Here is a 113231-nt window from a genome sequence, read left to right as displayed (position 1 = left end):
TACGGGTGGTGGGCCCGAAGGGGGAGCCCCTCGCGCCGGGCACCCCCGGCGAGGTCCTCGTCCGCGGCTTCAACGTCATGCAGGGCTACTTCGAGGATCCGACGGCCACGGCCGCCGTACTGGACGCGGACGGCTGGCTGCGCACGGGCGACGTCGGGGTCATCGACGCCGAGGGCAACCTCCGCATCACCGACCGGCTCAAGGACATGTTCATAGTGGGCGGCTTCAACGCCTACCCCGCCGAGATCGAACAGCTCCTCGGCCTCCACCCGGATGTCGCCGACGTGGCGGTGATCGGCGTCCCGGACGGCCGGCTGGGCGAGGTCGGCAAGGCGTATGTCGTGCGGCGTCCCGGGGCCGTGGTGACGGGGGACGACCTGATCGCCTGGTCTCGCCGCGAGATGGCGAACTACAAGGTGCCGCGGGGGGTGGAGTTCGTGGGGGAGCTGCCTCGGAACGCGAGTGGGAAGGTGGTGAAGGGGGAGTTGCGGGGGCGGTGACCTGGGGGTGGGAGTGGTGGGGAAGGGGCGGCTACGCTTCCGCGCTTCCTGGGCCGGGGGTCGAGGGGATCTTCGGGTGTGGGCCGAGCTTGGTGAGGGCGGTCTGGATCTCCTGGACGATCTGGGCGGGGCGTCCGAAGACGTCCGCCGCGGTGTACCGGAGGAGGAGGCGGACCTCCGGGCACTGGAGGACCTGGTTGTAGCGGGCGATGTCCCGGTGGTGGGACGCGCGGCTGCCGTGGTAGGCGTACCCCTCGATCTCGACGGCCAGCCCTTCGGCCCGGAAGAGGAAGTCCAGGAGGCAACGGCGGCCGCCGAGGGTGAGGAGTTCGGCCTGGGGCTCTGGACGGAGGCCGGCGTCGTGCATGCGCAGACGTGCGATTGTCTCTGCGGGTGAGCCGGCGTACGGGTCGGCGAGCTTCAGCCGGCGGCGGGCCCTGGCCGCCCCGAGCAGAGGAGCTTCCAGCGCGGCTGCGATCGCGTCGCGAGTCGTGAGCGGTGCGCGGCGGATTCCGTCGACCCTGCGCCAGGTCAGGGCCGACTCCACGGCGACGAGCGCGTCGTCCCTAGGCCCGGCTCGCAGCAGATCCGCGAGCGTGCGGCCGATACCCGTGATCCGCAGGCCCCCTCGCTCCACGACATCGCCCTGCGTGAGGGGCAGCCGGTACACGCGCACCCCCTTGCCCGCCCGTCGGATGGACAGACTCGGGTCGCAGAACTCCAGGGCCGCTTCTTGTGCCGCCCCCTGTGCCTTCGCTCCCTGTGCCGTCGCTCCCTGTGTCGTCGTCCTCTGCGCCGCTCCTCGCGCCGTTCCTTGGGGCAGGTTCAGCACCTCGATCCGCCACAGTGCGGCTGCCGAGCGATGACTGATCACGAGCTGCGGTTTGAGCAGCTGCACGGCGCGGAGGCGAGTGGCAAGATCCACGCCTCGCCCCGGCTCGGCCCAGACCCCGGCCCGAACCCGGGTCCATCCCTCCGCCCCAAGCTTCCGGAAGAGACTCTGCCTAGGCCACCCCCCCCAAGGGCACGCGAAACAAGCAACACGCCCCCTCAACCATCCCGCCCAACCCCACTCGCTCCACACCCCCACTTTCCCGCACATCCCCCACCCGCACTCGCCCCTGTGGATAACCAAGGCCGGCCGGGGTGTTGAGGGGGAATGGCAGATGTGTACCAGGGACAGGGGACGCCACCAGGCGTTTTCGTGGCGGTGGGTGGGACGTATCTGCCAATCGCCCCCGCGTGGCTGGTGGGTTAGTGCTTCAGGGGTGAGAGGAAGGAGGTCCAGGCTTTGGGGTGGAAGAGGAGGACGGGGCCTGTCGGGGACTTGGAGTCGCGGACGGGGATTACTCCGGGGAGGCCGGGGGCTACCTCGACGCACTCGCCGCCGGTGCCGTTGCTGTAGCTGCTCTTGCGCCACTTCGCGGCGCTCAAGTCAATCTCGTGGCTTGCCATTTCGATAGTCCTCTGCCGCTGCCTCGATCATGGTGAGGGACGCCTCAGGCGACAGTGCGACGGCCCTGAGCAGATCGTACGACTCCCGGTACTGCTTCACGAGCGCCGGATAGTCGATGAGTTGGCCGCTGTGCAGACTCTCGGCGTACACCACCGGAGGAGCGTCCGCGAAGGTCATGATCCGGGTCATGCCCATCATGAATGGATGGGCGGCGGCGGTTTCTGGAACGATCTGCAAAATGGAGCGCGTGGTCCTGGCCAGCTCTGCGATGTGCACCAGCAGCCCCGCCATCTGCTCGTCCGGGAGAGCCGGGCGACGGATCAGTGATGCGTCGAGGATCGCCCAGAACTTCGGCGGGTTCTCCGAGTCGAAGAGTTCTGCCCGCGCCATCCGGGCGTTCACCTTCTCCTCGACCTCGTCGTCCGAGGCTCGGGGCATGGCCGCCCGTACGATCGCGCGCGCATACGCCCCTGTTTGCAGCAGCCCAGGCACGATCATCGGAGCCCAGTCCTCGATCGTCTCCGCATGCCGCTCCATCTCGGCCACGTCCGCGAAGTACTCCGCGTGCCCCGACTGCCGCGCCCTGCGCGCATCTTCACAACGGCGCTCGAAAAAGCCGTCTGTGTCGAGCTTCTGGTCGACGTGCTTGGCCAGATCCAATGTCATGCGCCGCTCGCCGCGCTCGATCTGGCTCAGGAAGGGCACGCCGCGGAAGCTCCCTTCCGCCAGCTGCTCCAGCGTCAGGCCCGCCAGCTCCCGCTGATAGCGCAACTCGGCGCCGTAGAACGAGGGAACGTTCGCCGACGCGTCGGGATCCTTACGGGAGGGCACAACTCACCACCGCCATTTGCTAATTGCCCTGCGCAACCCAAACCCCTTTTACGGTACGCAACTTCGCGTCACTGTGTGACTGGTTCATTACGGAACGTACGGACACGCGCACCGGAGGCGTACCCCATGCAAGACCCCCAACCCGCCCATCCCCCAACCGCCGACGACGTCGATCGCCGCGTGGACGAACTCCGCGCAGCCCTCGCCGCCCACGGCATCACGCTTCCCTCCTTGCGCGTGGATCTGCCGACCTTCGCGGGTACGTATCCACCCCCGGCAGGGTTGGTCGCGCTCGGCAACTGCAACACCGCCACCGCGCGCAAGCTCACCGCCGTGCTCCAGAAGGCGGCCGAACAGTGAACGCGCCGCAGCACCTTGAGCTCGATCTGCTCGCCTTGCCGAAGGTGGTGCCGGACCTGCGCCGCGCCGTGCGTCAGCACCTGGGCGCACCCTGCTCGGACGTTCAGCTCTGCGCCACGGAGCTCGTTGCCAACGTGATCCGACACGTGGGCGAGGGCACTCCCGTACGCCTACGGGTGACCCGCGCGGACGGGGACCGGATCCGGGTCGAGGTGACCGACCCCGATCCGCGCGCCCTGCCCGTCCTTCTGTGCGCCACGGGGGATGACGAGTCGGGGCGGGGGCTGGCTCTGCTCGATGCGGTGGCGCTTCGGTGGGGCGTGGAGCAGGGAGCGGTGGGCAAGACGGTGTGGTGCGAGCTGAGGGAGGCAGGCTATGCTTAGTCCAGTACTTAGTCCACCCGTTGGATCCGCTGATCGTGAGGCCGTCGTGGAAGCAGCCCGGCAATACAACGTGCACGAGGCCAAGACGCACTTCTCGCGCATCCTGGAGCAGGTCGCGACGGGAGAAGAGGTCGTGATCAGCAAGGCGGGGGAGCCGGTGGCCAAGGTGGTTCCGCTGCGGCCCAAGGTGCGGCGGTCGGGGCGAGGGTCGCTCCGAGGGCAGATCCACATCCCGGACGACTTCGATGACCTCCCGGATGACATCGCCGACGCCTTCGGGATGCACTGATGCGGCTCTTGCTCGACACACACGTGATCCTGTGGTGGCTGGACGACTCCCCCGAGCTGTCGGGGGAGATCAAGGATTTCCTTGACACCGAGCCCGGGGTGTATGTGAGCGCGGTGACGCCATGGGAGATCGCCATCAAGCAGTCGCTGGGGAAGCTCGCCGGCCCGGAGGACCTGGCCGAACGGGTTCGCGACAGTCAGTTCACCGGCCTGCCCATCACGGCGGGGCACGGGGTGCGGGCCGGTCGCCTTCCGGCGCATCACCGCGATCCCTTCGACCGCATACTGATCGCTCAGGCGCAGACCGAGGGCATGACGCTGGTGACGCGAGACAAGCGGATTCCGCAGTACGACGTGCAGGTCATGGCTGCCTGAGCGGCGGTGCGCCTGCAGTTGTGCGGGGCGCGGGTGGCGGCGGGTGGGACATATCTGCCAATCCCCTGCGCGTGGCTTGCGCTGCTCGACGCGGGATGCGCGGGACGTGGCGCGGGCGCCGGCCGAGCATGCCGATGGGGGCCGAGCCGGGTGGGCTCGGCCCCCATCGGGGAGTGGCTGAGTTACGGGGCGGGCGAGTCCAACGGGGCCAGGGACTCGGACGGCTCCCTCCAAGGATTGGCCCGAACCTCCCCCGGTACGCGCCCCGGACATGCATCGGCCGCGGTGGCTCCCCCTCCGCGCCACCGCGGCCGATCCCCGTCGGGATGGAGGTCTACTTGTTGTCGAGGCCGAGCGCCGGCGGGGCAGGCTGGTGGCTGTCCAAGGTGGTTATCACGCTGTCGATGGGCGGCGCGGGCTGGTGGCTGTCCAACGTCGTGATCTCGTCGCCGCTGGGCGGCGCGGGCTGGTGGCTGTCCAAGGTGGTGATTTCGCTGTCGCTGGGCGGGGCAGGCTGGTGGCTGTCCTGCGTGGTGAGGTCCTGGTCCTTCTCGGCGTCGCTCATAGCTAAGAACTCCTGTGGGATTGACGGTGTGTGGGCTGAGAACGCCCACTCGGCAACTCCCCCGAGGGTTGCCGAGCGGGCGTTCTGGGGCCGACCACCTTATCCGTGGGGCCCATGCGATCCGTCTGCCCCCCGACGCGACGGGTCGATGTCCCAGAGAGTGGCAGCGACCCATAAACGTTCGATGAACGCCGAGTCAGCCGGTACGTCAGGCCGCCGCGACCGGGTTGAGGAGGCCGCGTACTTCATCGGCCTCCCGTGCCCCTGAGTCGTCGTGGATAGCTAGGGCGTCGTGCCAACAGGCCCGTGCGCGGTCGAGCTGCCCGAGGCGGTCGAGGGACTTCCCCAGGAGAGTCAGAACGTTGGCGCGCATCCATTCGCCACCAATACAGCCGGTGGCGAGTGCTTGCTCAGCGTGCTGAGCTGCTTGGCCTGGACGGTGGGCCAAGAGGTGAACCTGCGCTATGCGGAAGTGAGTGGTTCCCTCCCACAAACGCTGGCGGTTCTCCACGAAAACCTGAAGGGCCTGGGTGAGTTGATCCAGCGCCTCGGTGTGGCGGCCCGCGTGGCCGAGGACAATCCCAAGCGCATACCTTGCGTTGGCGAGGCGGAAGGTGAGGCCGAGTTCGTCGTAGATGGCCATCCCTTGACGAGCAAGGTCAATTGCCGCGCTCGTGCGGTTCATTGAGTCCAGCCCCCGAGACAGATTGCATAGGGCACTCGCCTCGCCGGGCCGGTTGCCGTCGTTACGGAAGGCTTCGATGGCGGTGAGTAGATAGGCCTCGCCGACTGCATGCTGATTCATGCAGTTTGCGATGATGCCTTGCTCGTTGGGGGCGTTGCCGCTGGTCCAGGGATCCCCGGACTCGCGGCTGAGTTCCGCGGCTCGGTCTGCCTCAGCTGCGGCCTTCTCGAAGTGCCCCGAATTGTTGAGTACTTGAGCGAGGGTGACACACGCGCGTCCCTCGGCATGCCTATCACCGAGTGCTGCCGCAGCGTCACGTGCCGCGCATGTAGCCGACTCGTAGCGTAGGGAGCTTGCCCCGGACTCCGACAGATCCTTGGAGGCAAGGAGGAGATCAACTGCGCGCCGCAGCGTCCCTGGCCCCAACGACTGCTGCACACAGGCCAGAATGCAAGCCGCCTCGGAGTGCAGCCAATCCAGCGCCTTCCCATCGTCGATGAACTCCTGGCCCGCTTGCTCGGTCACCTCAAGGTGGTCCACAGTCCGGTCGCCCGGGCGCTCTATGGCGTACACCCGTGCTGCGGTGGCCAAGTAAAAGTCCAACAACCGCGACAACGCCGCATCCCGCTCACTGGGCGGTTGCTCATCCCGCTCCGCGCAAGAACGCGCGTAAAGCCGTACGAGATCGTGATACCGGTACCGACCAGGCGCCGCTGACTCCAACAACGACGTGTCGACGAGGGACTCCAGCAAGTCCTCCGTCTCTTCCACCGGAAGATCCAGTACCGCGGCTGCCGCCGCCAGCGACATGTCCGGCCCGTCCGCCAGCCCCAGTAGCCGGAAGGCACGGGCCTGGCCCGGCTCCAACTGCCCATAGCCCAGCTCGAAGGTCGCCTTTACGGCAAGATCCCCGGCCTGCAACTCGTCCAGCCGTCGCCGCTCGTCCCCGAGCTTCGCCGCCAGTACGGACACCGTCCACGTCCGTCGTGCGGCCAGCCGCGACGCCGCGATGCGGATCGCGAGTGGCAGGAAGCCGCACGCCGCCACCACGTCGAGCGCGGCCTTGCGCTCCGACTCGACGCGCTCGCGGCCCACGATCTTGGTGAAGAGCTGGAGGGCCTCCTCGGGGGACATCACGTCCAGGTCCACCAGATGCGCCCCGGCCAGGTCCACCATCCGTACGCGCGAGGTGACCAGGGCCGCGCACCCCTCCGTCCCCGGGAGCAGCGGACGTACCTGTGCGGCGTCCCGCGCGTTGTCCAGCAGGACCAGTACCCGGCGGCCGTCCAGCACCGACCGGTAGAGCGCCGAGCGCTCCTCCAACGAGTCCGGGATGGACGAGTCGGCGGTGCCCAGGGCCCGCAGGAACGCCCCCAGCACAGTCTCAGGCTCAGCGGACCGCGCCCCGGCCCCCTGCAAGTCGACGTACAACTGCCCGTCCGGGAAAGCGCTCCGCGACTGGTGGGCCACGTGCACGGCCAGCGTCGTCTTCCCTACGCCTCCGATGCCCGCCAGCGCGGAGACGGCCATGACGCGGTCCTCGTCGGAGGAGGCGGCGGCAAGGACGTCGCTCAGTTCCTGGACGAAGGCGGCGCGGCCGGTGAAGTCCGTGACGGTGGCCGGGAGTTGGGCCGGGCGCACCGGTGCTGTCGCGGGCTCCGCGGCCGGGGCGGACGGTTCGGCCAGGGCCGGGTCCGCCTGGAGGATGCGCTGCTGGAGTTCCCTCAGGCCCGCTCGTGGGTCCACGCCCAGTTCGTCGGCCAGCAGGCGCCGGGTGTCCGCGTACACGGCGAGGGCCTCGGCTTGGCGGCCGGAGCGGTACAGCGCGAGCATCAGTAGTTCGCGCAGCCGCTCCCGGAGCGGATGCGCCGCCGTGAGTGCGGTCAGTTCCGACACGGCCTCCGCGTGGCAGCCCTGCTCCAGGTCCATGTCGAGGCAGGATTCGAGGAGTTGAAGCTGGAACTCCTCTAGGCGTGCGCGCTGCGTATCCGCGGAGGGGCCCGGCATGTTCGCCAGCGGTTCCCCTTCCCACAGGCTCAGCGCCCGCCTCAGTACGTCGCGGGCGTGGCAGAGATCGCCGGCGTTGCGGGCCTTCTCGGCGTCGGCCGCGAGTTCCTGGGCGAGGGCGAGGTCCAGCGTTCCGCCGCCGCCGAGCAGCCGGATCGCGTAACCGCCGGACTCGCTGACCAGGATCTCGGGGCCCAGCGTCTTCCTGAGCCGTGATGCGTACGTACGGACGGTGGCCAGTGCCTGGGCCGGGGGATCGTCACCCCACAGGGCGTCGATCAGCTCCGCGGCCGTGGCCGTACGTCCTTCGCGGAGCAGCAGGACCGCCAGCAGGGCGCGTTGCTGCGGAGATCCCGCGGGCAGGAGCTCCTCCCCGCGCCAGGCGCGCACCGGGCCGAGCACACAGAAGCGCAATGCCGCCGATTCCTCGCGACCCCGCTGCTTCGGTACTCGCGGCACACCGTCCATCGCTGTCCCCCTGCCGAACCGTTGGTACTAGGACGCCAGTTTGCCTTGTTCATGGCGGATGCGTCAGCTGTGGGAGACAGCGATCACAGGCCGCCGTGCCAAGCCCCACGGACTCTCACAGAGTCCACACGCGGTCCGCGCAATCCAGCGGGCACCCACAAGGGAGCTGACGGACCGTCAGATCAGCGCTACCGTACAGAGTATGGAGACCTTCCCGAAGATCATCTCGGTGGACGACCACACGGTGGAGCCCCCCAACGTCTGGCGGGACCGGCTCCCGTCGAAGTACCAGGACCGAGGCCCGCGCATCCTCCGCGCGCCGCTGAAGGAAATGAGCTTCCTCGGCGGCAAGTTCGCGCCGGTCATGGGCAACCCGGGCGACGACGGACCGATAGGGGACTGGTGGGTGTACGAGGACCTCCACCGGCCCCTCACCCGCCTCGACACCGCCGTCGGCTACGACAGGGACGACATCAAGCTCGAAGTCATCACGTACGAGCAGATGCGTCCCGGTTCGTACGACGTGCCGCAGCGCCTGGCCGACATGGACGTCAACCATGTCCAGTCCGCCCTCTGTTTCCCGACCTTCCCCCGTTTCTGCGGACAGACCTTCACCGAGGCCAAGGACCGTGAGCTGGGTCTGCTGTGCGTGCGGGCCTACAACGACTGGATGGTGGAGGAGTGGTGCGGGCCGGAGGCCCAGGGCCGGCTGATACCGCTCCCCCTCATTCCCCTCTGGGATCCCCAGCTCGCGGCGGAGGAGGTACGCCGCAACGCCGCCCGTGGCGTACGCGCCGTGGCCTTCTCCGAGATACCGCCCCACCTCGGACTGCCGTCGATCCACACCGACGACTGGGACCCCTTCCTCGCCGCCTGCGACGAGACCGGCACGGTCATCGCCATGCACATCGGGTCCAGCAGCAAGATGCCGTCCACCTCCGCCGACGCCCCGCCCGCCGTCGGTTCCACCATCACCTTCGCCAACTGCTGTTTCTCGATGGTGGACTGGCTGATGAGCGGAAAGTTCGAGCGCTTCCCGAATCTCAAAGTCATGTACGCCGAAGGGCAGATCGGGTGGATTCCCTACATCCTTGAGCGGGCGGACGTGGTCTGGGAGGAGAACCGCGGGTGGGGCGGCGTCGCCGACAAGGTCCACCGGCCGCCGTCCGAACTCTTCACCGAGCACGTCTACGGCTGCTTCTTCGACGACGCCTTCGGCCTCAAGAACCTCGACGCCATCGGGGTCGGGAACGTCCTGTACGAGACCGACTATCCGCACTCCGACTCCACCTGGCCGAAGTCCAGGGAAGTCGGCGAGGCGCAGATGGGGCACCTCGACGCGGACGTCGTCGACCGGATCGTACGGCGGAACGCGATCGGGCTGCTGGGGCTGGCGGAGAACGGCCTCTGGGTGCCGTAGAGGATGCACACCCCTTGTCTGACGGTCCGTCAGCTACGACTATGGGCCCTGATATGACGGCCTGTCAGTCAAGGGGTGCCGATGCACGTACTGCCACAAGGGCGGCTCGCCTACGGGATGCAACTCCCGATCCAGTCGCAGAGCACCATCTACGCCGAGCCGTGGGAGGCGGGGGCGGGCCCCGCCGACCTCGTCGAGATCGCCCGCGCCGCCGACCGCTCCGGCTTCGCGTATCTCGCGAGCTGCGACCACGTCGCCATCCCGCGCCGCCTCGCGAGCGCCATGAGCACCATCTGGTACGACCCCGTCGCCACCCTCGCCCTCCTCGCGGGCGTGACCGAACGCGTACGGCTGCTCAGTCATGTCGCGATCGTCGGGCTGCGGCATCCGCTGGTCACCGCCAAGCAGTACGCGACCCTCGACCACCTGAGCGGGGGGCGGCTGATTCTCGGCGTCGGGGCCGGGCACGTACAGGAGGAGTTCGAGGTGCTCGGGGTGGACTTCGGGCGGCGGGGGGCGGTCCTCGACGAGTCCATCGACGCACTGCGGGCCGCGCTCGGGCCGGATGAATTCCCCGTCCACCACGGCAAGTTGTACGACTTCGAGGGGCTCGGGCAGCTGCCGAGGCCCGCGCAGGAGCGCGTACCCGTCTGGGTCGGCGGGTCCTCGCCCGCCGCCGTACGCCGGGCCGCGTTGCGCGGTGACGGGTGGCTGCCGCAGGGGGATCCGCGTGACCGGCTGCCGGAGCAGATCGCCAAGCTCCGAAGGCTCAGGCAGGACGCGGGCATCGAGGACCCCGTCACCATCGGGGCCATCACCGAGCCGCTGTACGTCGGTGAGCCCGGCTGGGATGTCGGGCGGCGCACCCTGCACGGGGCGCCGGAAGCGCTCGCCGAGTCGCTGGGGGCGTACCGCGCGATGGGCGTGCACCAGATACAGGTGCGGTTCCGCAGCAGGAGCCGCAGTGAACTCACCGATCAGATGGCGGCGTTCGGCGCCGAGGTCGCTCCGCACCTCGGCTGAGGGGGTCATGAGCCGTATCTCGGCTGAAGGAGCCGCAAGCCGCATCTCGGCTCACGAAGCCATAGGCCGCACCCGGCCCTTCCGGGCCGCCCGACAACTTACGGAGAGCCATGGGCAAGCTGGACGGACGCGTCGTCCTCATCACGGGTGCGGCGCGCGGGCAGGGTGAGCAGGAGGCGCGGCTCTTTGTCGCGGAGGGTGCGCGGGTCCTTCTCGCGGATGTGCTCGACGACCAGGGGGAGACCCTGGCCAAGGAGATCGGCGCGCGTTACGTGCACCTCGACGTGAGTCAGGAGGACGAGTGGCGTGAAGCCGTCGTCGTGGCCAAGAGTGCGTACGGGCGGATCGACGGGCTCGTCAACAACGCCGGCATCCTGCGCTTCAACGAGCTGGTCAACACCCCGCTCGAGGAGTTCCAGCAGATCGTCCAGGTCAACCAGGTCGGCGTCTTCCTCGGGATCAAGACCGTGGCGCCAGAGATCGCGGCGGCGGGCGGCGGCACCATCGTCAACACCGCCTCGTACGCCGGGCTCACGGGGATGGCCTGGGTCGGCGCCTACTCCGCGACCAAGCACGCCATCGTGGGGCTGACCCGGGTGGCCGCCCTGGAGCTCGCCGCCAAGGGGATCCGGGTCAACGCCGTCTGTCCGGGGGCCATCGACACCGCCATGAGCAACCCGGCGCAGCTCGACCCGGACGCCGCCCCCGCCGACAGCGCGGCGGCCTCGGAGGCGATCGACCGGATGTACCGCAAGCTCGTGCCGCTCGGCCGGATCGGGCGGGCGGAGGAGGTGGCCCGGCTCGTCCTCTTCCTCACCGGTGAGGACTCCTCGTACATCACCGGGCAGCCGTTCGTGATCGACGGGGGGTGGCTGGCGGGGGTGAGTGTCATCTGACCTCCCGTCGTGTCGCCTGACCTCCCGCCCCTCAGCTGACGCGACGTCAGCTATTGACGCCTCACGGGCGCGGTGGAACAGTCGGCGGCAGATGAATCTGACGGTTCGTCAGATAGATGGACAGTGACATAGCTGGACAGAGACGTGGGGACGGTGAACCTCCTTGGAATTCGGGCTCTTTGTACAGGGATACGTGGGCAAGCGGGCCGAGACCGATCCGCTCGCGGAACACAAGGCGCTGATGGAGGAGACCGAGTACGTCATCCAGGCGGACAAGTCCGGCTTCAAGTACGCCTGGGCGTCCGAGCACCACTTCCTGGAGGAGTACTCGCACCTCTCGGCCAACGACGTCTTCCTCGGCTACCTCGCGCACGCCACCGAGCGCATCCACCTCGGGTCCGGGATCTTCAACCCGCTCGCCCAGGTCAACCACCCGGTGAAGGTCGCCGAGAAGGTCGCCATGCTCGACCATCTCAGCGAAGGGCGCTTCGAGTTCGGCAGCGGCCGGGGCGCAGGCTCGCACGAGATCCTCGGCTTCATACCCGGCGTCACCGACATGAACTACACCAAGGAGATCTGGGAAGAGACCATCGCCGAGTTCCCGAAGATGTGGCTCCAGGACGAGTACGTCGGGTTCCAGGGCAAGCACTGGCAGCTCCCGCCGCGCAAGATCTTCCCCAAGCCGTACGGGAAGTCGCACCCCGCCATGTGGTACGCCGCCGGGTCACCACCCTCGTACGCCATGGCCGCCCGCAAAGGGCTCGGGGTCCTCGGCTTCAGCGTGCAGAAGGTCTCCGACATGGAGTGGGTCCTTGAGCAGTACAAGACGGCGATCGTCGAGGCGCAGCCGGTCGGGGACTTCGTCAACGACAACGTGATGGTGACCTCGACGGCGATCTGCGCGCCGACGCACGCGGAGGCCGTACGGATCGCGGCCGGTGGCGGGCTGCACTACCTCCAGTCGCTCGTCTTCCGCTACCACGACACCTTCCCGCGGCCCGAGGGCTTCCCCGTCTGGCCGGAGACGCTCCCCGAGTTCAACGAGGAGATCATCGAACTCCTCATCTCCGAGGAGCTGTTGATCTGCGGCGACCCGGCCGAGGTGCTCACCCAGTGCAAGCGGTGGGAGCAGGCGGGCGCGGACCAGCTCAGCTTCGGGATGCCGATCGGGATCTCCTCGGAAGACACCCTCCAGTCGATCAGGCTGATCGGCGAGCACGTGATTCCGAAGATCGACACGGATCCGGTGCACCGGACGACCCGGTTCCGCAACGCCGTCTAGGGGGTTCTCGCGCGATGCTCGACCATCTGATCAAGGGCGCGACCGTCGTGGACGGGACGGGTGCCCCCGCGTACACCGCCGATGTGGGGATACGGAACGGCCGTATCGCCGTCATCGGGGCGGTGACGGAGGACGCGAGGACGAGCGAGGACGCTCACGGGCTCGTCCTCGCCCCGGGTTTCGTCGACCCGCACACGCACTACGACGCCCAGCTCTTCTGGGACCCGTACGCCACCCCGTCCCTGAACCACGGGGTGACGACCGTCGCGGGCGGCAACTGCGGCTTCACCCTTGCCCCGTTGAACCCCGACCGGCCCGAGGACGCCGACTACACGCGCCGCATGCTGTCCAGGGTCGAGGGCATGTCCCTGATCGCCCTGGAGGAGGGCGCGCCCTGGAGCTGGCACGGCTTCGGGGAGTACCTGGACGCCCTGGAGGGGCGGATCGCCGTCAACGCGGGCTTCATGGTGGGGCATTGCGCGCTGCGGCGGTATGTGATGGGTGCGGATGCGGTGGGCGGGCAGCCGACCGAGGAGCAACTCCAGGAGATGCTGCGGCTCTTCCACCAGGCGATGTCCGCCGGAGCCTGGGGGCTGTCCACCACCCAGTCCTCCACGCACTCGGACGGCGACGGGAAGCCGGTCGCCTCACGGCACGCGAAACCCGCCGAACTGCTGGCTCTCTCAAGGGCGGTGGGCGAGCACGAGGGCACGCAGATCGAGGCGATCGTCGCGGGCTGCCTGGACCAGTTCAGCGACGACGAGATAGATCTGTTCGTGGAGATGAGCGCGGCGGCGGGCCGCCCCCTGAACTGGAACGTGCTGACGATCGACTCCGCCGTCCCCGAGCGCGTCCCCCGGCAGCTGGAGGCGAGCGAACGCGCCCGCAAGTCCGGTGGCCGCATCATCGCGCTCACCATGCCGATCCTCACCCCCATGAACATGTCGCTCGGCACCTTCTGCGCCCTGAACCTCATCCCCGGCTGGGGCGAGGTGTTGGCACTCCCCGTACCCGAGCGGATCGCCCGCCTGCGCGACCCGGACGCACGCGCCGAGATGCTGCGCAGGGCCGCCAGCAAGGAAGCGGGCGTCTTCCGGCGGCTCGCCAACTTCGGGCGGTATGTCATCGGGGACACCTACAGCGCGGCGAACGAGGGCCTGACGGGGCGGGTCGTCAACGACATCGCGGCCGAGCGCGGCCAGGAGCCCTTCGAGTGCCTCGTGGAGATCTGCGCGGCCGACGACATGCGTACGGTGCTGTGGCCGATGCCCACCGACAACGACCCCGACTCGTGGGCGCTGCGCCAGGAGACCTGGCGGCACGAGGACGTCATGCTCGGCGGCTCCGACGCGGGCGCCCATCTGGACCGCATGTGCGGGGCCCCGTACACCACTCGTTTCATCGGTGACTGTCTGCGCGGGCGGAAGCTCGTCACGCTGGAGCAGGCAGTGAAGATGCTGACGGACGACCCGGCGCGGCTCTTCGGGCTGCGGCAGCGGGGGCGCCTGGAGGTGGGCTGGCATGCGGACCTGGTCCTCTTCGACCCGGAACGGATCGACGCCGGCAAGGCCACCCTGGTGCACGACCTGCCGGGTGACAGTCCGCGCCTCGACTCGAAGGCGATCGGTATAACGGCCGTGTGGGTCAACGGTGTTGAGGCGATCCGGGGTGACGCGGTGACAGGTGCGGTGCCGGGGAAGGTGCTCAGGTCCGGGCGGGACACGCAGACGGTGAGCACCAAGTGACCCACGAAGAGCAGCGGTTGTTCATCGGCGGCTCGTGGGTGGAGCCCGACAACGGGTTCTACGAGGTGACCGACCCGGCGACCGAAGGTGTCGTCGGGCGGGCGCCGGAGGCCTCGCGGGAGCAGGTGTACGCGGCCGCCGCCGCGGCCCGCGAGGCCTTCGGGATGTGGTCGCGCACGCCCGCCGAGGAGCGCGCCGCCGTACTCGACAGGGCCGCCGGGATCATCCGCCGCAACCTCCTCCCGTACGCCGAACTCGCCCAGGCCGAGAGCGGCGCCACCACCGGGACCGCCCGCGCGATGCAGGTGGGCGTGGGCATGGCCCGTTTCCGCCGGTACGCGAAGGCCGAACCCGTCGAGCAGCCGCTGCCGCCGCAGATCAACGAGGCGGGGCCGTTCGGCGGGGCCGCCGTCATGGGCGCCTTGGCCCTGCGCCAGCCCGTCGGTGTCGTCACCTGCGTCACCTCGTACAACAACCCCTGGGCCAACCCGGCCGGCAAGATCGCCCCCGCCCTCGCCATGGGCAACACGGTGGTCGTGAAGCCCGCCCCGCAGGACCCCCTCTCCGTGTACCGGATGGCGGAGGCCCTGGAGGCGGCGGGCGTCCCGCCGGGGGTCGTGAACGTTGTCGGCGGAAGGGAGTTGGAGGTCGGCGAGGCGGCGGTCGACTCCCCGGACGTCGACATGGTCAGCTTCACCGGCTCGACCGCCGTCGGGCAGCGCATCGCCGAGGTGTGCGGGCGCGGCATGAAGCGGCAGTTGATGGAGCTGGGCGGCAAGGGCGCGGCGGTCGTCTTCGACGACGCGGATCTGAAGTCGGCGGCGCTGGGGATCGGGACGACGTTCTCCTTCTACAGCGGGCAGATCTGTACGGCGCCGACCCGGGTACTGGTGCAGCGGGCCGTGCACGACCGGCTCGTAGAGCAACTAGCCGCGTACGCGGGTCACTTGAAGGTCGGCGATCCGCGGGACCCTGCCACGGTGGTCGGCCCGGTCATCTCCGCGGCCCATCGCGACCGGGTCGAGTCGTACGTCGAACTCGGGCGGAAGGAAGGTGCGCGGGTGGTCGCGGGCGGCGTGCGGCCCCCTCTCGACCGCGGCTTCTACGTGGCCCCCACTCTCCTCGCCGACTGCACCCCGGACATGCGGGTGGTCCGTGAGGAGATCTTCGGTCCCGTCGTCGTGGTCGTCCCCTTCGACGACGAGGAGGAGGCCATCACCCTCGCCAACGACAGCGACTACGGCCTCATCGACTACGTCTGGTCCGGCGACGTAGCCCGCGCCTTCCGCGTGGCCCGCCGGCTCCGCGCGGGCGGCGTCGGCGTCAACACCGTCGGCCGGAACATGGAGGCCCCGTTCGGCGGGTTCAAGAAGAGCGGGGTGGGCCGGGACGTGGGGTCGTACGCGCTGCACGCGTACAGCGAGGTGCAGGCGATCGTCTGGCAGGGGTGACCTGCCCGTAGCGATGTTACGGGCGCCATGAGTAGCGTTGCTACCTCTTTGATGTTAGCGTTGTTCCTGTCGGGAAGCGAAGACCGCTACCCCAGTCGCGACAGGGAGCAACGCCATGAGTGAGCAGTCCAGCACGGGTACGGACCCCCGCGTCGCCGTCGTCACCGGCGGTTCGCGTGGGATCGGGCGGGAGACCGCCGAGCGCCTCGCCGCCGACGGATTCGCCGTCGTCGTCAACTACGCGGGCAATGAGGCCGAGGCCGACAAGGCCGTCGCCGCGATCACCGGGGCCGGCGGGCTGGCGATCGCCGTACGGGCCGACGTGGCCGACGAGACCGAGGTCGCCGCTCTCTTCGACGCGGCGGAGAGCACGTACGGCGGGGTGGACGTCGTAGTCCACGCGGCCGGTGTCATGGCGCTGGCCCCGCTCGTGGACCTCGACCTCGACGCCCTCGACCGGATGCACCGCACCAACATCCGCGGCACGTTCGTCGTCGACCAGCAGGCCGCGCGCCGGCTGCGCGCGGGCGGCGCGATCATCAACTTCTCCAGCTCCGTACTGGCGCTGGCGATCCCCGGCTACAGCGCGTACGCCGCCACCAAGGGCGCCGTCGAGGCGGTCACCCTGATCCTCGCCCGCGAGATGCGCGGCCGGGACATCACCGTGAACGCGGTGGCCCCCGGCCCGACGGCCACCGCCCTGTTCCTGGACGGCAAGGACGAGGAGACCATCGCGCGGATGGCGGCCCAGCCGCCGCTTGAGCGTCTCGGCACCCCCGAGGACATCGCCGGGGTCGTCTCCTTCCTCGCCGGTCCCGCGGGCCGCTGGATCAACGGCCAGGTGATCCGCGCCAACGGTGGCATCGCGTAGTCATCCGAGTGGTCCCAACCCCCCCTGACCTTCAGGAGTTCAGCCATGAGCAAGGTGATCGTGATCACCGGCGCCGGTTCCGGCTTCGGCGCCCTCTCCGCCCGCGCACTCGCCCGCGCCGGGCACACCGTCTACGCCGCGATGCGCGACATAACCGGCCGCAACGCGGACCGGGTCACGGAGGCCGCGGCATACGCCGCCGAGCACCAGGTGGACCTGCGTACGGTCGAACTGGACGTCCTCTCCCAGGAGTCGGCGGACGCCGCCGTCGCCACGATCCTGGCGGAGGCCGGCGCGCTGGACGTGGTCGTGCACAACGCGGGCCACATGGTGACCGGCCCGACGGAGGCCTTCACCCCCGAGGAACTGGCAGCGGTGTACGACACGAACGTGCTGGGCACTCAGCGCGTCAACCGGGCCGCACTGCCGCACCTGCGAGCACAGGGTCACGGCCTGGTGCTGTGGGTCGGCTCCACCTCGACAAGGGGCGGCACCCCGCCGTACCTGGCGCCGTACTTCGCCGCGAAGTCCGCGATGGACGCGCTCGCCGTGTCGTACGCCGCCGAGCTCGCCCGCTTCGACATCGAGACGACCATCGTCGTACCGGGCTCCTTCACCTCAGGAACCAACCACTTCGCCACCGGCGGACACCCTGCCGAACAGACCGTGATCCCCGCGTACGAGGAGCGCTACGCGGGCCTGATGGACCAGGTCTCCCAACGCCTGGCCGCCCTCGCGCCCGCCGACGCGGACGTGTCCCAGGTGGCCGACGCGATCGTCGAGGTCGTCGACACCCCGCATGGCGAGCGCCCGTTCCGGGTCCACATCGACCCGGCGAACGACGGCTCCGAGGAGGTCAGCGAGGTCGCGGACCGGATACGCGCCGAGTTCCTGAAGCGGATCGGCCTGGACGACCTCCTCGCCCCCCACCAGGTGATCTGAGTGGCATCCGTTAGCGTCGCTACCGTGAGTACGAAGGCGCGCATTCTCGAAGTGGCGGCAGCGTTGGTCGCCGAGTCCCCGGACGGGGATGTCTCGACCCGGGCGGTCTGCGAGGCCGCCGGGGTCGGTGCCCCGGCCCTCTACCGTCACTTCGGGGACAAGGAGGGCCTGCTGTCGGCGGTCGTCGACCACGGCTGGGACAGGTACCTGGCGACCAAACGCCACCGCACCCCCGGCACGGACCCCGTCCAGGACCTGCGCGACGGCTGGGACACCCACACCGAGTTCGCCCTCCAGAACCCGAACCTCTACCGACTGATGAACTCCCCGGCGATGCGCACACCCCCGGCCGCGGCCCTGGAGTCCCACCAGATCCTTACCTCCGACCTCCAACGAGCCGCCGAACAGGGCAAGTTGCGCCTGGCCCCGGAGCTCGCCGCCCAGATGATCATGTCCGCGAACGTCGGCGTCGCCCTGATGCTGGTCTCGCGCCCGGCGACCTTCACCGACAGGACGGTGGCGCGGCGGGTACGGGACGCGGTGCACGCGGCGGTCTTCACGCCGGACGTGATGGACTCCCGTACGGCATCGGGGTCCCCTACGGCATCGCGTCCCGACGCGGAGGAGGCCCGGGTCCCCGCCACGGCCGCCCGCCTCAATGCCCTCCTGCGCCGGCCCGCACCCTCGAGCCTCACCCCGGCCGAGACGACTCTCCTGACAGAGTGGTTGAACCGCCTCTCGAACGAGTGACGGTGAGCGTGAAGGGGAGCCGATGACACAGGCAACGTTCCTTGTCGGTGGGGATCTGGCCGTGGGGCGACTCGGCTTCGGAGCCATGCGCCTGCCGACCGATCCGGGCCCCGCCCGCGAGGACGCCGTGGAGGTCGCCCGCCGGGCCGTCGAGCTGGGCGTGACACTGATCGACACCGCCCACATGTACGGCTGGGGAGCCAACGAGGAGCTCCTCGCAGAGGCCCTGCACCCCTACCCGGACGGGCTGCTCATCACCACCAAGGTCGGTGTCGTCCGATCGGCGGAGACGGGGGAGTGGGGGCTGGACGGCCGCCCGGACGTCCTGCGTGCTCAGGTCGACGAGGCCCTCCGCCGGCTCCGCGTCGACCGGATCGAGCTGCTCCAGCTCCACCGCATCGACCCGGAGACCCCCCTCGCCGACCAGCTCGGCACGCTGCGGGAACTCCGGGACGAGGGCAAGGTGGGCCGGATCGGTCTGTCCGAGGTCACCGTCACCGAACTCGACCGGTCGCGGGAGATCGTCGACATCGCCAGCGTGCAGAACCGCTACAACGTTCTCGACCGCGAGTACGAGCCCGTGCTCGCGGCCTGTGAGGAGGCGGGGATCGCGTTCCTGCCGTGGCGGCCAGTCGCAGCGGGAGACTCAGGAGCAAGAGCCGAGGTTGCCGCCGTGGCATCCGAACTCGGCGCCACCCCCACCCAACTCTCCCTCGCCTGGCTCCTGGCCCACTCGCCGGTCATCCTCCCGATCCCGGGCACCGCCCGAATCGACCACCTGGAGGAGAACCTCGCCGCCGCACAGCTCCACCTGACCCCGGCGCATCTGGACCGTCTCGACCGGCTGTACGAGCAGGGTTAGCCCGCCCGTCGGCCTACTTGGACTCGACTCGCCCGAGCGCGTCCGGGTCGGCCGTCAGCGCGTCACGCGCCGTCTGCCAGGCGGTGTCCCCGGGGTAGAGCTCGCTGCGGAGGTAGGCCCAGGTGAGCCGCTGGACCGCGGACACCCGCGCGGGACTCTCGTCCGTGGTCTCGGCGACGTCGTATCCGGCGACTCCGCCGAGCCCGTGCTCCGCGTCGAACAGCGTGAGCAGGGACTTGGGGCCGGGGGAGAGGACGTAGGGATCGGCGTGCCAGTCAGGGCCCGCGACCGTCAGGTGGGTGGAGGTGTCCTTGTCGCCGGCGACCACGAGCGTGGGCGCCGACATCTCGGCGAAGTCCATGGTCAGGAAGAAGGAGTAGTTCTCGGCCACGAACTCGCTGACGGCATCGCCGCCCCTGCCGGGCGCCGCAAGCAGGACACCCGCCTTGATCCGGGGGTCGGCCAGGTCCACCACCGTTCCGTCGTCCGGATCGGTGAGCCGGGCGCCAAGGAGCAGGCTCGCGGTGTGCCCGCCCATCGAGTGCCCGGCCACGGCGATCTTGCTGTGGTCCAGGCGCCCGGCGAGCTGCGGTACGGCGGCCTCGATCACGTCGAGCAGATCGAGGACGCGCTTCATGTCCTCGGCCCGTGAACGCCAGTACAGCGGCGCCCCCGGGGTCTCGGGATCCAGGCTCAGCGTCCTGGAGCTCAGGTGGGTGGGCTGGATCACGACGAAGCCGTGGGCCGCCCAGAAGTTGGCGAGGGGGGCGTAGCCGTTCAGCGAGGAGAGGTGGTTCGAGTAGCCCTGGCCGTGCGAGAGAAGGATGACCGGCAGGTCGCTCCCGGTCACGGGGGCGGAGACACGCACCTCCAGGTCCACGGCCCGGCCGGGAGTCGGCAGCACCACCGGACTGACCGAGAGGACGGGAGTGGGCGAGCTGAAGGGGTCGGCGGGGTGAGTCGATTCGCTCATGTTGCTGCGTCCGTTCAATGGCCGGCCGTTCGATGACCTCTCCTGCCTGTTGCCGGTCTCGTTCGGCCGGTGGCGGGGGAGGCGGTCAGGAGCGTCCGGCTTCAGGAACTTGGTACGCTGAATCGGAACGTTGTTCCGATTACGATACGGAACAGCGTTCCGTTTTGTCAACGGTCGCCGAGAGGAGAGCGTGGGGCCACAGCGCGGATCAGCTGTCCGTCAGATCCACCCGCACCGTCAGCAGGTTCGTGCCGACCGCGCGGACCGCGACGCTGTTCATCCGGGGCAGGGACCTGAGCCGTTCGCGAGCGTCGTCCTGGGCCAGCAAGTGGGCCGTCCCATCGTGCCAACGCCCCTTGACGCGCACCCGGACCCTCGGATCGGCCTTGATGTTCCGCACGTACTGCGACTTCTCCCCGTACTCGGACACGATCCAGAACTCCCGCCCGACGCGCCGCCCACCGACCGGCGTCCGACGCGGCAGCCCCGACTTCCGCCCCGTGGTCTCCAGCAGCGTCTGGAACGGCAGCAACTTCATGACCGGATTCCCGACCCGCCGCTGAAGCGACGTGACGACGCGGAACTTGAGCTCGTGGTGGCGTGGCATGTGGGGGCTCTTTCGTTGGCAGACCTGGGCGGGATCAGTGGTTCGGCTTGAGTGCTCGGAGGAGGGCGGCGAAGGCGTCGGGTTGAGCCGAGAGTATGACCCCGGTGGAGTCGCTGCTTTCGGTGAGATGGACCGTTTCTGCGGTGGCGGCGACGTGGAGGCAGGCGTCGCCCTCCTGGCAGTAGGACGACTTCTGCCAGTCATGCGTGGACATGGGGCTCCTTCACAGGTCGTGGGCGATGGCGTGGATCAGGTCCCGGGACTTATCGGGGCTCAGGGCGGTGGCCTCCACGATGTCGAGCAGGTTCCGGTACTTCTCCAAGAGTGCTTCGGCGTCCAGGAGTACGGGACCGTGGAACTGGTCGAGTTGTGCGGTGTCGAGCTGGGGGACGGGGCCGTGAAGGTAGTTGATGGACTGGCCCGACCCGGGAAACGCACCGACGTCGAACGGGAGCACTCGTACGGTGATGTGCTCACGCTCGCTCATGTCGAGCAGGTGCTGGAGCTGGGCGCGGGCCACGTCCCGGCCGCCGACGCGCATGCGCAAGGCCGCTTCGTGGATGACTGTCCGGTACGGGATCGGGTCTGCCCGGTAGATGACGTCCTGCCGCTTGATGCGGTGTGAGACGCGGTGCTCGACCTCCGGTGGCGTGGGTGCCGGGATCACGTGGCGGAAGATCTCGCGGGCGTGGTCGTGAGTTTGGAGCAGCCCCGAGATGTGGGTTGTGTACGCGGTGCGCACGGCGGTGGCGTGGTGCTCCAGTTCGGCAAGGTCGAGCAGGCCCGACGGCAGGACCTCCCGGTACGCCTCCCACCAGCCACGCGTCTTGTCGGTCGCGATGTCGACCAGGGCTTCGATGAAAGCCTGGTCCGAGCATGTGTATGTGCGGGCCATCGCCCTGAGGCGGTCGGGGCTGACGCCGAACCGTGCCGACTCGATGTTGCTGAGTTGCCCCTGGCTGACCCCGAGTGTGCGGGCTGCCTCGGTTGCTGTCATGCCCGCTCGTTCGCGCATCTTGCGCAGCTCAACGGCAAGTCGGATGCGGCGGGCCGACGCCGAGGGCTTTGGGGGCATGTGAACTCCTCTGGCTCTGCGTCGAGTTGGTGTGTCACTCACACGAGCGAAGTCTCTCGAAGTTTTCTCGGATTCGCCAAAAGTTATTTGTGCGTGCCTTATCTTCGTTCCCAGGCGCCTCGCCCGGGAGTACCCCGCTCGACGGAGCGGCATCGTCACTGGGCTCCGCAGACCAACGACCCCAACTCCCTCTCGTGATCGGAAACTTCCATGGCAACCGTATCGCCGCCCTGGTCCTACACCCTGCAACTTCCGCACGATCCACGGGCTCCGGGCATCGCCCGGGGAACCCTCAGGCTGATTCTGGCCGCGCATGAAATGTCCGAACTCGCCCCCACGGCAGAGCTGTTGGCGTCGGAGCTGCTGACGAACTCGCACTGTCACACCAGTGGCCCGTACGCCCTCCGGATCCTCTCGACCGAGTCGGACCGGCTGCGGGTCGCCGTATGGGACTCCGACCCAAGAGTCCCGCCCGGCTTCGGCGACGTACCCCCGCCGATCGCTGAAACCGCCGAGCACGGCCGGGGGCTGCACCTCGTACGGGCCTGCGCCGACGCATGGGGCGCGTCAGTACTGCGCGAACTGGGCGCGTCGAAGGGCGGCAAGCTGCTGTGGGCCGAGTGCGGACGCGGGGTGAAGGCGTGGTGAGCGGGGCGGTGCGGGCGGTGGGGAATGCCGAGCGATGTCCGTCCCGGGCGGGCGGCGCCATACTGGGAGGTGGAGCGATGCCCGTTCGTCAGGAGCAGACCATGAGCGCGAGCGCACAGCCCGAGCACGGCTGGGGAGCGATGCCCTCCCGGAGATCCGGACCGTGGACGACCTGCGCGGCGCGCTCAGCCGTTACGGCTTTCCCGGCGACCGGGAGCGCTTCGAGGAGGAGCTGGCGGCGGCCATAGGAGCCGCCCCCACCAACGATTTCGAGGGCGCCGCGGCTGTGGTACGGGCCTATCGGCACCGCGTCCACATCAGGAACTCGCCCGGGATCATGGCAGCCCTCGAAGACGCACGCGCCGGAGGCGCCGGCACATGAGTGATATCCCGCTGGAGGAAGCCGAACCCGCCAAGAAGGCGTTCGGAGACCTCACGGAGGGAGAGCGGGACGTGGTCCGGGAAGCACTCGCGGTCATCGGGCGCGACCCGGCGGCGGGGCGCGAGATCCCAGGGTGGCGTCCGCCCTCCGTGGAGTACACGTACACCACACCGCTTGCCCACGACTCCGCCGAAGCGATCACCGTCGTCTGTACGCACACCCCTGGCTTGGGTGTGACCGTCGTGTACTACTTCCGTGATCCGCAGGTCGTGGATCAGTAGCGCTCCGGGGCCGGGTATTAAGGCCATCGGACCGCGACGGCCCCGGAACCTGGAGCGTGTTGTGAAAGTACTGGTCACAGCCGCTTAGAGGTCGCGCGGACCATCCGCTGGGCTGCCACCGCGCACGGATCAGCGACCGGATCGTCTTCGACAAGCTGCTGCGCTTCGGCTGCTCCTACCATGCGATCGCCGACACGACCTGCTCGGCCACCACGATCCGCAACCGCCGTGACGAGTGGATCAGGCTCGGCGTCTTCGCCCTGCTCAAACAGATCGCGCTGGAGTCCTACGACCGCATCGTCGGCCTCGTCCTCGATCAGATCGCCATCGACGGCTCCATCACCAAGGCACCCGGCGGCGGCGAGGTCGCCGGACGCTCACCGGTGGACCGCGGGAAACAGGGTCTGAACTTGTTGTTTATGGTCCGGCGTCGAACACCAAACCCCGTCGTGGATCTGTCGCTGAGAGTGAGAGTTGACAGCTGTTGTCGGTGAGTGCGAACAGGGCCTGTGGTTGGGTGGGGGGTGTCGCCGAAATTTGGGCAGCGGTGCGGGCTTGCAGCGGAAGCGTGAGTCGAGTGATGAGGGGGCCGCGATGTCGTAGCAGCCCCGGATCGAGGGGGACCATGACCAGACGTTGGTACACACCACTCGGCATCAATCTACTCCTGGGCATCCCAGCCATCGTGCCCATGCTGATGCTTTGGATTCTGCTGTCGAACTGGCCGCTCGCCGACATGGGGCTGACGACAAGAATCCCGAACAACGAGCATGACGACAGTCCGAATGCGGCACTTCTATTCTTCGGCCCCATGATCGCTGCGAGCGCCGTCCTCTGGTGGATCGCCAACCGTCCCCTCGCCCGCCGAACCCAACTCACCGCACCCCGCTACTGGCTCCTCTCCCTCACCGGCATCCTCATCCCAACCGCCGTCGCCATCACAGCTTGGCGCTAAAGCAGCGGCTCACCCTCTACCTGCTGCTGTCAGTAGTCATCTACAGAGCCAGATGGGTCCAACAACCAGCTGAAACACTCGGGCACGACGGACGGCTACGGCATCCCGCTGGGCCGCGTCCTGGCCGGAGCGAACCGGCACGACTCACCCCTGCTCGCCCCGACCCTGGACCGACTGGACGACCTGGTACCCCTGCCCGGCGACGTTACCGTGCACCTGGACGCCGGCTACGACTCGGACAAGACCCGCACGCTGCTCGACGAGCGCGGACTGCACAGCCGGCTCGCACACAAAGGCCAAGATGTCAGACAGGGAACGATTTTAAGCGCGCACTGCCGGGGGCGGAATATTTCACCGGAGGAAAACCAGAATGTTGATTCAGGCAATCCGATGCCTAGTCGTCCGCCACGTTCGCCAGAAAGTTCCGATTTACGTTAATCAGGTGATCAAGTGCTGCTCTGGCGGCGCCAGCGGCAGTAATGGTCACTGAAGAAAGGGTTGTGGTCTAACCCTCAGGGTTTCGGAGTGCTGGACGAGCCATTCGTAGTCGCGGGCGTGTTGGCGGGCGTGCATGATGCAGGCACAGGTCTCTCCGATGATCACAGAGCTTCGCAACTCCATGATCGTCAGGACCTGTGCCTGTCTTGCTGCCGGGGGTTCCGCCACCGCGCCTATCCGCGCGCCCTCCTATTGGGGACTGTGACCAGCACGGTCGCCTCTGGGGCGGCAAGTGGCCAAGTCAGTGCACCAGCAGGTCGATCACGCCCGTCAGGTCCTCCTCGCCGCTTCCCTCTGCCAGGCGGCGGCGCATCAGCTCGAAGTAGGGGCTGAGGAGTTCCGGGCTGACGCCTTGCTGCTCGGCGGTGCTCAGGAGGGTCGGCGTCCCGGCCACCTGCATGGCGAGTTTGGAGACGACACCCTTCGCGTAGTCGCCGCTCCGCAGTTGGTCGGCGGTCTGGTGAACTGCCGGGGCCATCGCGACGAGCCAGTCGGCGAGCAGCGGGGCGAGCACCGCGGGATCGATGTCCTCCTTGCGGATCAGGGCGAAGGCGTGCGCGGTACCGGCGAACATCCCGTACATGGCGCTGAGCAGGGCCACGTCGTGCAGGGCGGCGAAGCCCGCGTCCTTGCCGACGTAGGTGGTGCCGGCCGGGACGCCCAATGTTTCCTGGTGCCGCTCGAACAGTTCCCGCGAGCCGCTGTAGAAGACGTAGCCGCCGGTCTCCGGGACACCGATCATCGGCGGGACAGCCATGATCCCGCCGTCCAGGTAACGAGCGCCGCGCTCGCGGGCCCACTCGGCGCGGGCGCGGGCCTGGGCAGGGGTGCTGGTGGTCAGGTTGACCAGGTCCCTGCCGGCCAGGTCGGCGCCGGACAGCGCCTCGTCGACCGAGGCGTCGTCCAACAGGCAGACGACGATCAGGGTGTTCGCCACGACCGCCTCAACGGCGCTGTCCGCGAGCCTCGCACCCTCGGCGGCGAGCGCCGCGGCGCGGGCCGGGGTGCGGTTCCACACGGTGAGCGGGTGGCCGGCGGCGAGCCAGGTGCGGGCCAGCGCCGTGCCCATCGCGCCGAGGCCCAGCAGAGTGACGGAGGTCTTCTCAACAGTGTTCTGCGTCATGCCGATTAGGCTGGTCACAGGCTCGGAGATGATCAAGTACGCACTTCGGAGTGGGTGGTTACCCCGGGGTGAGCGAGCAGGTCAGAAGGGTGGGGCATGACGACACTGAACCGGCCGGGCGCACCGGACGGACACACGTGCGGCATCGACACCGCGATGGAGGTCATCGGCGGCAAGTGGAAGGTGCTGATCCTCTGGGCACTTCACGAGCACCCCTACCGCCGCTTCGGCGAGCTGCGTCGACTGCTTCCGGGGATCACCGAGAAAGTGCTCGCCTCCCATCTGCGCGAGATGGAGGCAGACGGCGTCGTGCACCGCGTCTCCTACGACGAGGTGCCGCCCCGCGTCGAGTATTCGCTGACCGAGAACGGCACGCGCCTCAACGCCGCACTCCAGCCGCTGGCCGCCTGGGGACGCGAGCGGCAGACCACTGAACGGTCGGAGGACAGGGCCTAGTGGCCAGGCACGGCCTGGGTGCTCAGCGCGACGGCAAGGACCCCCAGAGTCGGCACCTCCCGCTGGGACCGGGACCGCCACCCCCTCACACCGCCAAGGTCAGCGCCCCAGGAAGATCGGGTTCGTGAACGCCGCCAGCGCCCCCGGGAATGGCGGGAGCAGCACCTCGTGGCGGAGTTCGGCCCGTACGTACGCCGCGTACGAAGCTGTCGTACGCCATTCGACCGTGCCGGCGCCGTCCGCCGGCAGCGGGGCGCTGGTGAACAGGACGCCCTCGTCGGTGACGAAGCGGACCGTGCAGCCGGGTGCGCCGGTGGCCTCCAGGCGGATCGTGACCGGGGTGTCCTTGTCCACCTTCAGCCGCTCGCCGATGCCCGCGTGCTCCCCCTTCGACCCGGCGGCGGAGAAGGCGAGCGACACGGCCGCCGACTCGGCCACGTACGAGTGGCCCGCCCGGATGCCGTCCTGGATGGCCTCGCGGGTCAGGTCGTCGGCGAGGACGACCGTCTGGGGGCGGCCGACCGGGTCGGGGTCGCGGTGGGCGTCGCTGTTGCCCATGGCCGGGAGCCAGCCCCGGCCCTCCCGCACCGCTGCCACCAGCATGCCGTCCCAGTCCGCGAGGGCGACCTCGTCGTCGGGGCCGTACGCGCCGTTCCACACCTCGACCGCGTCCGCCTCCCCGAAGCCGAACTTCCAGTTGCAGCCGATGCAGGTGGCGTGCGGGTGGGCGGGTACGACCAGGCCGCCGGAGCGGCGGATCTCCCGGGCGTACCTGCCGAAACGGTTGTCGCGGGCGCGGTAGCGCCAGTCGATGAAGGTGCCGGGGTCGGTGCCGAGGGCGAGGACGTGCCCGTTGCGCGTCGTGATCTCCTCGCCGAGCAGGATCAGCAGGTCGTCCCCCGCCTGGTCCGCCCAATGGGCGTGCGCGGACTGGGTGTTGTGCTCGGACGTGTTGATGAAGTCCAGGCCCGCGGCACGCGCGAGGGCCGCGATCTCGGCCGGGGTACGGCGGCCGTCCGAGTACCAGGAGTGCAGGTGGCAGTCGCCCCGGTACCAGGCGCGGCCCCTGCCCTTGGCACGCGAGGGCGGGTACACCGGCTTCACGGCGGGACTCGGGGCCCCGTACGTGAGCGTGATCGTGATCTCGTACGGCAGTCCCTGCGGCGCCACCGTGTACGGGCCGAGGGCGATGTGCCAGATGCCCTCGCGGACCGGTCCGGGGAGGTAACCCGGCGTCGCGTCGTCCGCGCGGATGAAGAACTCCGTGCGGGCCCCACCCGACCAGCCGCGGAAGGCCTTGCCGCCCAGCTCGGTGCCGCGTTCGTCGAAGACGCCGATGTCGAGGGCGTTGCCCTGGGTGCCGGCCGGGACGGGCGGTCTGTCGTAGGTGTACGCGACCTTGATCTCCCTTACGCCCGCCGGGACTTCCACGGGGAGATACACGAAGTCCGGCGAGCCGATGGGCAGCGTGCCGCGCACCGTCCTCGTCTCCAGCTCGCTCGCGGCTTCCGCGTCATAGCCCGGTGAGAAGGTCACGCTTCCCAACGTAAGCGCGGCAGCCCCTCCCGTCACGATCAGAGCGCGTCTGCCCATGCCGTTGATTCCATCGATGCCATCGGTGCCCTGATCGTCCTCACACATGCTGCTGCTCCCAAGACGTCGTGACTGACATGGGCGGGCGGTGCGGGGTGTGTCATGGACAAGTCTCGTATTCGGCCGTGAACTGCGGTGCAAGGGAAAGGGATCCACAGCTTTCGCCTGGACGCCCACGGCGTGGCGGGCGGGGATTCCCGTGCCGGTTTCCGTCCCAGTGCCAGTCTGTAACGACCTGCCGCGTCGGAGGAATACACCTGTGCCCTGTGGCCTCTGATCACCGCGATCGTATGCTCGAAGGATGACGACTTCCGCGACCTCTGGAACCGGCCCGACCGAGAACTCCATGCGTCGCGCCCTCAAACGTGCCCGTGAGGGCGTCGCCCTCGACGTCTCCGAGGCCGCGGTGCTGCTCCAGGCCCGCGGCGCCGACCTCGACGACCTCACCGCGTCCGCCGCCCGGGTGCGCGACGCGGGCCTGGAGGCGGCAGGCCGCCCCGGCGTCATCACGTACTCCAAGAGCGTCTTCATCCCGCTCACCCGCCTGTGCCGGGACAAATGCCACTACTGCACCTTCGTCACGGTCCCGGGCAAGCTGCGCCGGGCCGGCCACGGGATGTTCATGTCCCCGGACGAGGTCCTCGACATCGCCCGCCGGGGCGCCGAACTCGGCTGCAAGGAAGCGCTGATCACCCTCGGCGACAAGCCCGAGGACCGCTGGCCCGAGGCGCGTGAGTGGCTGGACGCGCACGGGTACGACGACACGATCGCGTACGTACGGGCCATCTCGATCCGCATCCTGGAGGAGACGGGGCTTCTCCCGCACCTCAACCCCGGGGTGATGTCGTGGACGGACTTCCAGCGGCTGAAGCCGGTGGCCCCGTCGATGGGCATGATGCTGGAGACGACCGCGACCCGCCTGTGGTCCGAGCCGGGCGGGCCGCACTACGGCTCGCCGGACAAGGAGCCCGCTGTACGACTGCGGGTGCTGGAGGACGCCGGCCGGTCCTCCGTCCCCTTCACCAGCGGGATCCTGATCGGGATCGGGGAGTCGTACGAGGAGCGCGCCGACTCCCTCTTCGCGCTCAGGCGGGTGTCGAGGGCGTACCACGGCATCCAGGAACTGATCATCCAGAACTTCCGCGCCAAGCCGGACACGGCGATGCGCGGCATGCCGGACGCCGAGCTGGACGAACTGGTCGCCACGGTCGCCGTTGCCCGGCACATCATGGGCCCCACGGCCTGCCTCCAGGCGCCGCCGAACCTGGTGGACTCCGAGTACGGGCGGCTGATCGGCGCGGGGATCGACGACTGGGGCGGGGTCTCGCCGCTGACGATCGACCACGTGAACCCGGAGCGTCCGTGGCCGCAGATCGATCTGCTGACCGCGGAATCCGCGGCCGTCGGCTTCGAACTGCGTGAACGCCTCTGTGTCTACCCGGAGTTCGTGCAGCGGGGCGAACCGTGGCTGGACCCGCGGCTGCTGCCGCACGTACGGGCGCTGGCGGACGCGGAGACGGGGCTGGCGCGTGCGGATGCCGTCGTCGAGGGGCACCCGTGGCAGGAGCCCGAGGAGGCGTTCACGTCGTCGGGGCGTACGGATCTGCACGTGACGATCGACACCGAGGGCCGCACCGGCGACCGCCGTGAGGACTTCGACCTCGTGTACGGCGACTGGGAGTCGCTGCGGGAGGCGGCGGCGCCCGGGATGGTGCCGTCCCGCATCGACACGGACGTACGGGCCGCGCTCGCGACGGCCGCCGACGACCCGACCCGCCTGACCGACGACGAGGCGCTGGCGCTGCTGCACGCGGACGGGCCCGCCCTTGACGCGCTCTGCCGTATCGCGGACGACGTCCGCAAGTCGGCGGTCGGCGACGACGTCACCTACATCGTCACCCGGAACATCAACTTCACCAACGTCTGCTACACCGGCTGCCGCTTCTGCGCCTTCGCGCAACGCCGTACGGACGCGGACGCGTACACGTTGTCGTTGGACCAGGTGGCGGACCGAGCCCAACAGGCGTGGGAAGTAGGGGCCGTCGAGGTCTGCATGCAGGGCGGGATCCACCCCGACCTGCCCGGCACCGCCTACTTCGACATCGCGCGGGCGGTGAAGGAACGCGTCCCCGGCATGCACGTGCACGCCTTCTCCCCGATGGAGGTGGTGAACGGCGCGACCCGCACCGGCATGTCCATCCGCGAGTGGCTCTCGGCCGCGAAGGAGGCGGGCCTCGACTCCATCCCCGGCACCGCCGCCGAGATCCTCGACGACGAGGTCCGCTGGATCCTGACGAAGGGCAAGCTCCCCACCGCCACCTGGATCGAGGTCGTCACGACGGCCCACGAACTCGGCATCCGCTCCTCCTCCACGATGATGTACGGCCACGTGGACCAGCCCCGCCACTGGCTCGGCCACTTCCGCACGCTCTCCCGCATCCAGCAACAGACCGGCGGCTTCACCGAGTTCGTGACCCTCCCCTTCATCCACACCAACGCGCCCGTCTACCTTGCGGGGATCGCCCGCCCCGGCCCCACCATGCGGGACAACCGCGCGGTCATCGCCATGGCCCGCCTCCTCCTCCACCCGCACATCCCCAACATCCAGACCAGCTGGGTGAAGCTCGGCACCGAGGGCGCGGCGGAAATGCTCCGCTCCGGCGCGAACGACCTGGGCGGCACGCTGATGGAGGAAACCATCTCCCGCATGGCGGGTTCGTCGTACGGCTCGTACAAGTCCGTCAAGGAACTGGTCGCGGTGGCCGAAGCGGCGGGGCGGCCGGCGAAGCCGCGCACGACGTTCTACGGGACGGTGTCGGAGGAGCGGCAGGCGTCGGCCGCGGCGTCGGACGGGCATCTGCCGGAGTTGTTGCCGGTGTTGGACTGAGGGAGCCCTACGCCTGGCCGGAGACCGCCTCTCACCAGGCGGGAAAACCAATTCGGTGATGTCAGTGGCCCCTGTTAGCCTCCTGCGGCTCGTGTGATCCACGAGCCTCAAGGAACAACAGGGGATGGGCACTTGGCCAGGAACAGACAATTCGGTGGTTTCAGACGGCTGGCGGTGGGGTGCTGCGCGGCGGCGGTCGTGACCGCGGCGTCCGGCACGGCGCACGCCGCGGCGAATCTGCCGCCCGCGCAACCGGTCGTCCAGGATCTGCTGACGGAGAGCAAGCCGTGCGCGACGGGCGACGACAAGGCGTACGTCGGGTCGTCGCCCACGGTCAGCGCGGTGCTGTACGACCCGGCGGAGGACGATCAACCCGGTACGGCGAATTGGGTCGCGGGCGAGTTCGAGGCCTGGTGGACGGACTCGGACGGGGCAGAGCAGCGCCGCACGTACACCTCGTACCGGACGCTGTCGGGTACGAGGCAGGTTTGGCGGATGCCGGAGGACATCCCGGCGAACACCGTCGTCTCGTGGCACGTCCGCGCGAACGACGGCACGGCCGCCTCCGCTTGGAGCTCTGAGGGTGACGGCGGCTCGGCCTGCGAGTTCGTGCTCGACACTGCGCACCCGCAGAAGGCCGTCGTCAGCTCCGCCGACTACCCCGACAACGAGGAGTGGACGGACGGCGTGGGCGTCTACGGCAGTTTCACTCTCGACTCGCCGTCCGACGACGTCGTGATGTACCGGTACAACTTCCTGGGCGGCACCCCCCAGACCGTGCGGCCCGAGGAGCCCGGCGGCGCCGCGACCGTGCGGTACCTGCCCCTCGAGGAACGCCCCGACCGGCTCACCGTCCAGGCATTCGACCGCGCGGGCAATGGCAGTCCGGAGGTCACCCACAGCTTCTTGGTGAAGTCCGGCCGCGCCCCCGTGAACCACTGGAACCTCGCCGACGCGGCGGGCGCCACGACTGCGGCAGCCGAGTCGGGCACCGACGCGCGCGCCGGCTCCGGAGTGACCTTCGGCGGAACCGCACCGGCCGGCGCCGGCCTCACCACCACGGCCCGCCTCGACGGCGGGGACCAGGCGTTCCTGACCCCCGACGCCCCGGCCGTGGACACGGGCGGGACCTTCGCGATCGGCGCGTGGGTGCGCCCGGAGCGCACCGACCGGGACATGGCGGTGGCGAGCCAGGGCTCCGACACGGGTGCCACGCTCGGCCTGCGCAGCGGTGACGAGGGCCCGGTCTGGTCGTTCACCGTCGCCGGTCAGGTGGTCTCGGGCGGTGCTCCTGAGAGTGGCGAGTGGGCCCACGTCCTGGGCCTGTACGACGCGGAGACCGGACTGGCACAGCTGTACGTCAACGGCCACGAGGTAGGTACGAAGACGGAGGCGGCGCCCGCGGAGACCACCGATGCCTTCCGCGTCGGCCAGGGCTCCGGGCTGTCGTCGTGGCAGGGCGACATCGGCGACGTACGCACCTACGACCGGGTAGTCGTACCCGCCGAAGTCACCGAACTCGCCTACCGTCAGGCGCAGTTGCTGGGGCACTGGTCCTTGGAGACGGCGGCGGACGGTGTCAGCCCCGAGCAGGGCGGCGGAGTGCCGCTGAAGCTCGGTGCCGGCGCGCTGATCTACCGGAGCCCGGACAGCTCCTGCATCCCGGAACTCGACCCGGACTGCCCTGTGGTGCCCTACCCCCTCGTCGGTGACGGCCACCTCCAGCTGGACGGCGACACGGCCTACGCGGCCACGGACGCCGCCCTCCTGGACACCGCGGACAGTTTCACCATCGGCGTCGTCGTACGGCTGGCGGACTCCGAGCCCGTCGGCCCGATGACCGTACTGTCACAGGCCGGCGAGCACACGGACGCCTTCAAGGTGCGCTACGAGCCGTCCGTGCACGCCTGGCAGCTGATCGTGCCGGAGAAGGACGAGGCGGGCGCCGCCGAGACCGTCGTGTCCCAGATCGAGATGGCGGACGGTGGCGAGGGACAGGGTCACCGGCTCGCGGTCGTCTACGACGACGCCACCGACCAGATCAAGCTCTACCTGGACGGCTGGACCAACGCGGAGGCCACCGCGCCCCTCCCGAACGGCTGGCACAGCTCCGGCCCACTCCAGGTGGGCCGGAGCCACGTCGGCGACGGCTGGGGCGAGTATCTCCACGGCGACGTCGACGAAGTCCACGCGTTCAGCGGGGTCTTGACGGACACCGCCATCCGCCAACTGGGCTTGGGCGTCGACCCCTGTCTGTGCTGACCCCGGCAGGGCACTGAACTCGGGCCGGTCGCCCGCCGTTTCGCATGACGGCGGGCGGCCGGCCCTCTTCGTCGACGCAAGCGCGCACGCCTCTCCGGGCGTCGCGGCGAACTCGAGCTGTGCGAACCCGGCAGGCTTTGTCAGTCGCCGCGCGCCTGGATGCGGAGCATCGTGGTTCCGTGTGGGGGTACGACGGCGCTGATCTCACCCGTGGACTCGCCGGTCGTGCCTGCCCACAGGTCCTTGACCGTGTACCCGGAGGTCTTGGGGAGGCCGACGGCCGAGGCCGTGGTGCTGATGGTGGCTGCCGCGTCGGTCTCGTTGAACAGTGCGACGGCCCGGTCGCCGTTCTTCAGTGGCTTGGTGATCACGTGCAGGCCGTTCGCCGAACTGATCTCGGTGCCCTGCACTCCGAGTGGGTCCTGATCGACGGCGATGACGTCGGAGTTGCTCAGGATCTCCATCGTGGCCGGAGTCGCCTCCCGGATATCGGTGCCGATGATCAGTGGCGCCGCCATCATCGACCAGAGGCTGAACTGGGAGCGGTATTCGAGGTCGGTCATGCCCCCGTTGCCGATCTCCAGCATGTCGGGGTCGTTCCAGTGACCGGGCCCCGCGTACCGGCCGAGCTGGATGTTCGCTTTGTAGATCGACACCATGCTGCTGTAGGTGTCGGTGATGTCGAGGGTGGTGCGCCAGGAGTTGCCGACCGGCGCGGCCCAGGTCCAGGGCTCGCTCTCGCCCCATTCGCAGATGGCGTACAGGATCGGCCGTCCGGTGGCCACCAGGGCGTCGCGCATCGTGGCATAGCGCTGCGTGGCGCTCTGTCCGTCGTTGTTGCAGTTGTCGTACTTCAGGTAGTCCACGCCCCAGGAAGCCCACAGGTCGGCGTCCTGCTGCTCATGGTCGAGCGAACCGGGGAACCCGGCCACGTCGCTGCAGGTCTTGGTCCCGGCGCTGGAGTAAAGGCCGAACTTCAGGCCCTTGGAGTGCACGTAATCGGCGACGGCCTTTATGCCGTCCGGGAAGCGCACCGGATCGGCCACCAGATTGCCGTTGGCGTCGCGTGTGGGAAGCGCCCAGCAGTCGTCAAGATTCACGTACTCGTAGCCGGCGTCTTTGAGACCGGAAGATACGAAAAGATCTGCTATGCCCTTGATCATTTCTTCGCTGAATGTCGAGGTGCATTGAGTGGAATTCCAGTTGTTGAACCCCATCTGCGGAGTGAGCGCCAGACCGTTGTCCAGTGCCTTGCCCGGCGCGTTGTCGGCGGGAGCCGTGGCCAATCCCACAACGCACGCTCCCGCGGCGAGCACCGCGGCGGCCGCCACAGCCACCAGTGAACGGACGGACATCGGGCCCCTCTTTCACAGAAATCGCAAGGGTCGGGGACCGGAAGCGAAAAGATTCGAGACTGGGCGGAAAGGCACCCGCAGCGCGCCGCCCGCGTCCACGAACTTGAGTAGATCGTGGACGCGGGCTTCTATTTCTGCAACGTCACCTGGTGCGACCGACTGTCAGTCGGAGCTCCCCGACCTGCTTCCCCGTGCGCCTGCCGCGACAGGCAGTAGATGAATGACCACCAGCACGACCCCGCTCAGCAGAAACACCCGCATCGCCGCATCCAGCCCGTTCCAGTCGCCCGACTGCCACATGGAGAACCACTCGCCGCCGATACCGATGAAACCGGCGCCGAAGAGGAGCAGGAGCATCAGCAGGCCGAGGGTGGAGACGGAGCGGGCGCGGGTGTCGTCGCGGCGGGCCCATAGGTACGTTCCGGCGATGAGGACGAGGGCCGCGACCGTCTCCCACGCGATGATCGCGATGTACGCGGCGTCCTGCCAGGTGTGTGACGTGATGGCCCGCCACATCAGATCGTCGTCCTTGAACGTCGTGTCCATCGCGAGTACATGGCGGACGAACTGCTGGTTGGTGCCGAAGTCCGTGATGTTGCCGAAAGCGACAAGGGTGATGTAGAGCGCGACCGTGGCGGTGAGGAGGGTGGAGGTGAGGTGGAGGACAGTGGAGTGGGGGGTTCTGGAGAGCGGCATGTTCCCACTATGGCCGACGTGCCGAACGGCCAACACCTGGGTGTTTTCGGGCGAGTTGGGTCAGACTGGAGACCGGTCCGGACGGGCGATGGGGAGGAGTCGGGCTAATGGTGCGGGCGCGTCCGTCGATGCGGGAGCTGATCAGGGACCGCGGGCGGCGCGGGTTCGTCGGGCGGGGGGCCGAGCGTGCCGCGTTCCGGGAGAACCTGGAGCTGGCGCCGGAGGACGAACGGCACCGGTTCCTGTTTCATGTGCACGGGAACGCGGGGGTCGGAAAGAGCTTCCTCGTACGGGAGTTGGAGCAACTCGCGCGGGAGCGCGGGGCGCTGACCGCCTACGTCGACGAGAGCGTGGGCAGTGTTCCCGAGGCGATGGCGGGCATCAGTGACCGGTTCGCGCGGCAGGGGCACCGGTTCAAGGAACTCGACCGGTTGCTGGCCACTCACCGGGAGCGACGGCACGAGGCAGAGTCGACGGTCATGGAGACCGTCGAGATGCTCGAACCCCAGCCGTCGCCCGCGAGCATGGCCGCCGCCCGCGCGGGCCTTGTCGGACTGGGGCTCGTGCCCGGCGTCGGGGCGTTCGCCGGTGCCATCGACCCGGCCCAACTCGCGCAAGGAGCCGACCGGTTGCGTGCGGGGCTGAGTGCCCGCTTCCGCAACCAGGAGGATGTGCAGCTGGTGCTGTCGCCCGAGCGCGTCCTCACACCTGTCCTGCTCGCCGAACTCGCCGATGCCGCCGACGCAGCCCCCTGGATCGTGCTGTTCTTCGACACGTACGAGCGGACCGGCCCCTTTCTCGACGGCTGGCTGCACGACGTGATGACGACGGACCGGTACCGCGGTTCGCTGCCGGCCAACACCGTGGTCGTGACGGCAGGGCAGCGGGCCTTCGACACCGGCCGCTGGGGCGGCTTCGCGGACTTCGTGACGGACCTCCCGTTGGGGCCGTTCACGGAGGCCGAGGCGCGAGGGCTGCTCGCCGGCAAGGGCGTGGTGGCGGAGCCGGTCGTCGAGGAGGTGCTGCGGCTCACGGGCGGCCTGCCGGTGCTGGTGTCCACGCTGGCCGAGGCGCGGCCGGCCGACCCGGACGATGTGGGCGACCCGAGCGCCACCGCCGTCGAACGGTTCCTGAAGTGGGAGCAGGATCCGGTACGGCGGGCCGCCGCGCTCGCCTGTGCGTTGCCCCGGCGCCTGGAGGCGGACATCTTCCTGGCCGCCGTGGGCTGTCCGGAGGAGGAGGCCGACACGTTGTTCGGCTGGCTGCGGTCGCTGCCCTTCGTCAGCGACCGCGGGGACCGGGTGCAGTACCACGACGTCGTACGCGCCCCGATGCTGCGGTTGCAGCGTCGGCACTCCCCACGCCGCTGGGCCGAGCGGCACGCGCGGCTCGCGCAGACCTTCGCCGGATGGCGGGCGGAGGCTGAAGTCGGCCTCGATACGGATGAGTTGTGGGCGGACGAAGCGTGGCGGGAGTTGCGGCTCGCGGAGTCGTACCACTTGCTGTGCGCGGGGGCGCGGGCTGCGCTGCCGGTGGTGCTGCGCGATGTCGCCGACGCCTGCGGCCAGGACGACGTCGTGGGCCGGACGTGGGCGCGGATGCTCGTGGAGGCGGGGGAGGACGGGGACGCGGCCGACGTCGGCCGCTGGGGACGTGACCTCCTCGCCGCCATCGAGGACGGAATCCACGACGCGCTCGGGATGCTGCTGAACCGGGGAGGACTCGACATCCGGGGGCAGGCGGTGGTGCGGATGCTGCGCGGGCGCGTGCTCCGTGTCAACGGCGACTTCGAGCGGGCCCGGGCCGAGTACGAGCAGGCCATCGCGCTCGACCCCGAACTGGCGCGGGCGTACTACGGCCTGGGTGTGACCCGTGCCCATCAGGGCGAGTACGAGGCCGCCATCGCCACATTGGACCGGGCCGACGAACTCGCGCCCGGCACGGCCGAGATTCTGTTCGTGCGAGGCGACTACCACCGGATGCTGGGCCACTCGGATGAGGCGATGCGGGACCTGGACCGGGCCGTCGCGCTCGACCCGGGATTGGCGGGCACTTGGGCCGCCCGGGGTGTCGCCCGGTACAGCATGGGCCAGACCGACGGGGCCCTCGCCGACCTGGACCGGGCGCTCGAACTGGACCCGGCGCACGTCTGGGCGCTGGTGCGACGAGCGCGTGTACGGCGTTCGCGCGGCGAGCATGTGGAGCAACTGGCCGATCTCGACAGGGCGGTCGAGCTGGGCCGCGAGCAGGCCTGGGTGGCGTGCGAGCGCGGCGACGCCCTGCGCCTCGCGGGCCGCCGCGAGGAGGCTCTTGCCGACTACGACCGTGCCATCGGACTCGACGGCACATACGCGTCGGCGTACGCGAGCCGTGGTGTCTGCCGGAACGGACCGGGCGGGCCCGACGAAGCGCTCGCGGACCTGGACCGGGCCATCGCGCTCAGGCCGGATTACGCCTGGGCACTGTGCCATCGGGCTGAGATCCATCTCCAACAGCACGAATATGAGCGGGCGTTGGCCGACGCGGACCGTGCTGTCGAAGGGAACCCCGATTACAGGTGGGCGCACACCGTCCGAAGCATGGTGCTCCTTGAACTTGGCCTCCTCCCCGAGGTGTTGGAAGCCATGTCGCACGCCGTCGAGCTCATGCAGTCCGAGCCATGGGGTTGGGGAGATCTCGACAGGCTGACACGGGTGCGTGACGCACTCATTCACGACCCCGTCGCCGACCGAGCCGCCCTTACCCCACTCCTCGACCAGCTCAGCGTGGCGCTCGACGCCCTTCAGGAGCGGGGCCCGGAGTAGCACCCGGCGCCCCGTCTGGGCCGCATTACGGAGAATTCGGGTCGAACGCCAGTCAAAGGTGATCGGTAGCGCCACATCTCGCATACCGTTCCGGCCCTGAACTGACCGTTCCCGGTCGATTACAGTGCTGGGCAGTCGGACGTGCGGACGGTGGCTGGGAGGTCTCGGTGGGTGCGACAGCCGGTGCCGTCTGGGGCCGTGCCGAACAGCAGGACTTCCGTAGCCGGGTGCGCGGAACGCTGCTGGGTACGGCCGTCGGCGACGCGCTCGGTGCGCCTCTCGACGGGCTCAGCCTGGAGGAGATCCGGGAGTCGTACGGCGCCGAGGGCCTCACCGACCTGACCTTCGGGCACGGCAGGCGGGGCGCCGTCACGCATCTCACCCAGCTCACGCTCTTCACCCTCGACGGGCTGGTCCGCGCCCAGGTACGTCGTGACACCGGCGCCTGGCACCCGCCCACCGACCTCCACCGGGCCTACCGCCGCTGGGCCGCGACCCAGAGCGACTGGGGCCCCGACGAGCGCCGCAAGGAAGACGGCTGGCTGGCCCGCGAGGAGTGGCTGTACGCCCGCCGCGACCCCGCCCGCTCCTGCCTGCTCGGCTTCGGCGACGAGACCATGGGCACGCTGGACGCCCCCAAGAACCCGGGGGAGCCCGGCCCCGAGGCCGCCGCCCGCTCCGCGCCCTTCGGGCTCCTCGTCGGCTGGGAGCCGCAGCTCGTGATGCAGCTCGCCGTCGAGTGCGCCGCGCAGACCCACGGGCACGGTACGGCGTACCTGTCGGCGGGGGCGTACGCCGTCATCGTGCACGGGCTGGCTCGCGGCGAGAGCCTCGACGGGGCCGTGCAGCGGGCCCAGGGGATGCTGGCCGCGCGCCCGGGGCACCAGCCCGTCACGGAGGCGCTCCAGCACGCCCTGGGGGCCGTGCGGCAGGGCATGCCCACGGCGTCCCGGGTCGAGGAGCTCGCGGGGGAGGGTACGGCGGAGCGGTTGCTGTCGGTCGCCGTGTACTGCGCCCTGGTCGGGGAGGACATTCGGCATGGGCTGTGCCTCGCGGTGAACCACGGTGGGCCCTCGGGGGCGGCGGGGGCCCTCACCGGGGGGCTGTTGGGCGCCCTGCATGGCGAGACGGCCCTCCCGCCGGCCTGGCTGGCCGAGCTGGAGGGCCGTCCCACGATGCTTGTCCTGGCGGACGACTTCGCGATGGAGATGACGCAGGGGCCGGCGTTGCACGGGCCCGGGGGGTCGTCTCCCGGGTGGCTCACCCGGTATCCGCGGGCGTGAGGGCGGAGGGTTTTTCGCCCCCTCCGCCCCTACCCGTCCCGTACCTGGGGGCTGCGCCCCCAGACCCCCGCTTTCGGCCTGAACGGCCTCGTCCTCAAACGCCGGACGGGCTGAAAGATTTCCAGCGGCGGACGGGCTAAAGGCCGGCGCCTGACGGGCTCGTGGTGCCCGCCTGGCTGGGGATCGCGGCCGCTCCCGCCGACCCACCGTCGTCGCTGTTGATCTTCGCGATGAGTGCGTCCCGTTCCGGGGTGTCCTCCGGCTTGATGTATCCGATGAGGATGTAGAGGACGAGGGAGACAGCCAGCGGAACCGATATCTGGTACTGCAGCGGCACGCCGCCGTCGACGTTCCAGCTGATCGGGTAGTTGACCAGCCAGAAGGTGAGCAGGCCGACGCCCCAGCTGATCAGGGCGGCGGTGGGACCGCTCTTGCGGAACCAGGGCAGCAGGCCGAGCATCAGCGGGATCGCGATCGGGCCCATAAGGCCGGCGACCCACTTGATGACCACCGTGATGATGTCGCCGAAGAAGGCGGAGTTGACCTGCGTCGCGATGGACATCGAAAGGCCGAGGAAGAGCAGCGTGGTCAGGCGCGCGGCCAGCAGCCCGGCCCGGGTGTCCCACTCGCGTGCCTTCTTCGAGACGGCGGGCATGATGTCGCGCGTCACGACGGCGGAGATCGCGTTGGCGTCGGAGGAGCACATCGCCATCGTGTGGGAGAAGAAGCCGACGATGACCAGGCCCAACAGGCCGTGCGGCAGCAGCTTCTCGGCCATCAGCGCGTACGAGTCCGACGGCACGTCCGTCTTGATGACCAGCGGCGCGACCCACATGGGGAAGAACAGCACCAGCGGCCAGATCAGCCAGAGCGAGGCGGACAGGATGGCCGAGCGCGTCGCGGACTTCGCGGAGTCGGTGGCCATGTAGCGCTGGGCCTGGTTCCACATGCCGCCGTTGTACTCGAAGGTCTTGATGAAGAGATAGGCGATCAGGAAGACCATCATGTACGGGCCGGCCAGCGGCTTGGTGTGGCCGTCGAGCGCCGGGGCGTCCCAGACGTTCCACAGCTGGTTGAAGCCGCCCAGCTCGGACAGGACCGAGACGAGCATCGCGATACCGGCTATGAACTGGATGACGAACTGGCCGAGTTCGGTGAGCGCGTCGGCCCAGAGCCCGCCGACCGTGCAGTAGATGGCCGTCACCGCGCCGGTGATGAGGATGCCCATGTTGAGCGAAACGCCCGTGAACACGGACAACAGGGTCGCGATGGCGGCCCACTTGGCGCCGACGTCCACGATCTTCAGCAGCACACCGGACCAGGCGAGGGCCTGCTGGGTGGGCAGGTTGTACCGGTTCTTCAGGTACTCCAGCGGCGAGGCCACGTGCAGCCGTGAGCGCACCCGGTTGAGCCGCGGGGCGAAGAGCTTCGCGCCGATCGCGATGCCGATGGCGATGGGGAAGGACCAGGTGACGTACGACGTGATGCCGTAGGTATAGGCGATCGCCGCGTACCCGGTGAACATCACCGCGCTGTAGCCGGACATGTGGTGCGAGATGCCGGACAGCCACCACGGCATCTTTCCTCCGGCCGTGAAGAAGTCGCTGACGTCGTCCACCCGCTTGTGGGACCAGACGCCGATCAGGACCATCACACCGAAGTAGCCGATGAGCACGGCCCAGTCGAGACTGTTCATATGCCCCCTCCCAGGGTCCGCCTTGTGAACTGCGATGACACGCGCAGCACTTCTCCGGTGCAGCCCAAAGAGGCCACGAAGTGCCCGCTCATCGTGGGTTCGGCGGCATGGCGGCGACAACAGCCCGTATGGTCAAGAGGGAGTAAAAATGTTCTGGTTGCTGACCTCGGTTCATGTTCATGAACAACTGGAGGGTGTCACATCGGCAGCTAACGCATTAATTCGCCCGCGTTCACCAGCAGCGACTGCCCTGTGATCGCCCGAGCCCGGTCGGACGCCAGGAACACCGCGGCGTCCGCGACGTCCCCGTCCGTGGCCAGCTCGGGCAGCGCCATCCGCCCGGTGAGCCGCGCCAGTACCTCCGCCTCCGGTACGCCCTCGGTGTGCGCGGTGAACTGGACGTACGCCTGGACCGGCGGCCCCCACATCCAGCCCGGCAGCACGGTGTTGACCCGTATCCGGTGCGGGCCGAGCTCCCGGGCGAGCGAGTACATCGCACTCGTCAGCGCGCCCTTCGACGCCGCGTACGCCGCCTGCCGCACCTGTGAAGGCGCGGCCACCGCCGACTGGGTCCCGATGACGACGACCGAGCCGCCGCCCGCCTTCAGCGCGGGGAGGCAGGCGCGGGTCATCCGCAGCGTCCCCAGCAGGTTCACGTCGATGATCGACTGCCAGGTGGCGAAGTCGGCGTCCTCGAGGCCCCCGAAGTAGCTGTCCCAGGCGGCCACATGGACGACGCCGTCGATCCGCCCGAACCGCTCCACCGCGAGCGCGGCCAGATCCTCGCACTGCCCCTCGTCCGTGATGTCCGTGGCCCGGTACGCCGTGTGCGCGCCGTCCGGATCGAGTTCGGCCGCACACTTGGCGAGATTCGCCTCCGTACGCGCCCCGAGCACGGCGTTGCCGCCGTCCCGCACCACGGCCGCCGCGACCTGATGGCCGAGACCGGCTCCGACCCCCGACACGACGATGGTCCTGCCCGCGAGCAGTGCTGACATCGGACGCCTCCCCGGCTATGGCACATTTCCTGACGGGGCGTCAGAGTATGGGCGTCCAACGGAGGAAGGAAGGGGAGTGACGTGAGCGAGGAGACCCGCAGCGAGGAGACCCGTAGCGAGGAGACCCGTAGCGAGGTGTACGCGGAGCTGGCCGCCGTCGGCCCGTACGGCGTCCACCCGGGCCATGCCCTGATCACCATGGTCGAACCGCATCCGGGCCACGAGTACGCGTACAACCGCTGGTACGAGGACGATCACTACTACGCCGGCGCGATGGCGATGCCCTGGATGTACGCGGGCCGCCGCTGGGTCGCCACCCGCGATCTCCAACTCCTGCGCCACCCGGAGAAGTCGGCGGTCGCCCAGCCCGTCACCGCCGGCTGCTACCTCTCCACCTACTGGGTCACCGACGGCCGCTACGACGACCACATGAAGTGGACCGTCGGCATCAACAAACGGCTCAATCGCGACGGCCGCGTCTACCAGGACCGTACCCACGTGTTCACGGCCTTCCAGGACCACGAGGCCACCGTCTACCGGGACGGAGCCGCGGGCCCCCGTGACTTCCACGCCCTCGACCACCCGTACGCGGGCCTGGTGTTGCAGGTCATCGACGCCGAATCCGCCGAGCAGCGCGCCGAGTTGCTGGAATGGCTGCGCTCCCGGCACCTCCCGAAACGGCTCGCGGGGTCCCCGTCCGCGCTGGTCACGATCTTCCGCCCGACCCCGCTCCCCGGTGACCGGATGACGTACGTCAAGCAGGTCGAGGGGGTGGATACGCGGCTGACGCTGCTGTGGTTCCTGGAGGCGGATCCACGGGACTGCTGGGAGGGCTACTTCGCCGGGATGGACACGGCGGTCGCGGAAGTGGGCCTGGGGAAGGTGGAGTTGGTGGCGCCGTTCATCCCGACGGTGCCGGGGACGGACAAGTACGTGGACCGGCTCAGGTAGAAGATCGTGTAGACGATCGTAGAGCGGCGCGGTGGGGGAAAAGCCGAGCCCCCTCGGCTAGGACGGCGGGCCAGTCGAGAGGGCTCTGTCGGTGGTGCGTATGCGGTTGGTCATTGCAGTTGTGGTGGTGGGCGGTACCTGTGCATCAGTCGAGGTCGGAAGTACCCCGGCTCACCTCTGCCACGAAGGCGTTCCACGAACTTGCGGGAAACGCCAGCGTGGGGCCCCCGGGGACCTTGGAGTCCCGTACGGCCATCGCCGCGAGAACGGGGGACTTGACCTCGACGCATGCGCCATTGCCAGTGGAATACGAGGACTTGGTCCAGGTGTTCTGCGCGCCTTGCTGGATTGCCATGTTCACTCCGGTAGCCAGTTGTTGAGTTGCTGTCACCGCACAACGGGTTCCTTCCGGAACCCGCGGGTCGGTTTGCGCCAACGTTGTTGCTTGATGGCGTGATCGACGCTACTCGCCAACATCGGCAGGCGAATGAAGTATTCACTCGACCGGATGGCATATTCCAATGGAGCTTCCGCTCGGGAGTGACGAAGGTGTAGAGTCCGGCACCCTCGCGACGAGGGTGCCCCTCTGAGTCTCGCGAGTCTCAGCGTGCGTACTCTTTCGCGATGTCCGCGATGAACTGCCGCGACTGCTCCACGTTCAGGGCCTGGGCCCGCAGATGCTCGTACATCACGCTGTACTTCTGGACGTCGTTAGCCTTCTCCAGATACAGGTCGCTGGTGACACCCTCGATGTAGACGACGCTGGAGTCCGCCGCGTCGGGGAACTCCAGGATCGCGTACTGCCCGTTCAGCCCCGGATGCGCGCCCATCTCGAACGGGATCACCTGCACCGTGACGTGCGGGAACTGCGACTGCTCGACGAGGTGTTCCAACTGCTCACGCATCAGGGAGCGGTTGCCGACGACCCGGCGCAGGGCGGCCTCGTCGAGGACGGTCCACAGGCGGAGCGGGTTCTCCGGGGCGGAGATGCGTTCCTGTCGGCGCAGTCTCACCTGGACGCGCTTCTCGATCTCGCCTGTCGCGGTCTCCGGTAGCGCACCGGCGATCAGAGCCTCCGCGTACGGCCGGGTCTGCAACAGCCCGGGGACGACCTGGGGGTCGTACACACGCAGGCTCGCGGCGTCCGTCTCCAGACCGATGTAGACGCTGTACGGGATGTCGCCGAAGGAGTGCCACCAGCCCTGCTGGCGTGAGTCCTTGGCCATCTGCATCAGCGAGTCGACGATGCGGACGTCCTCGACCTCGTAGACCCCGCAGAGATCGCGGACATCGCGTTGGCTGATACTGCGCCGCCCGTTCTCCAGACGGCTGATCTTCGACTGGGAGACCAGCAGTCGCTCGGCGACCTCTTCGGCCGTCATGCCCTTGAGCTCACGGAGCCGGCGCAGCTCCTGGCCCAGCCGGCGCCGCCGGACGGTGGGATTGACACTTGACGCCACGGGACGTGCACCTCCGGCTGCGAACCTCTACTTTGCGTATCTGCTGTTGAGCAGACTGCCACCAAGGTGCTTTCTACCGCTGGGAAACCGTGGATATGCGCTGGGTGGGCGCCAGTTAGGGGATCTGGCTGGTAAGAGCGCCTGGATGCGCGGGAGTACGCGCGCGTGAGCATGTGCGCGCGGGTACGTTCGCGCGCGTGTGTGCGCGTGGACAGGTCCGCGTGGGTACGTCCGCGTGTGTTCCTGCGCGTGGGCACGTGATCGCGTGTACGTGCGCCCGTGTCCCGCGCGGCCGTATATGCGGCCGCGCGGGGCGGTGAGGCCGTGTCGTCGTCCGGACGTACGGTCTCATCGCCCCGCGCGAGCCAGCGGCTCCCGGACCGGTTCCTGGGGACTGCGGTGCGGCGCTGGTAGTGCGGTCGTACGGGTTCTGCGGTCCTGCGGTGCTGCTGTTGTGCCGTGGTACTGCGGCTCAGTGGGCCACGGCGCGCGCCATGGAACTGTGGCGCGGTTGCATCGGAACACCGCGGGCGGGTTCCGGTGCGGACCTGACTCCGGCGCTGGCCGGACGGCCTGCCGGTGCCGGGCTCCGGCGTGGCTGTGCGGCCACACCGTTCTGGACGTCCATGACCGCGTGTGCCACGAGGCCGCCCATAGGGTCGTGCCTGATCAGATCCCGTAGCCGGGAGCGGGACGAGCGTCCCTCATTACCCGGATACAGGTGCTTGCCGAGTCCGACCGCGTGGGCCAGTGCGGCGAGCGCCGCGGTCCGCGGGTCCGGCGGAACGCCGGTGCGGATCGCGCTGTCCAGCCGGGCCTTGATCTCCCGGCTGATCGCCGTGTCCGTCGCTTGGTAGCGAGTCGTCGGCAGCACCCCGCACATCTGGCCGGCCACGGCATGAACCATGCCGCACCTCTCCAGATGCGAGAGATAGGTCTGGCGCAGCCCCAGGCGGGGTCCGCCAATCCAGTTCACTGCGCGTACGGGTGCTCCGCGTCGGCGAAGCAGTTCCAACGCACAGTCCAGTGTTGGATCTCCAGTCGGCCGTGGTACTACCACGGCGATACGATCCCCGTCCGGGGCTATCCGTCCGGCCAGCGCCAGCTCCACTAGCTGTGCTCCGGCCAGACCGAGGTCGAGCGACTGCGGCTGTGCGGTGGTACCCGTGGTCGGGTCCAGCGCCAGCAGAAGAAGCTCTTCCGGAATTGATCTGCGGCTCCTGCCCATCCATGCCTCCCCGCGTGGATGAATGACAGGGTGACCCCTCTCACATTCATCTGTCGAGAGGGCGTGACCGGTTCGTAGTGGAACCGGTAGGTATGTCGTTCTCGTCTACCGCGGGGGACATGCCCTCACACAGGACACTGGTACATGGTTCGGACAGCGGTGTCCGGGCGGCGGTTCACGGGTTTTCACGCGTTTTCACGGTTCGGATGGGCGCACTGCGGGTGTGCGCCGCAGGAGGAGGCATCGGTGGCGGGCGAGTCCCCCGACAGGTCGAAGCAGCACGAGTCGTCGGCGACGGCATCGTCGGGAGAACCGACGTCGGGGACGGCGGCCGCGGTTCCGGGTCCTGTGCGGGGGGTGGGGCCGGCTTCGGCTTCGGCCCCGGTCGACCCGCGCATGGCGGTGGCCCGCGACAGGGCTGCCACGGTGCGGGTCGATCAGGCCACGGCGGTGTTCTCGACGCGGGCAGTGAGGGACGGGGCGGTGAGCGCGTCCGACGGTGCGGACGGGGCGGGCTCCGACGGTTCGTCGGGTTCGGTCCCGTCCGGTGCGGTCGGCCAGGGCCCGGAGGGGGCTGAGGGTCGCGCTCCCGGAGACGCGCGTCTCCGGGAGGCGGTTGCCGCCTGGGTGGCAACCGCCGATGACGACACGGAGAAGTCCTCGGGGGGTGCCTCGGGGGACAACGGGGGTACGAAGGCTGGTGACGGCGCGGACGTTGCCGCTGACGCGGGTGCGGTGAGCGCCGTGTCGGGTTCCGGTGCGGGGTCCACGCCGGAAGCCGGGGGCGATGGCGACCCGGCGGACCGTGACGGCTCCTCCGCGAGTGACGCCTCCGCGCGTGACGGTGCGACGGATGCCACCGGTGCCGGTGCCGATGGGGAGCGGGAGGGCGAAGCCCTGCCCGAGACGGGGGCCGAGACGAAAGACGCCGACGGGGCCGCGAGTGCGGCGGGTGCCGCGACGGAGGGCGCTGCCGCGTCCGGGTCCGCGAGAGCGGCCGGCGCCGCCACAGCCGACACGGAGGGCGCTCCCGAGTCCGGGACCGCCGACGAGCCCCAGGCTGCCGCCGGCGCCGAGAGAGCGCCGTCGAGCGTGTCCGTAGGCGACAGCGCTGCCGACGTGGGGCCTGCGGCCAACGACGCCGACAGCACCGGCGCTGAGCCTGAGGCGGACGCCTCGCCGTCCGCCGCGGCTGCCGCTGCCGCGAGCGCGTCCGCGCGCGGGACGGCTGCCAGGGCCGAGCCCGGCACCAACACCGGTCCTGGCGCCAGGACCGGCGCTGGTACTGAGCCGGAGGCGGACGCCCGCGTCGACTCTGATGCCAAGCCCAAGGCGGAGGCCTCGTCGTCCGCTGCCGGGAGTGTGTCGGCGCGCGGGACGGCTGCCAAGGCCGGGCCTTGCGCCGGTACTGAGCCTGAGGCAGACGCCGACGCCAAGCCCAAGGCGGACGCCTCGCCGTCCGCTGCGGCTGTCGGGGCGGAGCATGCGTCCGGGCGGGACGTGGGCGCGGAGTCTGCCTCCGAGGTTGGCGCGCAGGCGTCCGTGCGTGACGCAGGCGCCGCCCCGAAGGCCGCCGACGGCGCCTCCCACGAGGCATCGGACGGGCGCGCGGCCGACGACGCGGTGCCCAGCACGAAGGGCTCCGCCGCCGCTGCCACAGCCCCCTCCGAGGCCCCCCAGGCCCCCCAGGCGGCCAAGGACACCCCCGGGCACCCCCAGGTGGACCAGCCCACCGGAGTCTTCAGGGCTCCGCGTCGGCCTGCCGTGGACCAGCCCACCACCATGCTCAAGCTGGGCGACACCAAGCCGCCCACCGACAAGCCCAAGGCCGCAGAAGACAAGCCCAAGACCGCCGACAAGCCCAAGCCCGAGTCCCCCGCCGAACGCACCAGCAAGTTCGTCGCCCTCAAGCCGCTCGACGAACCCGCCCCGGCGAGGCCGAAGGCCAACCCCGGCGTCCCCGGGGGCACCGCGGCCCTCCCGCAGGTCGGCCCCGACCGTCCCCAGGTCGGCCCCGAGCGCACCACCCAGCAGCCCCTGCCGCCCAAGCCGCCGCTGGATCTGCTGGCCGAGCTGACGAACACGCCGCCGCCCCGGCAGACCCCGGTGCGGACGATCGTGCGGCGGGTCAAGATCTGGACCCCGCTGGTCGTTCTGCTCGCGGTGATCTTTGCAGTCGTACAGGCTGTGCGACCGCTCCCGGCGGCGGCCCTCACGCTCACCGCCGACGCGACTTACACGTTCGAGGGCGGCACCCTCGACCTGCCCTGGCCGGGGCAGGGCCAGTCGGCGATCGAGGTCGAGGGCGTCGGCAGTCTCGGTACCGACGGCAAGCAGACGGCCGCGCCCATCGCGAGCGTCGCGAAGATCATGACGGCGTACGTGATCCTTCAGGAGCACCCGCTGAAGGGGAACGAGGGCGGCGAGAAGATCACCGTCGACCAGCAGGCCGAGGACGAGTCGAAGAACGTGGACGAGTCGACGGCGGCCATGACGAAGGGGCAGCAGTTCACGGAGCGGCAGATGCTCCAGCTGCTGATGATCCCGTCGGGGAACAACGCGGCACGGCTGCTGGCCCGTTGGGACTCCGACAGCAAGACCTTCGTCGGCAAGATGAACGACGCCGCCAAGAAGCTCGGCATGACGAACTCGACGTACACGGACCCGAGCGGTCTGGAGAAGACGACGGTGAGCACCGCCACCGACCAGCTCAAGCTGGCCAAGGAGGTCATGCAGAACCCGGTGTTCGCCGGCATCGTCGGGATGGCCAGCGCGAAGATCCCCGGGCTCGACGGCATGATCTACAACAACAACGACCTGCTGGTGAAGCAGGTCGGCGTGACCGGTCTCAAGACCGGTTCGTCGACGCCGGCGGGCGGCAACCTGGTGTGGGCCGCGACCAAGACCGTGAACGGCAAGACCCAGACCGTCTACGGCGCGGTCCTCGGCCAGAACGCGGGCACGGGCAAGGTCTGGGACAGCCTCCAGCTGGCCCTCACCAACAGCCAGAAGCTCATCGACAAGGTCCAGCAGAGCCTGACGTCGGCCACGGTGGTGAAGAAGGGTGACGTCGTCGGCTACGTGGACGACCAGCTCGGCGGCCAGACCCCCGTCGTCGCCACCAAGGACATGACGGCGGTCGGCTGGCCCGGCCTGAAGACGAAGCTCGCGATCGGCACCGCAAGTGGCGATACGGTTCCGCACTCGGGCAAGGCGGGCACGGTCGTCGGTGAGCTGACGGTCGGCGACGGTTCCGACCACGCCGTGACGATCCCCGTCGCGCTTCAGTCGGACCTCGCCGAGCCGGGCTTCGGCGCCAAGCTGACCCGCGTCAGTTGACCCGCGTCCAGTTGAGCGGGCGTACGCCGGAGGGCGTGGCGAGCACCTCGTGAACGCCCTCCGAGCGCCCCGCACCTCGCCGATGACGCCCCACCCGGGCGCTCACCGGCGGGGTGCGTGCTAGCGTCGCTAGGCGGCCTGGTCGCGGGCCGCGGGTCCCGGCCGAGAACGGAAAACGGGACACGGGAGTGCCTTGCAGTGGCGACAGCGGAGCCGACACACGCCGATGACGCCGATCCGGGCAGCCCAGGATCAGGCCCGCGAATACCACTGCCCGCCGGTAGGCAGAACGGCGAAACCCGTCCGCACGATGACGAGTTCCGTGAGCGGAACGGCGTGTCCCGCCCGCAGAACGGCGAACGCCGCCCGCAGGACAACAAGCCCCATCGGCACGACGACGAGCCCCGGCGCCACGACGACGAGCCCCGGCGCCAGGACGACGAGCCCCGGCGCCAGGACGACGAACGCGGCCCGCAGGACAACGAACCCCGTCCGCAGGACAACGAACCCTCTACACGCGACGAGGCACTGCCTCCACGCGACGAGACACCCTCTACACGCGACGCGAAGTCGACCACCCGAGAACCCCTGCTGACCCGTCTCCTCCGGCATCCCATCATCGTCGCGACCGTCGTCGCCGGCGTACTCCACGTCGTCTGGTTCTTCACATTCGCGAACAGTGGCGGGGACCTGGCGGCGCAGGACGCGTGGGCGGAGTTCGTGGGGCAGCATCCGGACTCGGCGTACAACCTCGCCTGGTACGGCGGGATGCACCCGGTGTCGTACAGCGTGGTGTCGCCGTATCTGATGTCGGTGCTCGGTGTCCGTACGACGATGATGATCGCGGGGACGCTCTCGGCGAGCCTGCTGACGCTCATCCTGATCCGCAGCAGGGCGGTACGGCAGCCGCTGTGGCCGGCCCTCGCGGGCGTGTTCGCACTGCTCTGCAACGCCGCCTCGGGCCGGGTGACGTACGGCCTGGGCATGCTGTTCGGGCTCGGCGCGGTCGCCGTCGTCTTCTGCTGGCCGTACCGCTGGCGCTACAAACGCTGGGCGAAGGCCCTGTGCGCGGCGCCGCTCGCCGCGCTCGCCACCGCCTCGTCGCCGGTGGCCGGCCTGTTCGTCGGCCTGGTCGCGGTGGCTCTCTTCCTCCAGAAACGCCGTCCGGGCGCGTACGCCCTCGGTATCGCGCCGGCCGTCGTGGTGGCCCTCTCGGCCTGGCTGTTCCCCTTCTCCGGCACCCAGCCGATGGCCATCGGCTCGGCGACGCTGCCGTTCCTGTCCGCGGTGGTCGTCTACCTCCTGGTCCCCAAGGAGTGGAAGACGGTACGGATCACGTCAGCGGTGTACGGCCTCTCCGTACTCCTCGTCTGGCTGATCAACTCCCAGATCGGCTCCAACATCACGCGGCTGTCGATGCTGTTCGCGGGCGTCGTGCTGATGGCCGCGCTGCCGTTCACGATGCCGCGCTCGCGCAAGTGGTACGCCATCGTCCTCGCCTTCGTCGGATTCACCGGGTGGATCGGCTTCAAGTCGGTCGACGACGTCGTGCATACGACACCGGCGGCGTCCTGGGCACGCGAGCTCGCCCCGCTGGTCAACGAACTCCAGGTCGTCGGCGCCGAGAAGGGCCGCGTGGAGGTCGTCCCCTCCCGCTCCCACCGTGAGGCCTCCGCCCTCGCCCCGTACGTCAACCTCGCCCGCGGCTGGAACCGCCAGGCCGACATGGAGCGCAACCCCCTCTTCTACGACGACACCCTCAACTCCGCGAACTACCACGAGTGGCTTCAGCGCTGGGCCGTCCACTACGTGGTGCTGCCCAAGGGGGAACTGGACGGCGACGGCGGTGAACGCGAACGTGAGCTCGTCCAGCGCGGGATGCCGTACCTCAAGCAGGTCTGGGGCGACGCCAACTGGCAGCTCTTCACCGTCACCGACCCCGCGCCGCTCGCCGAGCCCAACGCCGTCGTCGACCGGGCCGAACAGGGCGAGATGACCCTTGAGGTGAAGAAGGCGGGCCGCGTCCTCATCCGCATCCCGTACTCCCCGTGGCTGAGCGTCGTCGACGCCGACGGCAAGAGCCTGGAGCCGCCACAGGAGACCGAGGCGTCCAAGAACCGCGAGGACGACGACACCCCGAAGACGTACGACAACCCCAACGGCTGCCTGACCCAGGCACCGGAGAACGCAACAGGCGACAAGTGGACGGTACTGCTGGCCCCGAAGCCGGGGACCTACCGCCTGGCGGCGCCGTACCAACTCCCACGGGGGACACCGTGCCCGGAGGAGCTGCGGTAGGGCGACGGGGATGGGTTTTCGCCCCCGTCGCCCCGTCGCCCCCGCCGAGAGGTAGGCCGCTCGATCAGCTGTGGAGCAGCGCGGGCAGCAGCGACTGGTCGACACATCTGGTCAGGTAGTCGGTGTCGGCGGGCATGCCTTCGAGCATCGGACGGGTGACCATCACGCTGAGCAGGATCTGCGGCAGGAAGTCGGTGGCGGACGGCCGGTGGGACAGCTCGCCACGCTCAACTGCTCGGTCGACAACCTCAATGAGATCCGCGAACCAAGGCTGCACCAGCGTTTCGCGCATCGCCTCGGCGAGAGTCTCATCGGTCAGTACGGCGTGTCCGAGCGCGGCGAACAGCGGCACGTCCTTCTCCCCGTGGGGACCCAACACCTGTGCCATGGCCAGCAGATCGCCGCGAAGCGTACCGGTGTCGATCTCCTCCGGCTTCATCGGCCGCGTGGCGTACAGCGCAGCCGCCACGATCTGCGGCTTCCCCGGCCACAGCCGGTAGAGCGTGGCCTTACTGCAGCGTGCCCGGGCCGCGACCATGTCCATCGACAACTCTTCATAGCTGACCTCGCGCAGCACGTCGATGGTCGCGACCAGCAACTCGGCCTCCCGGTCGGGGGTCATCCGAGGGCGACGGATCGCCTCATCGCCGTTGGCGCGTGACATCAGCACTCCATTTGATACAGAACAGTTTCGTACCAGAATTGTAGGTGGCTAGGGAGGACTCCGCCGACGGTGTGGTCCTTGGAGGCGACGGGCGCACGCAAGGACCACACCCGGATCCGGCCCTATCCGACCAGGGCGGCGAGCTTGCCCAGCGACTCGGTGAGCGCGGTGGTGGTGGCCTCCTTCACCCGGGCCGCCATCATGTTCACGGCCGCGCCCTTGAACTCGTTCTCCACCGTGACCAGGGTGCCCTCACCCTCGTCGGCAAGCACGTAGTACTGGCCCACCGAGACCCCCATCGGTCCCTTGCCCTGCAGTCGGTAGGCCCGTCCGGCCTCGACCTCGGTGACGGTCCAGGCCACCTCGGCGGGCATGCCGATCAGGGTCATCTTCTCGCGGTACTCGGCGCCCACGGCGAGTGCGGCCGGGCCGCCGTCGGGGAACTCGGTGTGGATGGTGTTCCACTCACCGAAGCGGTCGAAGTCGGTGATGATCGCCCACACCTTGTCGGCGGGGGCGGCCACGGATGTGCTGACGGAAACCTGGGGCATGACTGCTCCTCTTCTGATGGGCCCTGCGGGCCGTGTTTTGACATGTCGCCCACGGTGCGGGCGGAGTTCGTGGAGTGGGGGCCACACTTCGGTCAGGCCTTCACGCACTGGATCAGGTTGCGGACCAGTGCGTCCGCGGCGTGCGGGGTGCGTACGCCGCCGAACAGCTGGAAGTCCGGCCGGACGAGGACGACCGAGGCGTTGAGCCGCTCGAACCACGCCGCGTACTTGCCCTCGGGGTCGGTGAGGCCGCCGGGTCCGAAGTGGGCGCTGCGGCCGCCGAGTTGCTGCCAGGCGGTGCGCTGGACCGGGGAGAGCAGTCCGGCCGGGTCACGATCGCGGCCCAGTATGAGGAAGCCGGGCGCGACCATTTCGTCCAGGAGAGCCGTACGGGTCCCGGTGCCCACCTGGGCCTGGACGCCCAGCGTGCCGCCGATCCCGTCGTCCTGCAGCGTCCCGCCCTGCAAGTTCCAGTTCTTGGATGCCTCCTGGATGTCCAGGGTGCCCATGGACCTGATCATGGCGTCCCGCTCGGCGCACTCCTTCGGGTCGGTCGCGCAGAACATCCGGCCGATGAAGACGGTTTGCTCGATGATCTGCGCGACCTGCCCGGAGCGTTCGGTGCTGTAGTCGTCCAGCAGCGAGTCCTTGCCTCCGCCCCCGACCAGCAGGGCCAGGCGCCAGGCGAGATTGGCCGCGTCGCGGAGGCCGGAGTTGATGCCCTGCCCCATGAACGGCGGCATGAGATGGGCCGCGTCACCGGCCAGCAGCACGCGGCCCTTGCGCCACTGCTTGGCCCAGCGGCCCCGGAAGGTGTACCGGGCGTGCCGGACCAGGTCGGCGTTGCCGGGGTGGATGTCCCAGGCCTTCAGCAGCCGCCAGGCGTTCTCGTCGGTGTCGACGCTGTCCTGGTCGTCGTCCGGCATGATCATGAACTCCCAGCGCCGCCGGCCGGGCCCGGACGGCACCAGGGTCGTCGACCGGGCAGGATCCAGGTGCTGGCACGCGTACGGCAGCCAGGCCGGCGGCGTGTGCGGGAGGACGTCGACCACGAGCCAGTCATGGCTGAAGTCGAGGTCGGTCATCTCCGTCCCGAGCAGGGTGCGGACGGTGCTGTTGGCCCCGTCGCAGCCGACGACGTAACCCGCCCGTACGGTCTCCGGTTCGCCACCGGGGGTCGTTTCGAGGCCGTTGTGGGGGCGGACGATGGCGGTGACCCCGGACCCGGACGGCCCGTCGTCGGACAGCGCCTCCAGTGAGAAGCCCCGGCGCTGGTCGATCAACGGGTGTTCTCGCACCCGCTGTTCGAGCAGACCCTCCAGGTCCGGCTGCGAGAAGCCCGTCATGTGGGCGAAGCCGGAATCGGATTCCAGGCTGAACCGCGATTCGGCCAGGGTCTCCCCGGAGGCGTCCGTGAGCTTGAACGTGTGCCCGTCCTGCCCCCAGGGCTCCAGCAGCGGGGCCAACTCCTCGCGCAGACCGAGCTGGTAGAGGATCCGCAGGGTGTCGTGGCTGAGAGCGACGGCGCGGGGCAGCGGATACGGCTGCTCCCAGCGCTCCACCACGATGACGCGCACTGCCTGCTGGGCGAGCAGCAGCGCCAGTACCTGGCCGATCGGTCCTGCGCCCACGATGAGGACATCGCAGTCGTGCCGTTCGGTCGTGGCTCGTATGTTCTCGTTGTCGGTCATGGTTCAGCCCAGGGGTCCCAGGTAGGCCGTGCCCCCGTAGGTGTCGGAGACGGGCTCGAGCGTCTCCGGCCACGGGAGGACCATGTCGCGGCGCTCGCTCCGCGGCCGGGGCTTGCCGTCCCAGCCGATCTGCTCCATGTAGTAGTAGAGACAGACCAGGTGGCCGTCGGGGTCCTTCAGGTGGACGGCGTAGTCGATGCCGACGTAGATCTCCTGCGGGAGTCCGTGTACGAGGGTGTAGCCGCGGTCCATCAAGTACTTGGCCGCGTCCTGCAGTTGGGTGTAGCTGCCGAGCTGGAGGCCGATGCTCAGGCACGAGGTGTGCTCGCTCAGGCCGAGGATGCCACGCAGCGCCTTGTCGGCGAGGGCGAAGGTGTGGTGCTCGGTGCCGGTGCGGAAGTACACGATCCGCCTGCCGTGCAGCTCTACCTCTTCGACCACCTCGAAGCCGAGCATGCCGGTGTAGAACGCGATCATCTCGTCCATGCGCTCGGTGAACAGCGAGACCGGGCCGATCCCGGTCACCTTGAAGGGCCGCGGGAGCAGCACGCCGCCGACGACGTACGTCTCGTCCAGGTGCTCCTCGGACGGGTGGTGGCCGGAGTCGATGTCGATGCCCTTGGCCAGCGCCTCGCGGACCTCGGCGGCCTCCGACATCTGCGGCAGCGACGGCATCACGTCCATGAGTCCGCGGTAATGCATGCCGTACGGCTTCGACTTGCGCTGCCAGCCGATCTGCTCGATGCCGTAGTACAGCTCGATCATGTTGTCGTCGGGGTCGTAGGCGTAGATCTCCCAGTTGCTGCCGGGCATGTCGCGGCCGTAGTGGCCGATCTCGACGCCCCGCTCCTTGAGGTACGCCTCGGCCTCCACGACCTCTTGCAGGCTGCCGACCTGGAAGGTGAGCTGACTGAAGGTGATGTCCTTGACCTTGCGGTCATTGCCCCACAGGGTTCCGAAGGTCTTGTGCGCGAGCACCAGTGCGTGGTGGTCGCTGTTGTGGGTGGTGAAGGTCAGCCGCGGGTCGGTCAGGATGTCCTTCACGAACGGGCGCGCCTCCTCGGGCACCTGGCTCAGCACGTCGAGCTGGTCGGTGATGCGGAATCCGAGCGCGTCGCAGTAGAAGGTGATCGCCTCGTCCAGCCGCTCCATGTTCAGCCCGAGGTGGCCGAGGCGGCGGATCTTGAACGGACGCGGCAGCATCAGGCCGCCGACGTCGTACTGCTGCGGGCTCCGCTCCGGGGTGGTGGTCATGACTGGGCTCCTGTCCGGCTGTCGTTGTTGTCGTCGGCGGCGGGGTATCCGGAGGCCGCCGTCACGGGGTTGTGGAGTTCGCCGATGCCCTTGACCCAGCTGACGAGCTTGTCGCCCGGCTTGAGGAAGACCGGCGGGGTACGGAAGAGACCGACGCCCGCGCCCGTACCGGTGAAGATCAGGTCGCCGGGCAGCAGGGGGACGATGGAGGAGATGTACGCGATCAACTCGGCCACCGAGAAGATCATTTCGGAGGTGCGGGCCTTCTGCACGATCCGGTCGTTCAGCGCGCAGCCCAGCTCCAGGTCGTCCGGGTCCTCGAACTCGTCGGGCGTGACCAGGACCGGACCCAGCGGCGCGAAGCCGGGGAAGGACTTGCCCATCGACAACTGCGGGGCCGGGCCGGCCAGTTGGATGACGCGTTCGGAGATGTCCTGCCCGACGGTGAGGGCGGCGACGTGATCCCAGGCGTCCTTCTCCGCGACACGCTCGCCGTACCGGCCGATCACGACGACGAGTTCGACCTCCCAGTCGACGTTCCCGCTGGGCACCGGAATCGGGTCCTGGGGACCGGACAGGCTGGTCCGGAACTTTGTGAAGATCATCGGGTCCTTGGGCAGCAGCGCCTTGACGTCCCCGGTGTGGCCGCGGGCGGCGGCGGCCTCCTGGACATGGTCGAGGTAGTTGGCGCCGATGCCGAAGACCTGGCGCGGTGCCGGGACCGGGTTCTGTAGGCCGTCCAACGGCAGCCGCTCCCCGTCGGGTTCGGCGGTGGCGGCCCACTCGACCAGCGGCTGCCAGTGGTCGAAGAGCTGTGCGGGATCGGCCGGGAAGCGGCCCTTACTGGCCTGTTCGACGTCGACGGCCGAATGCCTGTCGACAAGGACCAGCCGGTTGGCGATGACTCCGATGCGCATGACGGTGCCTCCTTGGGATGGATTGGTTACTTGACGGCGTCCGGGTACTGGACGCCGTTCGGCGCTGTCCGCGGGCTGTCGAGCGGTACGCCGAGGGAGTTGAGCGTTCCGGCGAGCAGGACGTAGTGGCCCACCAGCACGGGCAGTTCGATGAGCTGTTCGGTGGTCAGCAGCGCGCTCAGCGCACGCCAGGTGACGTCGCCGATCGTGTGGCCGGCGTGCAGTTGGTCGACCGCGGCCACCAGCAGCCGTTCACGCGTCGACCAGGCTGTTGATCCTTCGCCGTTCAGCGCGGCGAGTTCGCGGTCGGTCAGCCCGACCTCGGAGCCGAGCCCGACGTGGTGGTGCAGTTCGTACGCGCAGCCGCAGAGCGACGCGGTCCTGATGATCACCAACTCCCGCTCCCGGGCCGGGAACGCGGACTCCGTCAGCAGATGCAGACAGAACGGCAGCCATTTCCGGTAGAGCGCCGGATGGCGCACCAAGGTGCTGAAGAGGTTGGGCGCGTCCTCACCCAGGACGCCGGTCAGCAGCTCGCGCTGCTCGTCGGTGCGCTGTGCTCTCCCGAGAGGGGTCAGGTGCCGCTGCGTCGGTGAATGCGACGGGGGCCTGACCGGCTGTGATTTGGGCATGGTTCTCCCTTCGAACGTGGTCAAAGATCGGCTATGCGGCCGATGTGCCGGAAGCGCCGGAATTCGTGGAGGTCCCGGAATCCGTGGCAGTCCCGGATTTCTCGGACGTCTTGAAGGTGACGTCGTGGCCCGAGAGCGTGACGCCGATACCGGAGGAACCGGTGGAGATCGACCGCAGGGTCATCCCGTGCGGGAGGTTCTGCAGCGGGATCTTCTTCTCGAAGGTCCTGCTGACCGAGTCCAGGACGGACTGCGGCAGTTGGTCCGAGGAGATGCCCAGCACCTTGAAGGCGATGGTGGTGGGCCCGTCCTTGGTCACCTGGGCGTTCACCGCGATGTTCCCGGCTATCGGCACGCTCAGTGAGGCGGTGATCCGCCCCGGCGCCGACCCGGCCCTGACGTCCAGGCCCAGGGTTGTGGACAGGTCCTCGTACGAGACGAACGCGGTGGCTTCGGCGGAGCCCGCCTGGGCGCTGTCCGCGTCCGAGCTCCGCTTGAGGTGGGTCATATGGGCGTCCAGCCGGGAGATCGGGACCGGGCTGTCCGTCCCGGCCGGTATCTGTTCGGCAGAGACATTCACCTGGTCCAGGGTTCCCCGGGCCGCCTGGGTCAGGAACGGGAATCCCCGGATGTGCACCTCCGGTGCTGTCGCGGTCCCGGTGGCCTTCTGGAAGGCGTGCGCGGTCTGGGCTTCCGAGTAGGCGCGTACGCCGTAGTCGGTACCGAGGGCCGCCAAGGGGAGGGCTGCGACGACCCCGATGAGCACGCGGTACCGGCGGCGAATGCGTCCTGTGCCCCGCGGACGGCGGGCGGACTGCGCTGTCCCGTGCGGCATGCCGGCGGGCGGCGCGGACGAATCTGTTTTCTCGGGCATTGGGGGGACCTTTCGGTCTGTCAGGTTCGGTGCGGGCGGCGGTGTCACATGTGGACGACCGGTGCGGCGTCGGCGTCCGGCTGAGGCACGCCACGGCGGTAGAGGAGCCCGCAGACGACCATGCCCGCGGTGAAGAAGCCGGCGGCCCACCAGTAGGCGGCGGCGTAGCTGTGCAGGGCGGCCTCGGCGAGAACCGCCGGGTCCTTGGGGTTTCGGCCCGTGAGGTAGTCAGTGGCGGCGGTGGCCGACAGCGTGGTGAGCAGCGCCGTGCTGATGGAACCGCCCACCTGCTGCATGGTGTTGACGGCCGCGGAGGCGACTCCGGCGTCCTCGGTCGCCACCCCGGAGGTGGCCACGCTCATCGCCGGAGCCATCACCAGCCCGATCCCGAGTCCGACCACGATCAGCGGCGGCATCACGTTCGCGGCGTAACCGCTGTTCAGGTCCAGGGTGGTGAGCCACGCCAGGCCGACGGCGGACACGCCCATGCCCACCGGCACGACCGGCTTGGGGCCGAAGCGCGGAATGAGGACGTTGGTGGCGAGCGGGGTGGTGACCATGAGTCCGACGACCATCGGCATGAAGGCAAGACCGGTCTTGACCGGGCTGTAACCCAGGCTCTCCTGCATGTAGTAGGTCAGGAAGAGGAAGACGCCGAACATGCCCGCGCCGCAGATCAGAACGGCGATGAAGGAGGCGCCGCGGTTGCGGTCCAGCAGGACCCGCAGGGGCAGCAGGGGGTTGGCGGCCCTGGTCTGCCACCCCGCGAACGCCGCCAGCAGGACGGTGCCGGCCAGCAGCAGGCCCCAGGTGGCCGGCGAACTCCAGCCGTGTGTCTCGGCGTTGGAGAATCCGAAGACCACGCAGAACAGGCCGGACGACACGAGGATCGTGCCGGGCACGTCCAGAGTGGCGGTCCTGTCGCGGGCGGTACGGGTCAGCAGCAGGACCCCGCCGACGAAGGCGACGAGGGCGAAGCCCAGGTTGACGTACAGCGTCCAGCGCCAGTCGAGGTACTCGGTGAGGACGCCGCCCAGGAGCAGGCCGATGGCCGCACCGGCGCCCGCGATGCCGCCGTAGACGCTGAACGCCTTCGAGCGTTCCTTGGCGTCGGTGAACGTGGTGGTCAGCAGCGACAGTGCGGCCGGTGCCAGGAGCGCACCGAACAGCCCCTGGCCGGCGCGGGCGCCGACCAGCATGCCGAAGCTGTCGGCCGCGCCGCCCAGCGCGGAAGCGCCCGCGAAGCCGACCAGGCCCACCAGGAAGGTGATCTTGCGGCCGAACAGGTCCGCGATACGGCCGCCGAGCAGCAGCAGGCTGCCGAAGGCCAGCGCGTAGGCGGTGATGACCCACTGCCGGTTGCCGTTGCTGAAGCCCAGGTCCTGCTGGGCCGACGGCAGGGCGATGTTCACGATCGATGCGTCGAGCACCACCATCAACTGGGCGATGCAGACGACTGCGAGGATCCACCACCGGTGGCGGGCTCGGTCGGACGGAGGGGCTGCCGTGCCGACACCTTTTGTGTCGGCGGAACGGACGGACATGGTGGATCTCCAGAGAGGGCTGCCGGCGGCGGCCGGGCACGAGGCCATGGCGAAGCCGGGGGAGGGGGCAGGGAGGACGGATCGGGACAGCAGGGGGAAGGCAGGGAAGGCGTGATCAGGGCTGCAGCGCCGTGGGCTCGAGCAGGGGCAGCAGCAGTTGGTCGACCCATCTGGTGAGGTGGTCGGTGTCGGCGGGGCCGCGCCCGAACAGCGGACGGTTGAGTGCCAGGCTGAGCGGCACTTCGGGCAGGAAGTGCGCGCCCGGCGGCCGAGTGGCCGGCTCGCGCCGCTCGACCGCCCGCTCGACGGACCCGATCAGATCAGCGAACCAGGGCTCCACCACCGATGTCCCTACCGCTCGGGCGAGTTCCTCGTCCGTGAGCACGCCGTGCCCCACTGCGGCAGCCGGCGCCGTCATCGTCTCCCCACCGGCCACCAGCAGCCCGACCATGGTCAACGGATCGCCGTGCAGCGTGCCCGTGTCGACCTCCTCCGGCCTCATCGGGCGCGTGGCGTGGAGCGCTGCACCGACAAGTTGTGGCTTGGCCGGCCACAGCTCGTCGAGCGTGGCCTTGCTGCACCGCACCTGCGCTGCGACCAGGTCCATCGACAGTTCCTCGTAACTGACCTCGCCCAGCACATCCGGCGCCGCGTTGGCCAGCTCCATCTCCCGGGCCCGGGAAACGCGGGAGCGGCGGGTCGACGGCTCGTCTGTGACGTCGAGCATCAGGTCCTCCATTTGGTACAGAACTGTTCTGTACCATCAATGTAGACCGTGCTCGGGAAAAACACAACCGTACTACCCGCTGACCGCGGGGCCATGCTTCGGCCACCGCGTGGAACTGGTCGGCAGAGCGTTCCCGCTCACCTCCCGCCGCCCCCACCGTGCCGCGTAACGGCCGGCCGGCGCACTGACCGCGGCGGCCCCAGGCCACGAGGTCCCAGCCGGGGTGACCATGCGGCTCCCCGCCCCCGCACTCCCCGCCCCCGCACTCCTCACGCCCGACACCGTCGTCCTGCCCACCGCTGCCACGGGCAGAGCGGTACGCGGACGCGGCCATGTCCTCCTGGCCGTGGAGATCACCGGCGCCGAAAGCACCGTGACCGATCGGTTCACCAGGCCGCCTGTCCTGTATGCGTGACCGATCGGTTCAGCAAGCTGCCTGCCCGGTATGCCAAGGCGCACATCCGGTACCTGTGGCGCCCGGACCTGGAGCCTTGGTGATGTACGGCTCAGACCGGCGGCGCTCAGGACCCCAGGCTGAGCCGCCGAAAGCCGCGTCGGCCGTCGAAGCGCCAGGCGAACGCCTTCGCCGACGCCATCCTGACGCCCGCCGCAAGCGTGCTCGGCCACATGCCCGCAGGGGGCACGCCGGCCACCGTGCCGCCGGGGCGGCTGAGGCGGGAGCCCGTCGGGGAGCTGCGGGCCTTCGACGAAGCGGGGCCACCGGAGTGCACACTGCTTCCTTGGCCGCCGCAGGGACCGAGGTGGGGCGCTCACAGGTCCGCCGCGTCCTGCTCGCGGAGGGTGTGCGCCGACGCCGCACCCGGTCCTGGACGCGGTCGAAGGACCCGGACTTCGTCCCCAAAAGGGATACCGATCACCGGCCCTCATGCCCCGACCGGGCGACACCCGAAGAAGCCCAAGCCGTCCTCGCAGCCTGGGCCGCCGCCGAAAGGCAACCGGCCAAACCGTGTGGGGGAGGGAGGGTCACCGATCAGCGGTGTCGAGGCCGATCAGCTCCTCGGTGACGGACCACAGCCGCCGCGCGGCGTCGTTGTCCAGGGCCACCGCACCCGGCTCGGCGAGTTGCCCTCTTTCGTAGTACAGGCCTGTCCTGCCGGTGAGTGTGGAGTCCAGCGCCACGCGCAGCAGCCCGGTGGCGGCCTCGTCCGGAGAGATCAGCCCCTGGCGGAACAGCGGATAGAGATGGCGCAGCACCGGGCGGTCGAACATCGACTGCATCATCGGTGTGTCGACGCCTCCGGGATGCGCGGCGCTGACGTCCACCCCCGATCCCGTGAGCCGGCGGGCCAGTTCGCGGGCGTAGAGAACGTTTGCCAGCTTCGACCGGTTGTAGGCGAGGAGGGGATGGAACTTTCCCTGAGCCATCATCAGGTCGTCGAAGTCGAGGCCGCCCTTGGCGCGGCGGTGCGCTTCGGAGGCGACCAGGACGATGCGGCTCGGCGCGCCGTCCCGCAGCCGGTCGGTGAGCAGCCGCGCCAGCAGCGCATGCCCGAGGTGGTTGACGCCGAACGTCGTCTCGAAGCCGTCGGCCGTCTCGGTCCGAGTGCCGCGCCCCGCGTAGCCGGCGATGCAGAGCAGGAGGTCGAGCCGGTCCCAGCGTTCCAGCACGGTGGCCGCTGCCTGGCGCACCGAGGCGAGGTCGGCGAGGTCCAGGTCCACGACGTGGACCTCCTTGTTGCCCGTGGTCCGCACGATCTCGTCCCGGACCCGTTCGCCCTTGGCCCGGTTGCGGGCGGCGATGAGGGTGACCGCCCCGGTCGCGGCGAGCTGGACGGCGGCCGACCGGCCGACACCGTCGCTTGCGCCGGTGACCAGGGCCACCCGGCCCCGCATGTCGGGCGCCACGGCCAACGCTTCCACCCGTTGCAGTCGATTGCCGACCTGATGATTCATGGCCTCAGTCCGTTCCGGGCGCCTCTGCCCACAGTGGTCCGAGGCGGCGGGCTGAGCGCCGCACCTCGGAGTAGGAGCGGACGGAACTTTTGGCATCGTTCATGGGGTTGACCCCGAGGATCCGGGAAATGGTCACACGGGCCATCATCAACGGGCTCTGGTAGCGCACTTGGCTGCTGATCCAGGTCAGCGCGTCCGCCTCGGGCTTCCAGGTCGCCTCGAAGCGGGCGCCCGTGGTCGCCAGCGGTCCGGAGGCCAGCGCCTGGTCGAACACCATCGCCGATTCCAGGGCCGCGTTGCCGCCCTGGCCGATCGGGGGGAAAGCCGCTGCGGCGTCGCCGAGCAGCACCGCCCGGCCGCCGTACAGCTGCGAGCAGGTCAGCCGCTGGCCCAGGTGGACGGCGTTGCGGCGGGAGAACTCGGCGACGGCCTGCTCGCTCGTCAGTTCCAGGGTGCGTGGGGCATTCCGGCGAAGCCAGGCGGTGGCCTCGTCGGCCGAGGCGAAGGTGTGCGGCTTGTTCACGCCGATGACGCAGATCCAGCGGACGCCGTCCGCCCTGGACTCGTCGATGGTCACCCCGGCGAGGGTGAGCGGGCTCATCGCCAGCCCTTGCAGGTAGCGCTTGTCCAATGTGTCGCCGACCCGGTCGAGTTCCAGGATGAGCCCGTAGTTGGGGACGGTAGAGGCCTCGACGGTGAATCCCTCGACCTGATCCTGCATCGCCTTGCGGACCGCGGAGCCCGCGCCGTCGGAGCCGATGACGAGGTCGAAGGACTGCCCGGCCACCTTGCCGGCGTGCACGTCCACGTCGTCGGCGCGAATGTCGCGGTGAAAGGCGACGTCGACCAGATCGCTGTGGCGCTCCTCGGTGAGCGACATGAGCGTCCGCATGATGTCCCCGCGCGAGCCGATCCAACCCGGCTCCGACCAGGGGTCGAGGATCCGGCCGCGGTGTCTGATGCCGTGGAACGGGGTCATGTGGGCGTCGAAGTGGGCGACGGCGTCGATGTGCCGCACGGCCTTCAGCCCGTGGCCGGTGAGGTCGATCGGGTAGGAGCGGTCGGGGTTGAAGCGCGGCATGCCCTGGGGATGGCCGTCGCGCTCGAACACCGTGCTGCGGATCCCGCGCCGGGCCAGCGCGATGGCCGCCGTCAGCCCGCCGGGGCCGCCTCCGATGATCGCGATGTCTGCCACAGTGCCTCCTCGTTGATTTCAGATCAATGATAAGGGATCAGCTAAACTCGGGGAACGTGACCACCAGCCGAGCGGAACGCGCCGCCTCCACAAGGAACAAGTTGCTCGACGCGGCGGTCGAGCAGTTCCTCGACAAGCCCTACGACGAGGTGTCCGTGCACGCCCTCGCCGACGCCGCGGGAGTCGCCTACGGGCTGGTCTCCCACCACTTCGGCAACAAGAGAGGCATCCTCCTGGAGGCGGTGCGAGAGATCGCCCGCCGCTTCGAACAGGGCCCGCCCCCGCCCGGCCCCACCGCCGACCGAATCCGGCACCTCACCGAGGACCACTTCGCCTCCATCGAGCGCGACCCGGACGCCTATCTCGGGCTGATCCTCGGTGCGGACCCGGACACCCGCGCCATCCTCAACGCCTCACGGCAGTTGGGCGTCCGGGGCCTCAGCGAGGTCCTCGGCCTCGACCCGGACCGGCCCGCGGTGCGGGTGGTCCTGCGCTCTTGGATCGGCTCCGTCCTGGAGGCCGCGGCAGGCTGGCTCCAGGAAGGTCGTCCGATCCCCGCGGCCGACCTTGTCGAGGTGCTCGTCGCGACCCTCGCCGAACTGCTCCGTCAGGCCGCCCGCCTCGACCCCGAAATCGACGTTGCCGCGGCCCTTTCCGAGTGGGACCGGCCAACCTGACGGCCGAGGCCCAGTCAGGCGAGTCCAACTCGCCGGGCTGGGCCTGAGCTGCACTTCGAAGATAAAACGCGGGTCTGCCTGAGACCCTCACCGGTCGGCTGCAGTTCCTCGGTACGGGCCCGCTCGACCAGCATCCCGACCAGCTGGTCATCAACGGCCGCAGCCGTGCCGGCCGCCTTCGGCTCCGACGCCTCGGCCTGGACCCGGCGTCGGAGTCAGTGTTCCGCGCCCCCCGCATGGTGGCGCGCGAGGTGGCGGCGCAGCAGATCGCGTCCGTAGTCACCGCCGTTGGGGGTCCGCACGATGGTGTGCACGTGGAACGGTTCGGGCTCCGGGTTGTCGAGGAAGACCCCCTGATGGCAGTCGTACTCGATCATGAGGACGGGGCTGTGGACCCGGTAGTAGAAGGGGTCGTCGTCGCCGGTTCCGCCGATCCAGGCGAGGTGGGTGTCGTTCAGATGGCGCAGGACGTCGGCCATCAGTGCGTCGGAGGGGCCGCTCGGCAGCCGGTGCGCGTACGTACCCACAAGTTGGAGCAGCAGATCCCGCTGACGGGGGGCCAGTTCTCCTGCCCCCAGTCCTTCGTAGGGGATGACGCGGTTGTCCTGGCCGGCGCCGCCGAGGTGCCTGCCGTCGGCCGGGCCGGCGAGATCGGGCGGGAGGTCCTCGACGCGCATCGACTCGTGGAGGACGGCCGACCGCGCCTGTTCGGGGCGCAGGCTGCGGCGCAGTTCGAGCCCGGCCTCGCGCTGCGCGTCGAAAAGCCGCAGTCCCTTGTACGTGCCTCGGTCGGCCTCCGCGGGCTCGGCGCCCATGAAGGCCGGCGTGAGCACCAGTTGACGGCCGAGGACGAAGCAGTGCACGTCGAGGTGGTGCCCCCACAGCTGCCATCCCCAGGGTTCGGTCGGGGACGGAGTGCCGAACAACGCGAAGTAGTAGCCGTATTCGGTCAGGGTGTCGCGGTACTGGTCGATCAACTCGCCCAGCGCGGCGTTCAGTTTCATCGCCGTCCGGGTGTCGGCGAACCCGGTGTCCGAGAGACACGCCTCGACGATCGCCAGTGCGCGGTCCCGCTGCCCGGGCTCGATGTCCTCCAGGCGAAGACCGTGCGGGTCCCAGGTGGGGAACGCGTTGATCCACATGCGCCACTCGGTCGCGTCCACCTCGAAGCGAACGGCCTTGCGCTGCGCGGAGTCGAGGCTGTCGAGGAAGGCCCAGGCGGCTTTCACGGCGGGCTCGGGACTCCAGCCGGTGTCCCGGAGAGCGTAAAGACCGGGGACGACATGTCCGTCCGTGGTGATACCGACGAACGGCTCCTCGGCCGCTTTGGGCACCTGCGGCAGCAGTGAATGAAAATCCGGGGGGATGGCCGACAGGTCCATCTCGCCGCGGCTGAGCGGCAGCATTCCGTCGGGGTACGGCCCGAAGCCCCGGTAGCGCGCCTTCTCGTATGAGGGTTCCGTCATGATCGGTACTGCCCCTTCAGGAGTTCGACGCCATGGCCGAACGGACTTCGCCGAATCGGCCGGCGGCCGCGGCGGAGAGAAGCTGGGTGTCGGTCGAAATGGTGATCATGCGGAATCCCATATCGGCGCACTCGATCACCTGCTGGGTGGTGCCGCAGTGGATACCGGCGACGATGTCGTGGCGCGCGCAGGCGTCGAGAATCTTGGCGATCGCCTCGGCGTGAACACCGGGTACGACGCCCAGCGCGGGCGGGACCCCGAGGCTTGCCGCGAGATCGGCCGGGCCCACGTACACGGCGTCGACGCCCGGTACGGAGCAGATGTCGTCGATGTTGTCCACGGCGGACACGCTCTCGGCCATGACGATGCAGGTGCCCTCGGCGAAGGTCCGTGTCCTGCCGCTGCCGGCAGTGCGGATCGGCCCGATGCTGCGGTCGCCGCGCGGCGGATACCGGCAGGACCGTACCGCGCGCTCGGCGTCGGACCCGTCGTTGACCAGCGGGACGACGACGCCCTCGGCGCCGCTGTCCAAGGCCTTGCTGATCAGGCCGGCCTCGTTCGCCGAGACGCGGACGAGAGGTGCGGCGCCGCCCGCGGCGACAGCGATCAGGCTCGCGACCAGGCTGTCGTCGTTGACGATGCCGTGCTGCTGGTCGAGACATACGTAGTCGTGGCCGACCAGCGCCAGGCTCTCGGCGACCACCGGGGTGTTCAGCGTCGTCCAGGAGCCGAGCGTGGTGGCGCCCGCGGACCAGGTGGAAATAAGCGTGCTCATGGTGTGACTCCGTGCGTGGGGATCTTCCTTGCGGCCGGTTTACAGCGCGAGATGCGTCGTGTTGGCTACCGCCCGCAGCTCGACGGAGCGGTCCCAGGGTTCTTCCTCGGTACTCGTCTGCGCAGGCGGAGGTGTGAGGATCGTGAGGTGCCGCTCGGTTTCCGCACCCGCGTTCCACTGCCGGTGGGGAACGCCGGCCGGTAGAACTACGAGCTGCTGTGGACCGACGGTGAATTCCTTCAGCCCGATCTGCACGTTGAGCAGACCCTTGAGCACCAGGTAGAACTGGTCGAACGCGTGCGTGTGGAGGCTTGGGCCGGCTGACCCCGCGGGCATTCCCGCGACATAGATGAGCGCGTTCTTGGAGGTCGGGTCCTGCCCTTTCCCTAGGACGTGCTCGTGTCCGAGGAGGGGTGTGACCGTCATTCCGGCGTCGAGTGTCACCGTCTGCTCCGGGGCGGGTACGACCACGGCATAAGGGAGGCCGTGGGCGTCGTCCGACTCGGTGAATTCGAGCAGCGGCCGGATTCCGGCGTTGCCGGGCGCGAGCACCTCCAGGTGCACTTCGGTCTCGCTCCCCTCATTCCAGTTGTGATGGGGGACGCCGGCCGGAATGAACACCGCGGAGCCGGCGGCGGCCTTGTGTATGTCCTTTCCCAGCTTGATCGTCACCTCTCCTTCGGTGACGAAGTACAGCTGGTCCACCGGATGGGCGTGGTTCTGGGGGCCCCGTGCGCCCGGCGGTACGACAGTGGCGATCAGGGTGCAGGTCTCGCCGCTGTAGAGGATCTTGCCCTTGTACCCCTTTTCGCCAGGTATTTCCGCGGAGTCGAAATCGATCGGCCTTACGTGCTTCATGTCGCCCTCCAGGATGGACTGGGGAGATTGCTGGCTCGCTCTGCGATATGCAGCGTATCGCTGTGCGATACGGACGCTAGACCGCCGACACCGCACCGTCAAGCCGGGCACCGAACTGTCAAGATGGGTGGCGTGACCGAATCAGCTGAGGACGTGCACGCCGACCAGGCGCGAGTGAGCCGGGACGACGGCGAGCGCCCGGGCGGGGTCCAGCCGATCCAGGCGGTGCAGAAGGCGGTCTCCGTGTTGAACCTGTTCACGGTCCAGGAACCGGAACTCACGCTCGGGGAGATAGCCGCCCGCCTCGGCATGTCCCGGGCGACCGCGCACCGGTACCTGATCACTCTGCGAGCCACCAATCTGCTCGCCTACGAGCCCTCCCGGGGGGTGTACTCGCTCGGCGTCAAGACGCTCGACTATGCGGCGGTGGTGCAGGAGGCGGCGCTGTTCACCAGTGCCTTCGTCCGGCGTGCCGAACCGGTTCTGCGGAGGCTGTCCGAGGAGACGAACTACACCTCCGTAGCCTCCGCATGGAACGGCGAAAGTCCCGTTCTGGTCCGCATCGGCACTCCGGTACGGCGGCTCGTCATGATCGCGATGCCGCTGTACTCCGCCCTTCCGGTCTTCGACTCGGCGCAGGGCCGGATATTCCTGGCGTTCTCCGAGGACGCACGACGAACCCACGCCGCGAATCCGCGCCTTGGCGAACTCGAACCCGAGCTCCGACGCGCACGCGAGGAGAAGTTCGTCTCGCACGACGTGCCGACCGACGGTGGCACCACCACCATGGCCGTCCCCGTCCTCGTCGACGACACACTGGTCGGAGTGATCGCGACGCTCGCCTTCCAGACCACCCTGCGGGAACCGGATCTGATCCCGGTCAGGAAGGAACTGGACCGGGCCGCGGCCGAGTTGTCCGCACGCGTCCGGGCGGACATCGCCGTACGGGACGGGCAGTCGCGGTAGTTCCCGATGGCACTCCAGCCAGCCCCTCCGGCGTTTGAGGAGCGGGGTCTGGGGCGGAGCCCCAGGAACAAGTGACGGGCAGGGGCGTGGGCGTGGGGGGCGGGGGGCGAAAACCACCCCCACGCCCCCGCCGCGTCACCTCACCGGAAACGCCACATCACACACCGCGTCCTCCGGCCCCGCCGCATCCCAGTCCGCGAAGTACACCTCCCGACAGGGACCGTCGTACGACAGCCCCCGCGCGACCATCCACCCCTCGACCGCCTCGAACGCGGCAAGGATCTGCGGATGGGCGACCTGCGCCTTGGCGATCCGGGTGTACGCGAGCCGCCGCGCGGGCTCGACCCGCACGCGGGTGTCGAAGGCGCGCCCCCGCGAAGTCGCCCACGCCCGCGCCGCGTCCGCGTCGGCGACGGGCACACACGACTCGGCGGGCCCGTCGCTCTCCTGGGACACCTCGGAGTGGTAGACGACGAAGGGCGCCGCGGTCACCTCACCGCAGACCCGGGCGCCCTCCTCCAGCCGCCCCAGCGACGCCGGGATCCACGTCGGCAACTCGTCGGCGAGCGTGTGCCGCGACTCCGTCAGCACCACCTGCTCGGGCACGTCCACCGTCTCGATCACGAACTTCTCGTACATCTCGGAACTCCTTCCCGAAAGCCGTCCACGGAGGTATTCGGCAAGGGTCCGCTGCGCAGCGAACCGCGCCTCCGCGTCCGCCCAGTACGCGTCGAGTAGCGCGGCAGCGGCCAAGGAGCCCTCCGCATCGCCGGCCTCGACAACCCCGGCGATCCGCGCGAGCGGCATGTCGAGCTGGCGCAGCAGCGCCACCAGGCGGGCGCGTTCGATCTGGTCGGCGCGGTAGTACCGGTAGCCGCTGACCTCGTCGACGTGCGCCGGGGCCAGCAGCCCGAGCCGGTCGTACAGCCGAAGTGCCTTGGGCGAGAGCCGCGACCGAGCGGCGAACGCGCCGATCGTGAGCAGTTCGCCCACATCGTGAGCGTGTTCGGAACGTTCCTGGTCCACGAGCCCATCCTCCGTCACCGGGCGCCTTCCGCCCGGTGACACAGGACGGTGGTCCCTGCCCCAGGGGCAAGGTCAACCGGTACGGGACCGGATCAACAGGTACGCCCGACGTAGTGCGCGCCGTCGATCTTGCTGGAGCGGCCGAGCCAGGAGTTGCCGGGGCCCACGCACTTCTCGTAGTTGGGGCCGAACACCTCCACCTCGATGACGACGCGCGAGCCGTCACTCGTGCAGTGGTTGTAGAACGCGTCGCTGCCGGTCGCGTAGAACCCGCAGGGGTTGGCGGCCGCCGTGGCCGGTACGCCGACGACGAGCGCCAGGGCACTGGCGGCGGGAACCACGGCGGCGATGACAGTGGGCAGGAAGCGGCGGACGCTCATGGACGATCTCCTCGGGAGGCGAAGTGCCAGGTCGCGAGCCGGAAGGCTCGGACACAAGCAGCTTCGATGATCACCAATCCATGGGCCCAGCGTTTTCCTCGGACGGAGTACGGGGTTCACGCGTCCGGGTGCCCCCGCTGCCGGATCACCGGATCACCGGATCACCGGATCACCGGATCAGCAGTCCGGCCGACGGCCTCAGCCAATGCCCTCAGCCGATCTGCTCAACTCAGCCGATGGCCTTCTCCACCGCGGCCACGACCTCCGCCGACTCCGGCTCGGTCTGCGGCGAGAAGCGTGCCACCACCGCACCGTCGCGTCCGATCAGGAACTTCTCGAAGTTCCAGCGGATGTCACCGCTGTGCCCCTCGGCGTCCGCGGTCTCCACCAGGCGCTTGTACAGCCCGTGCCGCCCGTCCCCGTTCACGTCGACCTTCTCGGTCAGCGGGAAGGTCACGCCGTATGTCGCCGAGCAGAACTCGGCGATCTCCTCGGAGGTCCCGGGCTCCTGCCCCATGAACTGGTTGCAGGGCACCCCGAGCACGGTGAACCCCTGGGCGGCGTACCGCTCCTGGAGCCGCTCAAGGCCCGCGTACTGCGGGGTCAGTCCGCACTTGGAGGCCACGTTCACGACGAGCACGGCCTTGTCCCGGTACTGCCCGAGGTCCGCGGAACCGCCCTTCAGGGAATCGATCTCGACATTGAGTACAGAGTTGTCAGTAGTCATAAACGGATGCTAACTCCGTTTATCCCGCAGGTGCGGCGCGACCTCGGTGGCGAGCAGGTCCAGGTGGTCGAGGTCGGAGAGGTCGCGCAGGCGTACGTACACGCGGGATGTGCCGAGGTCGGCGTACTCGCCGAGCAGGTCCACGATCCTCGCGGGGGAGCCGTACAGGGGCTCCTCCGGGGGGAGGCGGGACGGCTCGTGCAGGAGGGCGAGGCGGGCGTCGATCTCCGCCTCGGTGCGGCCGCAGGCGATGCCCAGGCACACCGAGAGGACCAGGGGAGGGCCGCCCGCGGCGGTTCTGGCGGCCCGCGCCCCGGCGTACAGCTCGGCGCTCTGCGCGGGTGAGGTGAACGGCAGGTTGAACTCGTCGGCGTAGCGGGCGGCGAGGGCCGGCGTGCGGTGGGGGCCGCGGCCGCCGACGATCAGTGGCACCCGGGGCTGCTGCACCGGCTTCGGCAGGGCGGGCGAGTCCGTCAGACGGTAGTGGCGGCCCTCGTACGAGAACTGCTTGCCGGGCGGTGTGGCCCACAGGCCGGTGATCACCTGGAGCTGTTCCTCCATCCGCTCGAAGCGCTCGGCGGGTGGCGGGAACGGGATGCCGTACGCGCTGTGGTCCAGGGTGAACCAGCCCGCGCCCAGGCCGAGTTCGATTCGGCCGCCGCTCATCGCGTCGACCTGGGCGGCGATGACCGCGAGTGCGCCGGGCTGCCGGAAGGTGGCCGAGGTCATCATCGTGCCGAGGCGGATCGTCGAGGTCTCGCGGGCCAGTCCGGCCAGTGTGGTCCAGGCGTCGGTGGGGCCGGGCAGGGCGTCGGTGAAGTGCATGGGGTGGTAGTGGTCGGCGACGAAGAAGCCGTCGAAGCTGCACTCCTCCGCGTGCCGGGCGGCGCGCAGCAGTTCGTCGTACGTGGCTCCGTGGTACGGCTCGGTGAACAGGCGCAGCTCCATCTCGCCCTCACACCCCTGTCTTGTGGCTGGCCAGCAGCAGGTCGTGGAGTTCGGCGCGGCAGCGGGCGAGTTCGGTGGCGTGGGCGTCGTGACCCAGGGACCGGGGCCGGGGGACCGGCACGTCCAGGACCGTACGGACCTGGCCCGGGCGCGGGCTGAGCACGACGACCCGGTCGGCGAGCAGTACCGCTTCCTCGGTGGAGTGGGTGACGAGGACGACCGTCGAGCTGTGCTCCATGTGCACGCGTTGCAGCACCTCGCACAACTCCTCGCGGGTCAGGGCGTCCAGGGCCGAGAAGGGCTCGTCCATCAGCATGACGCGGGGGCGCTGGATGAGGGACCGGCACAGGGCCACCCGCTGCTGCATACCGCCGGACAGCTCGTGCGGCAGACGTTTGTGGAAGGGGGTGTCGAGGCCGACGGTGGCCAGCAACTGCTGTGCGCTTTCCCGGTGTTCGGGGCGAGGGCGGCCGTGCACCTCGATGGGCAGGAGCACGTTGTCGAGCACCGATCGCCAGGGCAGCAGGGCCGGGCGCTGGAAGAGGATGGCGACGTCCCGGCGGGGTTCGCGCACCGGCTCACCGGCGATCCGTACCTCGCCGGAGGTGGCCGGGAGCAGCCCCGCGATCACCCTCAGCAGGGTGGATTTGCCGCAGCCGGAGCGGCCCAGAACGGCGACGAACTCCCCGTCATCGACGTCCAGTTGGATGTCGCGCAGGGCTTCCACGGCGCCCCTGCGGCCGCCGAAGCTCTTCGACACACCGCGTACTCGGATCACGGGAGCCCCCCAACACCGGTTCACCTGTAGCGGTACGAGTAGCGGTACGAGCAGCGGAAATGGCCCTACGGTCGTACGTCCGAGGATAGATCGGCGCGTCCCGTGATCAACCGGTTGCTCAATGTTTGTTACATGTCAACCGGCTCCGTGGTCTCGACAACTTCCCCTTGAACGACTCCACTTGAGTTCCATGAGCCTTTGCATTTCGAAAAGGACATCACGGCTGCTCGCCGCACTCCTGGCCGTCCTGATGACGGCGGCGCTCTCCACGGCCTGTGGCTCCGACGACGACAACGAGAACGGCGGCAGCGCCTCCGGCGACTCCGCTCCCGACAAGGTCACCTACATCACCGGTTTCGGCACCTTCGGCCGCGAGGCGTACGCCTATGTGGCCCAGGACAAGGGCTACTTCAGCGACGCGGGCGTGACGGTCACCATCCAGCCCGGCCAGGGCAGCGGCAACAGCCTGGCCGCTCTCGCCGGCGGCAGCGCGCAGTTCGCCCCCGTCGATCTCAGCAGCACCATCATGCAGCTCGGCGACGGCAAGGTCTCCGGGGTCACGGCGGTCGCGGCCGTCCACCAGACCACGGACGCGGCCGTCATGGTGCTGGCCGACAGCGGCATCAGCGAGCCGGCCGACCTGGAGGGCAAGAAGATCGCGGACCCGGCCGGGTCGGTCATCGGGGCGCTCTTCCCCGCGTACGCCAAGCTAGCGGGCGTCGACGCCGAGAAGGTCGAATTCGTCGCCCTGGAAGCCCAGCAGCTCGGGGTCAACCTGGCGACCGGCTCGGTCGACGCCGTCGGCCAGTACCGGGTGGGCCGCCCCAACATCGAGAACGCGGTCAAGGGCAAGGAGGTCGTCGTACTGCCCTTCGGCGAGTACCTCACCGAGAGCTACGGCGCCGCGATCACGACGACCACGAAGATCGCCGAGGAAAATCCTGACCTGGTGAAGCGCTTCACCACAGCGCTGTTCAAGGGCATGCGGTACGCGATCGACCATCCGGCGGAAGCGGCGGCGCTGATGGCCGAGAAGTTCCCGACGCTGAACGAGAAGACCGCCGCCGCCGAGATCGAGCTCGTGGGGGCCGCCGTACAGCCGAAGGAGGACGGAGCACCGATCGGCACCATGGACCGCGAACGCGTGGCCGGGGCGATCAAGGCGCTGGAGGACGCGGGAGCCGTGAAGCCCGGGCTGACGCCCGAGGAGTTGGTGTCCTTCGACCTGGTGCCGAAGTCCTGACGTGCGCCGAGGTCCTGGCGTGGCTCGAAGCCCTGACGTGCCCCAAGATCCCGACGTGCCTCGAAGTCCTGACGTGCGCCGAAGCCCACAAGTACTCAGGCGCGTAGGGGAGTTCGGCTGGCCCGTGCTCGGGCTGGCGACGGTGCTCGGGGCCTGGGCGCTCGCGGCGGCCGTCCTCGATGTACCGGAGATCATCCTGCCGTCCCCCGCGGACGTGCTCGACGCCTTCCTCCGCGTCCCCGGCTATCTGCTGGACGAGGCGATGGGCACGCTCCTGGTCATCGTGCTGGGTTTCGCGTTGGCCGTGGGCGCGGGGCTGGTGATCGGGGTGGCGATCGCGGCGTCACGGATCGTGGAGCTGATGTTCGCGCCGCTCCTGGTGGCGTTCAACGCGGTGCCCAAGGTGGCGCTGGCCCCGCTCCTCGTGGTGTGGATGGGTTTCGGGTCGCAGCCGAAAGTGGTCATGGCGCTGCTCGTCTGCTTCTTCCCCATCGTCCTGTCGGTCGCGAGCGGACTCACCTCGACACCTGTCGAACTCGTCGAGCTGGCCCGGTCGTTGCGTGCCTCCCGCGCCCAGACCTTTCTGCGCTTCCGCTTTCCCGGCGCGCTGCCGCAGATCTTCGTCGGGCTGAAGGTGGCCATGCCGCTCGCGGCCGTCGGCGCGGTCATCGGCGAGTTCAGCGCCGGCGACGAGGGCCTCGGCTTCGTCATCCTGCAGTCCGGGGCGAACTCCGACACAGCACTGGCGTTCGCCGCGATCGCGCTGCTGGGGGTGATGAGCGTGGTGCTGTTCTACGCCCTCGTACTGGCGGAGCGGACGCTGCTGCCGTGGGTGAGGGAGACGACGTCGCAGCGATAGGTCCTATGAGGGGGAGGCGGGCGAATTCGCCTTCCCCTGCTGTGCCTTGACCAGGACCTCCCCGGCAGGGGTGCGGAAGTAGAGCACGGAACGCCCCGCCCGCCGCCGCTCCACGAGCCGCGCGTCAAGGAGCACCTTCAGATGCCGCCCGACCGAACCCAGCGCCTGCCCGGTCACGGCGACCAACTGGCTGGTCGACATGGGGGAGTCGAGGAGTACGAGGATGCCTGCGCGGGCGGTTCCGAGGAGTGCGCCCAGGCTCGCGGGCACGGCCGCCTCGTCCGGGCCGCCGGCCAGTGCGCCCGCGCACGGGTAGATGACCGCGTACCGGTGGGGCTCCTCCCAGGAGACCCACCCGATGCGCTGCGGAGTGACCGGTACGAAGAAGAGCTGCGCGCCGGAGATCTCGCGGGGCGGGTACTCGTGCGCGTTGACCTGAAGCCGGTTGTCACCGAGCCACCGCGTTCCCGGCCGCAGCGTGTCGAGCGCCGCCGCCCAGCCTCCCTGGCTCAACTGGGCGGTACGCGCCACCACATCGGCCTCCAGAACGCGCCGCCGCCGGGCCCAGTACGGGCGTACGGCCTCCTCCCACACGTGGGTGAGGAGGTCCGCGGCGCGCTGCGAGAGGTCGTGGCGGTCGAGGCGGGCGGGGAGCGGGCCGCGCAGGGAGAGTACGAGGTGCTCGCGCGCCGCCCCGGGGGAGACCGCGCGCACCCGCTCCACTTCCTCCTCGAAGGTCGCCTGGTCGTCGCGCGGGGTGGGTGTGAGGAAATCGGCGATCCACTCCCGGCCGAGCCCGGAGCGAATGAGCAGTGCTGTGACGGGATCGGCGGCCAAGTGCTGTTTGTAGGGAGGCAGATGGGCATGCAGCCAGGCACGCTCACCGGGGTGTGAGGCCGCCTCCGCATGCAGCATCTTCAGGCTCGCGAACGTCTCGGCGAGCGGCGAAAGCACGAAGCGGCTCCCGGCGAGGGTGTCGGCGTTGACCTGCCACCAGCCCACGTACCGCACACCCCCTGACGTTTCGCTCCTGCGCGAAACAATAACGGTCGCCGCACACGTCACCCCAGAATCCGCGCATGCGCAGTTACTCCGATCTCTTCCGCACCCGGGAGTTCACCCCGCTCTTCCTCTCCTCCGCGCTCCACTCGACGGCCTCGACGATCGGCGGCCTGGCCATCGGAACGCTGGTGTACAAGGCGACCGAATCGCCGCTGCTGTCGGCGTTGAGCATGTTCGGGCCGCAGCTGGCCCAGGTGGTCGGTGCGACCACCTTGCTCTCGGCGGCGGACCGGCTGCCGCCCCGCTCCACGATGACGGGCATCGCCCTGTCCTTCGCCCTCGGCACGGCGGCGATGGCGACGCCCGGCCTCCCGCTCTGGGCGCTCTTCGCCCTCATCGCGGTGCTCGGCCTGGTCTCCTCGCTCGGCGGCGGGGTCCGCTGGGGCCTGCTGAACGAGATCCTGTCGAAGGACGGCTATCTGCTGGGCCGTTCGGTCTTCAACATGGTGAACGGCTTCACGCAGATCGCGGGCTTCGCGACGGGCGGTGTGCTGGTGGCGGCGCTGTCACCGAGGGCCACGCTGGGGATCGCGGCGGTCCTCTACTTGGCGGCGGCCCTGGTCACCCGCTTCGGCCTGACCCGCCGCGCCCCGAGAGCCGCCGGCCGCCCGTCCATCGCGCAGACCTGGCGCACCAACGCCATCCTGTGGTCCTCGCCCCCGCGCCGCACGACGTACCTGCTCCTCTGGATCCCCAACGGCCTCGTCGTCGGCTGCGAGTCCCTGTTCGTCTCGTACGCCCCCGACCGCGCGGGCCTGCTCTTCGCCTGCGGCGCGTTCGGGATGTTCGTGGGCGATGTGACGACCGGCCGCTTCATCCCGCCGCCGGTCCGCCGCCGGCTGGGCATCCCGTTCCTGCTGCTCCTGGCCGCGCCGTACCTGCTGTTCGCCCTCCGCCCGGGTACGGCGATCGCGGCGGCCTGCATCGCCCTCGCCTCCGTCGGCTTCGGCGCGAGCCTGATCCAGCAGGAACGCCTGATGGCTCTGACCCCGGACGAGTTGAGCGGCCACGCCCTCGGCCTGCACTCTTCCGGCATGCTCACCATGCAGGGCGTGAGCGCGGCACTGGCGGGGGCGGTGGCTCAACTGACCTCAGCCGGTACGGCGATGACCGTGATGGCCGCCGCGTCGATCGCGGTGACGGTGACGCTCTCAGCCGCGGGCAAGCGTGAGGAACGCCGTCCACGTGGTGGGGGCGACGGCGAGGGCGGGGCTGTCGTCGGGGTTCTTGGAGTCGCGGATGTGGATGGTTTGGGGTGAGGTGGCGACTTCGAGGCAATCACCGCCCTGTTCGGTGCTGTAGCTGGACTTGAACCACTGCAATGCGGTGCTCATTGCTCTCCTAGCAAACGGTCCAACAGGCTCTTGGTCTCCTGAGGGTTGAGAGCCTGTGTCCGCAGCATCGCATATTTGCGTTCGAGGACAGATACCTCGTCGGGGTCGGCGATAAGCCTGCCGTTGAGCTGTCCCTCGACGTAGGCGACGCGCTGATGATCTGAGGTCTCCACCAGGACGAACGGACCGGAGAGGCCAGCATGGAACTCGCGTCCCAGCGGCATGATCTGGAGCGTGACTCCGGGCAGGTCGGCCCACTCGCGAAGCTGGCGCAGCTGCTCGATGTAGACCTCGCCGCCGCCGAGACGGTCCTTGAGAGCTGCCTCGGAGATGACGAAACTGGCAGTCGGTGGCTCCTTGCGGTGCAGGATCTCCTGTCGCTCCACGCGAGCCGCAACGCGCTGCTCGATCTCGTCCTCCGACAGGGCGGGCACGTCGTTGCGGAAGACGGCGCGCGCGTACCTCTTGGTTTGAAGGAGTCCCGGTAAGGCCTGGTTCTGGTACGAGGACAGAGCCAGCGCCTCCCGCTCCAAGTCGATGAACTCCTCAGCCCACCGAGGAAACAGATCCACCTCGGGCATGTTCTCCACGGCGACGGCCAACGCCCCCTTGGTGTCGAGGAGTTCATCCAGGAACACCGCGTATTCCAGTCTCAGCGACCGTCTGCCCTGCTCGATCGAGGCGAGGGTCTGCTCGTCGAGCCTCAACCGCTCGGCCAGCTCCCGCTGGGTGTACCCCGCCGTCCTCCGGAAGACGCCGATCAGCGCCCCCACCATCTTCATGGCGGACGCGTTCTTCCTGCGGCCCTTGCCGCTCCCGCTGTTCACCTTGATGAACTCCCCACCCGAGGGCGTACGTTCACCCCAGAACACCCGTACAACGCATTCCGTACGGGTTCAGGTGTGCCATGGACACGCCATGAACGGGGGAGCTAGTCTGGCGGCGCATTGGCTGGACAACGTTGTCAGTTGGGTCGCGATCGGCAACGTTGTCGAAGGCGGTCCTCGCCCGAGCCCAACGGGTCCGAACCGGTGTCTCGCACGAACCCCCCCTTCCCCACGAGGACTTGGATCTGCCGTCATGAGACGTACTGCTGCGTATCTCGGTGCCCTGACACTCGCCGCCACGGCATGGGCGGCCGGCACTGCCAACGCCGCGCCGCACGCACCCGCCGTCGTCGACAGCGCGTCCTTCTCGGCCGCGCAGCAGAACGCGGCGCTGCGGTTCTGGACCACCGAACGGCTGCGCGCGGCAAAGGACTTGCCTGCCCCGGCGCAGCCGACAGGAGTGACGGGCGAGACGGTCGCGCCGCAGACGGCGGGCCCCGAGGTGACGGTCCCGCCGGTCACCGCGCCGGGAGCCTCCGCCACGGGCGAGTTCGCGGCCGCGTCATCGCCCACGGCTTGGACCGGGGGCGGCCTGATCAGCACGACCGCCGGCAAGGTGTTCTTCCAGAACGCGACGGGCGGCACTTACACCTGCTCGGCCACCGTCGGCAACAGCAACAACAAGTCGGTGGTCCTCACCGCGGGACACTGCGTCGTGAACGCCTCGACCGGCGAGGTCTACAAGAACTGGGTGTTCATTCCGGGCTACGCCAACGGCAGTCGCCCGTTCGGCACCTTCACCGCCCGTAGCCTCCTCTTCGACAGTGACTACGTGTCCTCGGCCGGCAACGCCAACTGGGACTTCGCGTTCGCGGTCGTGGGCACGGTGAACAACCGCACGCTCGTGGACACCGTGGGGGCCCAAGGCGTCGCGTTCAACTCGCCGAACGGCCAGCACGTGCACTCCTTCGGCTACGGCGGCTCCAGCGCCGAGGGCAGCGGGGAGCGGCTCAACCACTGCGAGGGCAACGAGTTCATCGACTCCGGGCGGGTCGGTTCCACGATGTGGGGCATCGACTGCGTACAGACCGGCGGTTCCAGCGGCGGCGGGTTCCTGTCCGGCTTCGACTCCTCCGGCGCCGGCTACCTGATCGGCAACATCAGCGTCTCCTCGGGCAGCAACGAGTACCACCCGGTGCTCGGCGACGAGGCCCTGGGCGTCTACAACCAGGCGGGCTCGGCCTGATCGGGTAGCGCACGCGGGCGGGACGCCGGAACGGGGATCTCCGGCGACCCGCCCCTCGGTGGTGGACGGTTGGCTCAGCTGACGTCGGAGGCGTCCAGGCGGTACAGGCCGGTGGAGGAGCTCGTCGTGGACGTGCTGGTGGAACTGGAGCTGTAGGCCGAGGAGTTGACGGCGGTGCCGTTCGCCTCGACCCACGCGGTGATCTCCGAGTTCGTGCTCTTGCCGCCGTCGCTGCTGACGATGATGTAGTGCAACTGGCCGGACTCCACCAGGCTCTTGAGCTTGGCGAGGGTCATGGCGTTGTCGGTGCCGGACCAGCCGCCCATGGAGATGACGGGCTGGCCGGACTCCAGGATGATCGAGGCCGCGGTCTGGTCGGTGGCCACCGCGACCAGCCAGGTGGCACCGTCCTGGTTCTTCTCCAGATACGTGATCATGTCGGAGCTCACCTCGGTACCGCCGCCGACTCCGCCTCCCGGCTGGCCGCCGCTGGACTGCGTACCGGATTCGGCATCGGAGGCCTCGGTGTCAGAGGCCGAACTGCCGCTGGGCGAAGAGCCGTTGGCTCCCGTCGGGGCCTCGCCCATGGACCGGCCGCCGGTGCCGGTCGGCGCGCTGCCGCTCTTGCCGCCCGCACCGGACGGCGCACCTCCGCCCGTGCCCCCGCCGCCGCCACCCATACCGCCGCCCGTGCTCGGACCGGCCGTCGGATTGGTGCCGTTGCTGGAGGCACTCGTGGCCGCCGAGACCGAGTACGCGCCCGGACCGGCGAGCAGGGCCACGACCGCCGCCAACGCCGCGAGGCCGAGCAGCCGCTGCCGCTTCAGGAACCGCCCGGCGAGCAGTCCGAGTACGGCGACCGCGCCCGCGACACCGGCCACGACCTCGGCGACGGTGTACAGCGTGCCCGAGCCCGACACCCGCTGGAGCAGGACGACCGCCCAGGCCGCGCTGCCCGCGACGGCCAGCGGCAGGACCCAGCCCCATTTCGCCGCCGAGCCCTCGCGGAACGCCCGGTACAGCATCACGCCGCCGATACCGGCCAGGGCCGCGATACCGGGGGCCATGGCGGTGACGTAATACGGATGGAAGGTGCCCTCCGCGAGCGCGAAGGTCAGGTAGTGCAGGACGAACCAGCCGCCCCACAGCAGCAGCGCCGCGCGCTTGGCGTCCGTCCGCGGGGCCCGGCCGCGCAGCACCAGACCGCCGACGAGGGCGATCGCGGCGAAGGGGATGAGCCAGGAGATCTGGCCGCCCATGATGTCGTTGAACATGCGGTAGATGGACGCGGTGCCGCCGAAGCTGGCACCGTTCCCGGCCCCGCCGGCGGAGGAACTCTCCCCGAAGACACGGCCGAAGCCGTTGTAGCCGATGACGAGGTCCCAGACGGTGTTGTCGGTGGAGCCGCCGATGTAGGGGCGGGAGGACGCGGGCCACAGATCGACGACGACCATCCACCAGGCGCTGGAGACGATGAGTGCGACCGTGGCGACGGCGAGGTTGCGGATCCGCCTGCCGAGTGAGGCGTTGGCGGCCCAGAGGTAGACGAGGAAGAACACCGGCAGGACGACGTACGCCTGCATCATCTTCGTGTTGAAGGCGAACCCGATCGCGACCGCCGACCACACCAGCGGCATCAGCCGCCCGCCGCGCACGGCCTTCATCAGCCCGGCGGCGCCGAGGAGCATCAGGAAGACCAGCACCGGGTCCGGGTTGGTGTCACGTGTCAGGGCGACGGTGATCGGGGTCAGCGTGAGTACCAGCGCGGCGATGGTCCCCGCCACCACGCCGAAGTCCCGCTTGACCATGCGGTAGAGCAGTGCCACGGATCCCGTGCCCACGGCGACCATCGGCAACGCCAACTGCCAGGTCCCGAAGCCGAATACGCGGGCCGATATCCCCATCACCCACAGCGCGAACGGCGGCTTGTCGACGGTGATGAAGCTGCCCGAGTCCAGGGCGCCGAAGAAGAACGCCTTCCAGCTCTTGGTGCCGCTGTAGACGGCGGCGTTGTAGAAGCTGTTGCCGGTGATGGACGAGACGTTCCAGGCGTACAGGCCGACGGCCAGGACCAGGATCGCCCACAGGGCGGGCCGGGCCCAGCGCGGGTCCTCCGGCGGGCCCGTGAAGAGCCTGCGGCCGCGGGCCTTGATGCCACCGTCGGCGGGCGGTCCGGCCCGGTGCGAGCGCTGCCGGACCCCTTCGTCACGGGTCGGCGGGGCGAGGGTCGTCATGACGGGTACTCCAAGGTGGGAGGGGCGGAGGGGCTGGGGAGAGGCGGGCTGCTGGGTGTGTTCACCGGGAGCCGGCCCCGACACCGGCTGATGTGACCGAGACCGGTGCGGCCGCGCATGCTGCGTGGCCGGCCGTCTCGCGCACCGCGCCCGGCGCCTGCGGCAGCCTGACCCGGTGCGGTACGGCGGCGACCCTGGCGCGTCCGGTCGCCGTCCGCCGCACCATCCGCGCCACGCCCTTGAGGTCGTCGACGGCCGTACGCACGAGGTCGACGCGGCTGCCGGGATCGTCGACCCAGTCGACCGGCACCTCGTGGACGCGCAGCCCGTTGCGCTGGGCCAGCACCAGCAGTTCGGTGTCGAAGAACCAGGCGTTGTCCTCGATGTGCGGGGCGAGCGCCCGGAAGACATCGCCGCGTACGGCCTTGAAGCCGCACCGCGCGTCCGAGAAGCGGGCGGCGAGCCCCAGCTTCAGCAGCAGGTTGTAGGACCGCGAGATGAACTCCCGCTTCGGCCCGCGCACCACGTCCGCCTGCCGGTGCAGTCGGCTGCCGATGGCGATGTCACTGTGACCGGACAACAGGGGCGCGACGAGCGGCAGGAACGCGTCGAGCCCCGTGGACAGATCGACGTTCATGTACGCGACAACATCCGCCGTCGACCGGCTCCACACGTACTTCAGGACCCGGCCCCGCCCCTTGGCGTCCAGATGGACGGCGTGCACATGGGGAAGCCGGTGCGTCAGTCCGACGGCCGCCTGCCACGTGCCGTCCGTACTCGCGTTGTCCGCGACGGTGATCCGGAACGGAAACGGGAAGGAGCTCTCGAGATAGGCGTGGAGACGCCCGACACCGGCGTCGAGGACATGAGCCTCGTTGTGAACCGGCACCACGATCTCGACCGACCGCCGCCGGATACCTCCTGCGTTCGTTTCGTCCATAGCGGCGACCCTCCGGCCCCCGTCTGGGCCACCGGTGAGCCCGCCCTGAGGGAAGAATGAGAATCAGGAAACCCACAGCAAGCGCACAGCACACCCACGCCGAACCCCAAGGCACCACCGGGAACCGACCCGTTGGGTACGACCGTCCGCGCGACCCTGGCGTCTGCGCGACCCCGGTGTCCACGCGACCCTGGCGTCCACGCGACCCCGGTGTCCGCGCGACCCCGGCCGTTGTCAGTGCCCCGGCCTAGTGTGGGACGACCGGAAACAGAGGAGGTTCCCATGACGACCCTGCCCGACAGGCCGAACGCCGCGCTTCTCGTCATCGACGTTCAGAACGGGGTGGTGGCGGACGCGTATGACCGCGATGGCGTGATCGCGAACATCAGCATCCTGGTCGACAAGGCCCGCGCGGAGGACGTACCCGTGGTGTGGGTGCAGCACTCCGACGACCAGCTCAAGCGGGACAGTGAGAGCTGGCAGTACGTGCCGGAGCTGGTCCGTGGTGATGCGGAGCCGCTCGTCCACAAGCTCTACGGCGACTCCTTCGAGGGCACCGAACTGGAAGTGCTGCTCGCCGAGCGCGGCGTGGGCCGGCTCGTCGTCACGGGCGCCCAGACCGACGCCTGTATCCGGTCGACCCTGCACGGCGCGTTCGTTCGTGGCTACGACGTGACGCTGGTCGCCGACGCCCATACGACGGAGGACCTCAGCGCGTACGGCGCACCGAGCCCGGACCTGGTCATCGCGCACACCAACCTGTACTGGCAGGAGCAAAGTGCGCCCGGACGGCTCGGGGGGACCACGGAGACGGCGGCGGTGACTTTCTGAGCGTGGGGAGGGCGAGGGGCGACCGCGCCCACCAGTCCGCCCGCTTCCCGTCCGCACACTTCCGATCCGCACACTTCCGTTACGACAGGCACCCTTGACAGGGTGCGTACCTTTCGCGACGTTTGAGCCCCTGGGCATGGAAGTGACGGGACGGACGCGGAGGGCGCGTCATGGGGGAATTGGGGGAGCGGTCGTCTATGCGATCTTCGCGATCTTCTGAGACGGACATCACGATCCACAGGCCCGAAGAGCTGAGCACCTCGCTGCGCCAGGCCTGGCACCGGGCGATGGACGAGTCGCCGGACTACGCCAACCCGTTCCTGGCACCGGAGTTCGCGGCCGGGATAGGCAAGTACCGCAGCGGGGCACGGGTGGCGGTCCTGCACGAGAACGGGGAGGCGGTCGGCTTCCTCCCGTACGAGCGCAACGCAGTCGGCGTCGGCCGGGCCATCGGTCTCGGCCTCTCGGACTGTCAGGCCCTTGTGCACCGCCCCGGGGTCACCTGGGACCCCCAGCGGCTGCTGAAGGCCTGTGGGTTGTCCGTCTTCGAGTTCGACCACCTCGTCGAGGAGCAGAGACCTTTCGGCAGATACGTCACGGGGACGTTCGCCTCACCGGTGCTCGACCTGAAGGTCGGCGACGGCAGCTACGCGGAGTGGCTGCGCGGCGCGTACCCCGGTCTGGCCAAGACGACGCTGAAGAAGGAACGCCGCCTGGGGCGCGACCTGGGCGAGATGCGGTTCGTCTACGACGAGCGAGACCCGCGGATGCTGCACCAGCTCATGGAGTGGAAGTCCGCCCAGTACCGCAGGACGGGACGGATGGACCGGTTCGCGCGGCCGTGGATCGTGGACCTGGTGGACCATCTGTTCCATGTCCGCGAGGAGCACTTCACCGGCGTGCTGTCCGTGGTGTACGCGGGCGACCGGCCGGTGGCCGCGCACTTCGGACCGACCTCGCGCTCGGTGTTCGCGGCCTGGTTCACGACGTACGACCCCGAACTCCGTTACTACTCGCCCGGGTTGATCATGCATCTGCGGATGGCCGAGGCGGCGGGCCGGCAGGGCGTGCGGACCATGGACATGGGGCGCGGCGACAAGGAGTACAAGGACTGGCTCAAGACCCGCGAGCTGCGCGTGGGCGAAGGGTTCGCGACCCGCCCCAACCCGGTGGCGACGGCGCACCGGTTGTGGCGCCGGCCGGTTCGTGGCCTGCGGAACACGGTCCTGGCCCACCCCGGACTGCGAAAGCCGGCCGACCGGCTGCTGAAGACGGCCGGCACCCTGCGCACCTCGGCCCGCCCGGGCTCCACCAAAGCGGAACCCCGCGCCCGCTGAGCAAGTCAGCCCTCCGTTCCCCCTTCCCCCCACCCCCGTCGGCGCGCGACGCCGGGGGTCAGCCCTGCGCGCTCTGTCCCTCCCTGCACCGGTTACCGACAACCGACAACCGACAACCGGTAACCGGTGCAATCACAACGGAAGAACGGAAGAGGTGACGATGTCGTACGGATCACGGCTCGCCGCGACGATGTCACGACGGCTCGGGCGGGAATGCGTCTATACACCCTCGGCCCGGCTCGCCCTGTACCTGGCGCTACGGCGCTGGTGCCGGCCGGGCGCACGGGTACTGATGTCTCCGGTGAACGACGACGTGATCCTCTTCGTCGTCCTCGCGGCCGGGCTGCGTCCGGTGCAGGCCCCGGTGTCCGCGTGGGACGGAAACATCGACCCGGCCGCCGTACCGGAGTCGACCTGGCGGAACGTGGACGCCGTCCTGACCACCAACCTGTACGGGATCCCGGACCGGGTCGAGGAACTACGCCTGAGGTGCGAGGAGTTGGGGATCCCGTTGTTCGAGGACGCGGCGCACGCGATCGGCACGCGCGTCGACGGGCAGCCGATCGGGACCTTCGGGAAGGCGGCGGCGTTCAGCCTGTCCAAGCATGTGGCGTCGACGGCCGGTGGTTTCCTCGCCGTCGAAGACGCGCGCACCCGGCGGGAGTTGGAGACCCTGCGCGACGAACTCCTCGCGCCGCGCCGCCTCCGCGACGATCTGACCGCGACCCTGCGACCGCTGGCGCGTTCCACCGTGCGCACCTTCCACCTGGTGCGTCCCGTCTGGCGGACGCTCCAGCGCCTCGGGTTGCTGGAACGCGACGACTACCGCATGGCCCTGCACGCACCACGGCTTGCCGACTGCGCACGCGAGGCCCCGAGCCTCGCCGCGTACGAGCCCTGGGTCCGCGTCGACCTGCACGGCTTCCGATCCCGCCACGGAGCCCTGGTACGCGGGCAGTTGGAGCTGCGGATGGCCGGCCTCGACGCCAACCTCGCCCGGCGCAGCACCGGCGTCTCGCTGCTCGCAAACACCCCCTGGGCTTCCCCGGCACTCCGCGACAGCGCGGCGCACCCCGGCCCTCTCCCCCTCTTCAGGGCCCCGCTCCTGGTCCAGGACCGAGACGCTCTCATCGACCGTCTGGTGAGCCACGGAGTGGTCACCGGATACGTCTACGACCCCCCGCTCGACGACTACGCGGGCGCGGAGTTCGTAGAACCGTCCCCCGACCCGGCAGCGGCCCGCTGGTTCGCCTCCCACGTACTCCCGGCCGACCCGCTCCTGGCCCGCGGGATCGCCAGGGCCCTGACGAGTGAACGGACCGCGCCGGCCTCCCCGCTTCGGGCTACTTCGGGCTGAAGGTGATCACCGGGGTGTAGTCGGTTCCGGCGTGGAACTCCACCCATTGCATGCCGGTCGGCGAGCCGATCCCGGTCAGCGGCAGCGTCCAGGTCCGGGTGGCGCCGCTGACCGTCATCCGGGGACCGGCCGCGGCCTCGGTCCAGTCCCAGCCGGTCGACAGGCTCTTGTAGAGGACGCCGTTCTCGATCATGTAGTCGGCGCCGAGCGCTGAGGGCGACGGATAGGGGAGTTGGTAACCGGTCGCGGTGTTGCCGTCGGTGTTGATGAAGGCGTGGTAATACCTCTGCGAGGTGTTGAAGGTCGCCTGGAGAGTGACGGTTCCGGGGGCGGCGCAGGCGGAGTAGTCGGTGAGCGGACCGGAGCCTGCGACGGGAGTGCAGGAGGCGCTGTGATCGCTGCTGCCCGACTCGGTGGGGGCGCTGTTGCCGCCGGCGGCCTGGGTTGCGGACGGCTGGGCCTGCGCGGGCGTACGGGTGGCTCCGGTGCTGGCGGATCCCGTGGTCGATGGCCGCGTCGACGCGCTCGTGCCGCTCGCCGACGGCGACACGGACGGCGGGGCCGAGCCGAGCCCGCTCGGCGTGCTCCCGTACGGCCCGCCACCTCCGGTGGTGTCCGGTACGGCGCCCTGCACCGACGCCGACGGCCGCACGCCACCGGCGCGGACCACAAGGAGGGCACCGCCGATCAGCGCGGCCCCGACCACGACGGCGCCGACCAGCAACGCCGTCCGGGGTAACCGCCGCCTGGCCGGCGGCCGGAGGGCGGCTCTGACCCTGTCGACAGCCGCCTGGTTCGGCGGCCTGACGGTGAGCTCGGCCGCGAACGCGGCTGCCGCCGCGGACATCGGCGGCGCCGCGGGCTCGGACTCCGGCCGGGGCGCAGAATCGTCATCGTCCCCGGAACCCGGCCCGACGACGGCAGCGGCGATCGCCGACGGCCCCTTGGACCGGCGTGGCAGCGGAGCCTGCACTGTTTGGCGTCCCTCCAGAAGAGCTGCGCCGAACACGTCCGGCAGCGCTGAGTCGCCGATCGTACCGGGGTTCGATATGTATCCGAGCCACATCGCTTTGCCGCTTCGTCGTCAACTCCTCTGACAGGCAAGGCTGTTGAGGTGGGACTCGTGGTGATGCCGGTCGCCGCACTCCGCTTGGTGTCAGGGGGTCGGACCGTCCGGTTGTCGGGCACGCGGGAGCTCGATGGTGAACACCGCGCCGTCGCCGGGCTCGCTGTCGGCGGTGATGGTTCCGCTGTGCGCCTCGATGAACTGGCGGACGATGGACAGCCCCAGTCCGCTGCCGCCGGTGTGTCTGCTGCGGGATTCATCGGCTCGCCAGAAGCGCTCGAAGACGTGGGGCAGCTCCTCGGGCGCGATGCCGTCGCCCGTGTCCCGCACGGTGAGGACGGCCAGGTCGCCGGTCTGCCGGGCGGCGAGCGTGACCGTGCCGCCCGCGGGGGTGTGCCGGAGCGCGTTGGAGATGAGATTGCCCAGGGCCTGGCGCATCCGCACCGGATCGGCGTCCAGCCAGAGGCCGGGGTCGGTGTACGTGCGCAGGTGGATGCCCGAGGATTCGGCGCGGGTGCTGTGGGCCGAGACCGCCTGGGTGAGGAGTTCGTCCGCGGGCATGGGCCGGCGGTGCAGTGTCAGGGTGCCGGCGTCGGCTGCGGCGAGGTCGCTCAGGTCGTCGATGATGTGCTGAAGCAGCAGTGCCTCGTCGTGCAGGGATGCGATGAGGTCCGGATCCGGGGCGAGCAGCCCGTCCCGGGTGACCTCCAGCCAGCCGCGGATGTTGGTCAGCGGGGTCCGCAGCTCGTGGGCGATGTCGCTGACCATGGCCTTGCGCTGGGCTTCCAGCTGTTCGCGGCGCGCGGTGAGGTCGTTGAAGGCGGCGGCCAGATAACCGGTCTCGTCCTTGGTGGTGACGGCGACCCGCGTGTGCAGTTGCGGCGGCTGCTGGGCGGCGGCTGTCAGGGCTCGCAGGGGACGGACGAGGCGGATCGCGACGACGGTGGTCATGGCGACGGTGACGGCCAGGACCAGCCCCGTGACACCAAGGATCTTGGCCTTGTTGGCGGAGGAGAGGTCGAAGCCCGCGGGCTGCCCGCCCAGGTTCCCCAGATAGAGCCTGGCCCGCGGGGCGACGTACGGGTCGAGTTGTGTGCGGCGCGCGTTCTCGACACAGGTCGGCTCCTGCTGGCTGCCACTGGGACGGCGGACCGGGTCACCCGTCGGCGAGCCGGGAACGAAGTCGATCCACGGTTGGAGGCCCTCGTCCCGACCCGGATCGAAGCAGGGCCCGGCCAGAGCGTTGAGTTCGCTCAGCGCCTTCTGCTCCGTGGGCGTAGGTGTGTCGAGTACGTCGACGCACTCAAGCGGCCTGGCTGCCTCTCCGGCTTCGGCGACGATCACCGTACGGCCGCTGGGAAGCTCCCGGAGGCTGCCTTCGCTCTCGAACCGGTGCATGCACTTGTCGGCGACCGCTCTCACCAGTTCCCGTTCGTCCGCGGTGAGCCGGTACGGTCCCACCACCCGCGGGTCGAGTCCGGCGAGTTGAGCCCCTGGTTCGGTGTACGTGTCGGTGGTCAGCGGGTCGACGGTGGCCGAGGCGCGGGCGGGCAGGGCGGTCTTGGGCGCGGCGGAGTCGGCGATGGTGCGCCCGGTCTCGGTCGTCAGGGCGATGCGCCGTCCCGTGCTGCGGGAGAGCGCGCGCACCGAGGCCTGTACGCCGTTCCAGTCGGCGTGCGTCGCCGCGAAGCCGCTGAGCCGACGCAGGATGTCGGTGTCGTCGGAGAGCACTTGGCCGCGTTCGTCCTGGATCGCCCGCGTGGTGGTCTGCACGGCCAGCCAGGCGGTGGCGCCCACGGAGAGGACGGCGATGGTCATGGAGGTGAGCAGAAGCCGTACCAACAGGCTTTTGCGCCAAGGTATATGGGGGTTGCCGGGCGTCATGACGGCTGCCCGGTGAGTTTGTAGCCGACGCTGAAGACCGTCAGCAGCCGGGCGGGGACGCGGGGATCGGGCTCGATCTTCTTGCGCAGATTCATGATGTGTACGTCTATGGCGCGTTCGGTGGATGCGCGGTCGTGGCCCCGGGTGTGCTGGAGCAGTTGCCGGCGCGAGAAGACCCGGTCGGGTTCCGCCGTCATGGCGTGGAGGATGGCGAACTCGCCGGGAGTGCAGGGGACGGGGACGCCGTCGCAGGTCACCTCGTGGCGTACGGGATCGACGGTGAGGCCGCCTGCGCGGAGCAAGGGGGAGTGGTCGGTGGGGCGTTGGGTGCGGCGCAGCACGGTGCGGATACGGGCCAGCAGTTCCCGTGGGCTGTACGGCTTGGTCATGTAGTCGTCCGCGCCGAGGCCGAGGCCCAGCAGCACATCGTCCTCGGTGGAGCGGGCGGTGAGCATGAGAACGGGGATGTCCCCGTTCTGCCGCAGCACCCGGCATACGCCGAGACCGTCGACCTTGGGCAGCATCAGGTCCAGCACGACCAAGTCGGGTCTGCGGCTGGTGGCTTCGTCGATCGCGGCCCGCCCGTCGTGGACCACGACGGGAGTGTGACCCTCCTGAAGCAGCAGCCGTCGTATGAGCTCGGCCTGCATCTCGTCGTCTTCCGCGACCAGGATATGTGCGCACACGCCGCCGACTCTAAGCGCGGGCAAGCGGCGTTCAGCGCCCTGTGCGGGCTATCCCACACCTATCCCACACCCTGACAACTTCCTGATATCCGCGAGGGAGGCTGGGGGTTCTGCCCTTTGGCGCGTACGGCGCCGACGCCACGATGTTCGAACTTGCCTGACCTGGTCACTCGGAGCTGACCAGTTCCTCATACGTCCTCTCCAAGCTGAGGTTCATGACTTCATCGATGCGTCGCGTGTCCCGGCGGCGGCTTCTCGGTACTCACTCTCTGGGGATACCGGCTGCCGTTCTGGCCCTGTCCGTCACCGTCACCGTCGCCGGATGCGCGGGGGCGGAGGCAGGGACCAGCGCCGGAGCGGTCGACGCGGCCAGGCCGGCGGATGTCGGGGCGTACGGCGCCTCGGGCAATGAAGTGTCCGCCGACTCGGCCCCCATCCCGACCCCCACCCCCGCGCAATTGCCGGGCCTCGGTTCGCACGCACTGGCCGAAATCCCCGCGAACGCGCGGCAGGTCGTGCTGGTCACCGGAGAGGCCAAGAACTCCTCGGCCTCGCAGGTGGTGCTGTACCAGCTCGCCGACGCGGACGCCGAGGCGGACACGGACGCCGACGCCGACGCGGACACGGACGCCGACGCCGACGCCGACGCGGACACGGACGCCGACGCCGACACGGACGCCGACGTCGGCACGGGCTGGGAGCCGGGAGCCGCCTGGCCGGCCCACAACGCGCTCAAGGGCTGGACGGACGACCATCACGCCGGTGATCTCCGGTCGCCCATCGGCGTGTTCGCCCTCACCGACGCCGGCGGCCTGCTCGCCGACCCCGGCACCGAGCTGCCGTACGACCAGTCGCAGGGCTTCACCATCGGCGGAACGGGCTTCGAGGGCGAACCGCTCGCGGGCTCCTTCGACTACGTCATCGCCATCAACTACAACCGTAAGCCCGGCACTTCACCCCTCGACTGGACCCGCCCGCTCGGCACCGGCAAGGGCGGCGGCATATGGCTGCACGTCGACCACGGCGGCCCCACGCACGGCTGCGTGAGCCTGGAGGAGGATGACATCAGACAACTCCTGCGCACGCTCGACCCCGACCAGCACCCGGTGATCGTCATGGGGGATGCCGAGTCCCTCAAACGGTGACGACGTGGCGGCGCGCTGGAGACAGCCCGGGAAGGGGCTGGGGAAATGCGCTTGGGATGAGCTGGGGTGATCAGTGGGTATCGCGTCCGGCGATCCACTCCGCAAGCGCGAGCAGAGTGGACTCCGCGCTTGCGGCCATGTGGTCGCGCAAGGCGTGGACGTCTTCGAGCGTGTCGCCCAGGACCGGATCGGTACGCAGCAACCGCCACGACTGCTGCACGACGCTGCCGCTGCCCTGCTCGCGCAAGTGCCAGTCCCAGCGCACGATGCCGTGGTCGGCTCCACCGACGACGAAGGCGAACGCGGTGCCTGGATCAGCTCGCACCACCTCGGAGTGGGTGACCCATTCGCGCCCGTCCCGGCGGTTGCGGCCACTGAACCGGGCGCCGACCCAAGGACCTTCGCCCGGCGCGTAGTTCACCTCGCTGGCGCTCGGGCTCCATGTCTCGATCAGTGACACGTCGCTGACGAGTCGGTAGACGGAATCCGGCGTTGCGTCGACCCAGCACCGCCGGGTGAAGGCGAAGGGAGTCAGATCGATCCCTGCGAGGGGGTGTGGTGAGTCGGGAGCGGTGGTTGGGACGGTCGTCGGGGCGCTGGTGCTCATGGACTCTTGCCGGCTGCGGTACGTACGAATACGAAGGGGCATGCGGCTCATCGTGGGGTCCGGGGCCGGGGTGAGCCAGACCCTGCGGATCCCTACCCCGGCGGGGTCAGGCGCGGATCGTCGGCGGTGCGCATACTCGGCAACATGAACAAGCACGGGCACCTCGCCGACTTCCTCCAGGCACGCCGGGGCCAACTGCGGCCCGAAGACGTCGGGTTGCGGACGTACGGCGAGCGGCGCCGGGTGCCGGGGCTGCGGCGGGAGGAGCTCGCGATGCTGGCGGGCATCAGCGCGCCCTACTACACCCGCCTGGAGCAGGGCCAGTCGCACAACGCCTCCCGCGAGGTGCTCGACGCCATCGCGAACGCCCTGCGGCTGGACGACTCCGAGCGTGCCCATCTGCACGCCCTGGCCCGTGCGCCGAGACGGCCCAGGCCCGCCGCCGGCCGGCCGCGTCCCGAACGCGTCACCCCGGCAACCAGCGCCCTGCTGTCGGCCATCGAGGGCACACCCGCCATAGTCATCGGCCGCCGCACCGATGTCCTGGCCTGGAACCGGCCAGGTCATGGGCTGTTCGCCGGCCATCTCGATCCGGACAGCCCCGACGACCCGGGCCGACGGCCGAACATGGCCAGGCTGGTGTTCCTCGACGCACACACCCGCGACCTGTACGCCGACTGGCCCGCCAAGGCCCGGGCGGTGGTGGGCAATCTGCGCCTGACCGCCGGCAAGTACCCGGCCGATCCGCTGCTGGCCTCGCTGATCGGCGAACTGACCATGCGCAGCGAGCAGTTCGCCGAGATGTGGGCCGATCACCGGGTTCTGGCCTGCGATGTCGCCGACTACGAGATGCGGCATCCCCTCGTCGGGACGGTGACAGTCACGCAGCAGACACTGCAGAACCCGCAAGGAGACGGCCCGACCCTGGTGGTGGCCACCGCCGCCCCCGGCTCCCCCTCCGCGACCGCCCTGACCCTGCTCGCCCACGCGACCGCGCCCCGGGAAGCGACCCGGCCGCGCCACGGCGCGGAAACCCGCACGACCACCTGACCCGGCCCCTCCCGGCCCCTCCCGGCCCCTCCCGGCCTCTCCCGGCCTCTCCCGGCCTCTCTCGGTCGCCCGAGGGCGCCGACGCGCGAGTATCCGTATCCGCGAAGGCATCCGTTCGAAGGCATCCGTTCGAAGGCGTCCCCTCGACCACGGCACCGCACCGCGGCCGCCGCCTGCCCGAAACCAGCGAAGGAACCATGTCCGTGCCCAAGTCCAAGCGAAGCATCAAGATCATCATGTCGGCCATAGCGGTGGCCGCATCCGCCCTTACGGCGGCCGCCCCGGCCAACGCGCACCCCGCGGGCGAGTCACTGACAGACGTCCGGATCGCCACCCACTTCGACCTGTCCGCGGGCCAGATGCCGGAGAACATCACCCTGCTCCCCGACGGCACGGCAGACGTCACCTTCGCCGCCAGCCGCCAGGTCGCTCAGATCACCCCCCGAGGCGAGACGCGCATCCTGGCGACGCTCCCCGCACCCGCCGACGGCGGCGTCAACACACCAGTCCTCGGCTTTCCCCTGGCCACCGGCATCGTCCACACCTCGGACGGCACGGTGTACGTGCTCTACGCGACCGGCACGTCCGACCTGACGGGCCTGTGGCGGCTGCGCCCCGGACAGCCCCCGCAGCGCATAGCCGCACTCCCCGCCGACGGCCTGCCCAACGGACTGGCCCTGGACGAGCAGAGCAAGCAGCTCTACATCACCGACTCGGTGCTCGGCACCGTATGGACCGTCCCCGTCATCGGCGGCACACCCACCGCATGGTCCACCGCCCCCGAACTCGCCTCGACCGGCTTCCTCGGAGCCAACGGCGCGAAAGTACACGGCGGCGCGCTCTGGGTGACCAACCTCGACAAGGGCACCCTCCTGCGCATACCGATCCACCCCGGAAACCGAGCCGGAGCCCCGCAGGTGCGGGCATCGTCCCTGGTCGGCATCGACGACTTCGCCTTCACCGGCCGAGGCGACGACATCCTCGCCGCCCTCAACGCCCCCAACACAGTCGTACGCATCCACCCCAACGGCAAAACGACCACAGTCCTGGACGCCACCGACGGCCTCCAGAACCCCACCTCCATCGCCCTGCGCGGCAACAACGTCTACGTCCTCAACGCCGCCTACACCACCGCCACCGACCCCAACCTGCTCCGCGCCCGCCTGAGCAGCCGCCGGTAGGCCCTCGATGCGGTCGTGAAACCGCCACCGTCAGCCACTGAACCCGAGACAGAGCGACCAGCGGGCAGGATGGTCTCATGACAAAACTGCCCGCATGGTCGGTCCGTCGTGCCTCCTCTGGTTCGGTGCTGTCGTTGTGGTCCCAGGACTCTGTGTTGTCGATCGGCTCGGTGGGATCGGTGCTGTCGGTGGGGTCCGTCGGATCGGCCTTGTCGGTCGGGTCGATCGGAAGTGCCCTGTCGGTGGGCTCGATCGGGTCCTCCCTGTCGCTGATCTCAGCCGGGTCGTGGCTGAGTACGGGATCGGTGTTGTCCGCGCAGTCGCGGTGGTCGGTGCTGTCCTGGCGCTCCTCTCGCGGTTTCCTGGCCGCGGGAGCGGTAGGGGCAGCGGCCGGAGGCGCCTTGTTGTTGGCCCAGATGCTGCACAAGGCCGAAACAGGTGGCGAAAAAGCCTGATCGGGTTGCGAGGCGGAGGTGAGCCACTCATCGCCAATTGGCCTGTGACCTGGGCACAGCACCCTGAGAAACTGCGGTCCATCGCCGATTGCCGTGCTGTGAGGAGACGCCATGCAGGTAGCCGTGGTCACCTTTGACGGATTCAACGAGCTCGACAGTTTCATCGCATCCGCGCTGATCAACCGGTGCCGTAAGGACGGCTTGGAGGCCTTCATCACGACGCCGACGCCGGTGGTCACCTCGATGAACGGCGTCGAGGTGACCGGTCAGCGCACGATGGAGTTCGTGACCGAAGCCGATGTCGTGCTGATCGGCAGCGGGGTGAAGGCGCGCGAGGTGGTCGCCGACGACCGGCTGATCTCCAGGCTGGCGCTCGACCCTTCGCGGCAGCTGATCGGTGCGCAGTGCTCAGGCGCGCTGGTCCTTGCCCGTCTCGGGCTGCTGGACGGCATGCCGGCCTGCACGGACATGACGAGCCGGCCTTTTGTGGAGGCCCGCAACGTCACGGTGCTGGACGAGCCGTTCCACGCCGAGGGGAACATCGCTACGGCGGGCGGCTGCCTGGCGTCCCAGTACCTCGCCACATGGGTGATCACCCGAACACTCGGGGAGGACGCCGCGCGCGACGTCATCGACTACGTGGCTCCGGTCGGCGAGAACCAGGAAAGCGTCGAGCGTGCCATGCGCGCCGTCCACGCGGGCGAGGTGGTACTGCGCTGAGGCGCTGAAGCCCGCGAATCAGGCCGCCGAACTGTCGCGAGGGTCTCGCGCTCGACTTCGTATGGCGGCTCTCATTCGGAGGATCTCGTCGTGATCCGCACCTCGTGCTCGACGGACAGACACCCAGGCAGTACGTCCTACTTCGGTGCCCTACCTCGGTGCCTGGAAGCCGCCGATCTTCTGCTCGAGCAGTTCGGCCAGCCGCAGCGGGGTGCGGTCCTCGAACATCGGGCCGATGAGCTGCACTCCCACCGGCAGGCCCTCGGGGGAGAGGCCCGTCGGTATGGCGGTGGCGGGCAGGCCGGGCATGGTGGCAAGACCGGCCCAGACGAGCTGGTCGAGGTACGGGTACTCGACGCCGTCGATGTCGATCCGGCGTGTGGTCGAATCCGGGTTGTCGTCGTGTGGGAACGCCGGAGTGGGCGTGATCGGACACACCACGGCGTCGAACTCCGCGAAGAACTGACGCCAGCCCTGGCGGTGGAGCTCGCGACGGTTGTTCGCCTCGGCCCAGTCGCGGTGACTCGACACCAGGCCCCGCAGCCGCGCCGCATCGAGACTCCGGTCGTCAGCGCTCAGTCCGGCGGCGAGGCCTCGCAGTTGCTCGTAGGTCTCGGCGGGAAAGCGTGCACCGACCCCCGCGAACCACAACTGCGTGTAGACCAGCGCCGATTCGGAGAGGCTGGGCAGCAGCGGACTGTGCCGTTCGACACGCGCGCCCCCGTCGGCCAACGCGTCGGCCACGCGCTGCACACCCGCCCGCACGGCGGTCCCGGTCGGAATGAGCGGATGCTCGTCGAGGACCAGGACCCGGAAGTCGCCGAGCCGCTCGTGGCGCGCGGGCGGCAGCCTCAACTCGTACGCCACACCGAGCGTCAGCGGATCCGGTCCGGCCATGACGTCGAGCAGGAGCGTCAGATCGCGGGCGGTGCGCGCCATCGGACCGACGACGGCGAGGTCGGAGGCGACCGGCCAGGCCGGCACGGTGGGCGGGACCGAGCCGCGGGATGCCACCAGTTCGAGCGTCGGCTTGTGCGCGTAGACACCGCAGAAGTGAGCGGGGGTACGCAACGAACCGCCGATGTCGGAGCCGATGGACAACGCGCCGAATCCGGCCGCCAGGGCCGCCGCCGACCCGCCGGAGGATCCACCCGCTGTACGGCCGTGATCCCAGGGGTTGTTGGTGGTGCCGTAGACCTCGTTGAAGCTCTGCACGTCCCGCAGTCCCAGGGGCACGTTGGTCTTGCCGAGCACCACCGCACCGGCGGACTTGAGCCGCGACACCTGCACCGCGTCCTCGGCCGGCCGGAAGTCCCGGTGTTGCGGCATGCCCCAGGTCGTGGGCAGCCCGGCGATGTTGTAGGACTCCTTGACCGTTACCGGAATGCCGAGCAGCGGCAGGTCCTCACCGCGGGCGCGCGCCTGGTCGGCACCACGCGCGGCGTCCCGTGCACGGTCGAAGTCCGGCACACAGATCGCGTTGATCGCTTTGTCGTCCCGCTCGATACGGGCGATCGCCTCGTCGGTCAGTTCCACCGAGGTCACTTCACCGGCACGCAAAGCTGCCGCGAGTTCTTCGGCCGTCCGAAAGTTCCAATCCATGAATCCGACCGTACTGGCCACTGGAAGAAGCCATGAAATACCGCTTCGCACAACGGGTTTGAGGGCTCAATACTCACGATGCCTCTCTCCGGCCAGAGACGATTCGCCCGCCCACACCGCGACGCCGAACTGGACGAGTTCGTTGCCGCCATCGCCACCCGCATCAGCGGCTTCTTTCGCGATGCGTTGACCCGCAGCGCAAGAGAGCCCTGCGCAAGAGAGCGCACCCTGCGGTGTCAGGCCGGGCGCACCAGGCCGGACTCGTAGGCGAACACCACCGCCTGGACCCGGGCGCGGGCACCGATCTTGCCGAGGATGTTGCTGACGTGGGACTTGACGGTGGTCGGGGCGATCGACAGCCGCGCGGCGATCTCCGTGTTGGACCTCCCCGAGGCGACGGCGACCAGTACGTCGCGCTCGCGCTCGGTGAGGGCGTCGAGTCCGACCTCCCGCTCGATGGGGTGACCGGGAGGCTGTTCACGTACAGCGTCGATGAGGGCGCGGGTCAGGCCGGGGGTGATGACGGCGTCTCCGGTGGCGACGATGCGGACGGCCGCGGTCAGTTCGTCCGGGGTGGCGTCCTGGAGGAGGAAGCCGCGGGCTCCGGCGTGCAGGGCGGCGTAGGCGTACTCGTGGAGCCCAGTGGTGGTCAGGACCAGTACGCGCGGCGGGCTGGGGAGGGAAGGGTGGGGGAACGCGGGGCGTCGCGTGATGCGGCGGATGGCATCGATGCCGTCGTTGTCGGGGACGCGGGAGTCCATCAGGACGACGTCCGGGCGGAGTTCCGCGCTCAGGCGGACCGCCTCGAACCCGCCGGCCGCCTCGCCGACGACGGTCAGGTCGGGTTGGGCCGCGAGGAGCATCCGGAAGCCGAGGCGTTGCAGTGCCTGGTCGTGGACGACGAGTACTGAAGTCATGCCGGGTGTTCCTCTCTCGCCCAACTGAACGAAACGGTTTCGTTCACATCGGCAGCGTAACTCCGGTTTCTAGCGAAACGGTATCGTTTCGCTTGTGATGTGGGTCACATTCTGAAGCCTTGGGGCGTCCGCCCGGTGACGGGTCAACCTTGGTGTCATGCGCCGCCACAAGCTCTCCGGCACACACCAGGATCGAAGCGCATCGCAAGCTCCACGGGGGGCAACCTCTTCCCGTCCGCGTGGATGCTCTCGCGCGGCAGCGCGGACTGGAGGCGGTGGGCGGCGAAGGCGACCATCGGCCGACGCGGCACGACCGGAGCCGGGAGGAGTCGGCCATCAGGGTGCCGAGGTCGTCGGGGTCGAAGGTGGAGGCCGCGGTCGAGGACAGGAGCAGTGCCCGGGATGGGTTCGGAGGGTGCTTCCGGGTCGAAGTCGGTTGACCTGAAGCGGACTTGAGGTTCTACGTTCTCGGTACTTCCGCATCTGCGGAACCGTGCACGAACGGCTGGGCCGCCGTTTTTGACCCTGCGCTGCTCTGCCCCCGACCCTCACAGAAACCGAGGACCCCCATGTCCAGCAGCCCCCTCAAGGTGGGCGTCATCATCGGCAGCGTCCGCTCCGGCCGCTTCGCCGACACGGTCGCCGACTGGTTCGTCTCGGAGGCCCGCCGACGCCACGACATGGACGTCGAGGTCATCGACCTCTCGGAGCCGGCCCTTTTGGAGGAACTGAAACTCAGCCTCGACCCCGCGGAGGGCCCGGCGAAGGCACCGCGTCTGGACAGGCGCATCGCGGGCCAGGAGGCATACGTCGTGATCACACCCGAGTACAACCACGGGTACCCCGCCTCGCTGAAGCTCGCCATCGACTACGTCTACAGCGAATGGCGTGCCAAACCGGTGTCCTTCGTCTCCTACGGAGGCCTGGCCGGCGGTCAGCGCGCGGTCGAGCAACTGCGCCAGGTCTTCGCGGAGATGCACGCCGTCACCCTCCGCGACACGTTGAGCTTCCACAACGCCTGGGAGCAGTTCGACGACGAGGGCAAACCGCGCGACCCCGACAACGTCAGCAAAGCGGCCACGGTCCTGTTCGACCAACTCGCCTGGTGGGGCCAGACCCTGCGCGAGGGCCGCGCCAAGCGCCCTTACGAGGCGTGAGAAGCCGTTGGTCCCGCAAACGGCCCCGGACGAGGAGCCCGAGGCCGAATGGGACGCCTCCCCTGGGGAAACCCCAGGTCAGCGGCGTACTGCATGGTGCCCCCGGCAGGATTCGAACCTGCGACACCCGCTTTAGGAGAGCGGTGCTCTATCCCCTGAGCTACGAAGGCGGGGCCTTGCGTGAAACGCGGAGGATGACTCTGAGTGAGAGGTCAGCCAGGTCTCTGCAAGGTCTGTGCTGCCGCTAAGGGCAGCTTCGGACAGGGTAGCGGATGCGGGCTGGGTGGTGGGGCGGCTGGGGTCGGGGCAGGTGGTCGCCTGGTTCTCCTCCGAAGTCGGCCCACTTTGGTTACCTCCGAAGTCGGCCCACTTGCTTCCCCGCCGAGCTCAGCCCACCGGCACCCGCCTGAAGCGCCCCGCGACTCGCAGGTCCGCCTCGATTCGTCCGGCCGTGGCGTGGAGTTCGGGGAGGATGTCGTGGACGCACTCCTCGGCGGTACGGCGGCTGCTGTGCAGGGCGACGTTCACCGCGGCGGCGACCCGCCCGCCGTGCTCGCGCACCGGGACGGCGATGGACCGCAGTCCCTCCTCCAACTCCTCGTCGGCCAGGGAGTATCCGGCTTCCCGTACGCGGTCCAGTTCGGCCAGCAGCTGTTTTGGATCGGTGATCGTACGAGGGGTCAGCCGGAGCAGTTCCGGAAGGTGCGGGTCGGGGAGGTCGGCGAGCAGGACGCGGCCCAGTGAGGTCGCGTACGCGGGCAGCCGGCTGCCGACGGTGATGTTGACGCTCATCACGCGGCTGGTGGCGACGCGGGCCGCGTACTGGATCTCGTCGCCGGTCAGCACCGCGAGCGACGTCGATTCGTGCAGCCGGTGCGAGAGTTCGGCGAGGTGGGGGAGGGCGATGTCGGGGAGCGAGGTCCGGGACAGCGGAGGGAAGCCGAGGCCCAGGACGCGCGGGGTGAGCCGGAAGACTCGGCCGTGCGTGGTGACGTAACCGAGGTGTTCCAGGGTGATCAGGGCGCGCCGGGCGGTGGCGCGGGCGAGGCCGGTCGCCTGGGCGACCTCGGTGAGGGTCAGTTCGGCGCGGCCCTCGCCGAAGGAGGTGATCACGGTCAGTCCGCGCGCCAGTGATTCGATGAACTCCCGGCCCAGTTCCTGCTTGGAGGCGCCGGTCCAGGTGGCGAGGCCGGAGGGGGTGCCCGGTTCGGCGGCGGCCGGGGCCACGCGCAGCTCCCGTTCCATCGCGGCCACGGCCGCCCGCAGCCGAGGCAGCAGGGTGTCCCGTAGGTCGGCCGCGGTGTGCCGGCTGGTGTGACTCACCACGCTCACCACACAGGCGATGCGCCCCGCTTCCCGCACCGGCATGGAAAGGGCGACGAGCCCGGGCTCGATCAGCTGGTCGTCGAGCGCCCAGCCGTCCTTGTGGGCCTCGTCCGTACGCGCCTCGAAGTCGTCGCCGACGGTGGTGACCCGGCCGGGCGGGGCAGGCCGGGCCGCACGATCACGGTCCGCGGACGCGCGGGGCCCGGACGCGTGTGGCCCGGACGTGCGGGGCCCGGACGGGGCGTCGGCGAACGGTCGGCTCCGTGCCGGTACGGCCGGAAAGCCCCGGTCCTCCGGGTCGGCGGCCCGGCGTTCGCGCCACCGCGCCCACTCCGTCGCGCCCCACTCGGTGGCGAACAGCGGGCCGGGGGCGGTGCGCTCGGCGGGGAGCAGGTCGCCGATGCGGAAGCTCAGGGACATGGCGCGGCGCCGGGTCGCCTGGTGGATGAAGCGGATGCCGTCCCGGTCGCCGACCGCGAGGGACACCGACTCGTCGAGTTCGTCGGCGAGGGCGTCGGCGTGCGCGTCCAGGAGGCGGGGGAGGCGGAGGGCGCCGAGGTAGGCGTTGCCGAGTTCCATCAGACGCGGGGCGAGTACGGCGTCCCGGCCGTCGAGTCGTACGTACCCCATGCGCGCGAGCGTCGCCGTGATCCGGTCGACGGTGGAACGCGCGAGCCCGGTGGCCCGCTCAAGGCCGCTGAGACTGGACACTCCGTCGGCCTCTGTCAGCCGCCGCAGTACGGCGATACCGCGCATGAGGGGCGCCACGGCCTCGGTGGGCACGGCGGTCCCGGTCAACACGGCCCCGCGTCCGCGTCCGCTTCCGTCCTCGGTCTCGTCCTCCGGGGCCGGCACGACGTTCAATGGCATGGGCTCTCCGTTTGCGGCTCTCAGAAGAGACTCAGAAGAGACTTCAGATCAGAAGAGACTCAGATCGGAAGAGGCTCAGAAGAGACACGGTAGTGCTTGCCCGGCCACCTCAGCAGGTTCTGAGCTCGTCCTCAGCAGGTCACTGCCCCCACCGGCAGGCCCGGCCGGTTCAGCGTCGGGTCACGTACACCCGGTAGTTCCCCGCGAGATCCACTCCCGACACCGTGATCACGACGCCGGTCCTGGGGTCCTTGAAGGACTCGCCGGGGGCGAAGGGCGCGTCGGAGAGTTCCGCGTGGACGTTGGGGGAGCGGGTGCAGCCGCCGCTGTCGCGGTGGGAGTCGTACACGGTGATGGGGCCGTTGCCGGTGTCGACGTTCGCGTCGACCTTGTAGATGAGGATGCCGGGACGGCAGACGGCGAGGTCGTTGCCGTCCCGGGTGCGCAGTTCGAAGGCGTACCCGGTCTTGGTGCCGGTCGGTACGAAGACGAGTTTGGCGCCGCCTGCCTTGGCCAGCGGGGTGAGGGTGTACTCCGTGGTGCCGGACGAGGCCGCGCAGCCGACCTGCGTCTCGTCGAGCCAGCCGAGCTTCCACTTGTGCCAGCCGAGCAGATCGTTGCCGGCCCCCCAGTCCTCGCTCATGATGTCCCAGTGCCCGACCGAGCCCCCGCCGTCCTGCGTGTAGAGGTCGGGCAGGCCGAAGGTGTGGCCGTTCTCGTGGGGGAGTACCCGGTATCCCGTCTCGTCGTAGGAGCCGGAACCGTCGTCCTGGCGGCTGTAGACGAAGGACGCGTTGGCGACCGAGACGCCGTCCGCGATCGGCGCCTCGGTGTTGCCGGCGAAGGTCACGGACAGGACGGTGTCCAGGGCGGAGGGCCCGGCGTTCGGCGTGACCAGCACGTTCAGGAGGTCGTACGAACGGAAGTCCACGGTCGGGTCGGCGGCGGCCACGATGTCCTGGACCAGTTCGCGGTACCCGGGGTCGAAGGGCGCGCCGCGCTCTATGCCGTACGCCTTGAACGGCTTGGGCATCCGCAGCCAGTGCCGTACGGGCGTCTCGGGACGGTAGTCGAGGCGGCCGTAGGAGCCGGTTTTGAACCATTCCTGGGTCTGCGGGAAGAACTCCGCGAGGCGGTCGAGCGCGCTGCCCTGGCCGGGCGCGTCGGAGAAGTCGACCATCAGCGTGAGGGCGCGGACGGTGCCGGTGGAGCGGGCGTACCCGGGTGGCGTCGGGATGCCCTCGCCCATCTGTACGCCCAGCGCGCCGTTGATCATGCAGGGACCGAGCGCCGTGGAGCGGGCCAGCGCGATGGAGCCCGCCGTCGTGGAGCTCGCCGTCAGATGTCCGGTGCCGGCGGAGGTGCTGACCGCCAGTGTCAGAACGGCCACCGAGGCGAGCGCGACCACGCGGCGCGGGCGTATCCGACGGCTGGTCGGCTGCATACGGGAGCCCTTCGCTCGACGGCAGCCGCCGGTCACCGACTGCGCCCTTTCGATCACCCTGTGGTGAGGGGTGCGCGGGCGCGCGCTGGATGAGCCCGATCGTGGGTTTCTTGCCGGAGTGGATGTGACTCAGGTCACACCGAAGGCGGGAAATAACCGGGGATCGTTTCCCCGTTTAGTCAGGTGTCCGAGCGAAGCGGGGAGCGATTCCCCGGATCGCCAACCCGGCCGTCATCTACGCAAGCGGCCGTCAACTACCTACGAGGAGTACGCCGTGGAGACCGCAACCCGCGTGCCGCGCCGAGTGCCCCGGCCGCGCGCCGATGCCCTGCGTAACCGGGAGCGGATCGTCGGCGCCGCCCAGGAGATGTTCATCGAGTTCGGCCCCGAGGTGCCGTTCGACGAGATCGCCCGCCGGGCCGGCGTCGGCAACGCCACGGTGTACCGCAACTTCCCGGACCGCGACGCACTGGTGCGGGAGGTCGTCTGCACGGTCATGGACCGTACGGCCGAGAATGCCGAGCTGGCGCTCGCCGAGAGCGGCGACGCGTTCGAGGCGCTGAGCCGCTTCGTGCACGCCTCCGTCGATGAGCGGGTCGGCGCGCTGTGCCCGATGCTCTCCGGCAACTTCGACTCGAACCATCCGGATCTGCTCGCCTCACGCGAACGGATCGAGGCGCTGGTCGAGGTGATGATGGAACGCGCCCGCGCGGCCGGCCAGTTGCGCACCGACGTCACCGTGGCAGACCTGATGGTCACCGTCACTCAGCTCAGCCGACCCCTGCCCGGTACGGTATGCGAGGGCTTCGACCGCTTCGTGCACCGTCATCTGCAGCTGTTCGTGGACGGACTGCGGGCACCGGCCCGCTCCGAGCTGCCGGGTACGGCCGCGACCGTGGAGGAGCTGCGACGAGGGTGATCGATGGCGGGGCCGAACTCAGACCCATGACGGGGGCTGAACTCAGACCCTGACGGGGCTGAACTCAGCTCCACGACGGGGCTGAACTCGGACCCATGACAGGCCTTGTGGCAGGCCTCATGGCGGGATCGATGACCTGACCGGTCAGTCCCGCGCGAAGCGCCAGTCATAACCAGGCGAAACGAACGCCACTCAGAACTCGCACGACGCCAGACAGACACTCGCACAACGAACGCCATACGGAACTCGCTCAACCCTTTCAGGCCGTCACCGTCGACGAGCCGTCCCCTTTCCCTTTCCTTCCGTCCTGTCTCCTCTCTCACCTCTCATCGTCTTTTTTCGCTACGAAGTCCCGGAGTGGGTAGCCCCATGTCTGAAACAGGAAGTTTGACAGCAATGTCCGACGCCAAAGCGGCACATTCCAACCGCTGGAAAGCGCTCAGCTTCATCGCGCTCGCCCAGCTGATGGTCGTCCTCGACGCGACCATCGTGAACATCGCGCTGCCCTCCGCCCAGCAGGACCTGGGGATATCGGACGGCAACCGGCAGTGGGTCATCACGGCCTATGCCCTCGCCTTCGGTGGCCTGCTGCTCTTCGGCGGACGTATCGCCGACCTGTGGGGCCGCAAGCGCACCTTTGTCGCCGGTCTGATCGGCTTCGCCGGCGCGTCCGCCATCGGTGGCGCGGCGACCAACGAGGCGATGATGCTCGGTGCCCGCGCCCTGCAGGGTGCGTTCGGCGCGCTGCTCGCGCCCGCCGCGCTCTCGCTGCTCGCGGTGATGTTCACGGAGCCCAAGGAGCGCGCCAAGGCGTTCGGCATCTACGGTGCGATCGCCGGTGGTGGCGGCGCCGTGGGCTTCATCCTCGGCGGTGTCCTCACCGAGTACCTCGACTGGCGCTGGACGTTCTTCGTGAACATTCCGTTCGCGATCATCGCCGCCCTGGGCGCGTACTTCGTCATCCGTGAGCCGGCCGGCGGCCGCAACCGCTCGCCGCTCGACATCCCCGGCGTCGTCCTCTCCGTCCTCGGTCTGGTCACGCTCGTCTACGCCTTCACCCGCGCCGAGTCCGACGGCTGGGGCGACTCCGTGACGGTCGGCCTCTTCGTCGCCTCCGCGGTGCTGCTCGCCGCGTTCGCCATCACCGAGTCCAGGGTCAAGGCCCCGCTGCTGCCCCTGCGTGTCGTCACCGAGCGCAACCGTGGCGGCGTCTATCTCTCGCTCGGCCTCGCGATCATCGCGATGTTCGGCCTGTTCCTCTTCCTGACCTACTACCTGCAGATCGTGAAGGGCTACTCGCCGGTCAAGACCGGCTTCTCCTTCCTGCCGATGATCGCGGGCATGATGGTGGGCTCCACGCAGATCGGCACCCGCCTGATGACCCGGGTCGCGCCGCGCCTGCTGATGGGCCCGGGCTTCCTGGTTGCCGCGGTCGGCATGCTGTTCCTGACCCAGCTGGAGATCGGCTCCTCGTACGCCGCCGTGATCCTGCCGGGCATGGTGCTGCTCGGTCTCGGCATGGGTACGGCCTTCATGCCCGCCATGTCCCTGGCCACGTTCGGCATCGAGCCGCGTGACGCCGGTGTCGCCTCCGCGATGGTCAACACCTCGCAGCAGGTGGGCGGCGCGATCGGTACGGCCCTGCTGAACACGATCGCCGCCTCGGCGACGACCGCGTACATCAAGGACCACATCGGCGGCGCCGGTTCCCAGGCCCAGCAGCAGCTGGTCCAGCTGGAGGGCCAGGTGCACGGCTACACCAACGCGATCTGGTTCGCCGTCGGCATCCTCGTGGTCGCCGCGACGGTCGCCGTGACCTTCATCAACACCGGCCGTCCGGACCTCACGTCGGCCTCCGGTGCCGGTGCGGGCGAAGGCGCCGAGGACGAGCTGAAGGTCCCGGTGATCGCCCACTGACGCCGGCTGTTCGTACCCCGTAGTACCCCGGGTACTTCGTACTTCGCGTACGGGCGAGGGGTGGGGACGCCTCGTCCGTACGAGTCCCAGGGTCCGCCCCGGTTCCGAGCACAGTGGAGCCGGGGCGGACCCGCGTCCGGATCGGGGTGCGCGAAAAGCGTCCGCGTCCGGGCCGGGGTGTGCGCGGGGCGTACCCGCGTCCAGGCCGTGGAGCGCGAAAGCGTCGGCGTCCGGTGCCGGCCCAAGGGCGCGCCGGCACCCGGCCCTGTCGGGCCAGAGCTCCCCACGAGAGAGCCCTAGGTTCCGGACAGGGCCCTAGCGCAGCCAGGGCAGATCGGCGCCCGCGTCCTTGGGCTGGAGCCCCTCGGCGATGATGCGCATGGCCTCGCCGAGGGCCTTCTGCTGGTCGGGGGAGAGCCGGTCGAAGAGGGCCTGGCGTACGGCGGCGACGTGGCCGGGCGCGGTCCGGCTCAGGACCTCGTAGCCGTCGTCCGTCAGGACCGCGAACTGCCCCCGCTTGTCGGAGGGACAGTCCTCGCGCCGCACCCAGCCGTTCTTCTCCAGGCGAGCGATCGCATGGGAGAGACGGGACCGGGTGATCTTCGCGTTCATGGCCAGCTCGGTCATCCGCAGCCGCCTGTGCGGCGACTCGGCGAGCTGTACGAGCAGTCCGTAGTAGACGTGCGGCATGCCCGCGTCCCGCTGGAGCTGTCGGTCGAGATGGTCCTCCAGGAGCGTGGAGGCGTGCATGTACGCACGCCACGTGCGCTGTTCCTCGTCAGTGAGCCAGCGCGTCTCTTGAGCGGATGCCGTGTTCATGTACTCCACTGTACGAGCCCCTTCTTGAAAATTAAACAAACCGGGACTATGGTGAGGTGTTGATATTGAGAGTTCAAGTATCGATCCTTCGGGCTGTGTGATCGAAGCAGTGTGATCGAACCCCGTGGGAGGGAGCCGCCGCCATGTCTGACGTCACGTCCGTCACGTCCGTTGCGACCGAGGGGCGCACCTCGCGGGAGCGCATGCCCGCCCTCTATCTCAGTCATGGTGCCCCGCCCCTCGCCGAAGACCCGGTCTGGCCCGGCCAGCTCGCCGCCTGGTCCGCCGACCTGCCGCGCCCCAAGGCGATCCTCATGGTCTCCGCCCACTGGGAAGAGGCCCCCCTCGCCCTCGGCGCGGTCGAGACGGTCCCTCTCGTATACGACTTCTGGGGCTTCCCCCAGCACTTCTACCAGGTGCGGTACGAGGCTCCCGGCGCCCCGCAGCTCGCCGAGTCCGTACGGAAACTGCTGCGCGCGCCCGGCATCCCGGTGCAGGACATCCCGGACCGCGGACTCGACCATGGCGCGTACGTCCCGCTGGTGGAGATGTTCCCCGAGGCCGACATCCCGGTCCTGCAGATCTCCATGCCGACCCTCGACCCGGTCCGGCTGATGGACATCGGCAGGAAGCTGGCGCCGCTTCGCGACGAGGGCGTCCTGATCGTGGGCTCCGGCTTCTTCACGCACAACCTCGCGGCCCTGCGGCACACCGGCGGCGGTGTGCCGTCCTGGTCGAGCGAGTTCGACGACTGGGGCCACCGCGCGCTGGACGCCGGTGACGTGGACGCGCTGCTCGACTTCGAGCGAAAGTCCCCGGCGGGCCGGCTCGCCCACCCGCGCACCGAGCACTTCGCGCCCCTCTTCGTGACGATGGGCGCGGCGGACGCGGTCGGTGAGCTGGACGGGCAGAAGTCCGTGATCGACGGTTTCTGGCTGGGGATGGCGAAGCGGTCGGTGCAGTTCGGCTGAGCTGCTTGACTAGTCGTGGCCCAGCCGTGCCTGCCGGGTCACAGCTCCTTCTCGTACCAGGCCACGTCCCAGTAGCGGCCGAACTTGCGGCCCACCTCCCGGTACGTGCCGATGTGCCGGAACCCGAAGCGTTCGTGCAGCCGCGCGGACGCTTCGTTGGGCAGCGCTATGCCCGCGTAGGCGCGATGCAGGTCCTCGTTCGCCAGGGCCTCGAAGAGGGCCTTGTAGAGGAGGGTGCCGATGCCGCGGCCGGCCGCGTCGGGGGCGAGGTAGATGGTGACCTCGACCGAGGTGGCGTACGCGGGCTTGGGGCGGTGGGGGCTGCTGGTGGCGTACCCAAGAGTTGCCTGTGAGTCCGCGTCCGTGGCAACCATCAGGCGGTGCGGTCCGTCTTCAGGGTGGGAGAGCAGCCACGAACGACGCTCTTCCGCAGTGAAGACAGCGGTATCGAATGTGATGGGCGTCTCACGCACATAGTGGTTGTAGATGGCCGTGAGGGCATCGAGGTCACCCTCGAATCCTGGCCTGACCTGCACTTCTGTACGTTCTGGCGTCATCTGGTACCTCTCTGTGGCGGGACAGGGTACTGCATGATCAGAAAAATCGAGGGGCGGGTTGGGAATTCTGTCCGGATTCCAGTCGTTGTTTCCATCGGATGCAGGGCACCCGGGAGGGTGAGCCCAAAGTGTCCGGACCGACCCGCAAGCCCACCATCGCAAGGGAGCACGCATGGCAACCCGTGCCGTCGCCCGTCGTAAGTCCGCCTCCGGCGAGACCAGCGGCGCGGCGCGCAGTGTTCGCGTCGTAGGCGGCGAGATCGCCGACCGCGACCTGGTCGGCATGTACCTCGACGAGATCGCGCGTACGCCGCTGCTCGACGCCGCCAAGGAAGTAGAGCTGTCTCAGACCATCGAGGCGGGTGTGTTCGCTCGGCAGATCCTCGAAGGCGGGGAGCAGGCCGAGGCGGACGCGTCCCGCGAGGAGCTGGAGGCGCTGGTCGCCGAGGGCGAGCGGGCCAAGGACGTCTTCATCCGCTCGAACCTGCGCCTTGTCGTCGCCGTGGCCCGGCGCTATCCGCGCAGCGGCCTGCCCCTGCTCGACCTGATCCAGGAGGGCAACGCCGGCCTGGTGCGCGCGGTCGAGAAGTTCGACTACCGCAAGGGCTTCAAGTTCTCCACGTACGCGACGTGGTGGATCCGCCAGGCCATCACCCGCTCCATCGCGGACCAGTCGCGCACGATCCGCCTCCCCGTCCACCTGGTCGAGGAGCTGGGCCGGATCCGGCGCGTGCAGCGCGAGTTCAACCGCGAGCACGGGCGGGAGCCGGAGCACGCCGAGATCGCCACCGAGCTCGCTTCCACACCGGAGCGCGTGGCGGACGTGCTGGACTGGGCCCGCGACCCGGTCTCGCTGAACATGGCGGTGGATGACAACGGCGACACCCAGTTCGGTGACCTGCTTGAAGACACCTCCGCGGTCTCTCCCGAGCAGTCGGTGATGACGCTGCTGCGCAGCGAGGAGCTGGACGACCTGATCGGTCGCCTCGACCAGCGCACGGCCTCGATCATCAAGATGCGGTACGGCATCGAGGACGGCCGGGAGCGCACGCTCACGGAGGTTGGCAAGGAGCACGGCCTCACGCGAGAGCGCATCCGCCAGATAGAGAAGCACGCGCTGCTCGAACTGAAGAAGCTGGCACGCGACACCGGGTTCGAGTCGGCGGCGTAAGCCCGGCCCGCCCGGCGCTTCGTTACCGACAGATGTCGGCCACAACCCGACCGGACATGGCCGTGTAACGCCGCTTCAAGTTGCTGGGCTCTGGGAACAAGACTTCAGAGCCCAGGGTTAGGCCCCAGGGTCCCGGGCATACGTCCGAGACCCTCCCCAAGCCGAGTCCCGACGCACACCCCCCCCGCGCCGGGACTCATCCAGAGCCGAGCTCCGGCGCCTCCCCCCCCCTGGCGCCGGGGCTCGGCTCCATTTTGTCTGTGGGGGCGGACAGCGAGGCTCGTGTGGGTCCTGCCGGGCGGGAGGGGCGCGGAAGGCCCGTGTGCCGCGCGTGGGAGGCTGTTTCCCGGCAGGTCGCCTGACGTGTTCCGGGCAGGTCGTTTGACGGGCCACCCCGAACCTGAACCCCGGGGTGACCCGAATGGCAGATTGTGCCACAGAGGCATAACCTGCCGTTCGTGACCGGTACCGAGCGGGTGGCCCGGGCCGCCGCGGACGCGGCGGCCTCGGTGGCTTCGGCCACCGGCGGTCCGGTGTCCGAGGACCGTCCGGCCCGTGTCCCTGTCCGCCGGGCGTCCGACGACCGCACCGCCCCGAGATCCTCGCCCGATGGGCACGGTCCCTCGCTGATCGAGCGGCGCAAGGCCGCCACCCGCATGGAGATCTCCCGGGCCGCCGCCGGGCTCTTCATGCGCAATGGCCTACGCGCCACCCGCGCCGAGGACATCGCCCGCGCCGCCGGCATCGCCCCGCGCACCTTCTACCGCTACTTCGCGAGCAAGGAGGAGTCCCTCGGCCCCCTCTTCGCCGCGGGCGCCGAGAAATGGGCCGAGACGGTCCGCGACGCCCCGGCCCACCTGACCGTCCCCGAGGCCCTCCATCACGCGGTCGTCCAGACGATGACACCCGGCGTCGGGGTGCGGGCGGAGTCCCTGCAGTGGGTCCGCTCCCTGCTCCGGCTGGCCGAGGGAAGCCCGGCCCTGCTGAGGGTGTGGGGCGAGGCGTGCCACAACGGGGAGCGGACGCTGGCGGAGGTGCTGGCGGCGCGGACCCCCACGGCGCCGGAGGCGGCGGTCCCGCCTTCCGCGGGTGCACCCGCGCCCGGCTCGCAGCCGGCCGGCGGCCCCTCGCCGCTCTCCCTCGAACTCCGGCTCAGCGCCGCCCTGGCCAGCGCGGCGGTACGCGTCGCGGTGGAGGAGTGGGCCGCCGGCGACGACCCGGCGGACGGACCGGCCGGGCCCGTCGCGCTCGCGGTGCGCAACCTCAGTTCCCTTCGCGACTTTCCGTGGCACACGGGCTGAGCGACGAACTGACCGTGGCACACGGGCTGAGCGACGAACTGACCGCCGGGGGCTCGGCGTCGTACCCCTTGGGGCATCACCTGGCGCCGTACGGCACCTCACGCCACCACATGCCGCCACGTGGCGTCAGGGTGGCACCCGCTTGGCGCCATCTGGTGTCACCCAGAGCCGTACGGCGCCATCCCGCGCCCCCAAAAACGCGTGAGCGCGCACGGCGCCACAATCGCTCAGGTCGGTGCCAATATGTTTTCGCAGGTCAGGATGGATATGACAGTCAACTGCCCCAGAGATGCCACCTCCCTGCTTGCGTGTGGCGCCATTGTGGTGCCATGATGGCGTCATGGACCTCACCCCGTATGTCGACACCCTCCGCCGCGAACTCGCGGTGGCTGCCGAAGCCGGCGGCGACGAAGCCCGTGAGCTGGCGGAGAGGCTCACCGCTCCCCTGGAGTCGGCGACCCGGCTGATCATGCTCAATGTGCTCTCCGCCGCGACGGACGAGATCACCCGCGAGCTCGCCCCCGGCTCGGTCGACGTACGGCTGCGGGGACTCGACCCCGACTTCGTGGTGACACTGCCGCCCACCGACGGCGCTGCCCCCGCGGAGCCGGCCGAGGCCGTCGAAGCGATCAAGGCCCCGGCCCCGGCCGACGGCGACGAGGGCGGCACCGCCCGCGTGAACCTGCGCCTGCCGGCCCACCTCAAGACCCGCGCCGAAGAGGCCGCGACCCGCGAGGGCCTGTCGGTCAACGCGTGGCTGGTGCGCGCGGTGTCGGCCGCGGTCGACGGCGGCACCCGACCGCGTACGACGGAGAAGACCCGGACCGTCGGACAGAGCATCACGGGCTGGGTGCGCTAGCCGCGCCCCGCCCACACCACTTCATCACCCACACGACTTCACCCACACCACGTCCCACCAGCGGGGACGCCCTGAAGACCCAAGAGGACGGGACAGCCATGCCTACTTTCGACACTCCCGAACCGATCTCGGCCACGGCGCATGTGGAAGCCGGTTCCATCCAGTTCACCGCGGGCGACCGACTCGACACCGTCGTCGAGGTGCGGCCCCGCGACCCGAAGAAGGACCTGGACGTGCGAGCGGCGGACCAGACCGAGGTCGCGTACGTGGGCGGCGTACTGACGCTCAGGACGCCCAAGCCCAATCTGCTCGGCCTCGGCCGCACCGGCACCGTCGACGTGACGGTCGAACTGCCCACCGGCTCGCGCATCGACATGACCGGCGCCTGGGTCCAGGTGCTCGGCGAGGGCCGGCTCGGCGAGGTCCGCGTGAAGACCTCGTCCGGCGACGTCCGCCTAGACACCACCGGCCCGCTGCAGCTGACCGCGTCGCACGGCTCGATCACCGTGGACCGGGTCGAGGGCATGGCCGAGATCACCACCAGCTCCGGCAGCCTGCGCGTCGGCCTCGTCGACGGCCCCGCCGTCCTGAAGAACTCGCACGGCACCACGACCGTCGGCGCCGCGACCGGCGAGCTGCGGGTGCGCGGCTCCAACGGTGACATCGAGATCCGCCGCGCCGAGGACTCGGTCACCGCCACCACCGCCCACGGCACCCTGCGCGTGGACGAAGTGGCCCGCGGCACCGTCCAGTTGGAGACCTCCTACGGCGCCATCGACATCGGCGTCCGCGAGGGCACGGCCGCCTGGCTCGACGTCCACTCGGACTCCGGGGTGGTGCGCAACACGCTCACCGCGTCCGAGCCCCCGGAGAAGAGCGAGGACACCGTCAAGATCCGCGCCCGCACCCGGTTCGGCAACGTCGACGTCCGCCGCGCCAAGGCCTGACCCCAGCAGAACAGGCCTCAACTCACCCACCGCCCCAGCCACTTCAGCCTTCGAACGGGAGGGTCCCATGCCTTCTTCTGTCATGCCCACGTCCAGGCGGGGCGACGGTCACCCGTCACCGGCCGCCGTCTCCACCGTCGGTCTGCGCAAGTCGTACGGCGACAAGACCGTCCTCGACGGCATCGACCTGCGCATTCCGGCCGGGTCCGTGTTCGCGCTGCTCGGGCCGAACGGCGCGGGCAAGACCACCGTCGTGAAGATCCTCTCCACCCTTATCGGCGCCGACGGCGGGCAGGCCCAGGTCGCGGGCCACGATGTCGCCACGGCACCGGACGGGGTGCGTGCCGCGATCGGCGTCACCGGGCAGTTCTCCGCAGTCGACGGCCTGATCACCGGCGAGGAGAACATGCTCCTCATGGCGGACCTGCACCACCTGTCCAAGCGCGAGGGGCGGCGGGTCACCGCTGAACTCCTTGAGCGCTTCGACCTCACCGAGGCCGCGAAGAAGCCCGCCTCCACCTACTCCGGCGGCATGAAGCGCCGCCTCGACCTCGCCATGACGCTGGTCGGCAACCCGCGGATCATCTTCCTCGACGAGCCGACCACCGGCCTCGACCCGCGCAGCCGCCACAACATGTGGGGGATCATCCGCGAGCTGGTCTCCGACGGCGTCACCGTCTTCCTCACCACCCAGTACCTGGAAGAGGCCGACGAACTCGCCGACCGCATCGCCGTGTTGAACGGCGGCAAGATCGCCGCCGAGGGCAGCGCCGAGGAGCTGAAGCGGCTCATCCCCGGCGGACACGTCCGGCTCCGCTTCACCGACCCGGCCGCCTACCAGTCAGCCGCCTCCGCCCTGCGCGAGGCCACCCGCGACGACGAGGCGCTCTCTCTGGCCATCCCCAGCGACGGCAGCCAGCGCGAACTGCGCGCCATCCTCGACTGGCTGGACTCGGCCGGCATCGAGGCGGACGAGCTGACCGTGCACACCCCCGACCTCGACGACGTGTTCTTCGCCCTCACCAGCCCCACCACCGTCACCGACGCCCCCAACAAGCCCAAGGAGAACGTCCGATGAGCGCCCTCTCCCTCGCCGTCCGCGACTCGAACACGATGCTGCGCCGCAACCTGCTGCACGCCCGGCGCTACCCGTCCCTCACCCTGAACCTGCTGCTCACGCCCGTCATGCTGCTACTGCTCTTCGTCTACATCTTCGGCGATGTGATGAGCGCCGGCATCGGTGGCGGCGGGGCGGACCGGTCCGAGTACATCGCGTATCTCGTCCCCGGCATCCTGATGATGACCATCGGCGGTACCACGATCGGCACCGCTGTGTCCGTCTCCATGGACATGTCCGAGGGCATCATCGCCCGCTTCCGGACGCTGGCGATCCATCGCGGGTCGGTGCTCATCGGGCACGTCATCGGCAGCGTGCTGCAGTGCGTCGCCAGCGTGGTCCTCGTCGGCGCCGTCGGCGTGGCCATCGGGTTCCGGTCCACGGATGCCACGGTCCTGGAGTGGCTCGCGGCGTTCGGGCTGCTCGTGCTGTTCGCCCTGGCGCTCACCTGGATCGCGGTCGGGATGGGCCTGATCAGCCCGAACGCCGAGGCGGCCAGCAACAACGCGCTGCCGCTGATCTTCCTGCCGCTCATCTCCAGCGCCTTCGTCCCGATCGACGCGATGCCGGGCTGGTTCCAGCCCGTCGCCGAGTACCAGCCGTTCACCCCGGCCATCGAGACCCTGCGTGGCCTGCTGCTCGGCACCGAGATCGGCCACAACGGATGGCTCGCGATCGCCTGGTGCCTCGCGCTGACCGTGCTGGGCTACTTCTGGTCGAAAGCGTCCTTCAACCGCGACCCGAAGTAACCGCCATGACAGTGCGGGCTGCCTCCCGCAACCCGTCCCGCTCCAGGGCGGCGTACGCCGACACCGCGTCGGAGTCGCCGCCCTGTCTGCGTACGCGGTCCTGGCAGCGTTTCCGGCGGACCCGACCGCCTGCCGGGCGCGGGTCCGCCCACATCGTCGGCGCCGGCCCACGTACTCGCCGCGAGTCCCGTACGGCAGCCACCACGCGGTCTGATTCCCTCTAGCCCCCAGTGGTCCCCGGCCCCTCCCCGCCCGCCGCCCGAGTCAACCGCGCCCCCACCTCCCTTAGACACCCCGCGAGTTCCGCCGGCGCCCGCACCGTGAACTCGCAGTCGACCATCGCGAGGCGCATCGCCAGCCACTCCACGGTGTCCCCGGCGGAGGAACGCAGCCGGCAGCTGTGGTCGTCGACCGGCTCGGGTGTGCCGAGCGAGGCGGGCAGTCGCTTGGCGACGAACGCGGCGGGCGCGGCGAAGGTGACGTCGAAGTCGTACGTCTCATGACGCTGGTACATCGACTGCCGCAGATACTCCGCCGCATTCCCCGTCGGCAGCTCGCGCGGAGCGAAGCGGGTCCCGGTCGCGAAGGGCTCGGCGACCCGGTCGACGCGGAACGTACGCCAGTCCTCGCGGTCGAGGTCGTACGCGACGAGATACCAGCGGCGGCCGGTGGAGACGAGCCGGTACGGCTCGGTCAGCCTCCGCGACGGTGTCCCGTCCTTGGCGCGGTAAGCGAACCGCAGCCGCTCCCGGCCGGCCACGGTCGAGGCCATCACGGTCAGCGTCTCGGGCGCGATACTCGCCCCGTCCCCGCTGGTCAGCGGGGTGGTCGCCGCCTGCAAGGTGGACACCCGATGCCGCAGCCGGGACGGCAGCACCTGCTCCAGTTTGGCGAGGGCTCGTACGGAGGCCTCCTCCACGCCCTCGACCGCGTGCCCGGCGCCGGCCCGCAG

Annotated in this window: 105 protein-coding genes, 1 tRNA gene and 4 pseudogenes (2 of these 110 cut by a window edge); 54 read left to right on the top strand and 56 right to left on the bottom strand. The window is 69.5% G+C overall.

The features are described 5' to 3' along the window. Window positions 1-500, top strand: the end of a protein-coding gene (locus AB0N66_RS12565) for a FadD3 family acyl-CoA ligase (protein WP_365432256.1). Its footprint begins 1099 nt before the window's first position; the window shows 500 of its 1599 coding nt (coding positions 1100-1599); its start codon lies beyond the left edge, outside the window; its stop codon occupies window positions 498-500. A 31-nt stretch (window positions 501-531) separates the two neighbouring features. Here AB0N66_RS12565 and AB0N66_RS12560 read toward each other — a convergent pair whose 3' ends face one another. The 3 genes from AB0N66_RS12560 to AB0N66_RS12550 all read right to left on the bottom strand — a co-directional run bounded on the left by AB0N66_RS12560 (window position 532) and on the right by AB0N66_RS12550 (window position 2787). Next, window positions 532-1425 (bottom strand): hypothetical protein, encoded by an 894-nt coding sequence (locus AB0N66_RS12560; RefSeq protein ID WP_365432253.1) that lies wholly within the window; start codon window positions 1423-1425, stop codon window positions 532-534. A gap of 329 nt (window positions 1426-1754) precedes the next feature. Beyond that, a complete protein-coding gene (locus AB0N66_RS12555) occupies window positions 1755-1955 on the bottom strand; it encodes a DUF397 domain-containing protein (protein ID WP_365432250.1) in 201 nt (66 codons plus the stop codon). Beyond that, window positions 1936-2787, bottom strand: a complete 852-nt coding sequence (locus AB0N66_RS12550; RefSeq protein ID WP_365432247.1) for a helix-turn-helix transcriptional regulator — start codon at window positions 2785-2787, stop codon at window positions 1936-1938. The genes AB0N66_RS12555 and AB0N66_RS12550 overlap by 20 nt, the downstream gene beginning before the upstream one ends. Window positions 2788-2913: 126 nt before the next feature. Between AB0N66_RS12550 and AB0N66_RS12545 the strand changes: the two genes are divergently transcribed. The 4 genes from AB0N66_RS12545 to AB0N66_RS12530 are packed head-to-tail and all read left to right on the top strand — an operon-like array spanning window position 2914 to window position 4193. Continuing rightward, window positions 2914-3147 carry a hypothetical protein gene (locus AB0N66_RS12545; RefSeq protein ID WP_365432244.1) on the top strand — a complete coding sequence of 78 codons (234 nt, stop codon included), beginning with the start codon at window positions 2914-2916 and terminating at the stop codon, window positions 3145-3147. After that, a complete protein-coding gene (locus AB0N66_RS12540; protein WP_365432241.1) occupies window positions 3144-3530 on the top strand; it encodes an ATP-binding protein in 387 nt (128 codons plus the stop codon). Before AB0N66_RS12545 ends, AB0N66_RS12540 begins: the two co-directional genes overlap by 4 nt. A 46-nt stretch (window positions 3531-3576) precedes the next feature. Beyond that, a complete protein-coding gene (locus AB0N66_RS12535) occupies window positions 3577-3819 on the top strand; it encodes a type II toxin-antitoxin system prevent-host-death family antitoxin (RefSeq protein ID WP_365432238.1) in 243 nt (80 codons plus the stop codon). After that, window positions 3819-4193, top strand: coding sequence for a type II toxin-antitoxin system VapC family toxin (locus AB0N66_RS12530; protein ID WP_365432236.1), 375 nt, complete (start codon window positions 3819-3821; stop codon window positions 4191-4193). The genes AB0N66_RS12535 and AB0N66_RS12530 overlap by 1 nt, the downstream gene beginning before the upstream one ends. A 334-nt stretch (window positions 4194-4527) precedes the next feature. On the opposite strand, the gene AB0N66_RS12525 is transcribed toward AB0N66_RS12530, so the two are convergent. Continuing rightward, window positions 4528-4758: a sigma-like protein gene (locus tag AB0N66_RS12525; protein ID WP_365432233.1), complete on the bottom strand. Its 231-nt coding sequence runs from the start codon at window positions 4756-4758 to the stop codon at window positions 4528-4530. A gap of 208 nt (window positions 4759-4966) precedes the next feature. Beyond that, complete coding sequence (locus AB0N66_RS12520; protein ID WP_365432230.1) at window positions 4967-7918, bottom strand: BTAD domain-containing putative transcriptional regulator; 2952 nt, start codon at window positions 7916-7918, stop codon at window positions 4967-4969. A 202-nt stretch (window positions 7919-8120) separates the two neighbouring features. Here AB0N66_RS12520 and AB0N66_RS12515 point away from each other — a divergent pair, with 202 nt between their 5' ends. The 10 genes from AB0N66_RS12515 (at window position 8121) to AB0N66_RS12470 (ending at window position 19160) form a co-directional block, all read left to right on the top strand. Further along, the gene (locus tag AB0N66_RS12515) at window positions 8121-9338 is read left to right on the top strand and encodes an amidohydrolase family protein (protein WP_365432227.1); all 1218 of its coding nucleotides are present in this window, start codon (window positions 8121-8123) and stop codon (window positions 9336-9338) included. Between the two features lie 81 nt (window positions 9339-9419). Next, entirely contained in the window at window positions 9420-10361 is a 942-nt protein-coding gene (locus AB0N66_RS12510; RefSeq protein WP_365432224.1) for an LLM class F420-dependent oxidoreductase, read from the top strand. Window positions 10362-10471: 110 nt separating this feature from the next. After that, window positions 10472-11257, top strand: coding sequence for an SDR family oxidoreductase (locus AB0N66_RS12505; RefSeq protein ID WP_365432221.1), 786 nt, complete (start codon window positions 10472-10474; stop codon window positions 11255-11257). Window positions 11258-11420: 163 nt separating this feature from the next. Then, entirely contained in the window at window positions 11421-12539 is a 1119-nt protein-coding gene (locus AB0N66_RS12500) for an LLM class flavin-dependent oxidoreductase (RefSeq protein ID WP_365432218.1), read from the top strand. Window positions 12540-12553: 14 nt separating this feature from the next. After that, window positions 12554-14284: a D-aminoacylase gene (locus AB0N66_RS12495; protein WP_365432215.1), complete on the top strand. Its 1731-nt coding sequence runs from the start codon at window positions 12554-12556 to the stop codon at window positions 14282-14284. Next, window positions 14281-15735 carry an aldehyde dehydrogenase family protein gene (locus AB0N66_RS12490; RefSeq protein ID WP_365432212.1) on the top strand — a complete coding sequence of 485 codons (1455 nt, stop codon included), beginning with the start codon at window positions 14281-14283 and terminating at the stop codon, window positions 15733-15735. The genes AB0N66_RS12495 and AB0N66_RS12490 overlap by 4 nt, the downstream gene beginning before the upstream one ends. Window positions 15736-15850: 115 nt before the next feature. Next, window positions 15851-16606, top strand: a complete 756-nt coding sequence (locus AB0N66_RS12485; RefSeq protein ID WP_365432209.1) for an SDR family oxidoreductase — start codon at window positions 15851-15853, stop codon at window positions 16604-16606. A gap of 45 nt (window positions 16607-16651) precedes the next feature. Continuing rightward, window positions 16652-17548 (top strand): SDR family NAD(P)-dependent oxidoreductase, encoded by an 897-nt coding sequence (locus AB0N66_RS12480; protein ID WP_365432206.1) that lies wholly within the window; start codon window positions 16652-16654, stop codon window positions 17546-17548. Window positions 17549-17572: 24 nt separating this feature from the next. Continuing rightward, entirely contained in the window at window positions 17573-18298 is a 726-nt protein-coding gene (locus AB0N66_RS12475) for a TetR/AcrR family transcriptional regulator (protein WP_365432203.1), read from the top strand. 22 nt (window positions 18299-18320) lie between these two features. Further along, the gene (locus tag AB0N66_RS12470; protein WP_365432200.1) at window positions 18321-19160 is read left to right on the top strand and encodes an aldo/keto reductase; all 840 of its coding nucleotides are present in this window, start codon (window positions 18321-18323) and stop codon (window positions 19158-19160) included. Between the two features lie 13 nt (window positions 19161-19173). On the opposite strand, the gene AB0N66_RS12465 is transcribed toward AB0N66_RS12470, so the two are convergent. From AB0N66_RS12465 to AB0N66_RS12450, 4 genes are all read right to left on the bottom strand, one after another. Then, window positions 19174-20133 carry a chlorophyllase gene (locus AB0N66_RS12465; RefSeq protein ID WP_365432197.1) on the bottom strand — a complete coding sequence of 320 codons (960 nt, stop codon included), beginning with the start codon at window positions 20131-20133 and terminating at the stop codon, window positions 19174-19176. A 208-nt stretch (window positions 20134-20341) separates the two neighbouring features. Continuing rightward, complete coding sequence (locus AB0N66_RS12460; protein WP_365432194.1) at window positions 20342-20740, bottom strand: nitroreductase family deazaflavin-dependent oxidoreductase; 399 nt, start codon at window positions 20738-20740, stop codon at window positions 20342-20344. 34 nt (window positions 20741-20774) lie between these two features. Then, window positions 20775-20954, bottom strand: a complete 180-nt coding sequence (locus tag AB0N66_RS12455; RefSeq protein WP_365432191.1) for a DUF397 domain-containing protein — start codon at window positions 20952-20954, stop codon at window positions 20775-20777. A gap of 9 nt (window positions 20955-20963) precedes the next feature. Then, window positions 20964-21815 (bottom strand): helix-turn-helix transcriptional regulator, encoded by an 852-nt coding sequence (locus AB0N66_RS12450; RefSeq protein ID WP_365432188.1) that lies wholly within the window; start codon window positions 21813-21815, stop codon window positions 20964-20966. Between the two features lie 210 nt (window positions 21816-22025). Here AB0N66_RS12450 and AB0N66_RS12445 point away from each other — a divergent pair, with 210 nt between their 5' ends. From AB0N66_RS12445 to AB0N66_RS12420, 6 genes and pseudogenes are all read left to right on the top strand, one after another. Next, on the top strand, window positions 22026-22463 hold the full coding sequence (locus AB0N66_RS12445) for an ATP-binding protein (protein ID WP_365432185.1): 438 nt from the start codon (window positions 22026-22028) through the stop codon (window positions 22461-22463). A 163-nt stretch (window positions 22464-22626) separates the two neighbouring features. Beyond that, on the top strand, window positions 22627-22845 hold the full coding sequence (locus tag AB0N66_RS12440; RefSeq protein WP_365432182.1) for a hypothetical protein: 219 nt from the start codon (window positions 22627-22629) through the stop codon (window positions 22843-22845). Further along, complete coding sequence (locus AB0N66_RS12435) at window positions 22842-23126, top strand: hypothetical protein (RefSeq protein WP_365432179.1); 285 nt, start codon at window positions 22842-22844, stop codon at window positions 23124-23126. Before AB0N66_RS12440 ends, AB0N66_RS12435 begins: the two co-directional genes overlap by 4 nt. Before the next feature lie 101 nt (window positions 23127-23227). Continuing rightward, window positions 23228-23530 (top strand): annotated as a pseudogene (locus AB0N66_RS12430) (IS5/IS1182 family transposase); the annotation flags it as partial. Window positions 23531-23937: 407 nt separating this feature from the next. Next, window positions 23938-24081: a hypothetical protein gene (locus tag AB0N66_RS12425; protein WP_365432176.1), complete on the top strand. Its 144-nt coding sequence runs from the start codon at window positions 23938-23940 to the stop codon at window positions 24079-24081. 69 nt (window positions 24082-24150) lie between these two features. Beyond that, window positions 24151-24378 (top strand): annotated as a pseudogene (locus tag AB0N66_RS12420) (transposase); the annotation flags it as partial. A 442-nt stretch (window positions 24379-24820) separates the two neighbouring features. Here AB0N66_RS12420 and AB0N66_RS12415 read toward each other — a convergent pair. Further along, window positions 24821-25702, bottom strand: coding sequence for an NAD(P)-binding domain-containing protein (locus AB0N66_RS12415; protein WP_365432174.1), 882 nt, complete (start codon window positions 25700-25702; stop codon window positions 24821-24823). Window positions 25703-25798: 96 nt separating this feature from the next. Between AB0N66_RS12415 and AB0N66_RS12410 the strand changes: the two genes are divergently transcribed. Next, window positions 25799-26158 (top strand): helix-turn-helix domain-containing protein, encoded by a 360-nt coding sequence (locus tag AB0N66_RS12410; RefSeq protein ID WP_365432171.1) that lies wholly within the window; start codon window positions 25799-25801, stop codon window positions 26156-26158. Between the two features lie 99 nt (window positions 26159-26257). Here the strand turns inward: AB0N66_RS12410 and AB0N66_RS12405 are convergent, their stop codons facing one another. After that, the gene (locus AB0N66_RS12405) at window positions 26258-27799 is read right to left on the bottom strand and encodes a CehA/McbA family metallohydrolase (protein ID WP_365432168.1); all 1542 of its coding nucleotides are present in this window, start codon (window positions 27797-27799) and stop codon (window positions 26258-26260) included. 253 nt (window positions 27800-28052) lie between these two features. Between AB0N66_RS12405 and AB0N66_RS12400 the strand changes: the two genes are divergently transcribed. Next, complete coding sequence (locus tag AB0N66_RS12400; protein ID WP_365432165.1) at window positions 28053-30638, top strand: bifunctional FO biosynthesis protein CofGH; 2586 nt, start codon at window positions 28053-28055, stop codon at window positions 30636-30638. 132 nt (window positions 30639-30770) lie between these two features. After that, window positions 30771-32900, top strand: a complete 2130-nt coding sequence (locus AB0N66_RS12395; protein WP_365432162.1) for a LamG domain-containing protein — start codon at window positions 30771-30773, stop codon at window positions 32898-32900. Between the two features lie 152 nt (window positions 32901-33052). Here the strand turns inward: AB0N66_RS12395 and AB0N66_RS12390 are convergent. Both AB0N66_RS12390 and AB0N66_RS12385 read right to left on the bottom strand, forming a co-directional pair. Continuing rightward, window positions 33053-34255, bottom strand: a pseudogene (locus tag AB0N66_RS12390) (glycoside hydrolase family 27 protein); the annotation flags it as partial. 162 nt (window positions 34256-34417) lie between these two features. Further along, window positions 34418-34951 (bottom strand): DUF2165 domain-containing protein, encoded by a 534-nt coding sequence (locus AB0N66_RS12385; protein ID WP_365432159.1) that lies wholly within the window; start codon window positions 34949-34951, stop codon window positions 34418-34420. A 107-nt stretch (window positions 34952-35058) separates the two neighbouring features. On the opposite strand from AB0N66_RS12385, the gene AB0N66_RS12380 reads away from it, so the two are divergent. After that, window positions 35059-37755 (top strand): tetratricopeptide repeat protein, encoded by a 2697-nt coding sequence (locus tag AB0N66_RS12380; RefSeq protein ID WP_365432156.1) that lies wholly within the window; start codon window positions 35059-35061, stop codon window positions 37753-37755. 167 nt (window positions 37756-37922) lie between these two features. Further along, complete coding sequence (locus tag AB0N66_RS12375; RefSeq protein ID WP_365432153.1) at window positions 37923-39038, top strand: ADP-ribosylglycohydrolase family protein; 1116 nt, start codon at window positions 37923-37925, stop codon at window positions 39036-39038. Window positions 39039-39174: 136 nt separating this feature from the next. Here AB0N66_RS12375 and AB0N66_RS12370 read toward each other — a convergent pair whose 3' ends face one another. Both AB0N66_RS12370 and AB0N66_RS12365 read right to left on the bottom strand, forming a co-directional pair. Continuing rightward, complete coding sequence (locus tag AB0N66_RS12370) at window positions 39175-40734, bottom strand: sodium:solute symporter family protein (RefSeq protein ID WP_365432150.1); 1560 nt, start codon at window positions 40732-40734, stop codon at window positions 39175-39177. 209 nt (window positions 40735-40943) lie between these two features. Then, entirely contained in the window at window positions 40944-41732 is a 789-nt protein-coding gene (locus AB0N66_RS12365; RefSeq protein ID WP_365432147.1) for an SDR family oxidoreductase, read from the bottom strand. 81 nt (window positions 41733-41813) lie between these two features. Between AB0N66_RS12365 and AB0N66_RS12360 the strand changes: the two genes are divergently transcribed. Then, window positions 41814-42683: a hypothetical protein gene (locus AB0N66_RS12360; protein ID WP_365432144.1), complete on the top strand. Its 870-nt coding sequence runs from the start codon at window positions 41814-41816 to the stop codon at window positions 42681-42683. 145 nt (window positions 42684-42828) lie between these two features. Here AB0N66_RS12360 and AB0N66_RS12355 read toward each other — a convergent pair whose 3' ends face one another. The 4 genes from AB0N66_RS12355 to AB0N66_RS12340 form a co-directional block, all read right to left on the bottom strand. Beyond that, window positions 42829-43038 carry a DUF397 domain-containing protein gene (locus tag AB0N66_RS12355; protein ID WP_365432141.1) on the bottom strand — a complete coding sequence of 70 codons (210 nt, stop codon included), beginning with the start codon at window positions 43036-43038 and terminating at the stop codon, window positions 42829-42831. A 247-nt stretch (window positions 43039-43285) separates the two neighbouring features. Further along, window positions 43286-44143, bottom strand: coding sequence for a helix-turn-helix transcriptional regulator (locus AB0N66_RS12350; RefSeq protein WP_365432138.1), 858 nt, complete (start codon window positions 44141-44143; stop codon window positions 43286-43288). Between the two features lie 472 nt (window positions 44144-44615). Continuing rightward, window positions 44616-45371: a GPP34 family phosphoprotein gene (locus AB0N66_RS12345; RefSeq protein WP_365432135.1), complete on the bottom strand. Its 756-nt coding sequence runs from the start codon at window positions 45369-45371 to the stop codon at window positions 44616-44618. A gap of 185 nt (window positions 45372-45556) precedes the next feature. Then, window positions 45557-45796, bottom strand: a complete 240-nt coding sequence (locus AB0N66_RS12340) for a hypothetical protein (RefSeq protein ID WP_365432132.1) — start codon at window positions 45794-45796, stop codon at window positions 45557-45559. Window positions 45797-45854: 58 nt separating this feature from the next. Between AB0N66_RS12340 and AB0N66_RS12335 the strand changes: the two genes are divergently transcribed. Further along, window positions 45855-48710, top strand: coding sequence for a serine hydrolase (locus AB0N66_RS12335; RefSeq protein WP_365432129.1), 2856 nt, complete (start codon window positions 45855-45857; stop codon window positions 48708-48710). Between the two features lie 588 nt (window positions 48711-49298). Beyond that, window positions 49299-51008 carry an MFS transporter gene (locus AB0N66_RS12330; protein ID WP_365432728.1) on the top strand — a complete coding sequence of 570 codons (1710 nt, stop codon included), beginning with the start codon at window positions 49299-49301 and terminating at the stop codon, window positions 51006-51008. A 64-nt stretch (window positions 51009-51072) separates the two neighbouring features. Here AB0N66_RS12330 and AB0N66_RS12325 read toward each other — a convergent pair whose 3' ends face one another. From AB0N66_RS12325 to AB0N66_RS12285, 9 genes are all read right to left on the bottom strand, one after another. Further along, a complete protein-coding gene (locus tag AB0N66_RS12325) occupies window positions 51073-51672 on the bottom strand; it encodes a TetR/AcrR family transcriptional regulator C-terminal ligand-binding domain-containing protein (RefSeq protein WP_365432126.1) in 600 nt (199 codons plus the stop codon). A 122-nt stretch (window positions 51673-51794) separates the two neighbouring features. Continuing rightward, window positions 51795-52223, bottom strand: coding sequence for an SRPBCC family protein (locus AB0N66_RS12320; protein ID WP_365432123.1), 429 nt, complete (start codon window positions 52221-52223; stop codon window positions 51795-51797). Window positions 52224-52315: 92 nt separating this feature from the next. Continuing rightward, window positions 52316-53914: a bifunctional 3-(3-hydroxy-phenyl)propionate/3-hydroxycinnamic acid hydroxylase gene (locus AB0N66_RS12315; protein WP_365432120.1), complete on the bottom strand. Its 1599-nt coding sequence runs from the start codon at window positions 53912-53914 to the stop codon at window positions 52316-52318. A 3-nt stretch (window positions 53915-53917) separates the two neighbouring features. Next, entirely contained in the window at window positions 53918-55168 is a 1251-nt protein-coding gene (locus AB0N66_RS12310; protein WP_365432117.1) for a VOC family protein, read from the bottom strand. After that, window positions 55165-56085: a fumarylacetoacetate hydrolase family protein gene (locus tag AB0N66_RS12305; RefSeq protein ID WP_365432114.1), complete on the bottom strand. Its 921-nt coding sequence runs from the start codon at window positions 56083-56085 to the stop codon at window positions 55165-55167. Before AB0N66_RS12305 ends, AB0N66_RS12310 begins: the two co-directional genes overlap by 4 nt. Window positions 56086-56111: 26 nt before the next feature. Next, window positions 56112-56717: a carboxymuconolactone decarboxylase family protein gene (locus AB0N66_RS12300; protein ID WP_365432111.1), complete on the bottom strand. Its 606-nt coding sequence runs from the start codon at window positions 56715-56717 to the stop codon at window positions 56112-56114. A gap of 31 nt (window positions 56718-56748) precedes the next feature. Continuing rightward, window positions 56749-57591, bottom strand: coding sequence for a DUF2993 domain-containing protein (locus AB0N66_RS12295; protein WP_365432108.1), 843 nt, complete (start codon window positions 57589-57591; stop codon window positions 56749-56751). Between the two features lie 44 nt (window positions 57592-57635). Continuing rightward, on the bottom strand, window positions 57636-59135 hold the full coding sequence (locus tag AB0N66_RS12290; RefSeq protein ID WP_365432105.1) for an MFS transporter: 1500 nt from the start codon (window positions 59133-59135) through the stop codon (window positions 57636-57638). A gap of 115 nt (window positions 59136-59250) precedes the next feature. Continuing rightward, window positions 59251-59862 (bottom strand): TetR-like C-terminal domain-containing protein, encoded by a 612-nt coding sequence (locus AB0N66_RS12285; protein ID WP_365432102.1) that lies wholly within the window; start codon window positions 59860-59862, stop codon window positions 59251-59253. A gap of 229 nt (window positions 59863-60091) precedes the next feature. On the opposite strand from AB0N66_RS12285, the gene AB0N66_RS12280 reads away from it, so the two are divergent. After that, window positions 60092-60277 (top strand): hypothetical protein, encoded by a 186-nt coding sequence (locus tag AB0N66_RS12280; RefSeq protein ID WP_365432099.1) that lies wholly within the window; start codon window positions 60092-60094, stop codon window positions 60275-60277. A 106-nt stretch (window positions 60278-60383) separates the two neighbouring features. Here the strand turns inward: AB0N66_RS12280 and AB0N66_RS12275 are convergent, their stop codons facing one another. The 3 genes from AB0N66_RS12275 to AB0N66_RS12265 form a co-directional block, all read right to left on the bottom strand. Next, window positions 60384-60593: a hypothetical protein gene (locus AB0N66_RS12275; protein WP_365432096.1), complete on the bottom strand. Its 210-nt coding sequence runs from the start codon at window positions 60591-60593 to the stop codon at window positions 60384-60386. A 253-nt stretch (window positions 60594-60846) separates the two neighbouring features. Continuing rightward, window positions 60847-61776, bottom strand: a complete 930-nt coding sequence (locus AB0N66_RS12270; RefSeq protein ID WP_365432093.1) for an SDR family oxidoreductase — start codon at window positions 61774-61776, stop codon at window positions 60847-60849. A 4-nt stretch (window positions 61777-61780) separates the two neighbouring features. Then, window positions 61781-62971, bottom strand: coding sequence for an FAD-dependent monooxygenase (locus AB0N66_RS12265; protein WP_365432091.1), 1191 nt, complete (start codon window positions 62969-62971; stop codon window positions 61781-61783). 56 nt (window positions 62972-63027) lie between these two features. Between AB0N66_RS12265 and AB0N66_RS12260 the strand changes: the two genes are divergently transcribed. Then, entirely contained in the window at window positions 63028-63648 is a 621-nt protein-coding gene (locus AB0N66_RS12260; protein WP_365432088.1) for a TetR/AcrR family transcriptional regulator, read from the top strand. Window positions 63649-63863: 215 nt separating this feature from the next. Here AB0N66_RS12260 and AB0N66_RS12255 read toward each other — a convergent pair whose 3' ends face one another. Genes AB0N66_RS12255 through AB0N66_RS12245 form a run of 3 tightly spaced genes read right to left on the bottom strand, consistent with a single transcriptional unit; the run spans window position 63864 to window position 66747 of the window. After that, entirely contained in the window at window positions 63864-65114 is a 1251-nt protein-coding gene (locus tag AB0N66_RS12255; RefSeq protein WP_365432085.1) for a DUF3500 domain-containing protein, read from the bottom strand. 16 nt (window positions 65115-65130) lie between these two features. Beyond that, window positions 65131-65889 (bottom strand): aldolase/citrate lyase family protein, encoded by a 759-nt coding sequence (locus AB0N66_RS12250; RefSeq protein WP_365432083.1) that lies wholly within the window; start codon window positions 65887-65889, stop codon window positions 65131-65133. Window positions 65890-65928: 39 nt separating this feature from the next. Further along, complete coding sequence (locus AB0N66_RS12245) at window positions 65929-66747, bottom strand: cupin domain-containing protein (protein ID WP_365432080.1); 819 nt, start codon at window positions 66745-66747, stop codon at window positions 65929-65931. Window positions 66748-66879: 132 nt separating this feature from the next. Here AB0N66_RS12245 and AB0N66_RS12240 point away from each other — a divergent pair, with 132 nt between their 5' ends. Continuing rightward, window positions 66880-67713, top strand: a complete 834-nt coding sequence (locus AB0N66_RS12240) for a helix-turn-helix domain-containing protein (protein ID WP_365432077.1) — start codon at window positions 66880-66882, stop codon at window positions 67711-67713. Window positions 67714-67848: 135 nt separating this feature from the next. Here the strand turns inward: AB0N66_RS12240 and AB0N66_RS12235 are convergent, their stop codons facing one another. The 5 genes from AB0N66_RS12235 to AB0N66_RS12215 all read right to left on the bottom strand — a co-directional run bounded on the left by AB0N66_RS12235 (window position 67849) and on the right by AB0N66_RS12215 (window position 71572). Next, window positions 67849-68739 (bottom strand): MerR family transcriptional regulator, encoded by an 891-nt coding sequence (locus AB0N66_RS12235; protein WP_365432074.1) that lies wholly within the window; start codon window positions 68737-68739, stop codon window positions 67849-67851. Between the two features lie 92 nt (window positions 68740-68831). After that, window positions 68832-69119, bottom strand: coding sequence for a DUF6355 family natural product biosynthesis protein (locus tag AB0N66_RS12230; RefSeq protein ID WP_365432071.1), 288 nt, complete (start codon window positions 69117-69119; stop codon window positions 68832-68834). A gap of 229 nt (window positions 69120-69348) precedes the next feature. Beyond that, complete coding sequence (locus tag AB0N66_RS12225) at window positions 69349-69846, bottom strand: glutathione peroxidase (RefSeq protein WP_365432068.1); 498 nt, start codon at window positions 69844-69846, stop codon at window positions 69349-69351. 9 nt (window positions 69847-69855) lie between these two features. Then, window positions 69856-70794, bottom strand: a complete 939-nt coding sequence (locus AB0N66_RS12220) for an LLM class F420-dependent oxidoreductase (RefSeq protein ID WP_365432065.1) — start codon at window positions 70792-70794, stop codon at window positions 69856-69858. A 7-nt stretch (window positions 70795-70801) separates the two neighbouring features. Further along, window positions 70802-71572 carry an ABC transporter ATP-binding protein gene (locus AB0N66_RS12215; protein WP_365432062.1) on the bottom strand — a complete coding sequence of 257 codons (771 nt, stop codon included), beginning with the start codon at window positions 71570-71572 and terminating at the stop codon, window positions 70802-70804. Between the two features lie 190 nt (window positions 71573-71762). Here AB0N66_RS12215 and AB0N66_RS12210 point away from each other — a divergent pair, with 190 nt between their 5' ends. Beyond that, window positions 71763-72815 carry an ABC transporter substrate-binding protein gene (locus tag AB0N66_RS12210; protein WP_365432059.1) on the top strand — a complete coding sequence of 351 codons (1053 nt, stop codon included), beginning with the start codon at window positions 71763-71765 and terminating at the stop codon, window positions 72813-72815. Window positions 72816-72870: 55 nt separating this feature from the next. Continuing rightward, window positions 72871-73674 (top strand): ABC transporter permease, encoded by an 804-nt coding sequence (locus AB0N66_RS12205; RefSeq protein WP_365432056.1) that lies wholly within the window; start codon window positions 72871-72873, stop codon window positions 73672-73674. A 3-nt stretch (window positions 73675-73677) separates the two neighbouring features. On the opposite strand, the gene AB0N66_RS12200 is transcribed toward AB0N66_RS12205, so the two are convergent. Further along, window positions 73678-74676 (bottom strand): ArsR family transcriptional regulator, encoded by a 999-nt coding sequence (locus tag AB0N66_RS12200; RefSeq protein WP_365432725.1) that lies wholly within the window; start codon window positions 74674-74676, stop codon window positions 73678-73680. A gap of 77 nt (window positions 74677-74753) precedes the next feature. Here AB0N66_RS12200 and AB0N66_RS12195 point away from each other — a divergent pair, with 77 nt between their 5' ends. Beyond that, on the top strand, window positions 74754-75995 hold the full coding sequence (locus AB0N66_RS12195) for an MFS transporter (RefSeq protein ID WP_365432053.1): 1242 nt from the start codon (window positions 74754-74756) through the stop codon (window positions 75993-75995). Here AB0N66_RS12195 and AB0N66_RS12190 read toward each other — a convergent pair. Next, window positions 75957-76070, bottom strand: a pseudogene (locus AB0N66_RS12190) (DUF397 domain-containing protein); the annotation flags it as partial. The gene AB0N66_RS12195 and the pseudogene AB0N66_RS12190 overlap by 39 nt on opposite strands. Beyond that, entirely contained in the window at window positions 76067-76852 is a 786-nt protein-coding gene (locus AB0N66_RS12185) for a helix-turn-helix transcriptional regulator (RefSeq protein WP_365432722.1), read from the bottom strand. The pseudogene AB0N66_RS12190 and the gene AB0N66_RS12185, both read right to left, overlap by 4 nt. Window positions 76853-77150: 298 nt before the next feature. Here AB0N66_RS12185 and AB0N66_RS12180 point away from each other — a divergent pair, with 298 nt between their 5' ends. After that, window positions 77151-78143, top strand: coding sequence for a hypothetical protein (locus AB0N66_RS12180; protein ID WP_365432050.1), 993 nt, complete (start codon window positions 77151-77153; stop codon window positions 78141-78143). Window positions 78144-78217: 74 nt separating this feature from the next. Here AB0N66_RS12180 and AB0N66_RS12175 read toward each other — a convergent pair whose 3' ends face one another. Next, window positions 78218-80377 (bottom strand): glycosyltransferase family 39 protein, encoded by a 2160-nt coding sequence (locus tag AB0N66_RS12175; protein ID WP_365432047.1) that lies wholly within the window; start codon window positions 80375-80377, stop codon window positions 78218-78220. 61 nt (window positions 80378-80438) lie between these two features. Further along, window positions 80439-81317 (bottom strand): glycosyltransferase, encoded by an 879-nt coding sequence (locus AB0N66_RS12170; protein ID WP_365432044.1) that lies wholly within the window; start codon window positions 81315-81317, stop codon window positions 80439-80441. A gap of 282 nt (window positions 81318-81599) precedes the next feature. Here AB0N66_RS12170 and AB0N66_RS12165 point away from each other — a divergent pair, with 282 nt between their 5' ends. The 3 genes from AB0N66_RS12165 to AB0N66_RS12155 all read left to right on the top strand — a co-directional run bounded on the left by AB0N66_RS12165 (window position 81600) and on the right by AB0N66_RS12155 (window position 84842). Next, a complete protein-coding gene (locus AB0N66_RS12165; RefSeq protein WP_365432041.1) occupies window positions 81600-82148 on the top strand; it encodes an isochorismatase family protein in 549 nt (182 codons plus the stop codon). Between the two features lie 197 nt (window positions 82149-82345). Continuing rightward, entirely contained in the window at window positions 82346-83485 is a 1140-nt protein-coding gene (locus tag AB0N66_RS12160; RefSeq protein WP_365432038.1) for a GNAT family N-acetyltransferase, read from the top strand. Between the two features lie 160 nt (window positions 83486-83645). Beyond that, window positions 83646-84842: a DegT/DnrJ/EryC1/StrS family aminotransferase gene (locus tag AB0N66_RS12155; protein WP_365432035.1), complete on the top strand. Its 1197-nt coding sequence runs from the start codon at window positions 83646-83648 to the stop codon at window positions 84840-84842. Here the strand turns inward: AB0N66_RS12155 and AB0N66_RS12150 are convergent. The 3 genes from AB0N66_RS12150 to AB0N66_RS12140 all read right to left on the bottom strand — a co-directional run bounded on the left by AB0N66_RS12150 (window position 84829) and on the right by AB0N66_RS12140 (window position 88478). Further along, on the bottom strand, window positions 84829-85815 hold the full coding sequence (locus AB0N66_RS12150; protein ID WP_365432032.1) for a hypothetical protein: 987 nt from the start codon (window positions 85813-85815) through the stop codon (window positions 84829-84831). The two genes, AB0N66_RS12155 and AB0N66_RS12150, sit on opposite strands and share 14 nt — an antisense overlap. Before the next feature lie 183 nt (window positions 85816-85998). Beyond that, window positions 85999-87726: a HAMP domain-containing sensor histidine kinase gene (locus AB0N66_RS12145; protein WP_365432029.1), complete on the bottom strand. Its 1728-nt coding sequence runs from the start codon at window positions 87724-87726 to the stop codon at window positions 85999-86001. A 62-nt stretch (window positions 87727-87788) separates the two neighbouring features. After that, complete coding sequence (locus tag AB0N66_RS12140) at window positions 87789-88478, bottom strand: response regulator transcription factor (protein WP_365432026.1); 690 nt, start codon at window positions 88476-88478, stop codon at window positions 87789-87791. A 215-nt stretch (window positions 88479-88693) separates the two neighbouring features. Between AB0N66_RS12140 and AB0N66_RS12135 the strand changes: the two genes are divergently transcribed. Then, the gene (locus tag AB0N66_RS12135; RefSeq protein WP_365432024.1) at window positions 88694-89623 is read left to right on the top strand and encodes a L,D-transpeptidase family protein; all 930 of its coding nucleotides are present in this window, start codon (window positions 88694-88696) and stop codon (window positions 89621-89623) included. Between the two features lie 70 nt (window positions 89624-89693). Here the strand turns inward: AB0N66_RS12135 and AB0N66_RS12130 are convergent, their stop codons facing one another. Continuing rightward, window positions 89694-90230, bottom strand: a complete 537-nt coding sequence (locus AB0N66_RS12130) for an SRPBCC family protein (protein WP_365432021.1) — start codon at window positions 90228-90230, stop codon at window positions 89694-89696. A gap of 144 nt (window positions 90231-90374) precedes the next feature. Between AB0N66_RS12130 and AB0N66_RS12125 the strand changes: the two genes are divergently transcribed. The 4 genes from AB0N66_RS12125 (at window position 90375) to AB0N66_RS12110 (ending at window position 93636) form a co-directional block, all read left to right on the top strand. Beyond that, window positions 90375-91280, top strand: a complete 906-nt coding sequence (locus tag AB0N66_RS12125; protein ID WP_365432018.1) for a helix-turn-helix transcriptional regulator — start codon at window positions 90375-90377, stop codon at window positions 91278-91280. 197 nt (window positions 91281-91477) lie between these two features. Then, window positions 91478-92461, top strand: coding sequence for a hypothetical protein (locus AB0N66_RS12120; RefSeq protein WP_365432015.1), 984 nt, complete (start codon window positions 91478-91480; stop codon window positions 92459-92461). 77 nt (window positions 92462-92538) lie between these two features. Beyond that, the gene (locus AB0N66_RS12115) at window positions 92539-92916 is read left to right on the top strand and encodes a hypothetical protein (RefSeq protein WP_365432012.1); all 378 of its coding nucleotides are present in this window, start codon (window positions 92539-92541) and stop codon (window positions 92914-92916) included. 111 nt (window positions 92917-93027) lie between these two features. Next, window positions 93028-93636, top strand: coding sequence for a DJ-1/PfpI family protein (locus AB0N66_RS12110; RefSeq protein WP_365432009.1), 609 nt, complete (start codon window positions 93028-93030; stop codon window positions 93634-93636). Window positions 93637-93786: 150 nt separating this feature from the next. Here AB0N66_RS12110 and AB0N66_RS12105 read toward each other — a convergent pair whose 3' ends face one another. Both AB0N66_RS12105 and AB0N66_RS12100 read right to left on the bottom strand, forming a co-directional pair. Next, window positions 93787-95238 carry an amidase gene (locus tag AB0N66_RS12105; protein ID WP_365432006.1) on the bottom strand — a complete coding sequence of 484 codons (1452 nt, stop codon included), beginning with the start codon at window positions 95236-95238 and terminating at the stop codon, window positions 93787-93789. A 236-nt stretch (window positions 95239-95474) separates the two neighbouring features. Next, the gene (locus AB0N66_RS12100; RefSeq protein WP_365432003.1) at window positions 95475-96155 is read right to left on the bottom strand and encodes a response regulator transcription factor; all 681 of its coding nucleotides are present in this window, start codon (window positions 96153-96155) and stop codon (window positions 95475-95477) included. A gap of 569 nt (window positions 96156-96724) precedes the next feature. Between AB0N66_RS12100 and AB0N66_RS12095 the strand changes: the two genes are divergently transcribed. Then, a complete protein-coding gene (locus tag AB0N66_RS12095) occupies window positions 96725-97312 on the top strand; it encodes an NAD(P)H-dependent oxidoreductase (protein ID WP_365432000.1) in 588 nt (195 codons plus the stop codon). Window positions 97313-97406: 94 nt separating this feature from the next. Here the strand turns inward: AB0N66_RS12095 and AB0N66_RS12090 are convergent. The 3 genes from AB0N66_RS12090 to AB0N66_RS12080 all read right to left on the bottom strand — a co-directional run bounded on the left by AB0N66_RS12090 (window position 97407) and on the right by AB0N66_RS12080 (window position 100952). Next, window positions 97407-97482, bottom strand: a tRNA-Arg gene (locus AB0N66_RS12090). A gap of 217 nt (window positions 97483-97699) precedes the next feature. Next, window positions 97700-99394 carry an IclR family transcriptional regulator C-terminal domain-containing protein gene (locus tag AB0N66_RS12085; RefSeq protein ID WP_365432719.1) on the bottom strand — a complete coding sequence of 565 codons (1695 nt, stop codon included), beginning with the start codon at window positions 99392-99394 and terminating at the stop codon, window positions 97700-97702. 283 nt (window positions 99395-99677) lie between these two features. Continuing rightward, window positions 99678-100952: a M6 family metalloprotease domain-containing protein gene (locus AB0N66_RS12080; protein WP_365431997.1), complete on the bottom strand. Its 1275-nt coding sequence runs from the start codon at window positions 100950-100952 to the stop codon at window positions 99678-99680. 274 nt (window positions 100953-101226) lie between these two features. Between AB0N66_RS12080 and AB0N66_RS12075 the strand changes: the two genes are divergently transcribed. Further along, window positions 101227-101871 carry a helix-turn-helix domain-containing protein gene (locus tag AB0N66_RS12075; protein WP_365431994.1) on the top strand — a complete coding sequence of 215 codons (645 nt, stop codon included), beginning with the start codon at window positions 101227-101229 and terminating at the stop codon, window positions 101869-101871. Between the two features lie 369 nt (window positions 101872-102240). Beyond that, on the top strand, window positions 102241-103788 hold the full coding sequence (locus AB0N66_RS12070; RefSeq protein ID WP_365431991.1) for an MFS transporter: 1548 nt from the start codon (window positions 102241-102243) through the stop codon (window positions 103786-103788). 315 nt (window positions 103789-104103) lie between these two features. Here AB0N66_RS12070 and AB0N66_RS12065 read toward each other — a convergent pair whose 3' ends face one another. Further along, window positions 104104-104607: a MarR family transcriptional regulator gene (locus tag AB0N66_RS12065; RefSeq protein ID WP_365431989.1), complete on the bottom strand. Its 504-nt coding sequence runs from the start codon at window positions 104605-104607 to the stop codon at window positions 104104-104106. Between the two features lie 203 nt (window positions 104608-104810). Here AB0N66_RS12065 and AB0N66_RS12060 point away from each other — a divergent pair, with 203 nt between their 5' ends. After that, window positions 104811-105578: a class III extradiol ring-cleavage dioxygenase gene (locus AB0N66_RS12060; RefSeq protein ID WP_365432716.1), complete on the top strand. Its 768-nt coding sequence runs from the start codon at window positions 104811-104813 to the stop codon at window positions 105576-105578. A gap of 38 nt (window positions 105579-105616) precedes the next feature. On the opposite strand, the gene AB0N66_RS12055 is transcribed toward AB0N66_RS12060, so the two are convergent. Then, complete coding sequence (locus AB0N66_RS12055; protein WP_365431986.1) at window positions 105617-106135, bottom strand: N-acetyltransferase family protein; 519 nt, start codon at window positions 106133-106135, stop codon at window positions 105617-105619. Between the two features lie 172 nt (window positions 106136-106307). On the opposite strand from AB0N66_RS12055, the gene AB0N66_RS12050 reads away from it, so the two are divergent. From AB0N66_RS12050 to AB0N66_RS12025, 6 genes are all read left to right on the top strand, one after another. Continuing rightward, the gene (locus AB0N66_RS12050; protein WP_365431983.1) at window positions 106308-107306 is read left to right on the top strand and encodes a sigma-70 family RNA polymerase sigma factor; all 999 of its coding nucleotides are present in this window, start codon (window positions 106308-106310) and stop codon (window positions 107304-107306) included. Window positions 107307-107764: 458 nt separating this feature from the next. After that, window positions 107765-108607: a TetR family transcriptional regulator gene (locus AB0N66_RS12045; RefSeq protein ID WP_365431980.1), complete on the top strand. Its 843-nt coding sequence runs from the start codon at window positions 107765-107767 to the stop codon at window positions 108605-108607. A gap of 340 nt (window positions 108608-108947) precedes the next feature. Continuing rightward, entirely contained in the window at window positions 108948-109466 is a 519-nt protein-coding gene (locus AB0N66_RS12040; RefSeq protein ID WP_365431977.1) for a hypothetical protein, read from the top strand. 98 nt (window positions 109467-109564) lie between these two features. Then, on the top strand, window positions 109565-110413 hold the full coding sequence (locus AB0N66_RS12035) for a DUF4097 family beta strand repeat-containing protein (RefSeq protein ID WP_365431974.1): 849 nt from the start codon (window positions 109565-109567) through the stop codon (window positions 110411-110413). A gap of 82 nt (window positions 110414-110495) precedes the next feature. Next, on the top strand, window positions 110496-111491 hold the full coding sequence (locus AB0N66_RS12030) for an ATP-binding cassette domain-containing protein (RefSeq protein WP_365432713.1): 996 nt from the start codon (window positions 110496-110498) through the stop codon (window positions 111489-111491). Further along, on the top strand, window positions 111488-112279 hold the full coding sequence (locus tag AB0N66_RS12025) for an ABC transporter permease (RefSeq protein WP_365431971.1): 792 nt from the start codon (window positions 111488-111490) through the stop codon (window positions 112277-112279). The genes AB0N66_RS12030 and AB0N66_RS12025 overlap by 4 nt, the downstream gene beginning before the upstream one ends. A 220-nt stretch (window positions 112280-112499) precedes the next feature. Here AB0N66_RS12025 and AB0N66_RS12020 read toward each other — a convergent pair whose 3' ends face one another. After that, window positions 112500-113231: the 3' portion of a YafY family protein gene (locus tag AB0N66_RS12020; protein ID WP_365431968.1), read on the bottom strand. It continues 255 nt past the right edge of the window; 732 of the gene's 987 nt are visible here — the last part of the coding sequence; the start codon falls outside the window, past its right edge — the gene reads right to left on this strand; the stop codon is at window positions 112500-112502.

Origin of the sequence: Streptomyces sp. NPDC093544, assembly GCF_040683495.1 — a bacterium.
In the GTDB taxonomy this organism is placed as follows: Bacteria; Actinomycetota; Actinomycetes; order Streptomycetales; family Streptomycetaceae; genus Streptomyces.
This window is presented reverse-complemented; position numbering and strand designations above follow the sequence as displayed.

Bases quoted from the DNA above. Each gene is read 5' to 3' on its own strand.
- AB0N66_RS12555 (WP_365432250.1), bottom strand. From the start codon at position 1,955: ATGGCAAGCCACGAGATTGACTTGAGCGCCGCGAAGTGGCGCAAGAGC.
- AB0N66_RS12545 (WP_365432244.1), top strand. From the start codon at position 2,914: ATGCAAGACCCCCAACCCGCCCATCCCCCAACCGCCGACGACGTCGAT.
- AB0N66_RS12530 (WP_365432236.1), top strand. From the start codon at position 3,819: ATGCGGCTCTTGCTCGACACACACGTGATCCTGTGGTGGCTGGACGAC.
- AB0N66_RS12525 (WP_365432233.1), bottom strand. From the start codon at position 4,758: ATGAGCGACGCCGAGAAGGACCAGGACCTCACCACGCAGGACAGCCAC.
- AB0N66_RS12520 (WP_365432230.1), bottom strand. From the start codon at position 7,918: ATGGACGGTGTGCCGCGAGTACCGAAGCAGCGGGGTCGCGAGGAATCG.
- AB0N66_RS12515 (WP_365432227.1), top strand. From the start codon at position 8,121: ATGGAGACCTTCCCGAAGATCATCTCGGTGGACGACCACACGGTGGAG.
- AB0N66_RS12510 (WP_365432224.1), top strand. From the start codon at position 9,420: ATGCACGTACTGCCACAAGGGCGGCTCGCCTACGGGATGCAACTCCCG.
- AB0N66_RS12505 (WP_365432221.1), top strand. From the start codon at position 10,472: ATGGGCAAGCTGGACGGACGCGTCGTCCTCATCACGGGTGCGGCGCGC.
- AB0N66_RS12495 (WP_365432215.1), top strand. From the start codon at position 12,554: ATGCTCGACCATCTGATCAAGGGCGCGACCGTCGTGGACGGGACGGGT.
- AB0N66_RS12485 (WP_365432209.1), top strand. From the start codon at position 15,851: ATGAGTGAGCAGTCCAGCACGGGTACGGACCCCCGCGTCGCCGTCGTC.
- AB0N66_RS12480 (WP_365432206.1), top strand. From the start codon at position 16,652: ATGAGCAAGGTGATCGTGATCACCGGCGCCGGTTCCGGCTTCGGCGCC.
- AB0N66_RS12470 (WP_365432200.1), top strand. From the start codon at position 18,321: ATGACACAGGCAACGTTCCTTGTCGGTGGGGATCTGGCCGTGGGGCGA.
- AB0N66_RS12465 (WP_365432197.1), bottom strand. From the start codon at position 20,133: ATGAGCGAATCGACTCACCCCGCCGACCCCTTCAGCTCGCCCACTCCC.
- AB0N66_RS12460 (WP_365432194.1), bottom strand. From the start codon at position 20,740: ATGCCACGCCACCACGAGCTCAAGTTCCGCGTCGTCACGTCGCTTCAG.
- AB0N66_RS12455 (WP_365432191.1), bottom strand. From the start codon at position 20,954: ATGTCCACGCATGACTGGCAGAAGTCGTCCTACTGCCAGGAGGGCGAC.
- AB0N66_RS12450 (WP_365432188.1), bottom strand. From the start codon at position 21,815: ATGCCCCCAAAGCCCTCGGCGTCGGCCCGCCGCATCCGACTTGCCGTT.
- AB0N66_RS12445 (WP_365432185.1), top strand. From the start codon at position 22,026: ATGGCAACCGTATCGCCGCCCTGGTCCTACACCCTGCAACTTCCGCAC.
- AB0N66_RS12435 (WP_365432179.1), top strand. From the start codon at position 22,842: ATGAGTGATATCCCGCTGGAGGAAGCCGAACCCGCCAAGAAGGCGTTC.
- AB0N66_RS12425 (WP_365432176.1), top strand. From the start codon at position 23,938: ATGATCGCTGCGAGCGCCGTCCTCTGGTGGATCGCCAACCGTCCCCTC.
- AB0N66_RS12415 (WP_365432174.1), bottom strand. From the start codon at position 25,702: ATGACGCAGAACACTGTTGAGAAGACCTCCGTCACTCTGCTGGGCCTC.
- AB0N66_RS12410 (WP_365432171.1), top strand. From the start codon at position 25,799: ATGACGACACTGAACCGGCCGGGCGCACCGGACGGACACACGTGCGGC.
- AB0N66_RS12405 (WP_365432168.1), bottom strand. From the start codon at position 27,799: ATGTGTGAGGACGATCAGGGCACCGATGGCATCGATGGAATCAACGGC.
- AB0N66_RS12400 (WP_365432165.1), top strand. From the start codon at position 28,053: ATGACGACTTCCGCGACCTCTGGAACCGGCCCGACCGAGAACTCCATG.
- AB0N66_RS12385 (WP_365432159.1), bottom strand. From the start codon at position 34,951: ATGCCGCTCTCCAGAACCCCCCACTCCACTGTCCTCCACCTCACCTCC.
- AB0N66_RS12380 (WP_365432156.1), top strand. From the start codon at position 35,059: ATGGTGCGGGCGCGTCCGTCGATGCGGGAGCTGATCAGGGACCGCGGG.
- AB0N66_RS12370 (WP_365432150.1), bottom strand. From the start codon at position 40,734: ATGAACAGTCTCGACTGGGCCGTGCTCATCGGCTACTTCGGTGTGATG.
- AB0N66_RS12365 (WP_365432147.1), bottom strand. From the start codon at position 41,732: ATGTCAGCACTGCTCGCGGGCAGGACCATCGTCGTGTCGGGGGTCGGA.
- AB0N66_RS12355 (WP_365432141.1), bottom strand. From the start codon at position 43,038: ATGGCAATCCAGCAAGGCGCGCAGAACACCTGGACCAAGTCCTCGTAT.
- AB0N66_RS12345 (WP_365432135.1), bottom strand. From the start codon at position 45,371: ATGGGCAGGAGCCGCAGATCAATTCCGGAAGAGCTTCTTCTGCTGGCG.
- AB0N66_RS12325 (WP_365432126.1), bottom strand. From the start codon at position 51,672: ATGTCACGCGCCAACGGCGATGAGGCGATCCGTCGCCCTCGGATGACC.
- AB0N66_RS12320 (WP_365432123.1), bottom strand. From the start codon at position 52,223: ATGCCCCAGGTTTCCGTCAGCACATCCGTGGCCGCCCCCGCCGACAAG.
- AB0N66_RS12315 (WP_365432120.1), bottom strand. From the start codon at position 53,914: ATGACCGACAACGAGAACATACGAGCCACGACCGAACGGCACGACTGC.
- AB0N66_RS12310 (WP_365432117.1), bottom strand. From the start codon at position 55,168: ATGACCACCACCCCGGAGCGGAGCCCGCAGCAGTACGACGTCGGCGGC.
- AB0N66_RS12305 (WP_365432114.1), bottom strand. From the start codon at position 56,085: ATGCGCATCGGAGTCATCGCCAACCGGCTGGTCCTTGTCGACAGGCAT.
- AB0N66_RS12300 (WP_365432111.1), bottom strand. From the start codon at position 56,717: ATGCCCAAATCACAGCCGGTCAGGCCCCCGTCGCATTCACCGACGCAG.
- AB0N66_RS12295 (WP_365432108.1), bottom strand. From the start codon at position 57,591: ATGCCCGAGAAAACAGATTCGTCCGCGCCGCCCGCCGGCATGCCGCAC.
- AB0N66_RS12290 (WP_365432105.1), bottom strand. From the start codon at position 59,135: ATGTCCGTCCGTTCCGCCGACACAAAAGGTGTCGGCACGGCAGCCCCT.
- AB0N66_RS12285 (WP_365432102.1), bottom strand. From the start codon at position 59,862: ATGCTCGACGTCACAGACGAGCCGTCGACCCGCCGCTCCCGCGTTTCC.
- AB0N66_RS12280 (WP_365432099.1), top strand. From the start codon at position 60,092: ATGCGGCTCCCCGCCCCCGCACTCCCCGCCCCCGCACTCCTCACGCCC.
- AB0N66_RS12270 (WP_365432093.1), bottom strand. From the start codon at position 61,776: ATGAATCATCAGGTCGGCAATCGACTGCAACGGGTGGAAGCGTTGGCC.
- AB0N66_RS12255 (WP_365432085.1), bottom strand. From the start codon at position 65,114: ATGACGGAACCCTCATACGAGAAGGCGCGCTACCGGGGCTTCGGGCCG.
- AB0N66_RS12250 (WP_365432083.1), bottom strand. From the start codon at position 65,889: ATGAGCACGCTTATTTCCACCTGGTCCGCGGGCGCCACCACGCTCGGC.
- AB0N66_RS12245 (WP_365432080.1), bottom strand. From the start codon at position 66,747: ATGAAGCACGTAAGGCCGATCGATTTCGACTCCGCGGAAATACCTGGC.
- AB0N66_RS12230 (WP_365432071.1), bottom strand. From the start codon at position 69,119: ATGAGCGTCCGCCGCTTCCTGCCCACTGTCATCGCCGCCGTGGTTCCC.
- AB0N66_RS12225 (WP_365432068.1), bottom strand. From the start codon at position 69,846: ATGACTACTGACAACTCTGTACTCAATGTCGAGATCGATTCCCTGAAG.
- AB0N66_RS12220 (WP_365432065.1), bottom strand. From the start codon at position 70,794: ATGGAGCTGCGCCTGTTCACCGAGCCGTACCACGGAGCCACGTACGAC.
- AB0N66_RS12210 (WP_365432059.1), top strand. From the start codon at position 71,763: ATGAGCCTTTGCATTTCGAAAAGGACATCACGGCTGCTCGCCGCACTC.
- AB0N66_RS12195 (WP_365432053.1), top strand. From the start codon at position 74,754: ATGCGCAGTTACTCCGATCTCTTCCGCACCCGGGAGTTCACCCCGCTC.
- AB0N66_RS12185 (WP_365432722.1), bottom strand. From the start codon at position 76,852: ATGAAGATGGTGGGGGCGCTGATCGGCGTCTTCCGGAGGACGGCGGGG.
- AB0N66_RS12180 (WP_365432050.1), top strand. From the start codon at position 77,151: ATGAGACGTACTGCTGCGTATCTCGGTGCCCTGACACTCGCCGCCACG.
- AB0N66_RS12175 (WP_365432047.1), bottom strand. From the start codon at position 80,377: ATGACGACCCTCGCCCCGCCGACCCGTGACGAAGGGGTCCGGCAGCGC.
- AB0N66_RS12170 (WP_365432044.1), bottom strand. From the start codon at position 81,317: ATGGACGAAACGAACGCAGGAGGTATCCGGCGGCGGTCGGTCGAGATC.
- AB0N66_RS12165 (WP_365432041.1), top strand. From the start codon at position 81,600: ATGACGACCCTGCCCGACAGGCCGAACGCCGCGCTTCTCGTCATCGAC.
- AB0N66_RS12160 (WP_365432038.1), top strand. From the start codon at position 82,346: ATGCGATCTTCGCGATCTTCTGAGACGGACATCACGATCCACAGGCCC.
- AB0N66_RS12155 (WP_365432035.1), top strand. From the start codon at position 83,646: ATGTCGTACGGATCACGGCTCGCCGCGACGATGTCACGACGGCTCGGG.
- AB0N66_RS12145 (WP_365432029.1), bottom strand. From the start codon at position 87,726: ATGACCATCGCCGTCCTCTCCGTGGGCGCCACCGCCTGGCTGGCCGTG.
- AB0N66_RS12135 (WP_365432024.1), top strand. From the start codon at position 88,694: ATGACTTCATCGATGCGTCGCGTGTCCCGGCGGCGGCTTCTCGGTACT.
- AB0N66_RS12130 (WP_365432021.1), bottom strand. From the start codon at position 90,230: ATGAGCACCAGCGCCCCGACGACCGTCCCAACCACCGCTCCCGACTCA.
- AB0N66_RS12125 (WP_365432018.1), top strand. From the start codon at position 90,375: ATGAACAAGCACGGGCACCTCGCCGACTTCCTCCAGGCACGCCGGGGC.
- AB0N66_RS12120 (WP_365432015.1), top strand. From the start codon at position 91,478: ATGTCCGTGCCCAAGTCCAAGCGAAGCATCAAGATCATCATGTCGGCC.
- AB0N66_RS12115 (WP_365432012.1), top strand. From the start codon at position 92,539: ATGACAAAACTGCCCGCATGGTCGGTCCGTCGTGCCTCCTCTGGTTCG.
- AB0N66_RS12110 (WP_365432009.1), top strand. From the start codon at position 93,028: ATGCAGGTAGCCGTGGTCACCTTTGACGGATTCAACGAGCTCGACAGT.
- AB0N66_RS12105 (WP_365432006.1), bottom strand. From the start codon at position 95,238: ATGGATTGGAACTTTCGGACGGCCGAAGAACTCGCGGCAGCTTTGCGT.
- AB0N66_RS12100 (WP_365432003.1), bottom strand. From the start codon at position 96,155: ATGACTTCAGTACTCGTCGTCCACGACCAGGCACTGCAACGCCTCGGC.
- AB0N66_RS12095 (WP_365432000.1), top strand. From the start codon at position 96,725: ATGTCCAGCAGCCCCCTCAAGGTGGGCGTCATCATCGGCAGCGTCCGC.
- AB0N66_RS12085 (WP_365432719.1), bottom strand. From the start codon at position 99,394: ATGCGCGGTATCGCCGTACTGCGGCGGCTGACAGAGGCCGACGGAGTG.
- AB0N66_RS12080 (WP_365431997.1), bottom strand. From the start codon at position 100,952: ATGCAGCCGACCAGCCGTCGGATACGCCCGCGCCGCGTGGTCGCGCTC.
- AB0N66_RS12070 (WP_365431991.1), top strand. From the start codon at position 102,241: ATGTCTGAAACAGGAAGTTTGACAGCAATGTCCGACGCCAAAGCGGCA.
- AB0N66_RS12065 (WP_365431989.1), bottom strand. From the start codon at position 104,607: ATGAACACGGCATCCGCTCAAGAGACGCGCTGGCTCACTGACGAGGAA.
- AB0N66_RS12060 (WP_365432716.1), top strand. From the start codon at position 104,811: ATGCCCGCCCTCTATCTCAGTCATGGTGCCCCGCCCCTCGCCGAAGAC.
- AB0N66_RS12055 (WP_365431986.1), bottom strand. From the start codon at position 106,135: ATGACGCCAGAACGTACAGAAGTGCAGGTCAGGCCAGGATTCGAGGGT.
- AB0N66_RS12050 (WP_365431983.1), top strand. From the start codon at position 106,308: ATGGCAACCCGTGCCGTCGCCCGTCGTAAGTCCGCCTCCGGCGAGACC.
- AB0N66_RS12040 (WP_365431977.1), top strand. From the start codon at position 108,948: ATGGACCTCACCCCGTATGTCGACACCCTCCGCCGCGAACTCGCGGTG.
- AB0N66_RS12035 (WP_365431974.1), top strand. From the start codon at position 109,565: ATGCCTACTTTCGACACTCCCGAACCGATCTCGGCCACGGCGCATGTG.
- AB0N66_RS12030 (WP_365432713.1), top strand. From the start codon at position 110,496: ATGCCCACGTCCAGGCGGGGCGACGGTCACCCGTCACCGGCCGCCGTC.
- AB0N66_RS12025 (WP_365431971.1), top strand. From the start codon at position 111,488: ATGAGCGCCCTCTCCCTCGCCGTCCGCGACTCGAACACGATGCTGCGC.